Here is a 110,190-nt window from a genome sequence, read left to right as displayed (position 1 = left end):
ACGTAGAGGGGGTTCACGCGCCGGCTGTTGGGGTACTGTCTGGACTGATAGGCGTGCCCGATGACGGTGCCGTCGGGCGCCTCCACCGAGTCGTCGGCACGGATCGGCGTGGACCAGCCCTCCGGGCGCTCCTCGGTCGCGTCGTCCGGGTCGCCGCACAGTAGGCTCTTGGCGACGCCGACGCTGGGCAGGTCGAGCGCGACGCCGACGTGCGTGGCGATGCCGGCCTGTCGGAAGTGGATCCGTCCGGAGCCGTCGAACACCGCGAGGTCGGGGGACACGGAGAGCGTCCCGAGCGCGTCGAGGATCGGTCCGCCCTCGCGGAACGCCAACAGCCCGGGAACGTACGGGATCGACAGCGGCGAGACGGCGTGGGTTCGCTCGATCACCGCGCCGCCCTGTAGCGCCACCGCGGCGGAGACGACGGCGTCGTCCAGAAACGCCTGGTCGACGCCGACGACGACCGGCGCCTCGGGGTCGACGCCCGGCGCGTGCTCGGGGTCGACGGCCGCCGGGACGCCGGTCGTCAGGTCCGCGGCCGCCTCGACGCGGACCGCCTCGGGGTCGAACGGGAACTCGTCCGCGAACGTCGCCGCCTCGGCGATCTCGCGCTGGAGTGCCTCCATCTCCGCGCGGGACAGGTCCGGGTCGGGGACGAACTCGGGGCGCGCCAGATCGAGCGTCGACCGCGGTCGGGCGTCGGCGTCCGGGGCCCCGGTCATCGCCGCCTCCCCGGTCCGGTCGTCATCGCCGCCTCCCCGGACCGCCGGGGCCGCCGGGGCCGCCCGGACCGCGCGAGACGCGAGCCGTTCGCCCGCCGCCGCCCCGAACGGGCCCGGTCCCCTCGACGCGGTACCCGTACGCGAGGCCGACGACGAACCCGAGCAGGTGCGCGAGGTGGCCGATCCGGCCCATCCCGACCGCGGCGGCGATGTCCGGTTGGATCACGAACAGCAGCGACAGCGCCGCCAGCCCGTAGGTGAGCACCTTGATCTTCATCGGGATCACGAAGAACAGGAGCACCTCGAGGTTCGGCCGCAGAACGGTGACGACGCCGAGGATCGCGAACACGGCCCCGGAGGCGCCGAGCGCAGCCTGCGCATTGCCCATCGCGAGCGCGTAGGCGGTGCTGCCGACGCCCGCGATCACGCCGGCGACGAGGAAGAACGCCGCGAACCGCTTCGACCCGACGTACCGCTCCACGAGCGGGCCGAAGAAGAACAGCCCGATGCTGTTGGCGACGATGTGGAACAGCCAGCCGGGGTCGTGAGCGAACACCGACGTGACCCACGTCCAGACGTAGAGGGGGTTGGCCGTGGAGAGCATGAAGACGTCGCGGAAGGCGGCCTCGCCGAACAGTCCGAGCACCACCCACTCCAGCACGAACACGACCCACATGACCGCGAGGAAGAGGTAGGTGACGTTCCCGCGGAACGCCCGGAGGAGCCCGCCGGTCGAGGAGATCCCTCGAACGCCGCGTTTCACTCGGTCGGCGAAGCCGCGGACGCCGCCCGCCGGGCCGACACCGCGTCGGCCGCCGGCCCCGCTGGTTCCGGTGCCGCCGAGCCCGCCGAGAATACCGTCACCGCTCGACTCGCCCGACGAGCCGCCGGAGCGTCGCGCGGCGTCGGTGTCGCTCTCGAACACGCCCGAGGGGTCGTCCCAGTTCGCCAAGCCCGGGCAGTCGTGGTTCTCCGGGAGGCGGTGTTCGGAACAGAAGGACTGCCCGCACCGGTGACACTGGTACGGGAGGTTCTCGTACTCCCCGCACTCGTCGCACGTTGCCATCGCTCCCTCTTGTCGACCCCCGCCTAAAGCGGTTTGGCTCGCGAGGGGACACACCGTGCGGTCGGCGCTCGCGAACGGCTCGGTATCCGTCGGCGCCACGAACCGCCCGACAGACGGCCACCGGCGACCGCGGGTGCAGATAACCGCCGCCGTTGTGCGCCATCGAAGCGATTAAGCGCCGGACCGCCGAACCTCGGGATATGCAACACCTCATCATCCGTGGGGACCCCGGGATCCGCCGGGACGCGGTGATCGACTACGAGGGTGAGGAGCTGGTGTGTTTCTCCGTCACTCGGCAGGGCGACTGGCACGGCCCCGACGAGCCCCAGCTCTGGTGTACCGTCGGCACCGAGGACGAGCGCGAAACCTACGCCAAACGCGAGTACGTCTCCCACTGGCTCGACGTGGAGACGATCGACGCCGAGGCGGTCGACGTGATCAAGGCGTCGGGCGACCTCGCGGTCTGACCGGCCAGCCGCCGTCGCGGCCCCGCGGATTTCTGTGACCCGCCGCTCGCCGAGCGACGGAACCGTGTCGACGAGAGCGATCCCCGGTCACAGCAGCCCGTCGAGCTCGTCGTTGTCGAACGCGGCGCTCGGATCCTCCCGAGCGCGTTCTTCCTCGTCCGTCTCCTCCGCGGCCTGCCTGGCGCGCTCGAGGAACCGCTGGACGCGGTCCGACCGCTCGACGCCCGCCAGCAACACGATCGACGCGAGCCGGTCGGAGTCGAGCGGGAAGTCGCCGCCGCGGACCTCCATGCTCCCCGTCTCGTCTTCCAGCCAGCGGCGGGACTTCTCGACGCCCTTCCGCGGGATCCGGTCGGGGCCCCCCGCGACGGCCAGCAGCGCGGCGTCCGCGGTCGTCGCCTCGGGCAGGCTCAGACCGGTCATCACGGATTTCCTCGTCGTGCTGATGACGATGTTGAGGTTCTCCTCCGGGTCCTCGGCGGCCGGGGCGTCGGCGTAGCCCACGGCCGCGACGCCGCCCGCACGCAGGGTGTTTATCACTTCGCTGGCGTCGACCACGGACTCCCCGACGCCCTGCGTCGCCTCGCCCGCCGCGAGCAGGAGCCCCACGCGCTTCGCGAGCTTGCGGTTGAGCGCGTCGTACCCCTCGGTGACGCTCTCGCCGCTCGCGCGCCACGCGTCGTTGGCGAGCAGTATCGTCGCGTCGGCCTCCCGGAGCGTCGTCTTCAGCGAGCGCCCGGCGTTCACCTGATACAGCGCCCCCTCGTCGCGGCCGGGGAGGACGCCGAGCGCATAGATCGGCACGTCGTACACGCGCTGCAGCTCCCGGATCAGGACGGGCGCGCCGCCCGAACCCGTCCCGCCGCCGAGTCCGGCGACGACGAAGACGGCTTCCGCCTCGGAGGTGATGAGCGACGAGAGCGTGCCCAGCACCTCCCCGGCGTCGGCCTGCATCACCTCGGCGCCGAGCTCGTTGTCGCCGCCGACGCCGTGGCCGCTCACGCGGTCCTGTCCGATCAGCACCGTTTCCAGTGGGAGGGGGTCGAGGTCCGCCGCGGCGGTGTTGACGGCGACCGCGTCCACCACCGCGCCGAACCCCATCTCGGCGTCGAACTCGGCGAGGGCGGTCGCGATCTTCCCCCCGGCCTGGCCGACGCCGACGAGGACGGTCTTCATGAGGAGCACTGTCGCCGCGCCGACCATCAACGTTTCCCCGCCCCGGCCGGCGCCCCTACCGTCGACCATATCCCACCTCCATCCCCGACGCTTAAACCGGATACCGAGCCATCCGGCGCATGCACGACGGAGACGCCGACGCGGAGTCGACTCGCCCCGAGAGCATGTCGGAGCCGGCCGTCTCGTCCGAGGGCCCGGAACGGGATGCTCGCAGCGACACCACGGCTGCGGCGGCGCTCGCGGAGCGTGTCGCCGCCCTCGAACGCGCGGTCGCCGAACGGGAGTCGCCGCGGGCCCGAGGTACGGATTCGCCGGCCGAGACGGGCGATCCTCTCTCCGACGAGACCGTTACCCGACTCGAAGAGCTCGACGACCGCTTCGCAGCACTTCACGAACGCCTCGACGAACTGGATGCTGCGGTACAGGCGCTTCGAGGATACGCAGGCGGGGTTCGGGCAGTCAACGAGGAGGTGGAGCGACGGGCCGACCTCGCACTCGCGACCGCTCGGTCGGGAGTGTCCGGAGAGCCGGGAGAGGAGACACGCGGCGAACCCGCGGTCGATCCCCCCGAGGAGGAGGCAACCCGTGGACCGCGACCGACCGAGGACCGCCCCATCGACGCGGCGCTCCCGGACCAGCCGGCGGTCGCGGCCGCGGTCCCGGACACGGCTGAGGCGGACGCCGCCGACGGTCCGAGCGACGGCGGCGACCGGACCGACGGGCTCGCTCCGGGGGTCGTCGACCGACTGCGCGACGCCCTGTGATCCGCGCGGTCCTCGCGGCGGCGACGGCGGTCGCGCTGCTGGCCGCGGCGGGGCCGGCGCTGGCGGACGCGCGTGCCGAGACCACCGCGGACCGGATCGCGACCGCCGGCGAGCGGCTGGACCGGGCCGCGGCCGACCTCGCGGCGGACTCGGCCGCTGCCCGACCCGGCGAACCGGCGGCACGGCGGACGGTCCGCGTTAGTGTCCCGGCCGGGTTCGACGCCGCCCCGGTCGCGTTCGCCGGAATCGGCCCGCGGTCCGCGTTCCGTGGTTCGTCCGGCGGTTCGGCGGGATCCGGGGCGGACGCAGGGACGGGCTCCAGCCCGGGCTCCGACCCAGGCATCGCGACGCGGGCCGGCTCCGAGCGCGGCGTGCGACAGGACGACGCCGAGGGCGATCCGACGGCGCTCGGATACCGAATCCGCGAGCGGCCGACCCGGACGATTCCGATCCCGAGCGTGACGACGGCCGGCGGGAGTGTGGTCGAACTCGACCGGGGGACGACCCGGATTCGGCTTCGATACGTTCGCCTCGAAGGGAGACCCTCGGTCGTCCTGTCGCGACCTCATTCTTAAATCGGAAGCGGAGACCAACCGGCGCATGGATCTGATCGACCGCGTCCGAACCGGTGCTCTCGCCGTGCGCGACCGCGTTCGGGACGGTGACGCGGCCGCGTCCCGCTGCGAGTGCGAAGCGTCGTTCACGGAGCCGTCCGGAACCGCGGTCGCCGATCGGACGGTACTGACCGTCGACGCCGACGGCTGTCACGGCGCCGGTCGGCTGGCCGAGCGGCCTGCGTGCCGCCGTACGGTGATCGCGGCGCTGACGAACCGCGACGCGAACGCAGTCAGCGTGAGGTGTCGTGGCCTCGAGCGTCGATACGCCGGACGCGCCGCGGCCTTCCTGGTCGCGGCTGGCCGGTTCCGGGAACGCGTTCGGTTCCACGAGGACCGGCTGGCCGATCGCGCCGCGACCGACCCGCTGGGAGCGGCCACCGAGGCAGTCGGCCGCGCCGGCGCCCCCGCACGCGCGGTCGCCGAAACCGGTCTCGCTGCGATCGCCGAGGAAGCGGCCGGGTACGACGACCTTCTGCGCCCCTTCGTCGGGCCGACCGTCGGGACCGCGCGCGTCGCCGCGCGACTCCCGACCGGAGCGATGCTCCGCGACCGATGGGAGACCGGAACCGGCGCAACCGTCCGGATCTACGACGGCGACGGGCCCTTGCGAACGTATCATCTGACCCCGCCGTCGGCCGAGCTCGAAGACGACGCTCTCGCAACGCTCGCTGACGCGCGGGAGCGCTTGCTCGGGAACGGACACGCCGGGGAACGCGCGCCGGGTCGGGCCGTACGTGCCGTCGCGGACGCCGACGATCCGGTCGAGGAGATCGCGGACGTGCTGTGCAAGCACGCGCGCGGCTTCGGAGTCCTCTCCGACGTGTTCGCGGACGACCACGTCAGCGACGCCTTCCTCGCGCCCCCCGTCTCCGAGACGCCCCTCCGCGTGGTCGTCGACGGCGAGCGGCTGACCACGAACGTACGCGTGCCGCCTGCCGGCGCCGCGACGCTCGCCTCGCGGCTCCGACGCGCGAGCGGCGACGGCTTCTCGCGGGCGGCGCCGACCCTCGACGCGACGCTCGACACCGAGGGCGGCCCCGTCCGCGTGGCGGCGACGACCGACCCCGCGAGCGACGGGCTCGGGTTCGCGTTCCGGCGCGGCGGCGAGGACGCGTGGACGCTCCCCGGGCTGGTCGACGCCGGTACGTTGACGGCGCGAGCCGCCGGCCTGCTCTCGGTCGCGACGGAGCGCGGCGTGGCGGCGCTCGTGGCGGGGGGCCGCGGTGCCGGAAAAACGACGACGCTCGGCGCGCTGCTCTGGGAGCTCCCGTCGACCGAGCGCGTCGTGCTCGTCGAGGACACGCCGGAGCTCCCGGCCGCCTCGCTTCGCGGGGCCGACCGCGACGTCCAGCGACTCAACACCGACCCCGGAGCGGGCGCGGCGCCGACGCCGTCCGAAGCGGTCCGAACGGCACTCAGGCTCGGTGACGGAGCGCTCGTCGTCGGCGAAGTCCGGGGGGAGGAGGCGGCGGCGCTGTACGAGGCGATGCGGGTCGGCGCCGGCGGCGACGCCGTTCTCGGAACGATCCACGGCTCGTCGGGTCCCGAGGTGCGCGAGCGCGTCGTCGAGGATCTCGGCGTGGCGCCTTCCGCCTTCGCCAGCACGGACCTCCTGGTCACGCTCGCCGACCACGAAGTCACCGAGATAAGCGAGGTGTGCGGCGGTCGCGACGACACGGGGGCGGAAGGGGCCGGCTGCGTACGGTTCGAGCCGCTGTTCGAGCGGGGAACGGACGGGCTCGCGCCGACCGGCCGGATCGACCGCGGAGAGAGCCGCCTCGTCGCGGGGCTCGCGGCGTCGACGGAGCGCTACGCCGACGTGCTTCGTCGCGTCGACGCCAGGACGACCGCCCTGCGAACGCTCGTCGACGAGGACCGGACGCGCCCCCGCGACGTGGCCGCGGCCGTGGCCGACCGTGAGCGGGCGTGCGGGACCGGATCGTCAGTCGACACGGGGGCGACCGAATGAGCGACGGCGCGGACCGTCCCTGGACGGACGAGCCAAGCGAGGAACTCCGGCGAGCGCTCGCGTTCCGCGACCGGGACGAGGACGCGGAGGCGGTGCTGACCCGCGGCTACCGGCGCGGCGCCGTCGTCGGAGCGCTGTGCGGAGCGGCCGGCGTCGCGTTGTCGTCCCTCGGCGTGCTTCCCGGCGGGAGCGTCCGATCCGTCGCCGTCCCGGCGCTGCTCTCCGTCGCGGGCGCGCTCGCGGTCGTCCACGTCTCCCACCGTCTTCCCGTCTGGCTGGCGGGCGTGGCGCGGACCCGCGCCCTCGGTGCGGCGCCCGGACTGGTGGGACGTGCGGTGCTCCGAATGCGGATCGAACCGTCGCTGGAGCGGGCGGTCGCGTTCGCCGGCGGAGCGGACGGGGGACCGCTCGCCGCGAGCCTCCGCGGTCACGCCCGGCGAGCGCGGGGGCGCCCCGACGCCGGACTGTGTGCGTTCGCGAACGAGTGGACCCCGTGGTTCCCCGCGCTGGAGCGCGCCACGACGCTGTTGCGGGCGGCGGCGACCGCCCCGTCGGAGCGTCGCGACCGCTGTCTGGACCGCGCGCTCGACGCCGTGGTGGCCGGCGCGGACGACCGCATGGCGGCGTTCGTCGGCGACGTTCGTGGCCCGGTCTCGGGGATCTACGCGTTCGGCGTCCTGCTCCCCCTCGCACTCGTCGCGCTGCTGCCCGCTGCGAGCGCCGCCGGCGTCCCGGTCGGCGCCGCGACCATGGCAACCGTCTACGTCGTCCTGCTGCCGTCGGCCCTCTGTGCCGCCGGCGGCTGGCTCCTGCTTCGGCGTCCGGTGGCATTCCCGCCCCCGCGCGTTACCACAGACCATCCCGACGTCTCGGATCGGGATTTCGCCTCCCTCGGAGCGGGTGTGGTCGCCGGAATCGTGGGGGGCGTCGTCGCCGGGGCCGTCGTCGCCGAGTGGGCCGTTCCGGTCGCCGTGGTCGGCGCGGGGGTGGGGACGGCGCTGTTCGTCGCCGCGCGCCCCCGTCGGCGCGTACTGGAACGCGTTCGTGATCTGGAGGCCGGCCTCGCGGACGCGATGACCGTGGTCGGCGGACACGTCGCGGAGGGGGTCGCGGTCGAACGCGCGGTCGCTCGGGCGGGAGAGTCGGTCGCCGGACCGACGGGCGAGGCGTTCGCCGACGCGGCGGCGCGTGGGCGGACGCTCCGTATCGGGGTCCGGGAGTCATTCCTCGGCGAGGGCGGCCCGCTGGCCGCGGTCCCGAGCGCGCGAGCCCGCGGGGTCGCGGCGCTGCTCGCGCTCGCCGCCCGGGAGGGACGACCGGCCGGTGACGTGCTGCTCGAACTCGCCGATCAGCTCGATGACCTTCGCGGGCTCGAACGCGAGGCGACGAGGCGGCTCGCGACCGTCACGCGCACGCTCTCGAACACCGCGGCGCTGTTCGGACCGCTGGTCGGCGGCGCGACCGTCGCCCTCGCGGCCGGACTGGTCGGGGACACCGGCACGACCGTTCCGACACTTGGTGCCGAAACGGGCGGGCTCGAGGCTTCGGGTGTTCCCGGTTCGTCCGGAGCCACGGGAGCGAAAGCCGGGGAGGGGGGCGTACCGGGGGCCGAAAACGCGCTGTCCGTCGCCGTTCTCGGCCGCATCGTCGGCGCGTACGTCCTCCTGCTCTCGGTCGTTCTGACGACGATCGCCACCGTCCTGGAACGCGGTGCGAGCGCGACGCTCGTCGCGTACCGGGTCGGGATCGCGCTTCCGACCGCGACCGCGACGTATCTGGCTGCGTTCGTCGGGGCCGGGTTGCTGCTGTGACCGCCCGCACGTTTAAGCCACAGACCGAGCCCAACCCGGGCCATGTTCGAGGTCCCACTCGACGGACTGTACGCGTGGGTCGGCGTCGCCGCGCTCAGCGTCGCGGTACTGGGCGTGGCGTCCGCGCTTCCCAGCGCCCCGGCGCCCGACGCCGCCGGCGCCGCGGCGACGGTCGACGCCGTCGCGGGCGGCGACTACCCGGCCACCGGCGAGCACGGAATCGCGGCGGAGCGCATCCGGATCACTCCCGAGCGCATCGTCCTCGACGGCGAGGGTGGCACGGCGAGCGCCGGGTTTCGTCGGGGGGCGGTGACGCCGGTCCGGGGGAACGGCCGACTGGCGCGCGTCCTTCGCGGCGCCCCGCCCTCGGCCGTCTTCGATTCCTCGGGGGCGTTCGCGGCCGCGGCGCGGAACGCGCGCGAGACCGAACCGGAATGGCGCACGGCGTCCGATCGGCTCCGAATCCGGCGGGTTCACTGGGGGGACGTGCATGTCACGCTTGTCGGATAGGGGGTGGGCCGACCCCGTCGCGGCGCTCGTCGCGCTGGCGGCCGTCGGCGCCGGAATGGCGGTGTACGTTGGCGTTCTGCATGGAGTCGACGACGCGGGGAGCGGTGGTCGCCCCGCCGACATCCTCGACCGTGTTCACGACGCGACGGCCGACGGCGGAGTCGCGAGGCCCGCGAACCTGACGGTCCCCGACGGTGTGGTCGGGGAACACCGGGCGGTTCGTGCGCGTCTGTCGGCAGGGGAACGGCGATGGACCGCCGGCGATCCGCGACCACCGGAAGGAGGCGCACCGACGCACACCGCTCAGCGGTCGGTTCCGGTCCGGACCGCTCCGGGAGAGAACAGCCCCGGAACGCTCCGCGTGGTGGTGTGGACGTGACGAGCACCGTCCTCGACGTGACGGTCTTTCTGCTGTGTCTGTCGGCCGGCGTCGGCGTGCTCGCGAGCGGGGGAGCGGTCGACGGCGGGAACCGCGCCGCGTCCCCGGGCGCCGTGGCGGTCGCGGACGTGGTCGCCGGGACGACCGCGTCCGTCGAGTATCGGACCGCACCGCGTGGCGAGGCCACGTCCGACGCCGACGCGAGCGGCGAGAAGCGGTCCGCCACGCACCACGCAACGCTGGCCGAACTGATCGCCCGCGGTGCGATGATCGAGGCGGACGGGACGCGTGTGGGGGCGGGCGACTACCCGGAAGCGGTCCGGGAGGTCGTTCGAGAGGTCCTCCGCGACCTGCGTGGTGGCCGGATCCGGTTGAGTGCGTTCCGCTCCCCCGAGGGAACCGTCCGGTCCCCGTTCGTCGTCGGTGAGAAGCCGCCGCCGAACGTCGACGTTGACGTGGCCGTCGTCACCGCTCCGGGGGATCGGAGATCGAGAGAGCGTGACGCGAGCACCGACCGGACGGCGGTCGCCGCCGCGAGTCATGGGCGCGACGGTGACACAGCGGCTCGTGGCGGCATCGAGGCCCCCGGACGCGTCCGGATCGTCGTGGAGGTGTGGTGAGTTGCGCCGTCCGTCGACGGTCAGGATCGCCGCCGACGACCGGGGGCGCGTCCCGTTCGCGCTGATCGGCGTTCTGCTGCTCGTATCGAGCGTCGCGTACGCCGGCGCCCTCCAGCAGCAGGGGCGGGTCTCGGTCGACGACGGCGTGGAGCGCGCGGTGGAACGCGCGGCGACGGACGCGACGCCCGCGGTGCGCGCCGGCGTCGCCGACGCGGCCCGCGACGCCGCGGCGGAGCCGGTCACCGCGGTACCGGCCGCCGACGGAGCGAACGGGAGCGCCGTCCCGGCGGTCAGGCCGGGTTCCCCGTTCACCGACGCGTTGCGGATCCGGATCGCTATCGAGGTCTCTCGGTCCCTTCCCGCGACCGAACGGCGCGTCGGCGACGTCCGAGCCGTCAGCGAGGTTCCGGCCGTTCGGGACGAGGACGACCTCGTCGCGGCCCGCGAGCGCGTGTCGGTCTCGCCGGTCGCGAACGGGACCGCTCTCCGAGCGACGGTGCGGAACGTCACGACGACCGCGACCCGGAACGGCCGGACCGTCACGCGGCGGACGCGGAACGTGACCGTGGTCGTCCCCGTGCCAGTGTTCGCGGCCCACGAACGGACGGAACGGTTCGAGGAACGGCTGAACCGCGGAGCGCTCGAGGGGCCCGGACTCGGGCGGCAGCTCACGGCTCGGCTGTACCCCGTCACCTGGGCGCGCGGCTACGCACAGCACGGCGGCGCCCCGGTTCAGAACGTGCTCGCGAACCGGCACGTCGAGCTCTCGACGAACGCCGGCATCGTCCGCGTTCAGCGCAACGTCTTCGGAGGAACGGACCCCCGGGCGGAGGCCGGCGTTCGCCGCGCAACGGCGCGCACCGGGGTCGCGGACCTGCTCGCGCCGACGGAACTCGACGAGGAGGAGTGGAGCCGGACGGTCGTCGGTGAGTCGACGACCGGTTCGGAACGCGAGGTCGGGGACGGGACCGACGGCGACCGGGTCTCCGACAGGTTGGAGGGAGCGAACAGGACGCGCACCGTCGAAGTGGGCGCGGTCGCGGACGCGGCGCTCCTGTCGACCGTCTCGGAACGCGACGCGATCGCTCGGGACGCATATCGTGCGCGCGCGGTGCTCCGTGCCGACGCCACACTCCGGGCGGACACGACGACGAGCAACGGTCCGACGGCGGGCGAACCGCCCGCCGGAAACTGGACGCTGACGGACGTCGAGCGGGAGCGGACGGTCACTGTCGTCGAGGCGGGCGACGGCGCGGGGGCATCGATCGCCTCGAGCGACTTCGGCACCGCGCGCCGTGTCGTCAGAACGGTCGACGAGACGACACGGACGTGGACGAACGGGACGGCAACCCGGACCGGCCGGGAGGTCCGGACGCGGGAACACCGGGTCGATATCCGCGTCGAGGGAACGTACGCTCCGACTGCCGGAGCGCCGGAGCGTCCCACGGCCCCGACGTTCGAGCGGGGCGGGGCGCTCGACGGACCGAACCTGGCGGACGTACCCGCAACCGCGAGGGCGGACCTGTCGGCCGCGACCGACGACGAGCTCTCGCGGATCGCTCGCCGGGCCGTCGTCGACGGCGGGGTCGACCGCGAGACGGTGGTCGTCGGAGAGCGACCGGACCGGCTCGCGACGCACGTCGAGGCTGACCTCGCGGAGCTCCACCGCGAGGTCAGCAAGCTGTCGACGACCGTCTCGATGCGGGAGGTCGCCGCCGGCGAGGCCGACCCGTACGGGGGGCTGGCGGCGACCCTCCGGGAGCGGCGGGCGGAGCTCGTCGACGCTCCGGCGACGTACGACGGCGCCGCGGACCGCGCCCGCGTCGCTGCCCGCGCGGCGTACGTGGATGGGGTCATCGCCGCACTCGAGCGGCGTTCGACCGCGGACGACGAGGTGTCGGCTGCCGTCGCGGACGCCGCGGGCGACGGCGCGACCCTCGACACCGGTGCGCTCGGCGCGTACCTCGACGCGCGGGCCGCGGCCGAGCGCGGTGTCCGCCGGTCGATCGGCGACGGCGGACCCGGCGGAGGCGTCGGACTCGCTCCGCGCGGATCGCCCGGGTATCTCCCCCGGACCGCGGTCGACGGCGCCGCCGTCGAGGGCGTCGCCGCGGGCGCGCGGACGAGGCCGCTCGCGACGCGGAACCGGAACCTCGTCACGCTGCCGTACGCGGGCGCCGCGTCCGGTATCGTGGACCGTCTCCTCGGAGCGGACGAGACCGTTCCGCTGTCCTCCGCCGGCCGAGCGCTCGTCGGGACCGACCGGGCGCTCGCGGGCACCGAGAACGAAACGCTTCGCAACGAGCGGGACGGCCTCGCGGACTCGGTCGACAGGTCGACCGACGCCGTGGAAGCCGCGGCCGATCGCGTGCTGCGTCGGCAGACGGAGCTCTCGCGGTCCGAACGCGCGGAGAGCCTGCGGAGCGCTCGGCGGCAGTGGGGCTCGACCGGCGAGCTCGCCGTCGCGATGGGGACCGGCGACTACGCCGAGACGGTCGCCGCCGAGGCGGCGGCGCGGGGAAGTTTCGGCCCGGCGGATCAGGAAGTCCTGGCCGCGCGTCTGGGAAGGACCATCGTGGCGACTGCGAACGAGGGGCCAGCGACGGTGTCCGCCGCGGAGGTGAACCGGTCCGCGCCGGTGCTCCGAGCGGTCGCTCGGGACGAACTGGAGTCGAGGGTCGAGGCGGAGCTCCGACGCGGCGCGGACGCGGCCGCGGACCACTGGGCGCCGGAGGCGATCAGGGCGGTTCCCGCGGGCGCTCCGGTGCTCCCGACGCCGACGCACTGGTACGCCACGGTCAACGTCTGGACGGTGGAGGTCTCCGGCGCGTATCCGCGGTTCGCCGTGGCGGCGCCGCGGACCGGTCCGCCCGACGGGGAGTTCGAGTACGTCCGGGAGGCCGGGACCGCAACGGTCGAACTCGCGGGCGGGCCCGTGACGCTCGGTCGGACGGAGCAGGTGCGGTTCGAGACCGGGACGGTCGTCGTGGTCGCGGTCCCGCCCGGACCGCCGGGGGTCGGCGACGTGGACGGCACGCGCGACGAGACTTCCGCCGGGTGGCCGTGTCCCGAAACGACGCCGGATTCATTCGGCGGAACCGCACGCGAAGCGTCCTGTGTCCGGTGACCGCAGTCGTTTTCCCGGCCGCGCGCCGAGGGCGGGTATGTTCACCGACGTGCCCGCGGAGACCGACTCGGAGCCGGGACCGCTACTCGAGGGGTACGAGACGCTGGTGCTCGAGGCGGCCGCTGAGGCCGGGGTCGACGCGATCGTGGATGCGACGTCGCTCGACCGGTCGAGCGCCGAGATGCTGGTCGACGGCGAGGTCCCCGAAATCGCGGTCGAGGACGCCGCCGCCGTGATCGCGCTCGTCGACGACCGCGACGCGAACGCGCTGGTGTTCGAGCTCAGAGACGACCTGCTGATGGGGATGACGACGGCGGTGCTCGACGTCGACACCATCGCGGGCGCCATCGACGCCGACCTCACCGGACAGGAGGTCCAGCAGGCGCTGGAGGGACGCACGCGGATGACGCTGACGCAGTTGGCACAGATACAGAGCGTGATCGAGGGGCGGAAACCCTGATGCGCGTCGTCGTCGTCGGCTGCGGCTACGTCGGGATCGAGCTCGGTCGCCAGCTCCGCGATCCCGACGCCGTCGGCGATCCGGGGGGGACAGAACACCGGGTCTGTGGCGTCCGCCGGTCCGACGAGGGGCTGACGGCCGTCGAGGCGGCCGGGCTGGAACCGGTTCGGGCGGACGTCGCGGACCCGGCGTCGCTATCGGCGCTCCCGGACGCGGACGCGGTCGTGTTCGCGGCGAGTTCGGGCGGCCGCGGCGCGGACGCCGCGCGACGCGTGTACGTCGACGGGCTCGCCAACGTGATCGACGAGTACGCCGAGCGCGAGCGTCCGCCGGACCGGCTTATCTACACCTCGTCGACGGGCGTCTACGGCGATCACGACGGCGGCTGGGTCGACGAGACGACGCCGCTGGATCCGACGACCGAGAAGACCCGGGTGCTGACGGAGGCCGAGCGCGTGGCGCGCGGGCGGGCCGCCGACGCGGGCATCGACGGGACGGTCGTCCGCTTCGCCGGACTCTACGGCCCGGGCCGGTACCGGCTGGAGCGCTACCTCGACGGCCCCGTGACCGCGGGGTATCTGAACATGATCCACCGCGACGACGCCGCCGGAGCGGTCCGGTTTCTGCTCGAGAACGACCTCGCGCGCGACGACGCGGTGCTGGCCGTCGACGACGAACCGGTCGACAAGCACGCGTTCGCGGACTGGCTCGCGGACGCCTGCGGCGTCGAGCGCCCGGCGAAGCGATCGAAGTCGGAGCGGCTGTCCGCGGGGAACCTATCCGAGGCGGCGAAGCGGCGGATCCGCACGAGCAAGCGGTGCTCGAACGACCGGCTCCGCGAGCTCGGGTACGACTACCGATACCCGACGTTTCGTGAGGGATACCGCGACGCGGTCGACGCGTGCCGTGCCGAGCGTGGCGGTCCGTAGCCGGGGGGCGGCCGACGCGGCCGTGGCGGACATGTCCCGCGTGTGATGAGTGCCGGGAACTACTTGTGTCGGCGGTGGGTGCGAACGGACGATGTGGGTGCAAGGACGGACGGACGCCCTGCGAGCGGCCGAGGGGTTCGTCCGGGAGAACCCGGAGCTGGCGCTCGCGACAGCGCTCGCGGCGTTCGTCGTCGCGGCCAGCACGTACGCGTTCCTGCGACTGCGTCGCCCCGCGGGCGTCACGTTCCGGCGGCTGATCGAAGGTCGCGAGGAGGTCGCGGTCCTGATGCACCCGAACCCGGACCCCGACGCCATGGCGGCCGCGGTCGGCGTCGCCTCGCTGGCGGACCAGCTCGGCGTGGACGCGACCGTCCAGTACCCGGGCCAGATCCGCCATCAGGAGAACCGCGCGTTCCGGACCGTCCTCGACCTGGAGCTCGACCGGATCGACCACGTCAGCGACCTCGCGGCGGAGTCCGTCGTCCTCGTCGACCACAACGAGCCGCGCGGGTTCGCGGGCGCGGACGGCGTCCTCCCGCTCGCGGTCGTCGACCACCACCCCGGTGACGGCGCGGGCGAGGAGTTCACCGACGTGCGGACGGACTACGGTGCGACCGCCTCCATCGTCGCCGAGTACTTCGACGACATCGACGCCGAACCGGTACCGCCGGACATGCACGCCTCCGAGCGCGGCGGCGAGTACGTCCTCTCGACCGACGCCGCGACGGGCCTTCTGTACGGCATCCTCGCCGACACCAAACACCTCACCGTCGGCGCGAGCGAGGCCGACTTCGCGGCCGCCGGCTACGTCTACCCGGGCGTCGACCAGGACCGGCTCGACCGGATCGCCAACCCCGCGGTCGACGCCGAGGTGCTGGAGGTGAAAGCGCGCGCCATCGCCGGCCGGCAGGTACAGGGCTCGTTCGCCGTCGCGGACGTGGGCAGCGTCAACAACGTCGACGCCGTTCCGCAGGCGGCCGACGAGCTGATCCAGCTGGAGGGGGTCACCGCGGTGGTGGTGATCGGCGAGCGCGACGGGACGCTCCACCTCTCGGGACGGTCCCGTGACGACCGCGTCCACATGGGCAAGGCCATCGAGTCGGCGCTCGAGGAGGTCCCCAACGGCGACGGCGGCGGCCACGCCCGTATGGGGGGCGGCACGGTCACGCCGACGGTGGACCCGACCGGGGAGGAAGAGGAGCTTTCGATCGACCGTGACGAGCTGTGTGAGGCCCTGTTCCGGGCGATGACGGGCGACGTCTGACCGCGGAGACGCGCGGCGGGCTCGCCCAGCACCGGGGCTTCCCGCTCGCCGCTTTCCGGCGCGGCCTCACAGGAGTGCCAGCGCGGGGAAGGCCTGCGTCGCGGCGTCGTAGAGGAAGTAGACGCCGAAGCCGGCGAGCACGGCCGCCGAGCCGACCGCGACGAGGGGCGCGAGCCGCTCCATGCGACGCTCCGCGGCGACGAGCGCGGCCGGGAACCCCGTGACCCAGAGCCCGATCCCGGCGAAGAAACCGACGATCAGCGCCGGGGAGCCGGTCGTCACCACGAACGCGCCCGCGAGGTCGGCGCCGACGACCGGGAGCGGTTCAAGCACGTCCAGCGTCCCCGGCCGGAGCAGTCCGACGCCGACCGTGAGCCAGAACAGCACCTGATAGGGGTTCGTCAGCGCGAGGACGAACGCCTTGCGGAACCCCTTCCCCTCGGCCAGCATCGGGTCGTCGCCGGCCGTGGGTCTGAAGGAGGCGCGCGCCCCCCGGGCGGCGCCGTACGCGAAGTAGATCATCAGGACGCCGCCGACCGCGACCATCGCGGCCCGCAGCGTCGGCAGGCGCTCGACGAACGCGACGACGCCGAGGTACGCCAGCACGAAGAAGACGCCGTCGGCCGTCGCGGCGCCGAGGCCGGCGCGCGCGCCCGCGGTCCAGCCCCGCAACACGGCCTCCTCGGCGATGACGGCGTTCATCGGTCCGGGCGGCGCCGCGAGCGCGAGCCCGAAGACGACGCCGGCGGTCAGCGTGACCAACTCGTTCACGCTCCGGGGAACCCCTGCGACGGTGAAAAAGGCGACGGACGGGGCCAGCGACGCCGTTTTCGGATGTTCCGATCCGGCGCGTGATCACCGGATCGGCGCATCGATGAGGGAAGGTGGCCGCCGGTCCGGAGCGGCGGTGCGGCCGCGGCCGCACCGCCCTGGATGCCGCATCGCAGTCACGCGGTCGCCTCGACCGGCCGCACGCGGATGGACCGCGCGACGGACTCCGGGAGACTCTGATCGCCCGCGGGCGAGCGGACGGTCACCATCCCGAAGGGGGCGACATCGACGACCTCAAGCTCGTTGCCCGGCACGATGCCGGCGTCCGCGAGGTAGTCGAGCTCGTCCTCGTCGCGGTCGGAGACGCGGGCGACGACGACCGTTTCGCCCTCCTCGCAGGCGTGGAGCCGGACGGCGTCGTCCTCCTCGACCGGCTCCAGGTCGGCGCCCGGGATGGGGTCGCCGTGGGGGTCGACCTCCGGGTCGCCGAGCGTCTCCGCGACGCGACGCTCGAACTCCTCGGAGATGTGGTGTTCGAGTCGGTCGGCCTCCGCGTGGACCTCGCTCCAGTCGTAGTCGAGTCGCTCCGCGAGGAACGCCTCGATGAGCCGGTGGTGGCGGACCACCTCGAGCGCCACCGCCTCACCCTCGGGCGTCAGCTCGACGCCGGTGTACGGCTCGCGGTCGACCAGTTCCCGGTCCTCCAGCTTCCCGAGCATGTCGGTGACCGTCGGCGGGGTCTTCCCGAGGTAGTCGGCGACCGCGGAGGTGGAGACGGGCGGCCCCTCCTCGGTCTGGAGGACGTAGATGGCCTTCAGGTAGTCCTCCATCACGTCGCTCAGCATCGTCCGAGAGTAGCGGACTCCCGCGGAAATAGCTACCGGAGACGAGGGTGGGGAAGCCGAACCGGCAACGGCGTGTGGGTGGCCAATCCTTACGGCGTCGGCGCGGGAGGGTCGGCCATGAGCGATCCCGACGGCGGCTTCGGCGACAGCGACGATTCCGACGACGACGGCCCGAGCTATCCGGTTGCGCGCTACCTCGGCATCGACGCGGTCGAGTCCCCGACGTTCACCGCGGACGGGGACCTGCTGTATCTGGCCGATACGACCGGCTCGCCGGACGTGTGGCGGGCGAGCGACCCCGCGAGGCTCGGGGCGGACGGCGACGCGGCGACCACCGAGCGCCTGACCGGCACCGACGAGCGCGTCTCCTTCGTGGACGCGTCGCCGACGCGCCCGGAGGCGGTGTTCGGCATGGACCGCGGGAGCGACGAGCGCGACCAGCTGTTCCTGTACGACCTCGCGGCCGGAGAGATAACCGACCTCACCGACGACCCCGACTCGATCCACGCCTGGGGCGGCTGGGCGCCCGACGGCGACCGGTTCGCGTACGCCGCCAACCGCCGCCAGTCGGACACCTTCGACGTCCACGTCCAGCGCCGCGACGAGACCGCCGCCGACAGCGAGGTCGTTCACGAGGGGGAGGGTGGCTTCCTCTCGGTGGCCGCGTGGGGGCCGGAGGGGGACCGCCTGGCGCTGATCGACGCCCGCGCGTCCTTCGCGCAGGACCTGTTCGTCCTCGACCTGCCGAGCGGCGAGACGACGCAGGTGAACGCGGACGACGACGCCCGCTACGAGTCCCCGGCCTTCGGCGCCGACGGGGGGCTCTACGCCCTGACGAACCAGCCCGGCGACCACCTCGTCCTCGGGCGCTTCTCCGCCGCGGCGGTCGCGGGCGATGCGGACCGCGACGACCGCGCGGCCGCGCTATCCGAGGAGGGGTCGGGGGACCCGGCGTTCGACACGGTCGCCGCCCGCGAGGGCTGGAACGTCGACGGCTACGCCCTCGACCGCGACTCCGGCCGGGTCGCGTACACGGCCAACGTCGACGGCTACTCCGAGCTCGTGATCGGCGAACTGGAGGGGCCGACCGCCTTTTCGCCCCTCGCGACGCCCGACGTCGCCGCCGACTGCGCGGACCCGGGGGTCGTCTCCGCGCTCGCGTGGGACGGCGACGGCGAGCGGCTCGCCGCGGTCCACGCCGCCAGCGACCGGCCGTACCGCGCGGTCGTCGTTGACGCCGCTGCCGACCTGCTCGTGGACCTAGACGGCGAACCGGCCCCCGAGGTGGCCGCGCCCGCGGACCACGGGACGCTCGGCATCCCCCCAGAGGCCTTCCTCGCGCCCGAGATCGTGCGCTACGAGACCTTCGACGGTCGGGAGATCCCGGCCTACTGGACGCTCCCGCCGGGCGTCGAGAGGGGCGAGGCGGCCGAGGTGCCCGTCATCGTCGACATCCACGGCGGGCCGGAACACCAGCGCCGGCCGTGGTTCTACCCGACGAAGCAGTTCTTCCTCCGGCAGGGGTACGCGGTGCTGGAGCCGAACGTCCGGGGCTCCTCCGGCTACGGGAAGGCGTACACGCACCTCGACGACCGCGAGAGGCGCCTCGACTCGGTGGAGGACGTGAAGGAGGCCGTCGCGTGGCTCGCCGAGCGACCGGAGGTCGACGACGACCGGGTCGTGGCGTACGGGCGCTCCTACGGCGGCTTCATGGTGCTGTCGGCGATCACCGAGTACCCGGACCTGTGGGCGGCCGCGGTCGACTTCGTCGGCATCGCCGACTTCGAGACGTTCCTCGAGAACACCGGCGAGTGGCGGCGCTCGCACCGCGAGCAGGAGTACGGCGCGTTGGAGAACACGGAGCTGCTGGAGCGGATCAGCCCCATCCACCGCGTCGACCGCATCGACTGCCCGCTGTTCGTGCAACACGGCGCGAACGACCCGCGGGTCCCCGTCGGCGAGGCCGAACAGATCGCGGAGGCGGTCGCGGACCGCGGGATCCCCGTCGAGACGTGCGTCTTCGAGGACGAGGGCCACCACACCACCAGCCGCGAGAACCGGATCGAACAGTTCGAGCGCATCGCGGCGTTCCTCGACGAGCACGTCGGGAACGCCCGATAGCGTTCCACGGCCACATGTAGAGTCCCCTCGGCGTCGTGCCACCGTCACACGGACGCTTAAGTAGGATGCCGGCAACAACCGCCGTATGGACAGACCCACACCGCAACTCGGCACGCAGAACGACACGCTCGTCCCGCGGATCCTCGCGTTTCTGGTGGACAGCCTTATCGTCGGGATCGCGGCCACGGTGCTGGTCGTCGTCGTCGGCCTCGTGAGCGAGAGCCTCGCGGGCGTCGTCGGCGGGCTCGCCGGACTCGGCGCGCTCGCGTACTTCATCTACCTCGAGGGGACCTACGGGCAGACCCTCGGCAAGCGCGTCCTCGGGATCGTCGTCGTCACCGAGGACGGCGGGGACTGCGACCTGAAGGCGGCCGCGATCCGCAACCTGCTGCGGATCGTGGACGCGCTGCCGTTCCTGTACCTGATCGGCATCGTCCTGATCTTCGTCACCGACGACGGCCAGCGGCTCGGCGACATCTTGGGGAACACCGTCGTCGTGCGGACGCAGTAGGCCGTCGCCGTCCGCGCTCGGGGACGCGCCCGACTCAGCGCTCGGGGACGCGCCCGACCGTCACGTCGAACGGGACCACCTCGACGCGCTCGTACTCGCCCGCCTGCATCTCGCCGACCACGTCGCGGCCCATCGCCCGCCAGCGACGGCGGAGGTCGGCGTACTCCTCGGTCGACAGCGACGCCTCCAGTTCGCGGCGGTGGTCCGCCAGCCCCGCCCCGCTGGCCTTCCGCGCGGCCGCCTCCATCGCCACCGGGGAGTAGGGCGGTTCGACGCGCTTCTCGTGGTGATAGCGCCGGACCGACACGTCCTCGAGTCCCGCGGCCGCGAACTGTCGGCGGACGCGGTCGCCCAGCGCGACGTCGGTATCCACGCCGGCGAGGTACGCCTCGCGGGCCTCCCGCTCCAGTCGCTCCTCGGCGTCGACCGTCGAGGAGACCCCCACTTCGGCGTTGTTCGGCTCGACTGCGGCGACCAGTTCCGAGGAGACGCGGGCGAACTCCCGCACCGCCGCGCGCGGCTCCGGGAGGTTGATCAACAGCGCCTGACAGACCACGAGGTCGAAAGCGTCGTCCGGGAACGGGAGCCGGGCCGCGTCGCCCGCGAGGTAGGGGATCGAGTCCGACTCCCCCTCGGGGTCGGCCGCGCGCGCGGCCTCGAGGAGGTCCGTGTCGGCGTCGACGCCCATTACGGTCGCGTCCGCGGGCGCCTCGGCGGCGAGGACGCGCGTTAGCTCTCCGGTGCCGCACCCGACGTCGAGGACGCGCCGTCGGTCCGCAAGGTCGAGATCGGCGAGCGCCGCGCGCCCGTCCGCCCACATCCCCTCGCGGGTGCGTTCGAGGTAGTCGGCGCTGAACCGTCGCACGGTCGCGGCTTGTGCGGCGGGGCGAATAAGGGTCGCGGCTCGGTCAGGCGTCCGACTCCCGGTCGGGCTCCATCGCGGTTCGCCGCGCGTCGACGAGCAGCGCGACGGTGACGCCGGCACAGTAGCCCAGGAACGCGCGCAGAAGGCCAATGTACGCGACCGATCCCGCGAACGCGAACCCGAGCGTCACGCCGGGAGTACCGCCTGCGAGAACGTCGAGCACGCCCACGGCGGCGGTCAGAACCGCGACGGAGGCGCCCGGAACGACCCCGACCGAGAGACAGGCCGGGGCGCCGAATCGGGCGTAGCCGCCGCCGAGCGCGATCAGGCCGGGGGCGGCGAACAGCACCACCGACAGGAGGTCCTGTCGCAACAGCGTCGTGACCGGTGCGCCGGGCGAGACGGTCCCCGCGAACGCCGCGCCCACGAGCGCCGTCATCGTGATCGCCGCGTAGGTGGCGACGAGCGAGACGCTCTTGGAGGGTCTGTCGCCGAACAGTAGCGCCTCGGTGGTGACCACACGTGTCCCCACGGGCCGGGGGGACAAAAAGGAACGCCGCGGCGACGGGACTGCTTCGCCTCAGCGCCACTCGTACTTCGCGACGGCTCGGTCCGCCCGCGTGGAAATGCCGTGCGGGTTCCGCGCCGGACTTCGGTCTCGGCGTCGCGCCACGGCGCCGTCGGAGGCGCCGGTCGCGATCCCGGCCAACACGTCGCGACCGTTGCCGATCCAGCCGGACGGGGTCGCCCTGCCGCCGAACACGTCCCGAGCGACCGAGAGGGAGTCGCTCGCGGCGTGGCTGAGGGTGCGGCGCAGCACCGTCGGGCGGACGCCGTAGTTCTTCACGAGTCGGTAGGCGAGCGCGCGGTACTTCCATCCCCAGTCGCGGCCGTCGCGGCCGCCATCGACCGCGGTCGGGGCGGCGGGCTCGTGGGTGACGGCCAGGTCGGGGTCGAACGCGACCTCGTGGTCCATTCCTGCGAGGCGGTGGGCTGCGTCCCGCGAGCCGCCGGTTTCGAGGTACTCGTCGAACCCGTCGAGGTCGTCGAGGACGCCGCGACGGAAGGCGACGTTTCCGCCCTCGACGTACGTCACCTCGCGACCGGCGATGGTGCGGCGTTCGGGCCCCACGTCCGCGGTCTCGGAAGGCGCGTCCTCGCCGTCGCCGGCTTCGCGAACCGGTCCCGTCACCACGGCAGCGCGGTCGAGCCCCTCCCGGAGCGCGTCCAGCCACCCCGTCTCGACCCGGTGGTCGAAGTCGACGAGCGCGACCGCGTCGCCCCCGGCCACTTCGATGCCGGCGTTGCGGGCGACGTTGACCGACCGGTCCGAGAGTTCGACGAGCACGTCCACGTCCTCTCGGTCCCGGACCATCCCGGTGGTTCCGTCCGCGGAGGGGCCGTTGACGACGACCACCTCCGCGTCGGGGGCGACCCTCGAGAGCGCGTCGAGACAGTCGCCGAGCCGATCCCGACCGTTCAGAGTCGGGACCACCACCGAGAGCTTCATACCCGGGTCTCTTGCGCCGGACGGTTAAAAGGCCCCCGTGACAGCCGGGAAGCGGCCGTCGATCGGGCGAGGAGAACAGCGTTCGCTTCCGGTGTCGTCTGGGCGGGGGGATAGCGTCCCCTCCGGGCCTGGTCAGGACGGGGAGCAGTCGCCGGGGACAGCTACTTGGTCAGGTAGTAGACCTGCTTGCGAGCGTCCTTGAAGCTGTAGCGCGAGGCGACGAGCTCGGACTCCTCGAGGCGGTTCAGGGCGTAGCGGACCGTCCGGTCGGGCAGCAGCGATTCGTCGGCGAGTTGCCCCTGCGAGAGCGGCGAGTCGCTCTCAAGCACCTTCGCGACGAGTTTGGCGCTCGGGGGGAGTTCGCGAAGGCGCTCGCGGAACTCGCTCTCCGAAAGGGTCTCCTGGCTGTGAGCCTCTGCGGGACTAGTGCTCATACCCGCAGAAAGCGGATCGTGCGTGGTAAAGGTTAGCTACATATGGGGGATACCGATACGGACAATATAAGGTGATTATATCATACTTTACGATCCTGAACGATCGGGCGCGGCGCGACCGTCGACCGCCCCCGATCCGTCGGTCCCGGTCGGAGCCGGGACGGACGGCCGCGCCCGCAGTCGGTCGGCATCCAGTACGGTTTTGTCGTTCGGGCGTGGAACGATGTGAACGTGAAAGGACAGGAATGGTACCAGGCCGACGACGTCGCCAAGGAGTACGACGACGTCCGGTTCGGCGACGGCGGGCGGGTCATCGACCGCCGCGAGAAGGAGGCGGTGCTCTCCGCGGTCGGTCCCGTCGAGGGCAAGCGCGTACTCGAAGTAGCGTGCGGGACGGGACGATTCACGACGATGCTGGCGGACCAGGGCGCCGACATCGTCGGACTCGACATCTCGCGCGAGATGCTCGAACAGGGACGCCGCAAGGTGCAGGAGTCCGGCCTCTCCGACCGCGTGGAGTTCATGCGCGGCGACGCCTCACGGCTCCCGTTCCCGGACGACCACTTCGACTCGGTGGTCGCGATGCGCTTTTTCCACCTGATGGACGAGCCGGCGCCGTTTCTCCGCGAACTCCGGCGCGTCTCGAAGGATCAGGTCTTCTTCGACACGTTCAATCGGCGTAGTGCGAGGGTGCTGTACACGTGGCTGCTGCCGATGGGGTCGCGGCTCTACTCCGAGGACGACGTGGTCTCGATGCTGTCGGCCGCGGATCTCCGACTCGCCGGCGAGGCGCACGACTTCGTGCTCCCGTACGGCTTCTACCGCAACCTCCCCGGGTGGGTAGCGCGGGCGTTCCGCGCGGTCGACGAGACGGTCGGTCGCACGGTCCCCGGCGACTACGTCGCGTCGGTCTCCTACTGGGACGCGCGGGTTCCCGAGAAGCCGACCGACGCGGACGGCGATACGGCGACCGATGCGGACGACGACCGCGCGGACGCCGCCCCCGACACCGAGTAGCTCAGACTCCCTCCTCGACGATCTCGCCCACGGCGAAGTTCGACTTCACCTCCGTCACTTCGACCTTGACGCGCTCGCCGACCTCGCCGCCGGGGACGATGATCACGTAGCCCCGCTCGACGCGGGCGATACCGTCGCCCTGCTTGCCGATGTCCTCGATCTCGACGTAGCGCATCTCGCCGGGTTCGACCGGGGGCTGTGGGCCGCCGGCGTCGCCGGTCGCTGCACCCTCGTCGGCGCCGGAGCCGCCGGCGCCTCCCTCGCCGGTCCGGGAAATGAGCGCGACGCGGTAGGTCTCGCCGGGTTCGACCGACCCGGTCTCGACCTCGCGGCGGGGGACGTCGAGCACGTAGTCGTCCCCGTTCTCCCGCACTTCGGCGCTGAACAGACAGAGGAGTTCGTCCGAAATTTCCATATGTAGACTCCACCCGGAGGCTTGCGATGGACACTAATAGTTGTACCGCCGACGGGTTCGGCTACGCGTCCGGGTCGATCGGCGTCCCGTCGGCTCGTTTCTGGCCCTCCGAGTCGTGGACCACGACCGCGGCGTCGGCACCGGTGTCGGCATCGGCCTCGGCGCCGACCGCGACCGTCGGGTCGTAGTTGTCCCGCACCGCGATCGCCTCCTCGATCTCCCGGACGGCGCGCTCCTTCAGCGCCGTCGCCAACTCCTCGGCCTCTCCCCGGGAGATGTCGCGCCCGAGCCCCTCGCACTCGTGGGCGCGCACCATCCCCTCCGCGTCGACCGCCTCGCCCATCGGCTGGCTCGTCCCGCCGAGCGCGACGCTGAAGGGATAGGTCCGACAGATGAGGGGCCGGTCCTCGTGGACCGCGCACGCGCCGCCCCCGTCCGGGCCGCCCGCCTCGCGGTAGAAGGTGCAGTCCCCACAGGCGTCCGTCTGGATGGCCCACTCGAAGGTCTCGCCGGTCCGCTCGCCGTCCTCGTCCTCGGTCAGCCCGTACGGCATGGGGCGGGCCACGTCGCGCCAGTCGTAGGCCTCGGCGTCCGATTCGCTCGGGTCCGCGTCCCCGCGTTCCCCCGCCGCGGGCGTCTCGTTCGCGGCGTCGACCAGCGTCCGCACTTCGTCCGGGAACACCGTCGCGGTGTGGGGCTCGCGGTCGGCGTCGCTCGCGTCCGCGCGCTCGTCCGCCCCCGCAGTCTCGTCCGGGGCGTATCCCTTACAGCAGGCACCACAGCGCGTGCACTCGAAGCCGATGGCCTCGATGGCGTCCGCCAGCGCGTCGGGATCGAGCTCGCGCGCCCGGTCGAGTTCGTCCTCAAGCCGCTCCATGGACCCGTTTCGGGCGCCGGGCGGTTAACCGCGTCCATCGGCGGGCCGGCGGGGAGGGAACTCCGCGCCGTCCCCGTCCGCGGCCGGCCGACGAAGGAGCGAAGTGGGTCCGCCGCCTACCCGCGGGCGTGAAGGAGTACCAGCGGAAACAGCTCCTCGAACGGGTCAACCGGGAGGCGGCGACGGTCGGGGCGTCGATCCCCGACCGGATCGAGGTGCAGGGCGAGGAGGTCCCGCTCCAGGAGTTCGTCTTCGAGATCAAGCGCCGGGAGGCGGTGCCGGCGGGCGAGCGCGACCGCGTGGAGCGGGCCAAGCGGAACCTCCGCCGGGAGCGCATCGAGCGACTGGAGCGCATCGAGGAGAACGAGGTCTCCTTCGCAGAGGGCGAGCGGCTCGCCGACTCGATCATCGGCATCGACCGCGCGCTCGACGCGCTGGAGTCGCTCGGCCCCGCGGACCTCCAGAGCGAGGAGCAGCGACAGGAGGCCGCGGACAGGAAGCGCTGGATGCGGTTCCTGAGGAAGGCGCTCGGCCGCGACGACGGCGGTTCCGGCGGCGGGTCGCGGACGCGGTTCTGAGGCGGGGGCCGGCGCGCCCGCCGCCGGCCTCGACGTCGCCGCGAACGGCGGACTTTTGCCGGCGGCGCCCGCCCGCCCGGTATGGACGTCTACGGCCTGATCGGCAATCCGGTGGGGCACTCGCTGTCGCCGCCGCTCCACGAGGCGGGCTACGAGGAGCGCGGGCTGGACGCGCGCTACGTCACCTTCGAGCCGGCGCCCGCGGACCTGGAGACCGCGCTCACGGGCGCGGCCGCGCTCGGCGTTTCGGGATTGAACGTCACGATCCCCTTCAAGCAGGACGCGCTCGAGTTCGTCGAGGCGGACGCGCTCGCCGCGCGGATCGGCGCGGTGAACACCGTCGACTTCGCGCCGACCCACGAGTCGGGGTTCGACTCCGTGACGGACCCGGACGCGCCGGCGCCGCGGGGGTACAACACCGACGCCGCGGGCGTCACGCGGGCGCTTGCGTACCACGACGTGCCGCTCGCCGACGCGGACGCCGTGGTCGTCGGCGCCGGCGGCGCGGGACGGGCGGCCGCGTTCGCGCTCGCGGACGCGGGCGCAGAGGTGCACGTCGCCAACCGGACCGTCGAACGGGCCGAGGAACTCGCGGCCGACGTGCCGGCCGCCACCGGCGGCGGCCTCGACACGCTCGCGACAGAGGTGCCCGCCGCGGACGTGCTGGTCAACGCGACGAGCGTCGGGATGGAGGCCGACGAGACGCCCGTCCCCGCGGACTTACTCCACCCCGACCTCGCGGTGCTGGACGCGGTGTACGCGCCGATCGAGACGCGCCTGCTCCGGGACGCGGCCGACGCCGGCGCGACGACGGTCGACGGAGCGTGGATGCTCCTCTTTCAGGGAGTCGAGGCCTTCGAGATCTGGACCGGCGAGGAGGCGCCGGTCGAGGCGATGAACGAGGCGCTGCGAAACCGGCTCTGAGCCCGGACGTCGGGAACGGGCGCCGGACCCGCGGTCTCAGTCCGCCGCCTCGGCCGGGTCGACGACCTCGCCGTCGAGTTCGTCGACCCCCACGCGGTCACAGCGGTCGTAGAGCGGGCAGGCCTCCGGCCCGTCCAGACACGCCGGCTTGCGGGCCGAGCAGTACTCGCGGCCGAACTGGATCATCACGGTGTGGCCGAAGCCGCATTTCTCGGGCGGGATGGCGGCCTCGATGGCCTCCCGCACGCCCTCGTGGTCGGCGTCGGCGGGCGCGAGCCCCATCCGACGCGCGATGCGGTGGACGTGCGTGTCGACGGGAAAGACGCCGCCGCGGCCGCCCGCGAACAGGAGGACGCAGTCGGCGGTCTTCGGGCCGACGCCGTCGACCGACAGCAGGGTCTCGCGCACCTCGCCCGGGTCCTCCTCGCGGACGAACGCGTCGAAGGCGTCCTCCGAGCCGTAGGCGTCGAGGACCCACTCCGCGGCGCCCTGAATGGAGGCGGACTTCTGGTTGTAGAGCCCCGCCGAGGAGATGGTCTCCGCGAGTTCGTCGCGGTCGGCGTCCGCGAGCGCCCGCGCGAGGTCGCCGCCTGGCGCGGCCGCGGGTCCGCCCTCGCCGTAGCGGGCCATCAGCGAATCGTGGGCCGGCTGGCTCGCCACGTCGGAGGTGTTCTGCGAGAGGATGGTCCGTACCAGACACTCGAAGGCGTCCTGCCCGCCGTACGCCTTCTGCCAGTAGATCTCCCCGAGTTCGTCGACGACCGCCTCGGCGCGCGTCTCGGCCGCGCCGGGCGCGAACGTCGGGTCCTCGGCCGCGGCGTCGGTCCCGCCGCCGTCCGGGCCGCCGCTGATGTTCACGTCGGGTTCCTCGGGCATGGACGCGGGTAGGGACCGGACGCAAAAAGGTCGGTCGGCTCGGCGTCTGGCCCGGCGTCCGGCCCGGCGTCCGGATCGGTAGTCAGCGGTCGGCTCAGCGGTCGGCGTCCGGCTCGACCTCGAGTCGGAGCCGGCAGTCCGCGCCCGCGGCCAGCGCCGCCACGAGGTCGCGGTCGAGGTCCGCGGCCGCCTTCTCGGCCTCCACGAGGATCGTCCGCTCGTCGTCGGTGTAGTCGCTGGTGCGGCCGACCATCGAGCGGTCGTCGACGAGCGCGAGGCCGGGGTCGCCCCGGCCCGTAACCGTCGCCTCGTGGGTCCGGTCGTCGCCCTCGACGGTCAGCGTGGCGGTGACGGTGGCCTCGGGGCTCCGGCAGGCCTCCCTGAACGCCTGCGAGAAGTCGCGGGGGGCGCGGTCGGCGTCGACCGCGAGGATGCAGTCGCCCGCGGGCGTGAGCCAGTCGTCGGTGGTCACCTCGAAGGTGCTCGCGTGCTCGGCGGTGACGTTCTCGTGCCCGCGCGCGTGAACGGTCTCCACGAGGGGGGCGTCCGCGCCGTCCGCATCGTTCGCGTCGGCGTCGTCGGCTGCATCGTCCGCGCCGTCCGCACCGTTCGCGTCGTCGTCGCTCATGGTCGCCGGTGGGAACCGGCCGCCGATAGGGGTTGCCGTTCGCGGCCGCGTTTAAGTACCCCGGCGGCCGGGGGCGTGTGAACGGTTACCAGCCGAGACGCCGGAATTCGGGCGGTTCGGCGGTTTGGTAGCGCCTTTCACGCACGGATTCACCGAAGTATTTATATGTGGCAAGGAGGTATGTGCAGGTACCAGAACGCCTCCGGCGCTGGTGGAACCGCACGACGAATGATCGGGAGTTCTTATCCACGGTCCAACGCTCTGCGCCAGCGTCCGCCATATCCGGAGCGGAATGGAGAGATAGAAAAATGGTAACGAAAGAAGAAGTCATCGAGAAGTACGACGTGGAACCGCTCGAGGAATCGGACAACATCGACCTTTCTGACGACGAGCTGGAGAACGGCTCGAAGGGTCAGCTCATCAAGCGAGCCGGGCAGCTCCGCGACCGACGCAACGAGCTCAACCAGATGGCCTCCGAGCGCGCCTCCGAGCGCGACGACCTGAACGCGAAGACGCGCGAGAAGGTCGACGAGGCCCAGGAGCACCGCGAGAAGCGCGACGAGCTCAACGAGCAGGTCCAGGAGCACAAGGAGAGCCGCAACGAGCTCAACGCGGAGGCCAACGAGCTGTTCGATGAGGTCGAGGAGATGAAGTCGGACATGGAGCTCGGCTCCGGCAAGTCAATCGAGGAGCTCAAAGAGGAGATCGAGGAGCTGGAGTTCCGCCAGCAGACCGAGGTCCTCTCGGCCGAGGACGAGCGCGAGCTCATCGAGAAGATCGAAGACAAGCGCGAGAAGCTCGCCGAGAAGAAGGAGAAGGTCGAGGACACCGGCGAGCTGGAGGAGCTCGTCGAGGAGGCCGAGGAGGTCCGCTCCGAGGCGTCCCAGCACCACCAGAAGGTGACTGAGCTCGCGGACAAGGCCCAGGAGCACCACAACCAGATGATCGAGGCCTACCGCGAGGCCGACGACATCCGCGACGAGGCCGACGAAATGCACGAGCTCTTCGTGGAGGCGCAGGAAGCCGCCGACCGCCACCACGAGGACTTCGTCCGCGTCCAGAAGCGCCTCCGCGAACTCGACAAGAAGGAGGAGGAGGAGCGCAAGGACGAGCGCGCCGAGAAGCGCGAAGAGGAGAAGGAAGAGGCCGAGGAGATCTACCAGAAGTTCAAGGAAGGCGAGACCCTCGACACCGAGGACCTGATGAAGCTCCAGAAGACGGGGCTTCTCTAACCCGGCACGCGCCGGTCGCGTTCCCCCGGTTTTTCTCCCCGTTTCGTCGCGCCCCTGAGCGGCCGCGCCGCCGGTGACGTTTCGCGGACGTTCCCCGGCGGTGCGACCGCCGGTGGCTTTTAACCCGCCGACGCGCGTACGCCGAGACATGCAAGGATCCTCGGACGACGGCGGACGCAACGCGGTCGCCCTCCTCGGAACGCTCGTCGCGGCCGTGATCGCGGTCGCGATCGGCTGGGTGGCGTTCGTCGTCCTCCCGGACACGACCGCGGAGCTCGCCGGCGTCCTGTTGACGCTCGCGCTCGCGCTCGCTGCGGCGCGCGTCGGCGGCTCCCTCGTGGCGTCGTACCTCGACGGCTACAACGTGGCGAAGGTGGCCGTCGAGGGGCCGATCTCCCGCGACGGCGGCCGTCCCTCGCCGCTTTCGGCACCGATCGGGCCGTCCGCCGACGAGCTCGTCGAGCAGATCGAACGGGCGGACGCGGACCCGAACGCGGAGGCCCTGCTCGTCGAGCTCAACACGCCCGGCGGCGAGGTGCTGCCGAGCGACGACATCCGGCGCGCCGCCGCCGACTTCGACGGCCCGACGCTCGCGTACGCCACCGACGTCTGCGCCTCGGGCGGCTACTGGATCGCCGCGGGCTGCGACGAGCTGTGGGCCCACGAGACGAGCCTCGTCGGCTCCATCGGCGTGGTCGGCTCCCGGCCGAACGTTGCGGAGCTGGCCGACAAGCTCGGCGTCAGCTACGAGCAGTTCACCGCCGGGGAGTACAAGGACGCCGGCGTTCCGCTCAGGGAGATAGAGGAGGACGAACGCGCCTACCTGCAGGGGATCGTCGACGACCTCTACGAGAACTTCGTGGAGACGGTCGCCGAGGGCCGCGGGATGGACCCCGAGGCGGTCCGCGAGACGGAGGCCCGCGTCTTCCTCGGCGGCGAGGCCAGCGATCGCGGCCTCGTCGACGGCGTCGGCACCGAGACGGACGTGGAGGACCGGCTCGCCGAGGAGCTGGACGCCGAGCCCGCCGTCCGCGAGTTCGAGCCCCAGCGCGGGCTGACCGACCGCGTCAGCCTCGGCGCGCGCCGCGTCGCGTACGCGGCCGGCGCGGGCGTCGCGAGCGTCCTCGGCGACGAGGGGGGCGACGTGGACCTCCGGCTCAGGTAGGCGTCCCGGCGGCGGAGACCGCTCGGCGGGCCGAGCGGCGGAAACGCACGGCTCAGCGCAGGCCGTCGGCCCGCACGAGCGCGCCGCCCGACGCCCGCTCCTCGCAGTCGACGCCGATCCCGAACCGCTCCACGAGCGCCGCGCACGAGGCCAGATGGTCGGTCACGGTCGGCGCTGCGACGACGCCGCCCGCGAGCGCGACCGGCAGGACGAGCTGGTCCGCCAGGTGGCGGTCGACCGCTCCCGGCCCGTCGCGGAACCGCCGGAACCGGTCGACCGCCTCGCGGGCGGTCGCCTCGGCCGGCGTGCCCGGCTCGCCGAGCGCCGAGACGCCGGCCGTCGGTCGGGCCGCGGGCGTCGCCGCGTCCGGTGCCGCTTCCGCCTCGGCGCCGCCGTTCTCGGGCGCGTCGACACGGATCGTCACGACCGCGCCCGTGCTCGACGCCGGGCCGTAGCTCGCGACGCGCGCCGCGATCTCGTGACCGTCGTTTCTCAGCTCCTCGGCGGCCGTCGCCGCCAGCCGCTCGGCGGCGTCCGTCTCCGCGAGGTCCGCGCTCGCGGCGGCGAACACGCGGACGCCCCCGATCCGCTCCGGCCCGACCGGCTCACGGAGGTCGATCCGGTCGAGCGAGGAGGGGGCCAGCGTCAGCCGGGCGGCGCCGTCCCCGGCGGGGTAGAAGCCGCGACGCTCGGCCTCGACGCGCGCGAGGAGGCCGTGCCGAGCGAGCAGGGGGAGCTTCACGCGGCGCAGGTAATCGAGCGGCGGCGACCACGCGACGTCCGTCCCGCCGGTGGCGCGCAGGGTGATCGGGGTCTCCGCGGCGACCGCGAGCGGCAGGACCGTCTCGAACACCAGCGTCAGGCTCCCGGCGGTGTCGACGGCGACCGCGTACCCCCCGCCCGTCACCGCATCCGGCTCGAAGGTCACCGCGTCGTCGCCGACGGCGCCCCCCTCGACCTCGGCGTCCGCGACCGCGGCCGCGGCGCGCACGCACGCGGCGTGTTGGGCCTTGAGCCCCGGCGTCGGGCGATCGCCGCGAACGTCGGTCATCCGGAACGGCGTGTCCGTCAGCGCCGACAGCGCGAGGGCGGTCCGGAGCAGCTGACCGCCGCCGGCGCTGCCGTCGATCTCCAGCATGCCCTCCGCTGGCGGCCCGGCGGGCTTGTGTCTGTCGACGGCGTGTGGGTGGCTGACGCGCCTTCGCGACGTCTCGACGACCGGGAGCGTTTTCACGAGGGGTAGCGTGGTGTGTGACGTGACGACGCTGGTCATCTGCGTGGACCGGTCCGGCGCGATCGGTCGGAAGACGAGCGTGCCGATGCCCGTCGCCGGCTGGGAGGCGGTCCGCTCGCTGGTGACGGACGTGGGCCTCGCGGACCCGGAGGACGCCAGCGTCAACTGCATTCTCGAGGCGCTGCGGGTCGCTCGGGAACTCCGCGACGAGCGCGAGGAGTCGGCGGTCGCGGTCGTCTCCGCGGCCGGCGACTCCCGGGTGGGCGCGGACCGCTCGGTGGCCGCACAGATCGACGCGCTCGTGGAGCGGTACGAGCCGAGCTCCGCCATCGTGGTCGTGGACTCGGCGGACGACGAGCGCGTGATGCCCATCGTGGAGTCGCGGCTCCCGGTCGACGGCGTGGACCGCGTCGTCGTCCGGCAGGCCCGCGACCTGGAGTCGACCTACTACCTGCTGAAGCAGTTCCTCGGCGACGAGGAGCTTCGCTCGACGGTGCTGGTGCCGCTCGGCATCGCGCTCCTGCTTCTGCCCGCGCTCCTGCTCCGCTTCTCGGCGGCGGTGGCGCTGGCGGGCGTGGCCGGCCTGCTCGGCGCCGCGCTGCTGTACAAGGGGCTGGCGATCGACGAGTACGTCGCGGACGTGCCCGAGCGCGTCCGCGAGGCGCTGTACGCCGGGCAGGTCTCGGTCGTGACCTACGTCGTGGCGGCGGGGCTCTCGCTGGTCGGCGGCTTCTTCGGCGTGCTCGCCGCGGCGGAGGTCTCGGGCCAGCCGGAGCTGGTCGAGGCGATGCGGTTCGTCTACGCCGCGGTCCCGTGGCTCGCGGGCGCGGCGCTGACCGCGGCGCTCGGTCGCCTCCTCGACGAGGTGATCCGCGACGAGGGGATCCGCAGCCACGTGCTCAACCTGCCGTTCGTCGCGGTCGCGGTCGGGCTGGTCGTCCGCGGCTTCGCCGGTTACTTCCTCGAACAGGAGCAGGTGCTCGACCACTTCACGTTCGCGGGCGTGACGGTCGGCCCGGGCCAGCGGCTCGCCGCCTTCATCGTCGCCGGGATCGTCGTCTCGATCGTCGGCGTGAAGGTCGCCTCCGACGTGGGCGCCGACGCGCTGGAGGACGTGATCGAGCGCGACGGGGCGGACGGCCGGCGCGGCGAGGGACGATAAGGCGGTGGCCGACGAGGCGGCGCGGCGAGGGAGGGTACGCGGGTTGGACCGTCCTGATCCGTGTTCTGTCCTGAAAATGCGGCCGGCGGCTTTCTGTTCCAAGAATGTGACCGGCGGCTTTCTGTTCCAAGAATGTGACCGGCGGCTTTCTGTCCCAAAAATGCGGCCGGTAGCTCTCCAAACGCCCGCTCGCGCCCGCTACGCCTCGATGATCCCGTCCTCGTCCGCGGGCGGGACGACCAACTCGCCCTCGAGCGTCGTGGTCGCCTCGCCGCCGACGCGGACCTCGGTCCCGTCGACGCGGACGCGGACGTAGCCGGGTCGGTCGACGAAGTGGCCCTGCTCGAAGCGCATCTCCTCGGGGAACTCGTCGAAGGCGCCCGACTCGCGGAGGTACGCCCCGCAGGCGCCGCTGGCGGTCCCCGTCACCGGGTCCTCCGGGACGCCGGCCGCGGGCGCCCACATCCGGCCGTGAAGCGTCGAGTCGGACTCGAGCGCGTCGAAGGTGAACGCGTAGATCCCGGCCACGTCGTACTCCTCGGAGAGCTCCTCGACCGCGGCCATGTCGGGGTCGGCGTCGCCGAGGTGTTCGAGGAAGTTCACCGGGACGACGAGGAATGGAAGTCCCGTCGAGGCGTAGGCGGTGTCCAGATCCGCGCCCACGTCCGTCAGTGTGGCCGAGTCGATCCCCAGTGCGTCGCCGAGGCGGTCGTAGTCGACCTCGACCGGCCGGACCGTCGGCGCGTCCTGGGTCATCCAGACGACGCCCTCGTCGGTCACCTCGATGTCGAGCACGCCGACGTTCGTCTCCAGCGTGTGCGTGCCGGCGCCGACGACCCCGTCCGCGAACAGCTGCGCGTGGCTGGCGACCGTCGCGTGGCCGCAGAGGTCGACCTCCTGGGTCGGCGTGAAGTAGCGGATCCGGCGGTCGGCCTCGGCCGAGTCGGTGAGAAACGCCGTCTCGCTGGCGCCGAGCTCGGCGGCGATGGCCCCCATCCGGTCGTCGTCGAGTCCGGCTGCGTCGGGGACGACTCCGGCCGCGTTGCCCGCACACGACTCCGTCGTAAACGCGTCGACAAGTAGCGTCCGTCGCGTCTCCATACCGGCCGATAGCGGGCCGGCGACAAAAGGGTACGCAAGCAACGGGCGCGGACGGCGGCGGAAGCGGCGCGAAGAGGAGGGAACGGCGGAAGCGGCGCGAAGGGGGGAGAGCGGCGGAAGTGGCGCGGAGGGGGCACGGAGGGGACCGAGGAGAACCGGACGACCCGCGGCCGCCCTACGAGCGGACCCAGTTCACGTCACGGATCTCGAACCGCGCGCCCGTCTCGTCGCTGTGGCCGTCGACGAGTTCGACCGTCCAGCCGTGCGCTCCCGCGATCTGGTCGACGATGGCGAGCCCGAACCCCGTCCCGGTCTCGGAGGTGGTGTATCCGCGCTCGAAGACGTGCTCGCGGACGTCGTCGGGGATCCCCGGTCCGTCGTCGGCGACGTAGAAGCCGCTCTCGAGGCGCCCGACCGTGACGTGGACGTCCGGCCCGACGTGCTCGACCGCGTTGCGGAACAGGTTCTCGAACAGCGAGCGCACGCGGGAGGCGTCACACGCCGCGACGCCCAGATCCTCGACGGTCAGGCTCGCGCCGTCGGTGTCGACGGTCTCCCACGCCTCGCGGGCGACGGCGCCGATGTCGGTCGGCTCCGTCTCGACCACGCGCGTCCCGAGCCGGGCGAACGAGAGCGCGTCGTCGATCAGCTCGTTCATGCGCGTCAACGCGGTCGCGGCGGCGTCGAGGTCCGCGGCCTCGTCGCCCTCCCGCGCGAGGTCGACGTGCCCCTCGGCGACGTTGAGGGGGTTGCGCAGGTCGTGGGAGACGACGCTGGCGAACTCCTCCAGCCGGTCGCGCTCGCGTTCGAGCTCCGCCTGCGTCCGGCGGCGTTCCAGCTCGTAACTCACCCATCGGGCCATCAGGTCGACCAGCGTCACCTCCCAGCGGTCGAACGGCTCCTCGCGGGCGCCGCGGTCGTAGAAGCAGAAGGTGCCGAACACCTCGCCGTCGACGACCACCGGCGCGCCGACGTAACAGGAGATGCCGATCTGCGTGTAGCCCTCGCGCTCCGCGAGATCGGGTACTTCCCCCACGTCTTTCACCTGCAGCGATTGCTTGGTTGCGACCACGCGCTCGCAGTTGGTCGTCCCCACGTCCACGACGACGCCCTCCTCGAAGGCACCGGTATCGTCCTCGACGATGAGGCCGACGTAGTCCTCGCCGTCGACCCGTGAGAGCAGCCCCGACTCGGTGCCGATCACCTCCTTACCCAGCGTCAACAGGCTGCGGACCTTCGTCTCGAAGTCGGTGTCCTTCTCGGCGATCGTCTCGTAGAGCCGGCGCATCACCCCCTCGCGGTACTCCAGCTCCCGGCGCTCGGCGTGGCGCTCGGTCACGTCGCGGACGACCGCGGCGACCCCCCAGAACTCGCCGTCGTGGTACATCGGCGTCTTCCGAACCTCGACCGGGAGCGGACCGTCGGCGGCGTCGACGGTCAACTCGACGGTCGAGCCGTCGTGCGTCTCGCCCGCGGCGAGGCGGTCGATCGCCTCCCGGATCCGGCCGCGGTCGACGGGGCGAAGCAGCGTGGAGACGTCGCTGCCGACGATCGCGTCGCGGTCGCGGTCGAGTCGGTCGGCGACGTACTGGTTGACGAAGCGGATCTCCCCCGACGCGTCCACGACGAGGACGCCGTCGTGAACCGACTCGACGATGTGCTCGAACTGCTCGAGCCGTCGGCGGTCGCGGACCCGGTCCGACACGTCCCGGAAGTAGATGCTCGCGCCGGTCTCGTCGGGGTAGATCCGTGACTCGTACCACGCGTCCGCGGGCGGGTAGTACGTCTCCACCGTCTCCGCCTCCTTCCGCTCGATGGCCCGGTCGTAGGCGGCGAGGAACGCGTCGCTGGTCCTCTCGAACGCCTCACGCAGGTCGACGCCGACGATCTCCGCGGGCTCGAAGCCGGCCATCTCCGCGCCGTGGTCGTTGATGTAGGTGATCGTGTCGTCCGTGTCGACGGCCATGAACCCGTCCGTCATCCGGTCGAGGAGGGTTGCGCGCTCGTCGGCCGCGCGCCGCTGAGCGGTGATGTCGGTCGCGATGCCGTAGACCGCGTACGGCACCCCCTCGACGTCGAACAGCGGGACGCGGACGGTGACGAAGGTCCGCTGCTCCCCGTCGACGGTCACGTGCTCCTCGAACCGTGTCGGCTCGCCGGCCGCCACCGCCTCCCGGTCGTGGGCGGTCACCCACTCCGCGATCGGGTCGGAGTGGACCGTCTCGACCGTCTCGCCGACGATGGCGTCCTTTTCACGGCCGACGAACTCCGCGAAGGCGTCGTTGACCAGCAGGTAGCGGCCGTCGAGGTCCTTCATGAACACGAGGTTCGTCGTGTGCTCGAGGATCGTCTCCAGTCGGTCGGTCGACGCGCGGAGCCGGTCGATGCTCCGCTCGCGCCCGACGTGGGCGGCGACGACCGCGGTGACGGAGTCGAGCAGACGCTCCTCCTCGGGGAGAAACGGTTCGTCGCCCTCGTGCACGTCGCCGACGTACGCGACCGCGATCTCCACGCGCGGGGGGCCGGCGCTTCCTTCGTCGTCTTCCGAGCCGACCTCGCCCCCGCCGTCGTCCGAGCCGACCTCGCCCCCGCCGTCGTCCGAGCCGCCCTCTCCCCCGCCGCTCCCCAGGTCGACCCCACCCTCCACGGTCGCCGTGGCGGTGATCTCGTGGGGGGTCTCCGCGAAGTTCGGCGTCGCGAACGTCCGACCGTCGACGCGGATCCGCGCGGCCGTGTGCTCCGGATGGCGCCACCCCGCGGGAAGCGCGGTCGCCAGCTCCGAGAGGCGGTCGTCGAGCGGCCGGTCGGCGGCGAGGAGGGCGTTGGCGGCGTGGAGCGTGGCCAGTTCCTTCGAGCGCTCGCGGCGGGCCAGCTCGGCCCGGTAGCCGGCGACGGCGGTCCGGAGCCGCGCCGCGAGCGTCCCGAAGAGCTCCGCCTCGCCCTTCCGGAGGTAGTCGGTCGCCCCCTCGCGGACGGCCTCCGCGGCGACCGCCTCGCTCCCCGCCCCCGTCACCAGCAGGAACGGCAGTTCCGGATCGTCTTCTCGGACGGTCGCGAGCAGGTCGATACCGCCCCGGTCGGGGAGCTCGCCGGCCGCGACGACGGCGTCGTACGTACCGACGGCCAGCCGGCTGGTCGCGTCGTCCGCGGTGGCGACACGGTCGAGAGCCACCTCCGGCGCGAAGCGCTCGAGCGCCTCGCGGGCGTCCGCGGCGAAGTCGTCGTCCGGCTCGACGTGCAACACGCGAACCGGAAGGTCGGTCATACCCCACCATAGCAGGGGCCGGTATTTGGGCGTGCCGGCGGCTCCGGACTCCGCCCGCGTGAATCTCTACCTTTTTACCCCTTACCGCGGAATGGCCACCATGGGTCTGTTCGATCGGCTACGCGGGACAGACGATCCCCGAGTCGCGTTCCTCGGCATCGACGGGGTCCCCTACGACCTCGTCGCGGAGAACCCGGAGACGTTCCCGAACCTCACCGAGATCGCGGCGGCGGGCTCCGCCGGGGCCATCGACAGCATCGTCCCCCCCGAGTCGAGCGCGTGCTGGCCCGCGCTCACCACCGGCGCGAACCCGGGGGAGACCGGCGTCTACGGGTTTCAGGACCGGGAGACGGGGTCGTACGACACGTACGTTCCGATGGGCCGTGACGTACAGCGGGAGCGCGTCTGGGACCGAGTCACCGACGAGGGCCGGAACGCCTCCGTCTTCAACGTTCCCGTCACCTTCCCGCCACAGCGCAACGTCCAGCGCATGGTCTCGGGGTTCCTCTCCCCGGGCGTCGACAAGGCGGCCCACCCCGAGGAGCTGCGGGAGCGGCTCTCCGAGTCCGGCTACCGGATCGACGTGAACGCCAAGCTCGGCCACAGGGACGACAAGGCCGACTTCCTCGAGCACGCGCACACGACGCTCGACCGCCGACAGGAGGCGTTCCGCCACTACATCGAGGAGGACGACTGGGACCTCTTTTTCGGCGTCTACATGACGACGGACCGCGTCAATCACTTCCTCTGGGAGGACTACGCGACCGGCGGCCGCTACCGCGAGGAGTTCCTCGCCTTCTACAGCCGGCTCGACGAGTGCATCGGCGAGATCCGGGAGGAGCTCCCCTCGGACACGACGCTCGTCGTCGCGGCCGACCACGGCTTCACCACGCTCGACTACGAGGTCCACTGTAACGAGTGGCTCGAACGCGAGGGGTGGCTCTCCTACGCGGACGACGACCACGCCGAGTTGAGCGACATCGACGACGACACGCGGGCGTACGCGTTCGTCCCCGGCCGGTTCTACGTGAACCTGGAGGGCCGCGAGCCCCGCGGGTCGGTCCCCGAGTCGGAGTACGAGGACGTGCGCGCCGAGTTGCGCGCCGACCTGGAGGCGCTGGAGGGACCGAACGGGCGGCCGGTCGTCGACCGCGTCGTCGAGAAGGAGACCGCGTTCCGCGGCGACCACGACGCCATCGCACCGGATCTGGTCGCGATCCCCAACGACGGCTTCGACCTCAAGGCCGGCTTCAAGGGCTCCCACGACGCGGTGTTCGACGACACCGGTCCCAGAAACGGGATGCACACCTTCGACGACCCGGCGCTGTTCGTCGACGAACCGGGGATCCCGATCGACGACGCGGACCTGCTCGACGTGGCGCCCACCATCCTCGAACTGATGGACATCGACTTCGAGCGGACCGCCTTCGACGGCGCCAGCCTGCTCCCCTGACGGGGCGGCGACCTCCCGACCGTTTTAAGACCGCCGGCGCGGAGGTCCGGACATGGACCTCGACGCGCTCGACGGCGACGCGTTCCGCGCGGTCGCGGGCGTCGGCGCCGGCTACGGCCTGATCCTCGCCGCGATACTGGTGGTTCTGTTCCTCGTGCCGTACCTACTGTTCCTGACGCTGTAGGCGTCGAACGCGGGCGAGAAACGGAGCCGCACCGGTCGCCATCGGGGACGCGACCGTCAGGCCTCGTCCGGCCCGACCGTCAGCACGGGCACGTCCGCGCCGCGCTGGATCCGCGAGGGGAGCGTCTCCGGGTGAAGCAGGCGGTCGACACCCGTCCGGCGCGCGGAGCCGAGCACGATCAGGTCGCTGTCGTGGGCGGCCGCGAAGTCGAGCACCTCCTCGTGGGCGTGGCCGTAGCGGAACCGCGGCTCGACGTCGACGCCGACCGCGGCGCCGCGGTCCGCGGCCTCCTCGACGGCCGCCTCGCCGGCCGCCTCGCGCCGCTCGACCTCCACGTCCCAGCCGTGGACCATGTCCACGACGTAGAGCGCGTCGACCGCCGCGCCGTGGGTCGCCGCCAGCCGGACCGCCGTCTCCGCGGCCGCCCGGCCCGCCGCGCCCTCGTCCACGACGACCAGCACGCGGTCGAAGAGGCCTCCGACCGCGGGCGTCTCCGCCGCGGCGCCCGGGGCTCCGTCGGCGGCGTCGGCCCTCTCGCTCCCGGCGCCCGGCCCCGACCGGCCGCCGCGCTCGCTCGCCATCCCGTCCGTCCTCGCCTGCTGTGCGTTCGCCATCCTTTCTGTCTCCCCGCGCCCGTGACCGGGGCGCGTCTTGACTCATCGTCGGTCCTCCGGACTCATAAGTCTCTCCGACACGTACGACAATTATCATTATCTGTCCGGCGATACGCGTGACGTTCCCGATCGATCACGCACAGATGCGTGACGGACGGTGGGTTCTCGCCCGCCTCGGTGGACGTTTCGAAAGTCGCCATCCCGCGGTCGGTCGGGCCATCGTGCTCCGCGAACGCTTTCGGGGCTTCTGACTGGGCGGTGACGAGTTCGGTCCGATCGCGTGGGTGTCGTGTCCGTTACAAATCCTGCTGCTCGGACCGGCAACACTCAGAAATCCCCGCCCCGCACAGCGCCGCAACCGCACCGCCCCGCACAGCGCCGCAACCGCACCGCCCCGAACAGCACCGCAACCGCACCGCCCCGAACAGCACCGCAACCGCACCGCCCCGAACAGCACCGCCCCGCACAGCGCCGCAACCGCACCGCCCCGAACAGCACCGCAACCGCACCGCCCCGAACAGCACCGCCCCGCACAGCGCCGCAACCGCACCGCCCCGCACAGCCCCGCGACCGCTCAGCAGCCTCGCACCTCCCCAGCCTCGGCGGCGGCGCGGCCGCGAAACCACACCGCAGGCGGCCGCGCCGCCGCCTCCCTCGCACGCGTGCCTCGCGCGCGCCGACTGCACAGCACCGCATCGTATCCCCAAGAACCGCCACAGCACCGTCACGGCCCTCCGGTCTGACGGCGTCGGGCGGCGCGGGCGTTTCCGCTGCGGGGATATTCTGCCCGAACTTCCGTTAGAGTCAAACCGCCCCTGCGCGAATCCGGGTGTATGAGCGCGGAACAGGAAGGGCGGACGATCCGGTGTCTCGTCGCGAAGGTCGGCCTCGACGGCCACGACCGCGGCGCGCACGTCATCGCGCGGGCGTTCCGGGACGCCGGCTTCGAGGTCATCTACTCGGGGCTCCACCGGGCGCCGGACGAGATCGTGCAGGCGGCCGTGCAAGAGGACGTGGACGTGCTCGGGATCTCCATCCTCTCGGGCGCGCACAACACCCTCGTCCCGAAGGTCATCGAGGGGCTCAAGGAGTACGGCGCCTTCGAGGACACCCTCATCCTCGTCGGCGGGATCATCCCGGACGACGACGAGACGGAGCTGAAAGAGCTCGGCGTCGCGGAGGTGTTCGGCCCCGGGACGCCGATGGAGGAGACCATCGAGTTCGTCCGGGCGAACGTCCCGGAGCGGGACTGAGCATGGAGCGGGGAGACTCGGAGGTGGCGCGGTGAGTGCCGCGGAGGAGCGCGACCTCGTCGCGGAGCTGCTCGAGGGGCGCCACCGGGCGCTCGCGCGCGTCATCTCGAAGATCGAGGACCGCTCGCCCGGCTACCGGGAGATCGTCTCGGACCTCCACGCGCACACCGGCGACGCCGAGGTGATCGGCGTCACGGGTTCGCCCGGCGCCGGCAAGTCGACGCTCGTGGACAAGCTCGCGCGTCGCTACCGCGACGCCGGGCTGACGGTAGGGATCATCGCGGTGGACCCCTCCTCACCGTACACCGGCGGCGCGGTGCTGGGCGACCGCATCCGGATGGCCTCGAACGTCGGCGACATGGACGTGTTCTTCCGGTCGATGAGCGCCCGCGGCCAGCTCGGCGGCCTCTCGACGGCGACCGCGGACGCGGTGAAGGCCCTCGACGCGTTCGGCAAGGACCGGATCATCGTCGAGACGGTCGGCGCCGGCCAGAACGAGGTCGACGTGGTCAAGACCGCCGACACCGTCGCGGTGCTGGTCCAGCCCGGCTCCGGCGACGACGTGCAGATGCTGAAGGCGGGCATCCTCGAGATCGGCGACGTGTTCGTCGTTAACAAGGCCGACATGGACGGCGCGACGCGCACCGTCGCGGAACTGGAGGAGATGCTCCACATGCGCGAGAGCCCGACGAAGGGGCTGGACACGGGTCACCACGGCTTCGACGTCCCCGAACACCCGGACGCGGAGGACGGTGACGAGAGCGGCGAGTCCCCCGACGAGGAGGCGTGGGAGCCGACCGTGATCGAGACGGTGGCGACCGAGGGCGAGGGGGTCGACGACCTCATCGACGCGCTGGACGCTCACAGGGCGTACCTGGAGGAGTCGGGGCGGCTGGAAGCGAAAGCCCGCCAGCGCTACGCCACCGAGATCCGGGCGCTCGTCCGCAACGACGTCGGCGAACTCGCGGAGGCGGCCATCGCCGACCGCGGCGGGATCGACGCGCTCGCCGACCGCGTGCTGGCCCGCGAGACGGACCCCTACACCGTCGCCGACGAACTCGTCGCACCGATCGCGGAGTGCGTTCGCGAGCGGCGCGAGGACTGAGTCGGAGGGCGGACGCCGGAGGGTGACGCCCGCACTCGCCGCGGGGCGTGGACCGCGGGTATAAGTCGTCCGCGACACAACAGGTTTGCATGAAGCTCAGGACTCTCGCGAGCGCCGCCGCGGTCGGCGCGGGTGCCGTCGTCGGGCTGAACGGCCGCCTCCGCGCGGACGAGCCCCCCGAGCCGCCGTTGCCGGGCGACCGGGAGACGTTCCGATGGCGCGGGATGGATGTGGCCTACACCGAGGCGGGCGACCCCGACGACCCGACGCTGGTGCTGTTCCACGGCGTCAACGCCGCCGGCAGCGCGGGCGAGTGGCGCGAGGTGTTCGGCGACCTCACCGCCGACCACCACGTGGTCGCGCCCGACCTACCGGGATACGGCCGCTCGGACCGGCCGGCGCTGCGCTACTCCGCGGCGCTGTACGAGGACTTCGTTCGCGACTTCCTCGCCCGCTACGACGCGCCGCGCGTCGTCGCCTCCTCGCTGTCGGCCGCCTACGTCGTGGCGGGCGCGACGCCCGCGGGCGGGACCGACGACGCGGCCGCCGGCGTCCCGGTCTCCGGACTCCTGTTGGTCTGTCCCACGACGACCGCCGGTCCCTCGCCGCCGAAGCCGTGGCTCCGCGAACTGATCCGGTCGCCCGTCGCCGGCGAGGCGCTGTTCAACCTGATCACCTCCAAGCCCGCGATCCGGTACTTCAACGCCGACCACGCCTACGCGGACCCCGCAAACGCGACCGCGGAGTGGACCGACTTCGAGTGGCGGACGAGCCACGTCCCGGGCGCGCGCTACGCGGCCGCGTCGTTCGTCTCCGGCTACCTCAACTCCGAGGTCGACCTCGGCGCGGAGCTCGCCGAACTCGCGGCCGCCGGCGTTCCGACGACGATCGTCTGGGGGCGCGAGGCGGACGTGTCGCCGCTCTCGGATGGCCGCGACCTGGCGGAGGACTCGGACGCCCGGCTCGTCGTGTTCGACCGGGCGAAGCTCCTCCCGCACGTCGAGTTCCCGAACCAGTTCCTCGACGCGGCGCGCGAGGCGTTCGCGGAGGCGTAGTCCCCTCCCGTCGGCTCGGCCTCGGCCCCGTTCTCGATCAGTGCTCCGTGTCGCCCGCTTCGAGTGGCGACACCGCCGCCCGTTCGTCGGTCGTCACGCCGTAAGCCGCGTCGCCGACGGAGTCGGGGATCGAGGCGTCGGTTTCGGGCCCGTACCGCGACCGGAGCGACGCCAGCACCGCGTCGCGGACGCAGGCGCGCGCGGCGGCCCCCACGGCGGTCGCCGCGCCGGAGAAGGCGGCCGGGTCGCCGGCGGGGTCGCTGGCGACGACGACGGCGTCGGAGGTCGTGTCCGGAACGCCCGCCGCGGAAAGCAGCGTGGCGGCCTTGGCCGCGGCGGCGACCGCAACCAGGTTCGCGAGCGCGCCCGGTTCGAGGTCACGCGTCGTCCCGACGACGAGGTTCACCGTCCCGTCGTGGCGAGGGGCGGTGTCGGGGTCGCCCACGGAAGGGGGCGCTCGGGCGGAGACAGCGCCGTCGACCGGGAGCGCGGCGGGGTTCGAGAGCCCGGCGGTCGCGACGACCTCGACGGGTCCGATCCGGGCGCTACGGGCGTGCGTCTGGTCGACGCCGGTCAACAGCGCGGGCGCGTCGGGGCGCTCGGGAAAGCCGGCCGCGGCGACGCGCTCGTCGACGTACGCGGCGAGGTCCCGGCGCCCCCCGTCGTCCCAGCCCTCGGGAACGGTGACGTTGTGGACCGCGTCGGCGTCGCGGACGCCGCCGTCGAACCCCGTGGAGAGGACGCGGAAGCCGGGGCAGGCGAGCCGACAGACGCCGTCGCGGACGGTCGCGTCGAAGACGCCCGCGTCGTCCGCGCCCGTCGGGGAGTCGGCGCCCGCCACCTCACACCCCGAGCGCGTCGAGCAGGCGGTCGTTCTCGGCCGGGCGGCGGACGGCGGTCCTGACGTGGTTGTCGAGCGTCCGGAAGCTCCGGGCGTCCCGCAGCGCGATCCCCGCCTCGCGGGCCTCGTCGAGGACGTCGTCCACGCGGTCGTCCCCCACGTCGAACAGGAGGAACGGCGCGTCCGAGGGGAAGACCGAAAAGCGCGACTCGAGCCGCTCGCGCATGCGTTCGCGCTCCCGCTCGACGCGCTCGCGGGTCTCGAGGACGAACGCCTCGTCGTCGAGGCAGTGGACCGCGACGGCCGCGGCCGGCACCGACAGGCCCCAGGAGACGCGGGCGGTCTCCAGTCGGTCGCGGCAGTCGCCGGTCGCCACGAGGAACCCGGCCCGGAGCCCGGGGAGTCCGAAGACCTTCGTCAGCGAGCGGGCGACCACGACGCCCGGCTCCCCGGCGAGGCTCGCGCGGTCGGTGAAATCGAGGAACGCCTCGTCGAGCAAAAGCGTCGTGTTCGCCTCCCGGCACCGCTGCGCGAACGCCTGGAGCCGTCCCGTGGAGTGGGCCTCGCCGGTCGGGTTGTTCGGGTTGCAGACGACCGCGACCGCGTGGTCGCTCGGGTCGGCGTCGAGGACCGCGTCGTGGTCGACGAAACGCGGCGTCGCGCCCTGCAGCCGGACCTCGTGGGCGTACTCCGAGAACGAGGGGCGCGGGAGGAGGACACTGTCGCCGGGCGAGAGCATCACGGAGAACAGCAGCCGCATGCCGTCGAGCGCGCCGGCCGCGGGGATCACCTGCGGCCCCTCGCAGCCGACGTAGTCGGCCGCCGCCCCGCGGAACTCCCAGTAGTCGTCGGCCGGGTAGCGTCGGGAGGCGGAGAAGGCGGCGTCGTAGACGGGCGCGGTCCCTCGCGGCGACTCGGGGTTCGTGTTGGCGCTGAAGTCCAGCACGTGCGGGTCGTTCACCCCCCCGTGCGGGACCCGCCCGAGCGTGTCGAGGGCGTCGATGTCCATGCCCCCAGGCAGTCCGTCCGTGCGTACAAACCTTCCGCCCCGACAGAGACGTGCCGGTTCCGACCGAGATCCCGGAGCCGCGTCCAGCGATCGAGAGACGGGACCGCGATCCGCACCGGACGGAGGAACCGGGCTGCACTCACGGCGGGAGTCGCGCCGCATCCGCGAAAAGCGTTCGTCCGGCGTGCGGTTGCGGTGCTGTGCGGTGCAGTCGGCGCGCGCCGCGGCGACCGCGACGCGTGTCGCCGCGACCGCGCGAGGGAGGCCGCGGGCCCGGCGCGCTGCGGTGTGGTCCGCGCCGGGCCCGCGGCCGAGGCTGGGGAGGTGTGAGGCTGCTGTGCGGTTGCGGTCGCGGGGCGGTGGGTAGGACTGAAAGGGGCAGTCGGCTCGATCCGGCCCCGACGACGTAAGCACCGCAGCGGGCTGTGTCTCCAGCGCGCCACTGCACGCTGGAGGCTCGCGAGACGCGGTTTGTCTCGCCAAGCTGAGAGCGAGGAGCGCAGCGCGTGTCGCGGCCGGTCGAGCCGGCTGGGGCGTTCTGGGTGGTGCTGTCCAGAGCAGCAGGATCGACAACAGATACAGAAAAACCGTATGAGGGAGAGCCGGCTGGGGCTTTCTAGACGGGGCTGTCCAGTACAGCAGGATCAGCAACAGACACAGAAAACGCGCCGTATCAGTACACGCTCACGTCGTCGAACCGGCCCTCGTAGAAGACGCTGTCCGGGTGGGTCGGCTCGTCGCCCGAGAGGAACAGGCGGTCGACCTTCTCCCAGGTGTTCTCGTACCCGAGGTGGGCGAACTCCGCGAGCCCGCGCAGTCGGTGGGCCGCCCCCTCCCGGTGGACTGCCCGCCGGGGCGCGTCGGTGCGGAACGCGGCGACCACGTCCGCGGGCGTCGCGAGGTCGTCCTCGAAGGCGGTCCACGCCTCCCCGACGGTCCCGCGGAGGTGCGCGTACGAGGACGCGAAGCCGGGGAGCCCCACGTCCCGCGTGAGGTCCCGGGACCGGGCGTTCTGGTGCGGCAGCAGCTTCGCGTTGTACGTCTCCGCGGCGTCGATCCGGTCGGCGTGAGCCGCGATCTCCGGCCGGGTGAGCGAGACGTTCGCGAACTCGGGGTGGGGGACGAGCGTCGCGGCGTCCTGTCGGTCGAACTCCGCGAGCGCCGCCTCGAAGGTGATGAAGTCCGGCACCGGCTCCTCGAGCCCGATCGCGAGCAGGTGGCGGCGGGTCCGCCAGTCGCCGGTGAACACCTCGCGCCCCGGCACCACCAGCAGCTCGTCGTCCGTGAACCGCTCCGCGCGGGCACGGACCTCCGGGAGGCGGACGAAGTGGGGCGCGTACACGAGCGCGTCGATCCCGCGGGCCTTCGCGCGGGCGACGACGTGCTCGTCGAGCACCTTCACGTGGGCGTCGACGCGGGTCCCGGTGTGTGACACGGGCGGGTGTTCGGCGGATCCCCGGAAAGGCGTATCGCTCTCGGCCGAGTCGCGGCCGCCGGGACCCGGTTGCCCGCGGCCGATGGCGTGCGCGTCGGGTCGGCGGGGGCCCGCCGCGGCGCGACCGTGGGAAAACGGTTATACCCGTGTCGGGAGACCGGTTCATCATGCCCCGCTGGACGTGTGGGATCGGCGACTGTGACGCCGCCTTCGAGGACGTCGAGTCGGCGATCGTCCACCAGACGACCGAGCACCAGCGCCACGAGTGCAAGGTGTGCGGGACCATCGTGCCGGACGGCTACTTCGCGATCCGGCACGCGTTCGACGAGCACACCCGCGCGGAGTACGTTCGCGCGTACGACGCGGACGCCGCCGCCGTCCGCGAGCGCGAGCAGGTGAAAGAGGAGGTCGAGGCGGCCGCGGACCTACAGGCGGTCGTCGACCGCCTCAACGACGACGCGCTGTGACGGCGCCTACCGCTCGTCGCTGTCGAGTACCCGGATCTGGTCGCCGCGGACCGTGACCGGGATGGGGACGGTCGCCTCGTACAGCTCGACGGTGACCTGGTCTTTCCCCTCGTCGATGCGCTGGACGCGCGCCTTCTCGCCCTTGAACGGGCCGGCGATGAGCTCGACGATGTCGCCCTCGGCGATCCCCTCCACGTCCGGGGTCGGCGAGAGGAAGTGCTCGACCTCGGAGAACCCGCTCTCCGCGGGGCCGTCGGGGCCCTGAATGACGCCGCGGGCGTGGGGGATCTCGTCGAGGACGCGCGCGAACACGCTGCCGTCGGAGGCCTCGACCATCACGTAGCTGGTGAGCTGGTCGGGCGCCAGCACGGCGTGGATCTCCGGCATCTCCTTTTCCGCCAGCATGTCGGCGACGGTGCGCTCCTGGCTGGCGGTGGTCTTCACTGAGTAGATCGGCATCTCAGACGCCGACCCCCGGCAGGAGACTCATGATCGCGTAGATCAGAAACCCGAGGAAGCCGACCAGGAGGATGCCGGCGCCGGCGATCTTCGAGACCTGCAGGAACTCGTCGGAGCTCGGCGTGCTGGCCAGCTTCAGCACCCGAATGTAGCTGTTGAGGTCGTACGGAACGTCCATGTTGGTTCTCGGTTGGCGGTCGCCCTTTTTCTATATTGTGGTGTGCGGCCGCCCGGCGTCGCCAGTCTCGCGCGCCGTCTACAGCACGAACGGGCCGCGCTGCCGGATCGGCTCGCCGTGGGGACGCCCCGCGACCGCGACGAGGCGGAGCCCGTCCGCGCTCTCGACCGCGACCGGACCGCCCTCCGCGGGGCGCACGCGCACATCGCCGACCCCGAACGCCCGCCCGTCGACGGTTCCCTCACCCGCGACGCCGAACAGGAAGCCCGCCCAGTCGGCGGGCGGCTCCCAGGTCCACGCGTCGTCGACCCGCGCGTCGAGGTACTCCATCGGCGTGCGGAGCTCCAGCGGCGACCCCTCCCCGACGACCGTCGTGACGGTCGCCCCGTCGGTCTCCGCGGTCGGGAGCTCCGCGGCAGTCGCGTCCGCGTAGTCCGGTTCGGCCTCCTTCGCCTCGCGGGGGAGGTTCACCCACAGCTGGAGCCCGTTACAGCCCCCCTCGCCCGCGGGGAACTCCGAGTGCTCGATGCCGCGACCGGTCGTGATCCGCATCGCCTCGCCCGCCTGCGCGGTGTTTCTCACGCCGAGCGAGTCCTCGTGGTCCATCCCGCCCTCGATCATGTAGGAGACGATCTCGAACCCCTTGTGGGGGTGAGTGGGGAACCCCTCGTCCGGTTCGATGTAGAAGCGCTCGAACAGCACGAACGGGTCGAGGTTCGCGGGATAGCCGTCGCTCGGGAACGCGCGCGTGGAGGTGACGCCGGTCCCGTGCCGCACCGTGCCGCCCGGGAAGGGCCCCGCAGACCCCTCCGAACCGGAGCCGCTCTCGGACCCCGCCCCGCCGCTCGCCGTCGCCTCGCCGCTCGCCGCCGAGTCGTCGCTGGTCATGTTCCAGAGGAGGTCGCGGCCGCGGTTAACCGTCACGACCGCGGAACCAAATACCGTACTCCCTTCTGTCACGAATCGAGCGAAACCCGCGTATTCTCTCACATGAGTCGTTCGAGAGGCGCTTCCGAACGGCCAGAATTGCTACAAAAAAGCGCTTCCGGGAACGTTCATACTCGCGGCACCCGTTCCTCGAAACGCATCCAATGAGCGACTACGAACTCGATCCGCTGCCGTACGAGTACGACGCGCTGGAACCCCACATCTCCGAGCAGGTGCTCACGTGGCACCACGACACCCACCATCAGGGCTACGTCAACGGCTGGAACGCGGCCGAGGAGACGCTGGCGGAGAACCGCGCGGACGGCGACTTCTCCGACTCCGCGGGCGCGCTGCGGAACGTCACGCACAACGGCTCCGGCCACGTCCTCCACGACCTGTTCTGGCAGAACATGTCCCCCGAGGGCGGCGACGAGCCCGAGGGCGAACTCGCCGACCGCATCGCCGAGGACTTCGGCTCCTACGAGGCGTGGAAGGGCGAGTTCGAGGCGGCCGCGTCCGCCGCCGGCGGCTGGGCGCTCCTCGTCTACGACTCCTTCAGCAACCGGCTCCGGAACGTCGTCGTCGACAAGCACGACCAGGGCGCGCTGTGGGGCAGCCACCCGGTCCTGGCGCTGGACGTCTGGGAACACTCCTACTACCACGACTACGGCCCGGCCCGCGGCGAGTTCGTCGAGAACTTCTTCGAAGTCGTCGACTGGGACGAGCCCGCGGCCCGCTACGAGCAGGCCGTCGCGCAATTCGAGTAGGGCGCCGACCCTCGTCCGCTCCCCCGAGCACCTCGGCCCACATTCTCCCGTGGCGGCGCGGTCGGGCATCGCCGCGCCCCGTGGTCCCCGCTGACCGCCTCCAGGTTCCCTCGTTTCGACGGTCCCGGTCACGGCGCCGTTCGACCGAACCGGCAACAGACCGCGGAGCCGCGGCTGGCGGCTTCCCGTTCCGCAGTCGAAAAACCGCTCGCGGCCGCGTGCCGCCCCCGCGCGACTACTCGACGTAGTCGATGTCCTCGACGCTGCCCTCGGGGGAGCCGGACGCTCCGCCCGCGGCGCCCGCGGGCTGGGGCGCGTCGTTGTTGCCGTAGATCTGGGGCGACTCGACGCCCGTGACCACGATCATGGTGCGCATCTCGCCCTCGAGCTCCTCGTCGACGGAGGTCCCCCAGATGATGCGCGCGTCGGGGTCGATGCGGTCGTAGATCTCCTCGACGACGCCCTCCGCCTCCTCGATGGACATGTCCTGTCCGCCGGTGACGTTGACGAGCGCGGAGTTGGCGCCGGAGATGTCCACGTCCAGGAGCGGCGAGCGGAGCGCGGACTTCACGGAGTCCTGCGCCTTCGACTCGGAGTCGGACTCGCCGAGCCCGATCATCGCCACGCCGCCCTTCTCCATCACGGTGCGCACGTCGGCGAAGTCGAGGTTGACGAGCCCCGGCTTGGTGATCAGCTCGGTGATCCCCTTCACGGACCGCATCAGCACCTCGTCGGAGACCTTGAACGCCTGCCGGACGGGGAGCTTCCCGACCGCGTCGAGCAGGCGGTCGTTGGGGACGACGATGACCGTGTCGCTCACGTCGCGGAGGCGCTCAAGGCCGGCCTCGGCGTTGGTCCGCCGGACCTCCCCCTCCGCGGTGAAGGGCGTGGTGACGATGGAGATGGTGAGCGCGCCCGAGTCGCGGGCGGCCTTCGCGACGACGGGGGCGGAGCCGGTGCCGGTGCCGCCGCCGAGCCCCGCCGTGACGAACACCATGTCGGAGCCGGTAATGGCGTCGGAGATCTCCTCCTGGGACTCGATGGCGGCCTCCTCGCCCACCTGCGGGAGCGAGCCGGCGCCGCGGCCCTGCGTCTTCTGCTGGCCCATCAGGATCTTCGTGTCCGCCTCGATGTTGACGAGGTGCTGGACGTCGGTGTTGGCGGCCACGAGCTTCGCGCCGTGGATCCCCTCCTCCATCATGCGGTTGACGGTGTTGCCGCCCGCGCCGCCGCAGCCGACGACGGTGATGTTCGTCTGGAGGTCCTGTAACACGTCCTCCAGCTCGTCGTCGGTCATCATCCCGGTCTGGGGCGCGCTCCCGGCGCCCGTCCCGGCATCACCGCCCGTACTCCCGTCCCCGCCGCCGGCGCCGTCGAACTCCTCCGCGCCGGAGTCCTCGGCTTCGTCGATGGCGTCGTCAACGATAGAATCCATTATGGAGTCGTTTACTGGAGGGAGACTAATTATCTTTCCCCCTGCGTCGGACGGGAGTCTGACACCGTTTGCGGCCGGATCGGCGGACGAGCCCGGTCGACGCGCCGCGGTCAGCGCTCGAACTTGACCTCGCGCTCCCGCCGAACCTCCTCGGGCGGTATCTCTCGACCGTCGACGGACACCGCCTCGCCGCTCGCGAGGCGGCCGAACTTCGGCCCCTCGGGCACGCCGAGTTTCGCCGCCAGCGAGGGGTCGAACGCCTCCTCGCGGGCGACGACCGCGTCGGGCTCGACGGACACCGCGGCGTACGCGTCCCGGAGCACGTCCGCGAGGGCCGCGACGAGGGCGTCCCGGTCCGCGGGGTCGGCGAACGCCGCGTCCCCCGCGGCCCGAGTGCCGGCCTGCTCCGAGTCGAACGCGAGCGTGTGCGCCTCGACCGCGGCGCGAGCGGCGTCCGCGTCGACGCCCTGCGCGCGCTCCAGCAGGGCCGCGGGCAGCGACCGGACCACGAACCGGTCGCGGACCGCGGCGGGTTCGTCGCCCCGCTCGACCGGGACCGACCGCTCGCCGAACCGCAGGCCCTCGTCGACCGACCCGACCGCGTCCTCCAGCGCCGCGATCAGCGCGAGCGGGCGGTCGCCGACCTCGCGGACCCACGTCTCGCTCACGACGCGGTGGCCCAGGTCCTCGACGGTCGCGACCAGGTCCGGCCGGTCGCCGTCCACGACCGCCAGGTCCGCTCGGCTCCGCTCGAACGCGCGCTCGATCACGTCGGGGTTCGCCGCGGGCGCGCCGAGCTCCGCCAGCTGCCAGTCGACCCCGACGTGGCCGACCGCCCACGCGGTCTCCGCGACGATGCGCGTGAACCGCGGCGTGTAGTGGCCGCCGCCGAAGCCGACGACGTGTCTCGGGCGGCCGTCGGCGCCGACGAGGTCCGGCCCGGTCCCCTCGAGGTCCAGCACCGCCTCCGCGACCGCGCGGGCGCCGTCCGGGTCGTCCCACTGCGCGTCGCCGGAGCCGAGCTCCACGAACAGCGAGGGGACGGCGGTCTCGCTCGGGCCGTGGTGGGTCCCCTCGATGCCCACCTCGTACCCCTCGGGCGCGTGCCGCTCGAAGGCGTCAACCAGCCGTTTCTGGGCCGCGGGTGCGGCGCGGGCCAGCTCTCCGTCCCGGCCGCCGTACTCCGCGGGGCCGAAGTTGCCGGTGAAGTGGGCGGTCAGGAGCGCGCCCGTCTCGCCGGAGTGTCTGGAGACGAACGCCAGCAGGTCCGGTTCCTCGTCGGGACCGCCGAAGGCGGGCGTCGGGTCGGAGAGCTCGATGTGGAGCTCCGCGAACTCCCGGAGCTCGAAGCCCGGCCGGCGGTAGTAGGTGCCGCCGCCCGCCTCGTCCGGGCGGTCCTCGTCGACGCGCTCGTCCCACTCCGCGACCTCGAGCAGCTGCTCCCCGATGTGCGTCGAGGCCCTGTCGGCCCGGCTGACGACGATGGCGATCACTACAGGCGGTGGGCGCTCGGCGGCCGAATAGGCGTCGGTTCGGAGCGGTGGCGGCGTGGTTCGGAGCGGTGGCGGCGTCGGTTCGCGACGGCGGGACCGAGAGGAAAAACGGCGCCAGATCAGGGCAACAGCAGGTAGACGAACCCGAAATAGGCGGCGACCAGTACCGCGCCGTCGAGGCGCGTGACGCGCTTGCGCCACCACATGACGCCGACCGCCAGCGCGGTGAACGCGAGCAGCATCGGGAACTCGAAGGCGCGGACGCCGGGCGCGACCCCGACCGGCGTCACGACCGCGAGGATCCCGATGACCGCGAGGACGTTGTAGATGTTCGAGCCGACGACGTTGCCGACGCTGAAGGAGGCCTCGCCCCGGACCGCGGCGACGACGGAGGCCGCGAGCTCCGGCAGGGAGGTCCCCAGCGCCAGCACCGTCAGCCCGATGAACAGGTCCGAGAAGCCGAACGCCGCGAGCAGGCTCTCGCCGCCGGTGATGAGCCAGCGGGAGCCGACGAGCAGCGTGACGAGCCCCGCGAGGACGTACGCGACCTCGACGGCCCCGGCGTCGGGCATCCCCTCGCGCTCGACCTCCGAGATCTCCGACTGCGTCTGCTGGACGCGGCGGATCACCACGAACGTGAACCCCGCGAGCGCCGCGAGCAGGACGACACCGTCGACCGCGCCGAGCCGGCCGTCCCAGCCGAGCGCGACGAGCAGCACCGCCGCCAGCACCATGAACGGGACCTGTCGCTCGAAGACGGTCTCGGAGACGTCCAGCGGGCGGATCAGCGCGGAGACGCCGAGCACGAGGCCGATGTTGGCGACGTTCGACCCGACGATGGCGCCGAGGCCGATGTCGGTCGAGACGGTGATCGCGCCGACGATGGAGACGAACAGCTCCGGTGCGGTCGTCGCGAACGCGACGACGGTGACGCCGACCGTCGAGGCGCGCAGGCCGTACCCGAGCGCGAGGTCGGCGGCGCCTTTCACCAGCAGTTCGGCGCCGACGTAGAGGAGGACGACGCCCGCCGCGAGCAGCAGCAGTTCCGTCAGGAGGGGCGTTCCGAGTGGCACGTCAGGGGTGTACCCGAGGGGCCCGCAAAACGGCGTCGGTCCGCGTCGACGGCCCCCCGTCTCCGGATCCGGTTATAAGGAGCTGCCGCGCGAACCGCCGGACAGGATGAGCCGGAACGACGAGGTCGCCGACCTGCTGGAGGAGTTCGCGGACCTCCTCGACGCGACGGGCGTCGAGTACAAGCCGACGGCGTACCGCCGCGCCGCGGAGAACGTCCGCGACTACCCCGCGCCCATCGAGCAGTTGGCGGGCGAGGGCGAGGACGCGGTCGCGGAGATCGACCGCGTCGGCGACGCCATCGCCTCGAAGATCGTCGAGTACGTCGACACCGGCTCGATCGAGGAGCTGGAGGAACTCAGGTCGGAGCTCCCGGCCGACATGGCGGCGCTCACCGCGGTCGAGGGCGTCGGCCCGAAGACGGTCGGCACGCTCTACGAGGAGCTGGGTGTCACCACCCTCGACGAACTGGAGGCGGCCGCGGAGGCGGGCGAGATCCGCGAGATAAAGGGGTTCGGCGCGAAGACCGAACAGAACATCCTCGACAACGTCGACTTCGCCCGGCAGGCCCAGGAGCGCGAGCGCCTCGGCGACGCCCGCCCCGTCGCGGAGGCGGCGCTGTCGTTCCTCGCGGACGTGGAGCCGGTCGCGAAGGTGGAGGTGTGCGGCTCGATCCGGCGCTGGAAGGACACCATCGGCGACGTGGACGTGCTCGTCGGCACGGACGCGGGCGAGGCGGTCGTCGAGGCGTTCGCCGACTGGGACGAGGCCGACGCCGTCATCGAGGCCGGAACGAACAAGGCGAGCGTGCGCGCCTCGGGGATGCGCGTCGACCTCAGGACCGTCGTCGTCGACGAGTTCGGCGCCGCGCTCCAGTACTTCACCGGCTCCCGTGACCACAACATCAGGGTCCGGAACCGCGCCATCGACCGCGACCTGAAAGTGAACGAGTACGGGGTCTTCGACGTTTCCGACGTGGACGAGGACGCGGCGACCGGCGGGGGCGACGCGAACGACGCGGGAGGCGGGGGTGGCCAACGCGTCGGCGAGCGGGTGGCCGGCGAGACCGAAGCGGGCGTCTACGACGCGCTCGGTCTTCCGTGGATACCGCCCGAGCTCCGGGAGGACACCGGGGAGGTCGACGCGGCCGCTGAGGGACGCCTCCCGGACCCGATCGAGGAGGGGGACGTGCGCGGCGACCTGCACACGCACACGGAGTGGTCCGACGGCGGCTTCTCGGCCGCGGAGATGGTCGAGGCGGCCGCCGAGCGCGGCCACGACTTCCACGCCGTCACGGACCATGCCGAGGGACCGGGCGTGTTCGGCGACACCGGCCTCTCGGACGCGGAGATCCGCGACCAGGCCGACGAGGTGGCGCGGGTCCGCGAGGACGCCGACATCGACGTGTTCCACGGGATCGAGGCGAACATCGACGCCGACGGGGCGGTGACCACGAGCGACGACGTGCTGGCCGACCTCGACATCGTCGTCGCCTCCCCGCACGCCGCCCTCGACGAGGACGACGAGGGGGCCACGGACCGCCTGATCGGCGCGGTCGAACATCCCGAGGTCGACGTCCTCGGCCATCCGACCGGCCGACTCATCAACAGCCGGCCCGGGCTCACGGTGGACTTCGAGCGCCTCGGCGAGGCCGCCGCCCGCGAGGGGGTCGCCGTGGAAGTGAACGCCAACCCCGCCAGGCTCGACGCCAACGGCGACGCCGTCCGCGCGCTCGTCGAGGCGGGCGCGACGATCGCCGTGAACACCGACGCCCACTCCCCCCGGGAGTTCGACCACGTCCGGTTCGGGGTCCACACCGCACGCCGCGGCTGGGCCGAGCGCGCCGACGTGCTCAACGCGCGCTCCGCCGCCGAGGTGCGGGCGTTCCTCGAGGACTGATGGGGGAGGACTCGCTCCTCGAGGGCCCGTTCCTGCTCGACGCGATGTGCGGGACCCTCGCCACGTACCTGCGGATGTGCGGGTACGACGCCGCCTACGCACTCGACCGCGACGCGGAGGCCGACGACCGCCTGCTCAAACTCGCCGCCGCGGAGGACCGGACGCTCCTCACGCGCGACCGACAACTCGTCGAGCGGGCCGAGGCCCGCGGGCTCGACGCGGTCCTGCTGACGGAGCGCGACGTGCTCGACCAGCTCCGCGAGCTCCGGGCCGCGGGCGTCCCGGTCGACCTGCCCGAGACCCCGACGCGGTGCGGCCGGTGTAACGGCCGCCTGGAACGCGTCCCCGCCGACGCCGACCTTCCCGACTACGTGCCCGACGAGACCGCGGGCGCGGAAAGAGACGGTCGAGGCTCCGACGGAGAACCCCCCGGCGTCTGGCGATGCGTCGACTGCGGTCGGTGTTTCTGGCGCGGGAGTCACTGGGACGACGTGGCGGCGCGGCTGGCGGACCTGTAGCGAACGGGCGTCCGGCCGGCGCCGTTAGAAAGCCGCGCTCACTCGATCAGCTCGACGTCGTCATCGTCGTCGCCCCGGTCCATCGGCGAGGAGAGGTCGCGCTCGCTCTCGCCGCCGTCGCTCGCGCTGGGGGTGCCCGGCCCGGCGCCGCGCGAGCGCGTCCCGCGGCCGGTCCGGTCGGCGGGGTCGCGGTCGGAGGTGTGGCTGACCTCCGCGCCGTCGTCGTTCGCGGCCGCGCCGCCGCCGTCGGGGCCGTTCGTCTGCGTCTCCACCTCGCCGTCGGGCGTGCCGCCGAGGAACCCCATGCCGCCGAGGCCGCCGAGCTGGTCGCGCTCGACCTCGACGACCTTCGTCTCGCCCTTGTGGGTCACCTCCATCGTGACCGTGCCGCCGGGGTCGTTGCGCGTCTTGAAGTTCGCCACGCCGACGAACAGGCACCAGAACGAGGCCGCCATGCCGAGGAAGTAGACGCCCGCGGTCGGGAGCGTCAGGTCGACGGCGTCGACCGCGCAGGTGTTGCCGATCCACTGGCAGGGATACGCGTGCGCGAACAGCGCGACGCCGAGGGCCGACACCGCGGCGCCGACGACGGCGGCCGCCCGCGTCGAGCGGTCGGCCGGGAGGACGGTCAGCAGTCCCAGAAGGACCAGCGGGACGCCGACGCCGCCGAGGACGCCGCCGTAGAGCCGCGCGTCGCCCAGTGAGTAGCCCTCCATGCCGGCGACGATGTCCGTCCCGGCCGCGAGGATGCCCGCGACGACCATCAGCGCCCCCGCGACGAACAGCCCCACGCCGAGGTACAGCCGCCGGAGGCTCGCCGTCGACCGTCCCCGCTCGCCGTACGCCTCCGAGAGACTGGTCATGGGCGCACTTCGGCGCCCTCCGTGAAAACCTTACGTCAGACGTTCGCGTGACGCGGCGCCGAGAGCGCGTCGCCGCGCCGATCCCTCCGACCGCCTCGCGACCGCGCCGACCGCGCGGCTTCGAAAGTATTAGGCCCGCCGCGGCGGAACCCGCGGGCATGAGCGAGGACGAGGAGACCGAGGAGGAGCCGGCGGTCGAACTCGGCGAGGGCCCGGATGTGACGGGACAGCCGGTCGCGCGCGTCGCCGCCCGGCTGACGTGGCCGAAGCCGAAGAGCGAGGTCGTCGACCAGGAGGGCGACGCGACGATCCGCACGCCCGATGGGCCCCGCGACCTCGAGGCGGTGCTCGCGGAGTCCGAGGAGACCCTGTTCGACTCCCGACAGGCGTTCGTCGACGCGGTCGAGGCGGTCGTCGGCACCGGCCCGGTCGCCACCGAGTAGGACCCCCTCCGCCCTTTTGTCGGCCGCACCCCCACGACCGCACCGCTCCCGTTCGACTCGCAGAAGCAGCCCGACGAGTTCGGTGAGACCGAGGACCGAAAACGGCGCTCGGCGGAACGATTTCTGTCGCCGGGTCAGAAAGGCGATGTCTGTCGCCGGGTCAGAAAGACGATTTCTGTCGCCGGGTCAGAAAGACGATTTCTGTCGCCGGGTCAGACCGGTCGGAGGACGACCGCGCGCTCGTCGTCCTCGCCGTGGGTCTCCACGTCGACCTCGACCTCCAGTCCGAGGGGGATCTCCTCGTCCGCGGGCTCCACGTCGACGAGCACGCCCGTGATCCGGACCGGACCGAAGTCCGCGACCGCGGTGACGTACGGCGCCTCGCCCGCGAAGGAGGGCGGCGCGACGTGGACCACGGTGAACGTCTCGACGGCGCCCACGTCGGGGAGCGGTTCCTCCGAGAGGTCCGTCGAGCCGGAGTGCGGGCAGACGCGCCGCGGCGGGAGCGAGCCGTGTCCCCCCGGCGACTCGAGGTAGAAGCCCTCGCCGGCCGCGAGCGCGTCCAGCCACTCGTCGTAGCCGGTGTTGGTCACGCGGTCGCTCATTCAGCCACCTCCAGCACGTGGACGACGGCGCTGGCGACGGTGCCGCCGGCGTTGTGGGCCACGCCGACCTCGGCGTCCGCGACGTGCTCGCTGTTGGGGTGGTCGCCCCGGAGCAGGCGCGTCAGTTCCGCGATCTGCGAGCCGCCGGTCGCGCCGACCGGGTGACCCTTCGCCTTCAGGCCGCCCGAGAGGTTGACCGGCAGGTCGCCGTCCGCGGTCGTGACGCCCTCGCGGGCGGCGGCGATCCCCTCGCCCGGCTCGAAGAAGCCGAGCGACTCCGTGGCGAGTACCTCCGCGATGGTGAAGCAGTCGTGAACCTCCGCCACGTCCACGTCGTCCGGCCCGATGCCGGCGTCCGCGTAGGCCATCTCCGCGGCGTCGTCGGCGGCCGGCGTCCGGGCGAGGTGCGCGCGGTCCTGCAGGGCCATGTTGTCGGTGCCCTGTCCGGTGCCGCGGACGCGGACCGGCGCGTCGACGTCGTGCTCGGCCGCGTACTCCGCCGAGACGACCACGACCGCGCTCGCGCCGTCGGTGATCGGGCAGGCGTCGTACAGGCCGAGCGGCGTCGCCACGTCCGGCGCGTCCAGCGCCTGCTCGACGCTGATCTCCGTGCGGTACTGGGCGTACTCGTTCGGGACCGCGTTGGCGTGGTTCTTCACCGCGACGTTGGCGAGATCCGTCTTCGTCCCGCCGTACTCCGCGAAGTACGCCCGCGCCATCAGCGCGTACGCGCCGGGGAACGTCATCCCCGCGCGCACCTCGAAGAGGTCGTCAGAGGCGGTCGAGAGCCCCGCCGTCACGTCGTCGGTGTCGAGGTGACTCATCCGCTCCATGCCGCCGGCGAGCACCACGTCCGCCTGTCCGGCCCGGACCGTTCGCACGGCCTCCCGAACCGCCACGCCCGCGGAGGCGCACGCCTCCTCGTAGCGCGTCGCGGGACACCGGAGCCCGGCCGCCTCGGCCATCAGCGGTGCCTGATGGCCCTGGTTCTCGGTGATCGACCCCATGTAGTTGCCGTAGTTGAGCTGGTCGACGTCCTCGCGGGGAACGCCGGCGTCCTCGAACGCGCGGAGCGCCGCCTCCGCGAACAGGTCCCGACCGGTGCGCTCGGGGTGGCTCCCGAAGTGGGTGAGCCCGACCCCCGCGACGCGTGCATCTCCCATGAATAATCGTTCATCGTCGATCAGGTAAATGCCTGCCGGAACCGGGAGGAAGGACGTCCGTTCGCTACGAAAGTAGTAAAGTCGAGCGCCGTCTCAGGCGGTCGATAACGACGTTCGTCGAACACCGACGACGGTGCCTCAGCCGATGTACCGCAGTTCGTCCTCGGCGGGACCCGCCGGACCCTCCTGCATCTCCTGGATCTTGCCGACGACCTCCTCCATCTCCTCGGCGCGTTCCTCCAGCGACTCGAAGTCGACCTCGAAGGCGAGCAGCTCCTGGAGGACCTCGAGCACCGCGCGGGCGCTCTTGGGGTCGACGAGGTAGCCGCTCGTCTCGCCCATCAGACACGCCGCCTCGAAGCCGCGGCGCGCGCCGAGGCCGAGCACGAGCCCCGAGACGCCGACGATGCCGCCCGCGGGCTCGTCGGGACGGAACTCCACGCCGGCGTCGTCGAGCGCCTCGCGCATCGACTCGTCGCTCATCGCGCCGAGGACCGTGTACTCCTCGACCAGTTCGCCCGTGGGAACGCCGCCGAGCGCGTACGCGCGCTCCGCGTCGAACGACTCCGCCACGTCGAGGAACGCCGACGTGAGCTCGTAGTGGCCCCCGTTGGTGGCGGCCTGGTGGTCGCCGGTCAACACCAGCAGGTCCGCGCCCTCGGTCTCGACCGCGTGGAACTCCGCGCAGGTGAGCGAGGCGACGCCGTCGTCGTCGACGTTCACCTGCGGCGGGAACTCCGTGGCGTACACGCGTCGCACCAGCTCGGAGTCGAACTCCTCCAGCAGGTGCTCGGCCGCCAGCTTGCCGACGTGGCCCACGCCGGGGAGCCCCTCGATCAGTACTGGGTCCTCGAGGTCCGGGTCCGCGACGGTCTCGATGTCGATATCGTCCATACCCGATCCCGGGGCGGGCGACTAAAGAGGATGGCTATTCCGACGGTCGCTGCGGTTGCGGTCCCCGTCCGACGGCGGCGGCCCGGCGGACCGCCCCCGGCCCTCAGCGGTCGTCGGCCCGGCGACGGACCCGCCGTCGGTACTCGCCGTGGGGGTCCTCCGGCGAGAAGGGCGCAGGCGCGCTGTTCTCGGTCGCCGCGCCGCACTCCGGACACGTCTCGCCGAGCGTGTAGACGGGACGCTCGTGGGCGGCGCGCCAATCGGAACAGACCCGGATGTCGGACTTCACGAAAGAGAAAAGGGGTTACTCGTCCTCTTCGCGCCGCTCGCGGTGGAACTCGCCCTCGCCGCCGGCGGCCTCGATGGCCTCGACGGCGCGCTGGCCCGCCGCTTCGAGCTGGTCCTCGGCGGTCTTGTAGTCGGGCGCCTGTACCTTGAGGCGGTACTCCGGCGAACCGACGTACGCGACGGTGAGTTCGATCTCCTCGGGGACTTCGCCGTTCCCCTCGGCGGCCTCCAGTGCGTCTTTGATCGCGTCGACGCCGTCCGGCGCCGCACACGTCAGGTCGACGTAGCCGGTGACGTTGACGTAGGGGACGGAGACGTTCTCGCGGGCGGTCTCGACGATGGCCGCGGCGTCCGCGTCGTCGATGTCGATGTCCTCCAGCGCCTCGTCGCCGTGGATCGCCGCTGCCTCGAAGGCGTCGTACAGCGACTCGTACTCCACGAGGAGGGCGTTCGCGACCGCCTCGTAGCGGTCGTCGTCGACGTCCTCGCCGAGCGCGAGCAGCATCCAGTTGTCGGCCTTCCGCGCGTTCTTCCACTCCTGGATCTTCTCCTTGCGCTGGTGCTCGTTGACGTCCTTGATCGACAGGTCGACCTGCTGTGACGACTCGTCGACGTCGAGCACCTTCGCGACGACCGTCTGTCCCTCGCGGACGTGGTCGCGGACGTTCTTGATCCAGCCGGAGGCGACCTCGCTGATGTGACAGAGGCCGCGCTTGTCCTCGTACTCGTCGAGGTCGACGAACACGCCGAAGTCGGTGATCTCGTCGACCTCGCCGACCACGAGCTCTCCCGTCTCGGGCCAACCGCTATACTTCATGATGGATGGGGGAGGCGATTACCGTGCCTCAACGGTTTCGACGACCTCGGCCTCGATGTCGGCCTCGCCGCCCGTGGGGCTCGCGAGCGTCGTCCCGCAGACCGCACAGGAGACGGTCGAGGCGGCCTTGCCGAAGACTATCTGTTCGTTCTCGCAGTCGCCGCACGCGACGCGGTAGAAGTTGCCCGCCATGCTTACTCCTGGAACGTGAGCCGACCGGCGCGCCATCCCTCTCGCATGTGGGCCTTGCCGCAGTCGCCACAGCGGTACTTGAGGTGCGTCTTCTTGGTGGGCTTGTCGCCACCGGGCACCTTCGAGTACCCGCCCGCGTTGCCGATGGTCGCGAGCGCGCGACGCTGCTGTCGCGCGTCCCGCTTCATGCCGGTCGCGCGGCCGGAGCGGACCTTCTCCACCTCGTGTTCCTGGTGGGAGTCGCAGTGCGGACAGTACGTATTGAAGCGTCGTGGCATCTCCATGGATAATTACCTTGAGGGAGGGTTGGACACCGGCCGTTAAAACGCATTTGGTATCGCGTCGCCGCGCCGGGCGGACGTTCAAGGGGGATAACGCGGTCACTCGCCGCATCGCCTGAGTTGAACCCCCGCGGCGTCGAGGCGGTCGTGCGGCGCGCGCCCGGGACAGCCGTCGTCACGCGCCGCCTGTTCGCCACACCGTCCGTTCGACATCCGTCACCCGGTCGCGACCGCGGTCGACGGCGTCGTCGGTTCCGCACGCCGCCATCCGGTCAGTCGTCCGCGAGTCGGTCCAGGTCCCGCACGAACTCCCGGAGCGCCCCCCGGGTGACGTGGGGCATGCAGACGACGCGGAGCTCGTCGGCCGCGGTCCGGGAGACCCTCCAGCCAGCCTCCCGGAGCGCGTCGAAGGCGTCGTCCGGGACCGCGGCCGCGACCAGCGGCAGCTTCGGCTCGACGACGTCGTAGCCGCGGTCGGCCAGCGCCGCGGCCAGCCAGTCGGCGTTCGCCTGCGCCGTATCCACCGCCTTCCGGTAGCCGTCCGGCCAGAGCGCCTCCATCGCCGCCACGGCGCCCGCGACGCCGGCACCGCTCCTGGTCCCGGTGAGCGTCGCCTGCGAGGGCGTCTCCAGGTACGGGGTCTCGACCGCCAGCGCGTCCAGCGTCTCTCGCTCACGGGCGACCAGCCCGCCGGCCGGCACCACTCCCTGCCCGAACTTGTGGGGGTCGAGCGTCAGCGTGTCGACCGTCGCGTCCGCGAAGCTCCAGTCGCGGTCCGTGAACGGGAGCACGAACCCGCCCCACGCCGCGTCGACGTGCATGCGCGTCCCGGCCTCCTCGGCGATGGCGGCGAGCTCCGGGATCGGGTCGACGCGCCCGTACTCGGTGGTGCCGGCGACGCCGACCACGAGGGCCGTGTCGTCGTCGACCGCGGCCGCGACCGCCGCGGGGTCGGCCCGGTAGTCGTCGTCGACCGGAACGGTCCGGAGTTCGACCCCGAGCACCTCGGCCGCCTTGGTGAACGAGAAGTGCGCGCTCGTCGGCGCGACCACGTTCGGATCGGCGGTCGCCGCGAGGTTCCGCGCCGCCCGCACGGCCTGGACGTTGGCCTCCGTGCCACCGGAGGCGACGTACCCCGGTGCCGTCTCTGGGTCGGGGTGGTCGGTGACCGTCGCGAGCAACTCCACCGCCCGCTCCTCCAGTTCCGCGACCGTCCCGTAGGTCGCGGGATCGCCGGGGTTTGCGGACAGAAACCGCTGTGCCGCCTCGCGTGCAGCCGGATGCGGCTTCGTGCACATCGACGAGAGCACCCGGTCGAACGACTGCGGGGCGGCCTCCTGCATGGGCAAGGGTTGCCGGGAGGGCGATTTATCGGTTGCGTTCGCGGCCCGTCAGCGCACGGAGTCGAGCAGGAGCCGCTGCTCCTTCCGCTTGACCTCGTGTTGCACGTCGCGGACCGCGTCGATGTTCGCGGAGATCGAGGAGATCCCCTGCTCGACGAGGAAGTCGACCATCTCCGGCTTGGATCCGGCCTGTCCGCAGATGCTCGTGTCGACGTCCAGCTCGCGGCACGTCTCGATGGTCGTCTCGATCAGCGACAGCACCGCCGGGTGGAGCTCGTCGAACCGGTCGGCGACGTGCTCGTTGTTCCGGTCGACGGCCAGCGTGTACTGCGTGAGGTCGTTCGTGCCAAAGGAGGCGAAGTCGATCCCCGTCCCAGCTAGCTCGTCGATGGTGAGCGCGCTCGCCGGCGTCTCGACCATCACGCCCCACGTCCGCTTGTCGGGGTCGATCCCGGCCGCGCGCATGTGGTCGACCGCGGCCTCGACGTCCGCAGCGTCGTTGACCAGCGGGAACATGATCTCGACGTTGTCGTAGCCCATCTCGTATAAGCGCGCGAACGCGGCCAGCTCCTGGCGGAACGGCTCGGGCTTGTCGAGGCTGCGCCGGATCCCCCGCCACCCGAGCATGGGGTTGTGCTCGTTCGGCTCGTCCGCACCGCCCTCCAGCTCCCGGAACTCGTCGGTGGGCGCGTCGATCGTGCGGACGCGCACCGGCCGCGGATAGAACTCCTCGGCGACCCCGCGGATCCCGTCGATCAGCTCGTTCTGGTAGGCGCGCTCGCCGTGGGCGTCGATGAACTCCTCGGGCGTCTTCCCGAGCGTGAGGACCATGTGTTCGATCCGGAGGAGGCCGACGCCGTCCGCGCCGGTCGCGGCCGCGCGCTCGGCCGCTTCCGGGATGGAGACGTTCACCTTCACCTCCGTCGCCGTCATCGGCTTGACGGGAGTCTGCGGCCGGGCCTCCTCGACCGGCTCGAACTCCTCGGCGGACTCGGCCGCGTCCTCTTCTCCCTGTCGGACCGTCCCCTTGTCGCCGTCGATGGTGACCAGCTGACCGCTCTCCAGCTCGCGGGTCCCGGTGCCGGTCCCGACGACCGCGGGAACGCCGAGCTCGCGGGAGACGATGGCGGCGTGGCTGGTCATACCCCCCTCGTCGGTGATGATGCCGGACGCGCGCTTCATCGCGGGGACCATGTCCGGCATGGTCATCTCGGTGACGAGGATGTCCCCTTCCTGAACGCTATCGAGGTGGTCGAGCTTCGTCACGATCCGGACGGCGCCGGAGACGATCCCCGGGCTCGCACCGAGCCCTTGAATCAGCACGTCCGGCTCGTCGCCACCGTCCGCGTCGACGGCCCCGTAACTCCCGCTCTCGTCGGCCTCGTCGGCGTCCGGGATCGTCGTGATCGGCCGGGACTGGAGCATGAAGACCTCGTCGCCGACGATCGCCCACTCCACGTCCTGCGGCTCTCCGTAGTGCTCCTCGACGCGCTCGCCGAGGGCGACGAGACGCTCGATCTCCCCGTCGGAGAGGACGCGCTCCTCGCGGCGATCGGCCCCGACATCCTGCGTGACGGTCTCGCCCGTGTCCGGGTCCTTCACCATCTCGATCTTCTTGTCCGCGACGGTCACCTCGTCGAGCCGCTCGGCCTCGCAGTCGTAGACGTAGTTGTCCGGGGAGACGGAGCCGGAGACGACCGCCTCGCCGAGCCCCCACGCCGCCTCGATGATGATCCGGGGATCGCCGGAGGATGGGTGGCTGGTGAACATCACGCCCGACTTCTCGGCGTCGACCATGCGCTGAACGACGACCGCGATGTCCACCTCGTCGTGCGGGAATCCCTGCTGCTGGCGGTAGTAGATCGCTCGCTGGGTGAAAAGCGACGCCCAGCACTCCTTGACGCGGTCGATAAGTGCCTCCTCGCGGACGTTGAGGAACGTCTCCTGCTGGCCGGCGAAGGAGGCGTCGGGCAGGTCCTCCGCGGTCGCCGAGGAGCGCACGGCGACGAACGCCTGCTCGCCCTCCTCGCCCATGCCGCGATAGGCGTCGAGGATCCCCTCGCGAACGGGGGCCGGGAGTTCGGTGCCGAGGATCAGCTCGCGGGCCCGCTCCTCCGCCTCGCGCAGCGCCGCGGAGTCCTCGGGGTCCACGTCGACGGCCGCGAACAGTTCCTCGTCGATCTCCGCCTCCTCGATGAAGGTGCGGTACGTCCCCGCCGTCACGACGAACCCCGGCGGCACCGGGAGCCCTGCGCCGGTGAGTTCGCCGAGCGAAGCCGCCTTGCCGCCGACCGTCCCCAGGTCGTCGGCGTCCACGTCGTCCAGGGAGAGTACAGCCATTGCCTGTGGTGGGGAATCCGCGAGCCGACGTATGAAGCTTCCGACCCGGTTCCGGCCGTAGGAAAGCTCACTCGCCCGCGAGTAGCACTTTCGCCGATTCGCGATATCTGCCGCGACCGGTGGCGGTCGGCAGTCATCCCCCGGGGCATCACGTGGCCACGGCCGTCCGACTTATCCGGCTGCCGCTCCCGGTCCGCGACATGGACGTGGAGACTGCGCTCCGCGAGATCGACGAGGCGAACGCCAAACACGTCGGAGAGGAGGGGTACGAGCGGCTCCGGGAGGAGTACGAGCGAGGGCTCCGCGAGGTCGATGGGATCGCCGGCGGCGCGGCCGTCGAGGAGCTGTGCCGGCACCTCGCCGGCCACATCAGACACCACGGCGATCGGCCGCCGGTGCCGGTCGCGGACCTGTACGCCGCGGCCGCGGTCCGGGCGGTCGGCGGGGAGGTCCCCGCGGAGTCGTTCCTCGCGAACGCCTGATCGCTACGCGTCGTCGCGCCCCTCGTCGCGGCCGGCGTCGCGGTCGTCCTCCCCGAAGTTGGTCGGAACGACCGTCGGGTGGTTCATGCCGATCGTGGAGCGGTTGCGTGCGGCCATCGTGTTCGATCCTCACCGCCGGACGCCCTAATAATTACCCATGGGCATAAGTCATCGCCGGACGTGGCGGTTATGTTCACGGGTTATCCCCCGCAGCGGGGCGCTTCCGGCGTCGGTCGTTCGCGTTATCGGTCGTTCGCGTTATCGGTCGTTCGCGTTATCGGTCGTTCGCGTTATCGGTCGTTCGCGTATCGCGCAGAAAAAGTCGAGTGCGACGCGAAACGGCCGACTCGGTCGGTGTCCGACTACGCGAACTGCTCGTCGTAGAGGTCCTGCGCGTGCTCGATCGCGTCGTGGGCGGCCGCCTTGTCCTCCCATCCGAGCGTTTCGACCTCCTTGCCGGCCTCGAGGTTCTTGTAGGTCGCGAAGAACTCGTCGATCTCGTCGAGCGTCTGTTGCGGGATGTCCTCGAGGTCCTGGATGTGGTCGAAGCGGGGGTCCTCCTCGGGGACCGCGATGACCTTGTCGTCCTGCTCGCCGTCGTCGTCCATCTTCATCAGCGCGACCGGACGTGCCTCGATGACGCAGCCGGGGAAGGTGGCGTCCTCGACGAGCACCATCACGTCGAAGGGGTCCTCGTCGTCGTAGTACGACTGCGGGATGAAGCCGTAGTCGTAGGGGTAGTGGACGTTCGAGTGGAGGACGCGGTCGAGCACGACGCCGGGGATGTCCTTGTCGTACTCGTACTTGTTGCGCTCGCCCTTCAGACACTCCACGACGGCGTTGATCGTCTCCGGCGCGTCGGAGCCGGTCTCGAGGTCTTCCCAGAGGTTCGTCATGCGTCCGCCCGTCCGCCGAACACGGTCAAAGTCCTTTCGGGTACGCTCCGAGACCGGCCCGCCCGACCGCCGACGTACGCCGACGACGCGTTCGCCCAACCGCGGCGTTCGACGACGGATCGACGCCACACTCCCGAATATACCCACGATCTGCCAATACCGATTCTTCCGGAGTACAACCCGAGAATGCGCAGCGTGAAGCGGTCCGCTCCCACGTTCGGTCAGCGACCGTCGGCTGACAATATATAAAACTCGGTGGTCGTTGCGAAGCGTTAAATATCGGGATGACATGTTCTCAAGCATGTCAGAGGCACAATCTGTCAGCGGCGGTGCGGAGGTGTCGAGGGACCTTACGGCGTTCCAGCAGAACATCCTGGTCATCCTCTCCGAGGAGCCGATGTACGGGCTCGCGATCAAGCGCGAACTCGAGTCCTACTACGGCGACGAGGTGAACCACGGGCGGCTCTACCCGAACCTCGACGACCTCGTGGACCTCGGGTTAGTCGAGAAGAGCGAACTCGACAAGCGGACGAACCAGTACGAGCTGACCGAGGCGGGCGTCGAGGCGGTCGTCGGCCGGCTCGACTGGGTCCTCTCGAAGTTCGTGACCGAGGACGAGCGCGCGGAGACGGTCCGCGGTCTCGTCGACGACCAGCTGTAACGGCGACCGACCGCCCGCTTGGCACACGCCGGGCCTTCTTCGGTATCCGACCGCGGAGCGGCGGTGCCGTCCCGGCGCTCCCGGTCATCCCGGCGACCCACGAACGGCGATTCGGGCGGACTACTCCGAGAGCGCGTCGTCGACCAGCGTCAGCGACTCCTCGACGACCGCGCGCTGCTCCTCGTCCGGCCAGACGTTTCTGGGGTAGTACTCCTCGAGGAACTCCGCGCGCTCGTCGAGGGTGGCGCGGTCGAGCTCCTTCACGTAGTGGTTGGCCATGAACGCCCCGAACGCGCGGACGTTCGCGGCGTGGGCGGCGCCGTGTTCGCGCTCGATGCGGTCGGCGACCGCGTCGTTGTGGCTCGCCACCTCCTCGTAGCGCTCCGCGTCGCCGGGCCCGGACAGCGACACCTCGACGCCGCGGTCGGTGTCCTCGATGCGGTCGAACTGCACCGTCCCGTCCTCGACCCACTCCGCCGGGTAGAGGACGAGCGTGTCGTCCTCCTCGCGGATCCGCGGCTCGTAGTCGTGGGCGGCGACGAGCTCGTCACGGCGCTCGCGGTAGGCGGTCGCGGCGGCGTCGTCGACCGCGTCGCGGGCGAGCCGGGTCAGTCGCTCGGCCTCGGTGACCGCGTCGCGGGGGATGTCGGGGACGCGCTCGGCGTCGGGGTCGGCGGACTCCTCCGCGTCCGACGGCTCCCCCGCGTCGGCCGAGTCGGCGGCCGCTATCTCCCGCGCGCGCTCTTTCGCCCACTCGGGCGGTTCCTCCTCGTCCGGTCGGGGGTCACTGTCGCTCATCGAGGGCCTCGTTGGCCAACTCGTCGGCGCGCTCGTTTATGTCTCGCGGAACGTGCGCCAGCGACCAGCGGTCGAACGCGTCGAGCAGTTCGCGGACCCGCACGCGCTTCTCGCGGAGCGTCGGGTCGTTGGCGTTCCACTCCCCGCGGACCTGCTTGACGATCAGCTCCGAGTCGCCGCGCACGTCCACCTCCTCGAAGCCGTAGTCGCGGGCGGCCTCCAGCGCCCGGATCAGCGCCGCGTACTCGGCCTGGTTGTTCGTCGCGCGCCCGACGCGCTCGCCCCCCTCGGCGACGATCCCGTCGCTCGTGACCAGACACCAGCCGACCGCGGCCGGGCCGGGGTTCCCCCGGCTGGCGCCGTCGAAGTAGACGTGGGCGCGCCCGCCGCCCTCGGTTAAAAGGAGGGTGAGCCGCGTCGGGTCGCTCCCCTGCACGACCACCTTGTCGTCGTACGCGACCGCCGTCGCCCCGTCGCGCTCGGCCCGCCAGCGCTCGTGGTCGGTGTTGCCCGGCCGAACCTCGACGCCCGCGGTCGCCAGTCGCTCGCGCGCGGCGGCGGGATCGCACTCGATAGTCGGCATCCTGTGGGGCTCCGCGGCGACGAAACAAAGGCTCCCCGGTCGCGCCCAGTCCTGTTGTGACGCCGACACCCTCCGCAAACTTTTAAGTCAGCGCAGCGGATTACTATATAAATGCGATGACAGGGCCCACTCGCCAGCGGGAGTACGACCGGCAGCGCACGGGGCAGGAGGACGAAGAGGAAGACGTCGAGGACGGGGAGATCGACGTCGACGAACTCGATCCGGAGGAGCTGACGCGGACCGCGGACGGCGAGCTGATCCACGAGGAGACGGGGCTGATCGTGGAGGAGGAGCAGATCGACCCCGGCCCGGAGTGGCGGGCGTTCAACCACTCGGAGCGGCAGGAGAAGTCGCGCGTGGGCGCCCCCACCACGCAGACGATGCACGACAAGGGGCTGACGACGACGATCGACTGGAAGGACAAGGACGCCTACGGCCGCTCGATCTCCTCGAAGAAGCGGTCGCAGATGCATCGGCTGCGGAAGTGGCAGGAACGCATCCGGACGAAGGACGCGGGCGAGCGGAACCTCCAGTTCGCGCTCTCGGAGATCGACCGCATGGCGTCGGCGCTGGGCGTGCCGCGGTCGGTCCGCGAGGTCGCGTCGGTCATCTATCGACGCGCGCTCTCGGAGGACCTGATCCGCGGCCGCTCTATCGAGGGCGTCTCCACGGCCGCGCTCTACGCCGCCTGCCGCAAGGAGGGGATCCCCCGCTCGCTGGAGGAGATCTCCGACGTCTCGCGCGTCGAGCGCAAGGAGATCGGGCGCACCTACCGCTACATCTCCCAAGAGCTCGGGCTGGAGATGAAGCCGGTCGACCCGAAGAAGTACGTCCCCCGCTTCTCCTCGGAGCTGGAGCTCTCCGAGGAGGTCCAGGCGAAGGCCAACGAGATAATCGAGACGACCGCCGAGAAGGGCCTGCTCTCGGGCAAGTCCCCGACCGGCTACGCCGCGGCCGCGATCTACGCCGCCTCCCTGCTCTGTAACGAGAAGAAGACCCAGCGCGAGGTCGCCGACGTGGCGCAGGTGACCGAGGTCACCATCCGCAACCGGTACCAGGAACAGATCGAGGCGATGGGGATCCACAGCTAACGCCGGCCGCCCACGGGCAGCGTTCGGCGGAGCTACGCGCTCTCGACGATCCACTTCTCTGCATATTTCTTTACCGAAAGTGCGTCTAAAGCGCACGAACCTGCGTCACGTTCCGAGCGGTTTTTGTGACCGTCGCGCCTACCCGGGACATGACCAGAATCGTCGTGGTCGACAATCACGGCCAGTTCACCCACCTGGAGCGGCGCGCTCTCCGGGACATGGGCGTGGAGACCGAACTGATCGACAACGACACGCCGCCCGCGGAGGTCGACGCCGACGGCATCGTGCTCTCCGGCGGCCCCGACATCGACCGCATCGGCAACTCCGCCGACTACCTCGACCTCGACGTCCCCGTGTTCGGGATCTGCCTCGGCATGCAGATCATGGCCGTCGAGCGCGGCGGCCGCGTCGGCGAGGGCGACTACGGCGGCTACGCGGACGTGGACGTCGAGATAACGGAGCCCGACGACCCGCTCGTGGGGTCGCTCGCGCCCGAGACGCGGGTGTGGGCCTCCCACGCCGACGAGGTGACCGAGGTGCCGGAGGGGTTCACCCGGACCGCGCGCTCGGACGTCTGCGAGGTGGAGGCGATCGCGAACGTTGATGAGGACCTCTACGGCGTCCAGTGGCACCCCGAGGTGGCCCACACCGCCGAGGGCGAGGAAGTGTTCGAGAACTTCGTCGCGGTCTGCGAGGACGCGTAAGGCGACCGCATCGGCACAGCGGCGGATTTTTGAGTCGCCCCGGCCACCGTTCGACCGATGACCGCCTCCCAGGGCCGACTCGCCGCCCTGTCTCGATTCATCTTCGCCGCCCCCCGCTGGCACCGGAGCCTCGCGTTCGCGGTGCTTCTCTCCGGGCTCGCGGGCGTGGCGGTGTTCGACGCCGGCGCCACGATGGAAGCCGAGTTCCGCGTCCTGCTCGTGGGCCACGACGCGTGGCAGGGGCTCGTGTTCATCGGGTTCCCCACCGTCCTCGCGGCGCTCGGCACGACCCCGGTCGACCGGGCGATGGGGGGACGGCTCACGTTCAACCGCTCGGCGCTCCTGGCGCTGGCCTGCGAGGTCATCGTCGTCACGGCCCTCCTGAGCGCCGGCCTCGTCGCGTTCGTCTTCGGACTGGCTCACGGGCTCGTTCTCGACGTGCTCGTGGTCGCGCTCGCGTCGATCTTCGCGCTCCGGCTGTTCGTCATCCTCGGCATCTCGCGCGTCTCGGTCCCTCGCGCGTGTCTGTCGGCGGGGATCCAGCCCGGCGCCGCGGCGGTGCTCGCGTTCGTCTACAGCGGGACGATCCGGCTGCTCGTCGTGGGCGACGCGCCGCTGGAGGCGTACGTCGGCTGGCTCGCGCGCGGGGAGTCGGGGCCGCCGGCGCTGCAGGCGGTCACCGTCGACCACTTCCTGCTGTTGGTCGCACTGTCGTCGGTGTACGCGGCCGCGGTCTGGGCGTTTCTCGTCGGCATCGACCGACCGTGGCGGCGAAGCCTCGGCGTCTCCGTGCTGGACTTCGTCCGCGGCTTCGTCGGCCACGTCGCGGAGGGGTCCCGCGAGCTCGAGCAGTTCTTCGAGAAGCTCGGCGAGGAGGCGATCGTCCCCGTCTCCGTCGCGTCGTTCCGGCAGTTGCCGAGAGAGGGGGCGGCCGCGGCAGGCGGCGGGGACGGCGACAGTGACGGCGCCGGCGAGGAGGGCGCGGACGCCACGCCGGGTTCGGAGAAGGCGCGGGTCGTCCTCCCGATGGTCCACCCCGGCCCGATGGGGGAGGTCGGCGGCGGCAACCTCCCGCAGCGGATCGCGGAGCGCGCTGAGGGGCTCGCGTTCGCGCCCCACGCCACCGCCGGCCACGACTTCAACCTCGTCTCGGAGCGGGAGGTCGGCCGGATCCTCGACGCCGCCGACCGCGCGCTCGACCGGATGGAGTACGGCCGCGAGGCGAGCGTTCCCGTGACCGGCGAGGTCGGCACGGCGCACACGCTCGCCCAGCGGTTCGGAAACGGCGCGTTCGCCGCCGCCACGTTCGCGCCGGAGTCGGCCGACGACGTGGCGTTCGGCGTCGGCCAGTCCGCGGCCGCCGAGCTCCGCCGGAGCGGGGTCGAGGACGTGCTGTTGGCGGACGCGCACAACTGCCACGCCGGCCTCGACGCCGCGGAGGACGGCGACCTCGGCCACGTCACGCCCGGGTCGCCGCGGTCGTACGACCTCTACGGCGCCGCCGCGCTCGCGGGCGAAGCGCTGTCCGACGCCGCGAGCGGCCCGCTGGAGCTCGGGGTCGCCCACGATCCGACCGACTGGGAGCGCGAGGAGGGGATCGGCCCCCTCGGGCTCCGAGTCGCGGTGACGCGGGTCGACGGCCGGGAGGCCGCGTACGTGCTGGTCGACGGCAACAACATGGTCCCGGGCGTCCGCGAGCGGCTGCTCGACGCGGTGACGGCCGAGACCGGCGTGGACCACGCGGAGGTGCTGACCTCGGACACGCACGCGGTCAACGTCGGGCAGGCGGACAACCGGGTCGGCGACGCCGTCGACGAGGCGGCGCTCACGGACGCCGTCGTCGAGACGGCCGCGGCCGCGCACGCCGACCTGGAGCCGGTCGCGGTCGGGACCGCCACGGAGCGGGTGACCGTCACGGTGTTCGGCAACGACCGCACGGAGACGCTGGCCTCGCAGGCGAACGCGGCGCTGTCGCTCGGTGCGGCGCTACTGGCCGCCGTGGTGCTTTGCGCGCTGGCGGTGAGTCTGCTCCTGTTCCTGTTCGCCTGACTACCGGGCGTCGCCCGGTCCGAGCCGACACGCCCGCACCGTGCGCGCGCCGCAGCCCTCGCACTCGCGTCTGTAGACGACCCGCGTTCCGGTGGTGACCGCCTCCCAGCCGGGCGACTCGTCCCGATACCCGCACTCCGCACAGACGTACGGTTCGCTGTCGTAGCGGTCCCGGAGCCTGTCGAGCGCCGTCGTGCCGCGACCCAGTACTGACATGCGGTAACACTACACAAGGAGAGGACAAAAGCGTACCGCTGGGGGCTGTGTGTCGGAAACCGCGACCAGGACGCGCCTCGACCGCGGTCAGGCGTCGAAGAGCTCGTCGACGGCGTCGGTCGCCGCCTCGACGGCCTCCTGCGCGACCGCGTCGGGGTCGTGTTCCTCGTCCGGCGCGTTGAGGTAGACGTCCACGTCGAGGACGCCGTCCTCGAAGGTGACGGTCACGTCGAGGTCCGTCACCGCGGACTGGTCGTAGTGTTTGAAGACGACGCCCTCGGCGGCCGCCGCGGCGGTCGTGACGACCTCCTCGTCGGTCGGGTCGTCGCTCGGGTCACCGCCCGATGCGTCGGTCGGATCGTCGGTCGCCATCTACGCGCCCGCGCCCGGACCGCCCGGACCCATCGGGCCGCCGCCGGCGCCGCCCTGCAGCATCTCCTGCAGCTCCTCCTGGAGGCTCTCGAACTGCTCCTGCACGCGGTCCTCCTGCTTTGTGAGCTGCTCGACGCGGACCTCCAGCGAGTCGACCTTCTCCTCGAGGTCGTCGTAGGCCGAGTCGTAGTCCGTCTCGACGAGGATGTCGCCGACCTCGCGGTACATCGTGGCGTCCTCGTCGATGTCCTCGAGCGCGTTCAGCGCCGTCTTGGCGTCGTTGAGCGCGGTCTGGGACTGCTCTTTCTGCTGGGCGACCTCCTGAGCGGTCTCCTGCAGATCCTGTAGCTCCTCGATCTTCTCCTGCGCTTCGGGCGGCATGCTACCCTGCATGGTCGAACGGATGCGTCCCGGACTGAAAAACCCCCGACTTTGCGACTCGTCCCCCATACTGCCTGAGTCGGCCGAATTTGCGGGCCTGAGTCGGTCCGACAGCGGACGTCCGGGCGAGTTCACGCGGTCCCGGCTGCGTCACTCCTCGCCCCAGCCGTAGGCCTCGTGGACGCGGCGGCCGCGGTCGTTGGCGACCGGGCCGACCACCTCGGTTATCCCGTCCAGGACCTCGGCCGAGCGCACCGCGGGCTCGCCGCGACCGGTGAACGCGGCGACCTCGTCCGAGCCGACGCTGTAGACGACGCGGCCGAGCCCCGCGTAGCGGAGCCCGCCCGCACACATCGGGCACGGCTCGGTGCTGGTGTACATGACGGTCCGCGCGCGCTCGTCGGCCGTGAACGCGCGGACGGCCTCGGCCGCGAGGTCGAGTTCGGGGTGACCGCGGACGTCGTCGTCGGTGACGACGCGGTTCTTCGCCTCCGCGACGACCTCGTCGTCCCGGACGAGCACCGTGCCGAACGGCTCGTCGCCGCGGGCGGCGGCCGCCTCCGCCAGCTCGCAGGCGCGCTCGATGTGGCGCTCGTGGGCGAAGCGCTCGAACTCCGGTTCCGCCGCCGCGTCATCCGCCGCGTCGGCCGCCGTGTCCGACTCGGGGGCCTCGTCCGTGTCTCTCACGGGGGGACCACGCGCTCGCCCCCCTTTGCGGTTGCGGCGGCGGTGGCGGTGGCGACGGCGGTGGCGGTGGCGGCGGCGGTGGCGGTTGCGGCGGCGGCGGTGGCACTGGAGCCTGGGGACTGGCCCCTCGCCGGCCGCGACCGCTCTAAAAATCCTTATCAGCGCGGGGGCGCCATCTCCACGCGACATGAGCGACCTCCCGGACGACTTCAACTGCACGATCACCAACTGGGAGTACATCTACGGCCTCTGCCGGACGGTCTCCGACCAGGTGAAGCGTGCCGAGTTCGAGCCGGACGTGGTCGTCGCGCTCGCGCGTGGTGGCTGGTTCGCGGGGCGGTGCACCTGCGACTTCCTCGGGCTGGACGACCTGACGAGCCTGAAGATGGAACACTACGTGGGCGCCGCCGAGAAGAGCGACGAGCCCACCGTCCGCTACCCGATGCCGGAAGGGAGCGTCGAGGGGAAGGACGTGCTGATCATCGACGACATCGCGGACACCGGCGGCTCGATCCGCCGGGCCCAGGAGTACGTCGAGGAGCGCAACGCCGGGGAGGTCCGCACCGCGACGCTCCAACTGCTCCGGACCTCGGAGTTCGACCCCGACTTCGTCGGCGAGCGGCTGGAGGAGTGGGCGTGGATCGTCTACCCGTGGAACTTCATCGAGGACATGATCGACCTCATCGCGGGCGTCATGGAGCGAGCGGACGAGGAGACGTTCGACCGGGAGTCGGTCCGGCACTACCTCGCGGAGTACCACAGCGTCGACCGCATCGAGATGGAGATCGCCCAGCCCGACCGGCTGACGGAGGTGCTCGCGGAGATGGAGCGCCGCGAGGTCATCGAGTCGCGAGGCCCCGACCAGTGGGCGCTCGCGGAGTGACGCCGCCCGCGGAGCCCCGGCCGTGAGCGACCCCGCAGGGGACGGCGACGCTGGCGAGGCGCCCGAAGCCGACGACGATGCGGCCATCGACGCCCTGCTCGCCACCTACGACCTGAAGGACGAGCGGCGCACGGGCTGGCAGATCCGGGGGGTCGCGGAGCCCGAAACGGTCGCGGCCCACTCGTGGGGGGTCGCCTACCTCGTGCTCGCGCTCGGGGACCGGCTGGCGGCCGACCTCGCGCCCGACGAGCCGGTCGAGCCGCTCCTCGACGAGGCGCTTCGGCTCGCCGTCGTCCACGACGCGGCGGAGGCGGCGACCGGCGACGTGGCCACGCGCGCCGATCCGGCGGCCGCGTCGGCGACGCCCGACCCCGCGGAGAAGGAGGCCGCGGAGCGCGCCGCGATGGCCGACCTCGCGGGACCGCTTCCCGACCGCGTCCGGGCGGCGTGGGAGGCCTACGAGGCCCGCGAGACGCCGGCGGCGCGGCTGGTCAAGGAGTGCGACCTGATCGACCTGTGTCTGCAGGCGCTCGCGTACGAGCGCGCGGACCAGTACGACCCGGCGGCGGGCGAACCGGACGCGTTCGCGGCCTACGACGACCTCGACGAATTCTTCGCGACCGCGGAGCCGCGGCTCCGGACCGACGCCGGACGCACGCTCGTCGCCCGGATCCGGGAGCGCTACGAGGCGGCGAAGGGGGACTCGGACGCCGGTGCCGACGGCGACGGGGCGACCGACGCCGGGGGCGAGAAGGACCCGGGTGACCGCTCGTGAACGCGCTCCTCGGGGTGTTCGCGTCCGCGGTCCTCCCCGTGGTCGCCATCGCCGCGGCCGGGTTCCTGTTGGGGCGCGTCAGGGACGTCGAGCCGGGGCCGCTCAACACCGTGACGGTGTACGTGCTCGCGCCCGCGCTGGTGTTCCACAGCCTCGCCACGTCGACGCTCGCGGCGGGAACGCTGGCGCGGGTGGCGGTCGGCGTCGTCGCGTTCACGCTCGCGATGGCGGCCGTCGCCGAGGGGGTCGGTCGGATCCGGGGGACCGAGGAGCCGCTCTTGAGCGCGCTGCTGCTCGTCGCCGTCTTCTCGAACTCGGGCAACCTCGGCATCCCGGTCTCGGACTTCGCGTTCGGCGAGACGGGGCGCAGCACCGCGGTGCTGTTCCTCTCGGTGCAGGCGGTGCTGATGTACACCGTGGGCGTGTACGTCGCCTCCCGGTCGGGCGGCGCGTCGGGACTCGACGGCCTCAAGCGCGTCGTCCGGCTCCCGCTGGTGTACGCGGTCGCGGGCGCGCTGCTCGCCCGCGGAGCCGGCGTGGTCCCGCCCGCTGAAGCCGCCTCGATGGAGGCCGTCGGGCTGGTCGGCGACTCCGCCATCCCGGTGATGCTGATCGTCCTCGGGCTCCAGCTCGCGCGGACCGACTACGCGGCCGCGGTCTCGAAGGCCGGGGTCGGATCCGCGCTCAAGCTCCTCGTCGCGCCCGCGGTCGGGCTGGCGGTCGCACATCTCGTCGGCTTCTCCGACCCCACGGTGGCGCGCGTGTTCGTGCTGGAGACCGCGATGCCCGCGGCGATCACGCCCGTCATCCTCGTCGCGGAGTTCGCGGGGAACCGGGACCTCGGCGGGATCTCGGTCCCGGAGTACGTCTCGACGGTCGTGCTGGTGACGACGCTCCTCTCGATCCCGCTTCTGACGGTGCTGATCGTCGCCCTGCAGTCGGGCGTCCTCATCTGAAGGGCGGTCGGCCGCGACTGCGGAACGGGCCGTCCCCTACCACGCCTCGCCGGAGGCCAGGTCCACGTCCGCGTCGAGCTTCGAGGAGGGGCAGATGTCGGCCAGCACGCAGTCGCCGCAGTCCGGGTTCCGGGCGGTACAGACCGCGCGCCCGTGGTCGATCAGGAGGTGCGTGTACTGCTGCCAGTGCGCCTCGGGCACGATCTCGAGCAGTTCCTGCTCGATCGCCTCGGGGCGCTCTGCTTCCGCGATCCCGAGCCGGCGCGAGATGCGCTGGACGTGCGTGTCGACCACGATCCCCTCGACGACGTCGTGGCCGTGCTGGAGGACGACGTTGGCGGTCTTGCGGCCGACGCCCATCAGGTCGGTCAGCTCGTCCATCGTGTCCGGCACCTCGCCGTCGTGCTCCTCGGCGATGTCCCGGCAGGCCGACCGGATGTACTTCGCCTTGTTGTTGTAGTAGGTGATCGAGTCGATGTCCGCGGCGAGTTCCTCCTGGTCGGCCTCGGCGTAGTCCTCGGGCGTCTCGTACTTCTCGAACAGGTCCGCACACACCGCGTTCACGCGCTCGTCGGTGCACTGCGCCGAGAGGATCACGGCGATGAGCAGCTCCAGCCGGTTCGAGTAGTTGAGCGAGATGGTCGAGTCGGGGTACTCCTCGTAGAGCCGGTCGATGACCTCCTCGGCCTGCTCTTTCGGCGTCTCCAGCGGCGTTCCCATACCGGCACCTTCGCGCGGCGGATGTTGAACGGTTCGGAGTCGGCGGCCGGCACGTTCACCTCGGTTGCGCTCACAGAACGAGTGTGACCGACCGTTCGTCGCCCGCGATTCCCATCTACCGCCGCCGCCCGCGCGAGTTCTACGCGCTGTGGATCCTCGCGACGACCACGTACGGCGTCGGCGACATCGTCACCACGGTCGCGCTGGTGTGGTTCGTCCCGGCGCTCGTCGAGGGCAATCCCCTCGTCGCGTTCGCCATCGAGCGCGTGGGACTCGCCGGGCTGGTCGCCGTCAAACTCGTCGGCTTCGGGGTCATGGTGTGGATCAGCGTCGTCGGCGGCCGCGAGGACGACGCGCTGGTCTACTACTTCGGACCGGGGCTGTTGACCCTGTTCGGGCTCGCCGTCACCGCGAACAACCTGCGGCTGCTGTTCGCAGTTTGACGACCGAGCGGCACAGTCGCGGGGAGCTACGTCGCGAGCTCCTCGCTGTCGACGCGATACACCGTTACGGTCTCCGTTTCGTACGCCACCTCGATGCCCGCGAACCGGTCGAAGGAGACGTCGCCGTAGCGGTCGCGCTCGGTCGGCCCGACCCAGACGTAGTCGACCCCGTACTCCCGGAGAGCGGCCACGCGCTCGGCGTCCGAACCGGCGTACGCCCGGTCGACGGCGGCGACCCGTTCGGTGTAGGCCTCGCGGCCGCGGTAGCCCACCTCGTGTGACCACCCCGCGACGGTGGGGATCCCCGTCAGGCTCGAGGCGGGGTTGGCGCGCCAGGTGTAGATGCCCGGCTCACCGGGGTTCGCGGCGAGTCCCTCGGGGGAGTAGCTCGCCCCGGGCGCCTCCAGCAGGGTATCCCGGTGGGTCGCCTCCTCGTCGAGCCAGTCGATGGCGGCCGCCTCGGACGGATGCTCCGCCTCGACGAACGCGGTCGCGTCCAGCGTCCCGGCGTCGTGGACCGCGGCGTGCTGCCCGAGCGCCATCGGGGCGTAGGGAGCGGTCGCGAGCAGCAGCAGCGCGACGAGCGCGCGGGCGAGGGTGCGGTCCGTCGGCAGCCGCGCCCGGATGTCGCCGAGCGCGTCAGCGGTCCGCTCCGCGGCGGCGCTCCCGCGGCGGGTCGCGGCGTCGACGGCGCTGGTCGTGACCCGGAAACCGGTCGCCCACAGCTCCGCGAGCACGACCCCGGCCGCGGTCGCCCACAGCGCCCACACCTGCGCGTACACCTTGAACACGGTGTTCATCCGGCCGGGGCCCGCCTCCTCGACGACGAAGACGACCTCGACGAGCCCGATGAGTCCCGCGCCGCCGACGATCAGCGCCGTCTCGAAGCCGACGCCGCGGTCCAGCCGGAACGCGGCCCACCCGAGCGCGAGCAGCGGGACGACGACCGCGAACGCCGGGAGCCCCGCCGCCAGCGACGCGACCGCGACCGCGGCGGCCCCCGCGAGGACGAGGAGGACCTCACGCAACGCCCCGTCGGCGATCCGGCCCACCAGGTACGCCCCGAACGCCGCCAGAAAGGCTCCGTGGACGAGGAGCAGGGGCGTGAGCGCCGACCGCATCTCGGCCGCGAGCAGCGCCGGCTCCTGCCCGCTGCTGGCGCCGAGCAGGAACGGCGCCCCGAGCACGCCCGCCCCGACGGCCGCGACGCCGGTCGCGAGGAGGGCGCCGCCGGTACGTGCGACCTCCGTCGCCGCGAGCCCCTCGCCGAGGGCGCCCCGCAGTCGTGCGGCGAGCGCCTCGCCGCGGGGCAACAGTGACAGCGGCGCCGCGGGCGCGAACGTCAGCGTCAGCCAGAGCAGGCCGAGCGTCGTCGCCACGTCCCAGGTGTGGACCACGACCTGCAGTCCGCCGAGGACGGGGACGGCGCCGAACGCGAGCAGGCGCCGCCGCCGGAGGCGCTCCGCCGGCGTCTCCCAGTAGGCGTACGCCAGCGCCGCGGCCAGAAGCAGGAACGGCGCGCCCATCATGTGCGCGTGGAGGTCGCCGTTGAGGAAGCCGAAGAAGGGGAACTCGTTTATCGTCCCCGGGATCACCCGGCTGGCGGTCCAGTAGTGGAACCCCTCGACCCCCGCCAACAGGTCGTCCGGGGAGACGCGCGTCCCGCGCGTGAGGCGGTGGGCCACGGGTTCGGCCAGCGCGTTCGGGAGGGCGGCGACCGCGAGCCTGGCCGCCGACACGAGGTTTCCGGCCACGGCGACCAGGAACGCGCCCGCGAACCCGGCCCGGAGCCCGTGGTCCGCGGCGTCGTCGCCGTCGACACCCCGACCGCGCGCGCGACCGGCGGCGACCGCCCGGGCGAGCTCGAACGCCGCCGCCGCCAGCGTCGCGTAGAACCCGGCGAGCGCGAGGTTGTACGCGTACGAGGGTGGCGTCCCCGCCAGCCGGGTCAGGAGGGCGGCCGCGAGGTGGCCGCCGTAGTAGTAGTTCACCGTCTCGCCGGCGAACCACACGTCGTAGGGGGGCAGCGACTCCGCGCGCAGGAGGCTCCGCAACAGCCCGTAGTCGAGGAACTTCTCTCCCCCGGCTGCGGTCACCGCAGGGTCGGCGCTCCGGACCGCCACGAGTAGCAGGAACGCGGCCGCGAACACCGCCGCGGGCGCGGTCAGGTCCCGGCGCCGCGGGCGCGACCGGTCGTCGGCGAGCCGGTCGCCCGCGAGGCGAACCTCCCCGCGACGGAGCGCGGCGCGGTCGAGTCCGACCAGCGCCGAGACCGCGACGAGGCCGGCCAGCGCGACCCACAGCGTGTGTCGGCCGTAGCTGACGCGGCCGGTCCAGTAGCCGACGACGGTGAGCGTCGCGAGCGCGACCGCGGGCGCGAGCCCGGCGCCGTATCCCGGGAATCGGGGGAACAGCCGGGCACAGAGGGGGAACGCCAGCGCCGAGAGGGCCGCGAACGCGAGGAGCCACCAGCCGACGAGGAGGTACTCCATGTCCGCCCCAGACACGCCGCGGGGCATACCTCTTCGGGTTCCGGGTCGCCTCGCTCCCCGGTCTCGCGTGGAGTCAAACGCCTTTTATCCGGTCCCGAGGTACGCCCACGCATGTCGTCCAGTCTCGGGATCGTGGTCCCCGCGTTCCGGCCGGACGCCGAGCGCCTCGGGCGGTACGTCCGGGCGCTCGACGAGCGGCTGGCCCCCGAGACGATCCGGATCGAACTCGACGACCCGGAGCCGGGGGTCGTCGACGCGCTCGCGGCCCTACCGGCGACGGTCCACGCGGTCGACCGCCGTCGCGGGAAGGGCGCGGCGGTGACGGCCGGCTTCGAGGCGCTCGCGACGGACGCGTACGTCTTCGTGGACGCCGACGGCGCCACGCCCGCGGACGCGGTCGCCGAGGTCGTCGCCCCGGTGCTGTCCGGGAGCGCGGACGTGGCGGCGGGCTCGCGGCGGCACCCCGACGCGACGGTCTCGGACCACCAGACGGTGTTCCGCCGGCTGCTCGGCGACGGCTTCGCGTGGCTGGCCCGGCGCCTGCTCGACGCGACGCTGTACGACTACCAGTGTGGCGCGAAGGCGATCACGGCCGACGCGTGGGCCGGCGTCCGCGACCACCTCTACGAGCCGGGGTTCGCGTGGGACATCGAGTTCCTCGCGGTCGCGGCCGCGCTCGACTACCGCATCGCGGAGGTGCCCGTGGCGTGGGAGGACAAGCCCGGGTCGACGGTCTCCCCCGTCCGCGACACGCTGGACATGGCGCGCGGGCTGTTCGTCGCCAGACACCGCGCCCGACTCATCCGCGAGGACCGGCTCCACCGCCTGCTCGACCGCGGCGACGGCGCGGCGCTCGTCGCGAGCGAGAGGTCCACCGACGGCGACGGGACCGGCGGTGACCCCCGATGAGCGGCGGGTCGGAGGACGCGGAGGCCGACGGGACCGTCGCGACGCTGGCGTCGGGGACGCGGTTCGGCCAGTTCGTCTCCGTCGGCGTGGTCGGCTTCGGCTTCGACATCGTCACCTCGACCGCGCTGGAGGCGCTCGGCGTCTTCCCGGAACTGGCCGCGTTCGTCGGGATCGAGGTCGCGGTCGTCGTGATGTTCCTGCTCAACGACCGCGTGACGTTCGCGGAGGAGGGGCTCGCCGGAGTCGGGCCGACACTGCGCCGGCTGGCGAAGTCGAACCTCGTCCGCGCGGGCGGGATCGCGGTCCAACTGCTCGTGTTCACGGCGCTGTATCGGGGGATCGCCCTGCCGGTGAGCGTCTCCGGGATCGACCTCTGGTTCGTCGCCTCGCGGGCGGGAGGCGTCGGCGTCGGCATGCTCGTCAACTACGTCGCGGAGAGCCTGCTCACGTGGCGCGTGACCGCGGACCGCTGAGGTGAGACGGCGGCGCCGATCGCGGCCCTCGATCCCCGGCAGAAACTGGCATACGGCAGGGGGATCGGAACCCTTAACCGTGAAACCCGTGTTTGCCATGATAGCGGGATGGGATAGCCAGGAGATTCCGCCGGGCTCATAACCCGGAGATCGGTAGTTCAAATCTACCTCCCGCTACTTCTCCTGACGACGCTACGACCCACAGTCGGCGGGCCGTCCGCCGGCGAATACCATTCCTTATCAGTATGGGCGCCCTTCGTTTTGCCATGAGCGACGAGTCAAGCGGGCGGCGGGACCTCCGCATGCCCAACGACGACCAGGTGTTCGCGGTCGTGACCAACATGCTCGGTCACAGCCGCGTGCGCCTGCGCTGTGCCGACGGCAAGGAGCGAATGGGGCGGATCCCCGGCCGCATGAAGTACCGGAACTGGATCAACGAGGGCGACGTGGTCCTGGCCGAGCCGTGGTCCTGGCAGGACGAGAAGGCCGACATCGAGTGGCGCTACGACAGCTCCGCGGCGGACCAGCTCCGCCGCGAGGGCCACATCGAATAGCCGGAATCGACCGACCGCAACCCACGCTTCTCGCGTTTCCGATCTTCTGGAGCTCCAGCGATAGCGTTTCGAATCGTGAGATGGGTTGAACGAGAGCGATACTGGGTCTACTACGTGCGTTGTTCTATTTTTCTGTCAGAAGATGGTGTTTCTGTGTCTGTTGCAGGTCCTGCTGCTCTAGACAGCAACGTCTAGAAAGCCCCAGCCGGCTCGACCGGCCGCGAGACGCCCTGCGCTCCTCGCTCTCAGCTTGGCGAGACAAACCGCGTCTCGCTAGCCTCCAGCGTGCAGTGGCGCGCTGGAGACACAGCCCGCTGCGGTGCTTGAGGCCTCGGGGCCGGATCGAGCCGGCTGCCCCTTTCAGCCCCACCCACCGCACCGCCCCGCAACCGCCCCGCAGGCCTCGCACCTCCCCAGCCTCGGCGGCGGCGCGGCCGCGAACCACACCGTAATGCGGCCGCGCCACCGCCTCCCTCGCGCGGTCGCGGCGACACGCTCCGCGGTCGCCGCGGCGCGCGCCGACCGCACAGCACCGCACCGCCGCGAGTTTCAGAAATGTGGGAGTTCTAGTTCGGCCTGTAACACTCAGTATCGCAGATGATCGGAAAATCGCCGGGCGCGTAAATCGGGCCTACGGGAGTCGGAGCGGCGAGAGCCCATGATCCACGCCTATTTATGTGTCGCATACGGATCCTCACGTAACCGAAAGGGTGCCGTCCCCGAGCGGACCTCCACGACGGACGGGGCGGCCCTCCGCGGACGCGACCGTTGCGCGGACCGGCCGACCGTTCCAGAGGGACTCCGGGACGGCCCCTGATCGGAGGACACTATGGAAATCGAGATCGCGACAATCGGCGGTTACGAGGAAGTCGGACGGCAGATGACGGCAGTGCGCGCGGACGACGACGTGGTCGTCTTCGACATGGGGCTGAACCTGAGCAAGGTCCTGATCCACGACGACGTGGAGACGGAGAACATGCACAGCCTCGACCTGATCGACATGGGCGCCATCCCGGACGACCGGCTCATGCAGGAGCTCGGCGGCGAGGTCCAGGCCATCGTCCCCACGCACGGCCACCTCGACCACATCGGCGCCATCCCGAAGCTCGCGCACCGCTACGACGCGCCCGTCGTCGCCACGCCGTTCACCATCGAACTGATCAAGGACTCGCTGGAGTGGGAGCGCAAGTTCACGCTGGACAACGACCTGGTGAAGATGCGCGCCGGCGGCACGATGCCCATCGGCGACTCCGGGAACCTGGAGATGGAGTTCGTCAACGTCACCCACTCCACCATCGAGGCGATCAACCCCGTCCTCCACACGCCGGAGGGCGCGGTCGTCTACGGGCTCGACAAGCGCCTGGACCACACGCCGACGCTCGGCGACCCCATCGACATGGACCGGTTCGCGGAGATCGGCAGCGAGGGCGACGGCGTCCTCTGTTACATCGAGGACTGCACGAACGCGAACCGCAAGGGCCGCACCCCCAGCGAGAAGGTCGCGCGCTCGGAGCTCCGCGACGCGCTGATGAGCATGCAGGACTACGACGGCGGCATCGTCGCCACGACGTTCGCGTCCCACGTCGCGCGGGTCACGTCGCTCATCGAGTTCGCACAGGAGATCGGTCGCGAACCCGTGCTTCTGGGCCGCTCGATGGAGAAGTACTCCGGGACGGCGGAGCGGCTCGGCGTCCCCTTCCCCGACGACCTGGGGATGTACGGCCACCGCAAGTCCGTCGACCGCGCGTTCAAGCGGATCATGAACGAGGGTAAGGAGAACTACCTCCCGATCGTCACCGGTCACCAGGGCGAGCCGCGCGCGATGCTCACCCGGATGGGCCGCGGCGAGACCCCCTACGAACTGGAGGACGGCGACAAGGTCGTCTTCTCGGCGGGCATCATTCCGGAGCCGACCAACGAGGGGCAGCGCTACCAGGCGGAGTCGCTCCTCCGGATGCAGGGCGCCCGCATCTACGACGACATCCACGTCTCCGGTCACCTGAGCCAGGAGGGTCACTACGAGATGCTCCAGACGCTCCAGCCGGAACAGATCATCCCCGCCCACCAGAACCTCAAGGGCCTCTCGGGCTACGTCGACCTCGCCAAGAGCCAGGGGTACAAGCAGGGGCGTGACCTCCACGTCTCCGCGAACGGCAACATCGTCCAGATCACGGAGTAACGCCGGTCACGCCCGGCGAGCCGAGACCGTTCGACCGCTCGACGACCGGTCCCGGTTCGGCAACCGTTTTCTCGCCGCCGCACCAACGACCAGCGAATGCCGGACCTCACGGACACGCCCGGGATCCACCACGTCACCGGGATCGCGGGCGCGGCCGCCGACAACGCCGCCTTCTACGCGGGGACGCTGGGACTCCGCTTTCTGACGCGCACGGTCAACTTCGAGGACATGCTGGCGTACCACCTCTACTACGGCGCGCCGGACGGTCGCCCGGGGAGCGTTCTCACGTTCTTCCCGTACGGTGAGGCCGCGGACCCCGGCCGCGTCGGGAAGCCGCAACCGGCGGCGACCGCGCTCGCGGTCCCCGAGGGCTCGCTCGACTACTGGGCGGACCGCCTCCGCGACCGCGGGGTCGCGGTCGAGGGGCCGACCGACCGCTTCGACGAACGCGCGCTCCGGTTCGCGGACCCGGACGGCACCCGCCTCGAACTGGTCACGACGGGGAGTTCGGTGCCGCCCGAGACCGAGGGGCCGGTGCCGGAAGCGCACGGGATCCGCGGGATCTCGGGCGTCTCCCTACTGTCGGTGAATCCCTACGCCACCGCGGGCGCGCTGGAGACGCTCGGCTTCGAGCGCGTCGGGCAGGAGGGCGACCGCGTGCGGTACCGAGCGACGGGGGAGGCGCGTCGAGCGGTCGGCACCGACGGCGCGAACGGCGAGACGACCGCCCCCGCCCGGATCGTCGACGTGCTCGACAGAAGCGCCGACTTCGGTCGCGAGGGGCCGGGAACCTACCACCACCTCGCGGTGCGAGCGCCCGACGTCGAGGAACTGTACGCGTGGCACGACCTGTTTCGCGAGCGCGAGTACGACGTCTCGCGCGTCAAGGACAGACACTTCTTCCACTCGCTGTACGTCCGCGAACCCGGCGGGATCCTGATCGAGATCGCCACGGACCCGACCCCCGGCGAGGGCGTCGCACGCGGCCCGCGCGGGGACGAGGGGCTCTACCTGCCCCCGCGGTTCGCCGAGGACCGCGACCTGATCGAGGACCAGTTGCCGCCCATCGACCTTCCCGCGGAAGTCCACCGACCGTGACGGGAAACGGCTCCGCTCCGGACGATGGAGAACGGGTTCTCGGAGAGACCGATCCGCACGGCGAGGAGCCCCTGTTGACCGCCGGCGCGCCCGCCGCCGCCGCCGAGGTCGCGGTCGTCCTGCTCCACGGACGCGGCGCGACCGCACAGGGGATCATCAACCTGTTCGACCCCGCCTACCGCCACGGGGTGGCGTTCCTCGCGCCGGCGGCGGAGCGAAGCCGGTGGTACCCGGCGGCGTTCGACGCGCCGCGGGCGGCGAACGAACCGCACCTCACGAGCGCAGTCGGTCGCGTCCGGGACGCGGTCGAGACGGCGGCGGTCGCCGGGGTCCCTCCGGAGCGCACCGTCGTCGTCGGCTTCTCGCAGGGCGCCTGCGTGGCCGCGGAGTTCGCGGCGCGGGACCCCCGGGAGTACGGCGGCGTCTTCGTCCTCGCCGGCGCGCTTCCGGGGAGCAGCGCGGAGGAACGCCGCGTCGACGGGTCGCTCTCCGGTACGCCGACCTTCCTGGGGTGTAGCGACGACGACCCGCACGTCCCCGTCGACCGCGTGCGCGAGACGGCGGCGACGTTCGAGGCGGCGGGCGCGGCCGTTACCGTCGACGTGGCGGCGGGGGAGGGTCACGCGGTCACGGAGGCGTCGTTCGACGCGCTCTCGGCGCGGCTGTCGGCGCTCCTCGACGCGGACTGACGATCCCGAAGGGGCCGGCGTTCACACCGGCGCCGAAAACCCGTCGCCCGATCCGTGCGAGTCAAAGGGGCGGATCGTCTCGGACGGATATGGAGGTTCTCGCCCGGCTGCTGGCCCTGCTGGTCCTGCTGCTCGTCGGCACCGGGCTCCGGGTCGGCGGCGTCCTCGACGCGACGCGGACCGCGCGCCTGAACGCGGTCGCCTACTACGTCGCGCTGCCGGCGCTGATCTTCGTCGCGACCTACGACCAGTCGGTGCTGGCGGTGGTGACGCCCGCCCTGCTCGCCGGCGTCGTCCTCGTGCTGCTGGGGACGGCAGCGGTCGCGTGGGCGGTGAACCGGCACCGCGCGTCGCCGGCGCGTCGGAGCGTCGCGGTCGTGCAGTCGTACCACTCGAACCTCGGCTACCTCGGGGTGCCGCTGATCGCCGCGACGTTCGACGCGGAGGTGACCGCGGTCGCGAGCGTGATCCTCGGGATCGGCGCGCTCGTCCAGGTGCCGTTGACGGTCACGCTGCTGTCGGTGGTCAACGGGTCCGACGCGAACGTTCTCGGCGAACTCGCCGGCCTCGCGCGCAACCCGGTCCTGATCGCGCTCGTGGCCGGGATCGCGGTCGGCACGGCGGACCTCGCGGTCCCGGCCGCCGCCGCGACCGGCCTCGACTGGCTCGGGTCGCTGGCGCTGCCGCTGGCGCTGTTGTGCGTCGGCGCCTCGCTCGACGTGGACGCCCCCGAGATCGACCTCGGCGCGACCGGGTCGGTCGTGGCCATCAAGACCCTGGTGATGCCCGCCATCGCGGTGGCCGTCTTCGCGGGGTTCGGCGTCGACGCGGCCACCTTCACCGCCGCGGTGCTCATGCTCGGGATGCCGACCGCGGTGTCGACGTACGTCTTCGCGACCGAACTCGGCGGCGACGCGGAGTTCGCCTCGCTCAACGTGTTCGTCACCACCCTCGCGTCGGTCGCGTCGCTGTTCGTCCTGATCGAACTCGTGGGGTGACTGCCACCCCCGCAGTCGCCGAGTCGCTCGACGAACCGAGCACCGTCTCCGACGCGCAGGGTAACGTCCCGGTCACCTCGCCACTTACACTCGCGGGGTTCGATCGGTCGAACATGACCACCGCCGACCACGGGACTGGGCCGACGAACGAGGTCCCGGCCGCGTTCGAGCGCGTCCGCGAGCACGCGTTCCACCCCGTCGACGAGGACAGTTTCACGGTCGACCGCGACCTCGGGGAGCACGGCATCGCGGCCCTCGACGACGGGGACTGGCGCGTCAGGCTGCTGGCGGTCCGCGACCTCGTCCGCGCCGGCACCGACGCGGCGGGGGCGATCGCCGCGGGACTCAAGGCCGACGACGTGCAGGTGCGCACCGTCGCCGCGACGGCGCTCGGCGTCCTGCGCGCGGCGGAGGCGGTACCGGCGCTCGAAGAAGTGGTCCGTGAGGACCCCGACCCGCTGGCGCGCTCCGCGGCGGTCGTCGCGCTCGGCCGGATCGGCGCGGAGGAGTCCCTCGGCCTGCTCCGAGACCGGGGGAAGAACGACGACTCGAGGGACGTGCGCCACCAGGCCGAACTCGCCGTCGACCGGATCGCGAAGGGCGCGGTCGCCGAGGACGAGTTGGCCGAGGCCTTCCGCGCGCTGGACCCCGACGCCTTCGGCCGGCTCTCGGCGGGTGACGAGGCGCCCGAGTTCTCGCTTCCGACCGTCGGCGGCGAGGAGTGGCGGCTCTCGGAGCACGTCGGCGACGGCTGGACCGTCCTGATCTGGGTGTTCGCGGACTGGTGTCCGGTCTGTCACCGCGAGTTCGACGAGCTGATCGAGTTGCGCGAGGCGTTCGCGGACGCGGACGTCTCCGTCGCGACCGTCGAGTGCCACGAGCGCTACCGCGGCAGCGTGATGGTCGGCCGCGAACTGGAGCCCGAGTACTGGTTCGCCGACGAGCCGTTCGTCGAGGCGTACGCCGACGAGGTGTGGTGGCCGCACCTGCTCGACCGGGCGGGCGCGGTGGGGGCGCGGTACGGCGTCGACCCGATGGCCTTCGCGGTCCACGCGGAGTACATCAACCGTCCCGCGACCGTCGTGGTCGACCCGAGCGGGACCGTCCGCTTCGCGTACTACGGCACCTTCTGGGGCGACCGCCCCTCCGTCGCGGAGACGCTGGAGATGGTCCGGGACGAGGAGTTCTCGTTCGAGCACGAGGAACGCCGGAAGCCCCCCGGCGAGGAGACCGAGCCGCGATGAGCGACGACGGCCTGCTGGGGTCGCTCACGTTCGTCGGCCTGGTGAGCCTCTGCTGTCTGGGGCTCGGCGGGATCGTCGGCGGGGCGGCCGTCGGCGGCGGAACCGCCTCGGTCAGCGCCTTCTCGACCGGCGCGACCGGCGTCCGCGGCGCGCTCGTCACCGGGGTCGTGACGGCGCTCGCGCTCCTGCTCGTCGCCGGCGCGGTCAGACTGCGGTCCTGACGGCGGGTCCGGCGTCGTCCGCCTATCCCGTCGCCGACGCGGCAACGCCTCCTCAGTCCTCCTGCGGCTCGGTCAGGTGTTCGAGTCCCCAGTCGCGCATCGCCACGATCACCGGCTCCAGCGAGCGGCCGCGCTCCGTCAGCGAGTACTCGACCCGGAACGGCTTCTCGCTCACGACGGCGCGGTCCACGAAGCCGTTCTCCTCCAGGTCGTCGAGCACGTCCGACTGGACCTTTCCGGAGATGCCGTCGACCTCCTCCTTGAGCGCGTTGAACCCGAGCGGGCCGTTCTCCAGCAGGCGATGAATGACGACCGGATGCCACTTCTTGCCGATGAGGGTGGCGGTCGTGGTGATCGGGCACCAGTCCTCGCCCGCACACCAGACCGCCATCTCGGCGTCCGTGTCGGCCATACCGGCCCTTCGCGTGCCACCGATTTATAGTTACTTCGCACAACCGGGTTACAGGCGGTAACCGCAACGGTGCGCGGGGATCGATGGGGAGATCCGGATCACTCCTCGTCAGTCACCTTCCCGTCCGCACGGTCGCGCTCGCGGGCCGCCGGGTCGCGGTCGGTCGGGTCGCCGTGGCCGCCGCCGCCCGGCGTGCGGACGGTGACGACCGCGCCGGCGGGCACGTCGCGCGTCGTCTTGGCGGGGACCGGCTCGCCGTCGATCAGGTTCTCGCCGACGGCGCCGTCCGCGCCGCCCGCGAGTCCGGGCGGACCGACGCGCCGGCGCTCGGTCAGGAGGGAGACGGACGCGGGGACCTCGACGCGGACCGCGCGCTCGATGCCGAGGCCGCCGCGGTGCGCGCCGTCGCCGCCGGAGTCGGACCGGAGCGCGTAGCGCTCGACGCGGAGCGGGTACTCCGCCTCCAGGGCCTCGACCGGCGTGTTGAGCGTGTTGGTCATGCCGACCTGCACGCCGTCCATCCCGTCCGCCGCGGGGCGGCCGCCGAACCCGCCGCCGATGGTCTCGTAGTAGCCGAACGAGTCCGCGCCCCGTGCGCCGATGATGAGGTTGTTCATCGTCCCCTGTCCGGCCGCCGGGACGCGGTCGGGCGCGGCCTCGGCGAACGCCGACAGCACCACGTCCGTGACGCGCTGGCTCGTCTCCACGTTTCCGCCGACGACCGCGGCCGGCGGGTCGGGGTTCAGCAGGCTCTCCTCGGGGACGGACACCTCGACGGGGTCGTAACACCCCTCGTTGGGCGGGATCTCCGGGTCGGTCACGCAGCGCACGACGAAGTAGACCGCGCTCGTCGCGACCGCGAGCGGCGCGTTCACGTTGCCGGGCACCTGGTCGGCGGTGCCCGAGAAGTCGACCGCGATCCGGTCGCCGTCGACGGTCACCGCGGCGCGAACCGGGATCTCGTCGTCGGTGACGCCGTCGCCCTCCAGCACGTCCGCGGCCTCATACGTCCCGTCCGGGAGGGCGGCGATCGCGTCGGTCATGCGTTCCCGGGAGTAGTCGATCACGGCGTCGAAGGCGGCCGCGACGGTCGCGCGGCCGTGGTCGGCCACGAGGTCCGCGAGGCGCTCGTCCGCGCGGTCGTTGGCGGCGATCTGCGCCCGGAGGTCCGCGCGGCGCTCGTCGGCGTTCCTGACGTTCGCCAGCAGGATGCCCATCACGTCCGGATTTATCTCGCCGTCGACGACCAGCGGTACCGGCGGGAGCCGAAGCCCCTCCTCGTACACCTCGCGCGCGCCGGCGGGCATGCTCCCGGGCGTGGACCCGCCCACGTCCGCGTGGTGGGCGCGCGAGACGGCGTAGCCGAGGACTTCGCCCTCGACGGTCACCGGCGAGACCATCGTCACGTCGGGGAGGTGCGTCCCCCCCGCGAAGGGGTCGTTGAGCACGTACACGTCCTCGGGACCGGGATCCTCCGCGAGGACGGCCTCGACCGCGGCCGGCATCGCCCCGAGGTGGACGGGGATGTGCTCCGCCTGCGCGACCATGCGGCCGTCGGCGTCGAACAGCGCCGTCGAGCAGTCGCGCCGCTCCTTGATGTTCGGGGAGTAGGCGCCGCGGATCAGGGTCCCGCCCATCTCCTCGGCGACGCCCTCCAGCTGGTTCCGGAGGATCTCCAGCTCGACCGGGTCGAGCGCGGTCCGTTCAGACATCGCCGGCACCTCCGGCGGCGTCCGTCTCGGCACCGGAGCCGTCGCCGTCGCTCGCCATGTGGAGCGTCCCGTCGGGGAGCACCGTCCCGGTCCAGCCGGGCGGCACGACGACCGTCGTCTCCGCCTGCTCCAGGACGGCCGGCCCCTCGACCGCGCCGTCGACCGGCAGCGCGTCACGGTCGTAGACCGGCGTTTCGTGGCCCTCCTCGGGTTCCGGATCGTCTTCCTCGGCCACCGACGCCGCGTCCCCTCCCGACGCCGCGAAGTGGGCGGTTCTGGTCCCGGTCCGCGCGACCGCGACGGACTCCCCGCCGACGTAGCCGGGGTCGACGGGCGTCGTCTCGCCCGCGGCGGTGGCCCGGAGGTTCACCAGCTCCACGGGGTCGTCCATCCGGTACCCGTACGTCGCCTCGTGGGACGCCTCGAACCGCTCCGCGGTCGTCGCCGGGTCGAACGCCGGCCCCTCGACGGGGACGGTCAGCTCGAAGCTCTGGCCCGCGTACCGGCAGTCGGCCGCGAACTCGACCGGCGGGTCGCCGACCGCGCGGTCGCGCACGTCCGCCGCCAGATCCGCCAGCACGTCCGCGACAGCGTCGGGGTCGACGGACGACAGCGCCTCGCGGCGCGTCCGCACGGCGTCGTGTTTCTCGCCGGCCGCGAGCAGCCCCGACGCCGAGAGCACGCCGCCCGCGTAGGGGACGAGCACGTCGGTCATCCCGAGGTCCGCGGCGAGCGCGGCGGCGTGCATCGGACCGGCGCCGCCGAACGCCGCCAGCGCGAAGCCCCGGGGGTCGTGGCCCCGTTCGACGGTGACGCTCCTGATCGCGCGCGCCATGTTCGCGTTCGCGACCCGATAGATCCCGCGGGCGGCCGCGAGCGGGCCGTCCAGGTCCGCCTCCCGCGCGAGCCGGGCGCAGGCGTCGCGGGCGGCGGTCACGTCGAGCGCCAGTTCGCCGCCGAGCGCGGACCCCGCGCCGATGTAGCCGAGGACGACGTTCGCGTCGGTGACCGTCGGCTCCGTGCCGCCCTTCCCGTAACAGGCGGGACCGGGGTCCGCGCCGGCCGATCGGGGGCCGACGCGGAGCGCCCCGCCGCCGTCGACCCACGCGACGGAGCCGCCGCCGGCGCCGACCGTCTCCACGTCGACCATCGGCACGCCGACCGGTCGGCCGTTTATCTCCGCCTCCGTGGTGCGCTCCGCCTCGCCGTCGCGGACGAGGCTCACGTCGCTGGAGGTGCCGCCCATGTCGAAGGTGACGAGGTCGTCGAACGGGACCCCGAGCGCGCCCGCGCCGACGACGCCCGCCGCGGGGCCCGACATCGCGGTCGTCACCGCGCGCTCGCGGACCGCGTCCGCGCTCGCGATGCCGCCGTTCGCCTGCATGATCCGCGGTTCGGGGACGCCCGCCGCCGCGGCGCGCTCCGTGAGGTTCCCCACGTAGCGGTCGATGGCGGGCGCGACGTACGCGTCGACGACGGTCGTCGAGGTGCGCTCGTACTCGCGGAACTCCCCGAGCACCTCGTGGGAGACCGACACCGGCACGTCCAGTTCCTCGCGGAGCACCCGCGCGACCGTCGCCTCGTTGTCGGGGTGAGCGTACGCGTGCAGCAGCGAGACGGCGACGGCCTCCACGTCCTCGTCCGCGTCCGCGATGGCGGCCGCGACCGCCCGAGCGTCCGCGGGAGCGGCCGGGATTTCGACCCCCTCAGTCGTCGCGCGTTCCGGGAGTTCGAAGCGTCGCCGCCGCGGGACCAGGGGATCGGGCTTCTCGGCGTCGAGGTCGTACAGCGCGGGGCGGTCCTGCCGACCGATCTCCAGCACGTCGCGGAAGCCCGCCGTCGTGACGAGCGCGGTCGTCGCGCCGTCCTCCTCCAGCAGCGCGTTGACGGAGACGGTCATCGCGTGGGTGAACGACCCGATCGCGGCCGGGGGCACCTCGGCCTCGTCGCAGGCCTTCTCGATGCCGGCCATCACGCCGACGCTCTGGTCGTCCGTGGTGGGGACCTTCGCGGTCGTGAGTCGCCCGTCGTGGACGAGCGCCACGTCGGTGAACGTGCCGCCGACGTCGACGCCGACCCGAGTGTCGGTCACGGCGCCGCCTCCGGTTCCTGACTCATCGCTCGTGGCTCCGCGGTCGAGGGAGGAAAACCTGTCCCACGCGGTCGAACCGACCGCGAGGTCGCGGGGCGTCGAACAGCGTCGAGGAACGCACGAGTGGACAGAAGAGCCGACCGTCGCCGGCCTCCCGGGGCCGGCACCGCATGGCAGCAGCCTGGAGTTGCAGGTAGGGTGACGCGCCGCGGCGAGCACCGTCCGAGCGCGTCGAAGTCGCGGTCGCGATGGGTCCCGCGGACCCGGCCCGAGCGACCGCTCGCGTCATGTGCCTGGAAAGGCGGGTCGGAGCGAACGCCGCGGACCAGCGTCCGCGGGCTCGCGCGTGTTGTGCGGTCGTTGCGTTATCACCTCGTTTTGTCGATCGGTTGTTGTCTCGTGATCCGTTCTCGTTCCGTCTTCGACCTTGCGCACCCGAATGATTGGACGTTTCGTATTTGAAGCTTGTCCTTAAACATCCACAAGGGATGGCCGATCATTAGGAAAGATACCGTGGCCGTTGGCGGTATCGGGTGCGACACGTCAAGAAACGTGTCCGTCGGGTGCGGTGGGGTTTCGGGATTGAGCAGCGCGGTCCGGGAGGCCGGCGGCCAGCGGCGATTGGCCAGCGGCCAGCGGCGCTCCGCACTCGCGACACGGCCCGCCGCGGCCGCCTGTGCACGGACGGCGTCCAGGTGGACAACCCTTAGTAGCGCGGGGCGGCCAGCAACGGTATGCACGTAGTGGTCATCGGCGCGTACGGGAGCGCCGGCGCCGCGGTCGCGGAGGGGTTGTACCCGCACGTCGGGAAGCGCGTCGAACAGCTGACGCTGATCGACGACGGCGACCCGGGCGGCGGGCTCTGCATCCTCGAGGGGTGTATGCCCTCGAAAGAGCTCCTCTCGGCGGCCTCGCACCGCTATCAGGGGCGCGCTGACGGCCGGCTCACGGGCGAGCCGCACGAACTCGACCTGGAGCAAGTGGTCGAGGAGAAGAACGACCGCACGCGGGGGTGGGCCGGCCACCGCCGCGACTCGATCCACTCGATGGCCGAGGACGACGACGTGGAGTTCATCCACGAGCCGGCGACGTTCGTCGACGACCGCACGGTCGAGGTGGACGACCGCGTCATCGAGGCCGACTACGTCGTGATCGCGACCGGCTCGGTGCCGAACGTCCCGGAGGTCCCCGGCCTGGACGCGGTCGACTACTACACGAGCAAGGACGTGCTCCACGCGACCGACCTGCCCGACTCCGGCGTGGTGATGGGCTTCGGCTACGTCGGGCTGGAGCTGGTCCCGTACCTCGCGGAGAACGGCGTCGACCTCACCGTGGTCGAACACGACGAGCGCCCCATCGACGAGGCCGACCCCGAGTTCGGCGACGCCCTGCTGGACATCTACGCCGAGGAGTTCGGGGTCGACGTGGTCACCGAGGCCTACGAGGAGCGCGTCGAGGCGACCGAGGAGGGGGTCCGCCTCCACCTCACCGACGTGAGCGGCGACCCCGAGCGCGGCGACCCGGACCCGGTCGACGCCGAGGCGCTGTTCTGCTTCACCGGCCGCGAACCGAACCTCGACCGGCTGGGCCTGGAGAACACCGCGTTCGAGCCCGCGGAGGGCTGGATCGACGCGACGATGCGCCCGCCGAACGCAGAGCGCACCTTCGTCGTCGGCGACGCAAACGGCCGCGAGCCGATCCTCCACGTCGCCAAGGAGCAGGGCTACCTCACCGCCGAGAACGTCCTCAGCCACGACCGCGGCGACCCCATCAAGCCCTACGGGAACGTCCACCACCACGTCATCTTCTCGGGCACCGGCGTCTACCCCTTCGCGCGCGTCGGCCACACGCCCCGCTCCGCGGTCGAGGCGGGCCACTCCGTCGTCACCGCGACCCGGCAGGCCTCCGACGACGGCGTCTTCAAGTCGAAGGACGTGCCCCACGGCCTCGCGCGCATGGTCGTCGACGCCGAGGACGGCACCGTCCTCGGCTGGCAGGGCCTCCATTACCACGCGGACGTGATGGCCAAGACCCTCCAGATGGCCGTCGAGATGGAGCTCGACGTGCGCGAGATCCCCGACCGCGCCTATCACCCGACGACCCCCGAGATCCTCGACGGCCTGATCCGGGAGTGCGCGGCCGGCGTCGCGGACGAATAGGGCGAATACGGGGTTGAGGCGCAAGACCGAGATCGGTTCCCAGGGGTTGGCCGTTCGGTGTGCGGTTTTTCTGTCTCAGTTGCTGATCCTGCTGTTGGGGACGGCAACACCCAGAAAGCCCCAGTCGACTCTCTGTGCGATGTTTGTGTGACTGCTGTTGATCCTGCTGCTGGGGACGGCAACGCCCAGAAAGCCCCAGCCGACACTCTCAGCTACGTGTGCGGTTTTTCTGTCTCAATTGCTGATCCTGCGGCTCCGGACAGCAACACCCAGAAAGCCCCAGTCGGCTCGACCCGCCGGGTTCCGGCAGACGGTCCGGGCTGCCTGCGGTGGCGGGCTGCCGGGCTGCGACTGCCGTCGTCCCGCTCGTTCCTCGCGGGACCCTCGCTGCGCTCCTCGCTCTCCGCAACGCCCGCTGCGGTGCTTGAGGCGCCGGGACCGGATCGAGTCAGCTGCCCCTTTCAGCCCCACCCAGCACCGCAAAGCACCGCAGCCTCACGCCTCCCCAGCCTCGGCGGTGGCGCGGCCGCGAAACCGCAACGCACAGCAGGCGGCCGCGCCGCCGCCTCCCTCGCGCACGTTCCTCGCGCGCGCCGACCGCATCAGCACCGCGACAGCACCGCCACCACAACAGCACCGCGGCACCGACACAGCATGCAGAAAAGCGGTCGGCTAATCCTCCGGAAGGTCCACCCGAAGACGTCTCAAAAAGGCCCGAGTCGTCAGTCCGCGGCGGTCGGCTCGCTACCGTCGTCGGCGTCGGTCGCGTCATCGGCCGCGTCGGGGGCCGCGATCGCCCCGCTCGTCTCCAGCGCCTCCAGCAGCAGTTCGGCCACGTCGACGACCTCGATCTGGTCCTCGAAGTCGCCGGTCTTGCGGCCGTCCTCGAACATCGTCGTGCACATCGGGCAGGCGACGACGAACTTCTCGACGGCGGCGCCCGCCTCGGTGTCCTCGACCGCCTCGCGGAGGCGCTCCTCGCTCGGCTTCACCTCCTCGTCGTGCTCGGTCCAGAGCCCGCCCCCGCCGCCGCCGCAGCAGAAGGAGTCGGCGCGCGAGCGCGGCATCTCGTAGAGGTCCGCGCCCGTCGCCCGGATCAGCTCGCGGGGCGCCTCGTACTCGTCGTTGTACCGCCCGAGGTGACAGGGGTCGTGGTAGGTGACGGTGTAGTCGAGCTCGTCGCCCGAGAGGCCGAGCCGGTTCTCCGCGACGAGGTCCTCGACCACCTGCGTCCAGTGGGAGACTTCGATCGCGCCGTCCGCGTTCCAGTCATCCTCGTACTCGAAGGGCATCATGGGGTCGTCCGCGAACTCCGCGAAGTCGAGCTCCGGGTACTCGTTTTTGATCGTGTTGTACGAGTGCGGGTCCGTGCAGACGATCTCGTCGAACTCGCACTCCTCGAACGTCTCGACGTGGTGGCCGGCGAGTTCGAGGTAGAGGAACTCCTCGCCGATCCGGCGCACGTCGTTGCCGTCGTACTTCTCGTCGTCGTAGAGGATGCCGTACTCCACGTCCGCGGCCTCGAACAGCCGCGCGAGCGCGCGGGCCACCTTCTTGTTCCGGTCGTCGTAGCTCGGGTAGTCGCCGACGTACCAGAGGTACTCCACCTCCGTCTCGCGGGCGTCGGTCACGTCGAACTCGAGGTCGTCGGCCCAGTCGCCGCGGGCGCCGGGCGCCTCGCCGAAGGTGTTGCCCTTCTGCATCACGTCCTGGAACACGTCCTGCAGGTTGCTGTCGACCGCGCCCTCGTCGACGAGCTGGCGGTTGAGCCGCGTGATCGTGGTGAGGTGTTCGATCTCGACCGGGCAGGCGTCCATGCAGGCCATACAGGACATACACGACTCCATCGACTCCGCGGCGATGACGCCCCCCTCCTCGGCGACGATGGGGACCGACTCGTCGCCGGCGACGCCGCCCGCGACCGGCCAGTCGGCGTCCGCGTCCGTCGCGGCGCCCTCGCCGCCCGCCGCGGCCGCCGCGCCGCCGTCGGTCGCGACCGCGCCGCCCGCGCCCGAGACGGGGTCCTCGTCCACGGACTCGCGGTACGCCTTCAGGTCCAGGATCACGTCGCGGGGGTCGAGGTTCCGCCCGGCCGCCTTGGCAGGACAGACCGACGAGCACCGGCCGCACTTGGTGCAGGCGTCCTGATCGAGTAGCTCCTTCCAGGTGAAGTCCTCGAGCGACTCGGCGTTGGTGTGGTCTAAGTCCGCGGGGACGTTCGGGAGCCGCGCGCCCGCGTCCTCGTCGCGCGCGACCACGTTCGCGAACGAGGAGATCATGTGGAACGGCTTCGCGTAGGGGACCCACGCCACGAACCCGAGCGCGAGCAGCGCGTGGGACCACCAGACCGCGGGGTAGACCGCCTCGGCGCCCGCGGCGGTCAGTCCGGCCGCCGAGAGCGCGTTCGCCATCGAGAGGCCGACGAAGCTCACCGTCTCGGTGGCGCGGGCCGGTTGACCCAGGATCCCGACCGCCTCCGCGAGGAAGCCGCCGACGCCCAGCAGGAACAGCGTCCAGACGAAGGCGTCGTCCTCCAGCGAGGTGTGTTTCCCCCACAGCCGGCCGTCGCGCTCGCGGTAGCGCCGGGCCAGCGCCATGCCGACGCCGACGACGAACAGGAGGCCGAACGCGTCGACCGTGAACTGGTAGGCGAGGTAGAAGGCGCCGACGAAGAAGGAGTCGCCCGTCAGCGGCCCGTAGACGTCCATGTCGACGAAGAGGATCGTCGTCGCCATCAGCAGGGTCAGAAAGCCCCAGAGGACGAACGTGTGCATCACGCCCGCGTAGGCGTCGCGGTCGAACTGCTTCTCGTTCGTGGCGACGACCTTCGTCGCGGTCAGCACTCGGTTCGGGAGGTCAGCGAGGCGTCCGGGGTCCTCGCGGCCGTCCGCGTAGCGCCGGAACCGCGCGTAGACGCCGTACAGAAACACCAGGCTCGCCAGCGCCGCGAGGTAGTAGAAGACGGCCTTCCCCGTCGGACCGACGGTCCAGAACGTCTCCCGCGTCGCTCCCTGCAGAACTGTCATACTCGATCACCTGCTTACTGACGGGTTAAATCTTGTCACAAACGGCCAGTCACGCGCGGAGAAACGGGACGACGGCGGCGACCAGCAGCGCCGCCGCCAGCGCGACGGCGGTGAGGTCCCGCCGCCGGAACCGCAGTCGCGGCAGCGTCGGGTTCCACGCCAGACACCGCGCGTTGAGCGCGAGCGCGAGCCGGTCCGCGCGCGCGAACGCCCGCCGCAGGCCCGCGGTCGCCACGATGCGCATCCGGTCGCGGACCGGGAGCGCCCCGCCGCCGCGCGCCCGCATCCCCTCGCGGGCCGCGACCAGGTCCCGCTGGAGCAGGGGCAGGAACCGGAACACGAGGCCGACGCCGATCCCGAGGAACTGGCCCGTCTTCCCGGGCACGGTCCGCTGGACCGCGGCGCGCGAGTCCCGGACGGGCGTCGACCGGACGTACGCGCCCGCCACCAGCAGTATCAGCAGAACGCGGTAGCTCGCGAGCCCCGCCCGGAACGCGCGGTCGAGTTCGAACCACGGCGCGCCGAGCGTCGCGCCCGCGATCAGCGGCGCCGTCAGCAGGAACGGCGCGGCCCACCGGTACCCCCACGCGACCTCGCGCACGCTCCCGCCCGCGGCGCGCACGCAGGCGACCGCCAGCGCCGACAGGACCGCGAGCCCCCGCGGCGTCGTGTGCGCGTACGCGGCCGCGGCGAAGGCGGCCTGCACCAGCAGTTTCCCCCGGGGGTCGAGCCGGTGCGCGAGCGAGTCGCCCGGGACGAACGCGAACATCAGGGGACCAGTCCCGAGGGGTCGGCATCCGGGCGCCAACCGTCAGGCACGCGAACGCCGAGAGTCTCGTCCGCATCGAGTGCAGCGACCGCCGACTCGGGGTCCCCGTCGACCGCTATCTCCCCGTCCGCGAGGACGACCGCGCGGTCCGCCAGCGCCAGCACGTCGCGGAGGTCGTGAGTGACGACGACGATTCCGGTTCCCGCGGCGTGGAGGTCGCGGAGCCGGTCCAGCACCGCGCGCCGCGAGGGGTCGTCGAGGCCCGTGAAGGGCTCGTCGAGGACGAGGTGTTCCGGCTCCATCGCCAGCGCGCCGGCGATCGCCAGTCGCTCGCGCTCGCCGCCGGAGAGCGCGTCGACGCGCTCGTCCTCCCGGCCCGCCAGCCCGACGGCCGACAGCGCCTCGCGCGCCCGGCGGTCGACCTCCGCGTGCGGCAAGCCGAGGTTCTCGGGACCGAAGGCGACGTCCGCCCCCACGGTCGCCGCGACGATCTGGTCACGCGGGTCCTGAAACACCATTCCCACAGCGGTCCGGGCGCCGACGAGGTCCTCCGCGACCGGGGTCCCGTCGATCCGCACCTCCCCGGAGTCGGGTTCCGTCAGGCCGTTGAACGTCCTGACGAGCGAGGTCTTCCCCGACCCGTTCGGGCCCGCGAGCACGAGGAACTCGCCGTCGTCGACGGTCAGGCTCACGTCGTCGACCGCCACGGTGTCGCCGCGTCGAACGGTCACGCTTCCGGCCGCGATCACGATTAGGCGGCCGTGACGGCGTCCGAGCGCACGATCCCGACCGCGGCGGCGATCTTGATCCCCTCGGCGGGGACGAAGACGACCGCGCCCTGCAGGACCGCCTCCGCCAGCGTGAACTCGGGGATCACGTAGTAGAGGCCGAGGACGCCCATCGCGTAGATCAGGACCGTCCCGGCGACCATCGCGCCGACGAGCGTGGGCAAGCCGACCGCGCCGGGGCCGCGGAGGTCACGAAGCTCCGTCCCGCGGTGGACGACCGCGCCGATCAGGGCGGCTGCGAGGGGGTACGACCAGAGATAGCCCGCGGTCGATCCCACGAGCGCGCCGAATCCCGCACCGCCGCTGGCGAACACCGGCGCGCCGAGCGCGCCCGCGAACAGGTACAGCGCCAGCGCGACCCCGCCCCACACGGGGCCGAGCATGATTCCGGCGAGGAACACGCCGAGCACCTGCAGCGTCACCGGCGCGGGCGAGACCGGGTTCGGGAACGATACGTACGCGAACGCGCCCACGAGCGCCGCGAACAGCGCCGCGCGGGCGAGGTTAGCCGCCGCCTCGTCGCCGACGAGGTCGACGGACTCGGTCTGCGTCTCCATGTCCCCCGCTCCTCGTAAACTCACTTGAGAACTTTGGTTTACGAGAGCGGCACGCGATCGGCGAGCTATCGCTTCGCCCAGAATCCGGTCAGCAGCCTTTTGTGGCCCGGAAGCCGACAAGTACGCATGGACGAGAAGACGGAGGAGCTCCGCGACATCTTCGTCGACGCGACGGGGTCGGAGACGGTGACCGAGCGACAGGAGGAGTCGCCGGGGTCGCTGGCCGACCGCGACGAGGCCTCCGTCGAGGAACGCCTCGCGGAGGTGGTGGCGGCGATGCGCGACCGCGACGCGTTCGCCACTGACCTCGACGACGCCGCGCTCCGCCGCGTCGCCCGCGGCCACTTCGCCGGCGAGTCCGACGCCGAGATCGCGGCCGCGGTCGACGCGACGGCCGACGACGTGTTCGAGGCGCGGATGGACCTCCACCTCGTGAGCGAGGCCGACCGCGACGCCCCCCTCGACCTGGATGCCCTCCGCCGACTCGACGCCGAGGGAGTCCCGGTCGAGGAGCGCGCAGACAGGCTCGACGCCGACCGCGAGACGGTGCGGCGCTACTCCGCCGTGGTCGCGGCCGACCGGGCGGCCACGCGCGCGAACGAGCGCTTCCGCGACGCGTTCCGCGAACTGCTGACCGACGACGACCTCTCCGAAGCGCACGCCCGCGACGCCCGCGAGGACGGCCTCCGCGAAGCCACCGAGGACATCGAGACCGACGTGTCGCTGTGAGGGCGGTCGCGTCCACCCCCGATTTTCCGTGACCGCGACGCACCCCGATCCCTTTCACCGAGAGCGCGGCAGCCCCCCCGTGATCGCGTTCACAGACCTCGGCCGGGCCGCATTCTGTCCCAGACAGCTCTACTACGTCCGCCGGGACGCCGCGGACGCCGGACGCGCCGGGGGCGACCGGAGCGACGCCGACGAGGATCCCCGGCGCCCGCCGCCGGAGGCCCGCGAGCGGATGGCCCTCGCCTTCCGGTACCCCGACCTCCGAACCGCCGCGGACGACCGCCTGCGGACCCTTCCGATCGCCGTCGACCCGGGGACCTACCGGCGGAATCTCGACGCGCTCGCCGACCGGGACCCGTGGGACCGGCTCGTCGACCCGGCCCGCGAGCGGGCGTTCCTGTCGGGGAGGGACTGCCACGGGATCGCACACAAAGTGCTCCGACCGGCCGACGAGCCGTCGGCCGACCGGGAGTCGCGCGACGAGCCGCCGGTTCCGACCGTCGTCTCGCCCGGCGATCCGCCCGAGTCGGGGGTCTACGAGCCGCAGGCGGTGCGGGCCGTCGCGGTCGCGAAGGCGCTCGCGTGGGAGCGTGAGCGCGAGGTCCCCCGCGCCTTCGTCGAGTACCCCGGTCACGCGGTCGTCCGTGAGGTCCGGCTCACGACGCGCAAGAAGGCCGCCTATCGGCGGGCACTCCGTGCGGCGCGGAGCATCGACGGGCCACCGCCCCGGCTTCGCGGGGACCCGAAGTGCGACGCCTGCGACTACCGCGCGGAGTGCGGCACGCGGACGCGGTCGCTCGCGTCGCTGCTGGGACTGTGAGCGCGGGGGAGCGGCGGAGCGCCCGAGGTCAGGGGAGCAGGACGCCGTAGTAGGGGCTGACGAACCCCTCGATCAGGCCCGCGACGAGCAGCACTACACCGACGCCGACGAGCACCCGAAACGCGCGCTCGAAGGCGTCCGCCAGGTCCGCCCGGGCCGCGCCGCCGCGCCACGTCCGCCAGCCCGCGCGCCCGAGCCACACGCCGACCGCACCGGAGACGACCAGGGCGGGGATCTCGAGAACGCCGTGCGGGGCCACGAACGTCGCCAGCGCGACCGGGTCCGTCTCCAACCGCGTGAGCACCGCGAGCAGGAAGCCGTTGAACGCCAGCGAGACGAGCGACGGGACCGCCAGCGCGACGCCCGCGAAACCGGTGCCGAGCGCAACCGTCCAGTTGTTGGCGAAGAACTCTACCGCCGCGACGGGCGGGACGTGCCCCTCCAACCGCGCCGCGATGGAGGCGTCCACGACCCCCACGAGCGGCTCCGCGAACGCCCATCCCGCCGCGAAGCCGCCGACGAGCGCGCCGGTCGCGAGGAGGTGAGCGCCGGGCGTCGCGCGGACGAACGCCCGCAGTTCGCGGAGCCCGTCGAGCACGCCCGCTCGGAACTGGTCGACCGGCGATCGGTCGGGCGCGCTCATCGGGTCCACGCTCCCGCGCCACCCGCCGACGAGCCCGACCTTCACGAGGTGGAGGATCGGCGGAACAACCAAAAGCGTGATCAGGCCGACGCCGCTGGGACTGCCGGTGGCGGTCAACGCGCCGGCGGTCGAGGAGACCGCCAGCACCGTCCCGAACGCCAGCGCGTAGTAGCCGGCGGCCTCGAGGGGATTCGCGCGCAGGAATCCGAGAGCGGCGCGCAGGCTTCCGACGACGCCAGCGTCGTCGACGACCAGTAGCACCGGCGCGAACGCGAAGACCGCGCGAACCGCGAGGGCGAACCCCAGCCACAGAAAGCCGGCGCCGAGGCCGACGAGCGCCGCCGCGATCGGGGAGGCGACCGCGAGGGCCGCGACCAGTCCCGCGACGACCGCGAGCGAGCCGACGGCGAGGAAGAACTCCAACAGCAGCAGTCCGAGCATGGCGACCCAGTGACCGCGGATGCCGGCGATCCCCGCCGTTCCGGCCCGTTCATCGCCGAGGTGTCCGACACAGGCGGCGTACTGGCCCGCGGTCGCGCCCGCGTTCAACACGACCGCCACCGCGACCGTCGCGAGGACGGTGCTGCCGAGCAGTGCCAGCGAGACGGGGTCGAGAACCTCGGCCAGCAGGGCCCCCACCTCCCCGCTCCACTGCTCGAACGCCGTCGGCTCCGCCTCCGGGTCCGGCATCGACCCGTCGAGACCGGCCAGCCCGTCGCGGAGCGTCGCGAGACGGCCGGTCGACTCCAGATAGAAGTAGACGGCCACGAGGCCGGTGAACGAGACGACGCGAGCGATCGCGGGGACCGCGGCCCCCAGCACGTAGAAGGGGAGGAGGTCGGCGGGACGGCGTCGGAGGGCGGCGACCGTCGTGGAGACGGCGGTCGAGAGGTCCATGCCGACCGATCGTCGGACCGACACTTAAACGTCGGCGTCGGTCCGGTCGGAGGTCCCGTCTCCGGTCTCGGAGGGCTCCCCGTCCTCGCCGCCCGCCCCCGCTTCCGTGCCGCGTTCGGCCATCATGTCCGCGGCTCGGGGAGCCCAGTCGGTGTACGCGAAGCCGGCGGCGACGACCGCGGCCATCCAGACGTACGCCAGGAGGACGCCGACGTAGGTCCCCGACGGACCGAGTCCGAGCGTCTCGCCGAGCAGCCACGAGAGGCCGAGAAAGAGGCCGAACATCCCGGTGACGCGTGCCAGAAGCGGGATCCGCGTCTCGCTGGCCCCCTGCAGCGACCCCGATAGCGCCGAGAAACAGACCAGCGCGGCCGCGGAGAGCCCGTAGACGCGCGCGAAGTCCACCGCGTACTCCAGCGTCGCGGGGTCGTCGCCCCCGAACAGTTCGACGACGGTCGGGTGGGTGACGACCGGCTCGGCGGCGAGCGCCAGTCCGACGCCGATGACGCCGACCGTGGCGACGCCGAGGCCGGCGACCGCCCAGCCGTTGAACCGCGCGCCCTCGGGGTCGCCCTCGCCGAGCGCCTGGCCGACGAGGACGGAGGCGGCGACGTTGTAGCCGCGCGAGAAGGGCCCGGTCACCTGCTGGTAGACGCGCCGGCCGAGTTGGAAGCCCGCGTTGACCGCTTCGCCGAAGCCGAGCAGGAGGGCGTTGAACGGGAACTCCGCGATCTCGGAGCCGAACCCCTCGATGGTTCGCGGTGCCGACACCCGGACCAGCTGTTTGGCGAGCGTCGGGTCCCGCGGCCGGGCGAAGTTTGCGGGCGTCCACGTGCCCGCGATGGCGGCGACCAGCAGCCCCGCGGTGAGCACGTTCGCGCCGGCGGTGGCGAGGCCGACGCCGAACACGCCGAGGTTCGGCGCGCCGAACAGCCCGAGGCCGAGCACCGCGGAGCCGACGATGTTGACGGAGTTCGCCGCGACGTTGACGTACATCGGCGTGCGGGTGTCGCCGGTCCCCTGGAGCGCGCGGGCACCCACGAGCGCGACGTGTCTGGCAGGGGCGGTCGCGAAGACGACCGCGAGGTACGTCGAGCCGAGTCGGACCACCTCGGGGGGCGTCTCGCGGCCGACGATGGTCCCGAACACGTCGATGGCCGCCTCGCCGTACAGCAGGCCGAACGCGACGAAGGGGAGTCCGGCGAGCGCGCCGATCAGGATGGCCTGCGTCACCGCCTCGTCGCGGTTCTCCGTCGCGCCCGCGCCGGTGTCCTGCGAGGAGAGCGCGATGGAGCCGCCGCCGAGTCCGAGCCCGATCCGAAGCGGGAAGCGGGCGTACAGGTCCGCGAGCCCGATGGCGACGACCGCGGCCGGCGAGATCAGCGCCGTGATGATCACGTCCGTCGTCCGCATCGCGGTGCGGAACGTCTGCTCGGCCATCACGGGCCACGCGAGCGCGAACACCCGCCGCCAGACGCGTCGCACCCGCGGGAAGTCCATGACCGGACGCTCGGCCGCGGAGGGTTTGACGCTACCGGACCCGGAGCCAGAAGCCGGTTCGACGCGATTCAGCGACACGGTCCGGACGAACGTTCAAGCCCCGTGCCGCCCCAGCGTCCCCATGGACGTCTTCGTCTACGGGACGCTCACCGCGCCCGACCGCGTCGCCGAGGTCCTCGACGCCTACGCCTTCGTCGGCGCCGCGCGGCTGGAGGGGCTCCACGCGGTCGAGGGGCGGTACCCGACGCTGGCCCCCGGTGGCGCGACCGGCGGTCGGCTCCTCAGGACGGACGACCTGGCCGCGCTGGACGCCTACGAGGGAGTCGACGAGGGGCTCTACGTTCGCGTCTCGGTCCCCCTCGCGGGGAGCGACGACCATCCCGACGACGCCGCGGTCTACGTCGGGGACCCGGACCGACTCGACGCGGACGTCGTCTGGCCGGGAACGGGACCGTTCCCGGAACGAGTGCGGGCGTACCTCCGAAACAACGAGGTGCACGTCACCGTGCCGCCCGAGCGATGAACCCTCACGGCGCTGCGCCGGACGTCGGCGACCGCGGAGTCGAGCGCGGACGAGCCGGGATCGGACGCGAGCAGGCCGGGCCAGCCGCGGCTCGTCCGGAGTCGACCGCGGCCCGGCGACACCGTCGGTTCACCGGAAACACGGTTGGATGACGAACGTCTGACGGCGGGCGTGAGGCCACGCAGTCGGTCGATTACACTTTCACCCCGGAGGACGTATCTTTATAATGCCGGAGGCACTCGATCCGGATGCACGTCACACGCGTGCATTCCCCCTTTCCCCTTATTCCCCCTTTCGCGCTCCGCCAGCATCGGCGGCGTCCCGGACACCGAAACGCTTAGTCGGCGGGCTGGGGTCTCCCGATCCATGCTCACGCTGTCGGACGTGCAGGCTGCTCGCGACCGGATCGACGGCGTCGTCCGTCGGACCCCGCTCGACTACTCGCACTCCTTCTCGGAGATGACGGGCGCGACGGTCCACACCAAGATGGAGACGTTCCAGCGGACCGGCTCGTTCAAGATCCGCGGGGCGATGAACCGCATCGCCACGCTCTCCGAGGCCCAGAAGGAGGCCGGCGTCGTCACCGCCAGCGCCGGCAACCACGCGCAGGGGGTCGCCCTCGCGGCCACGCGGGCGGGCGTGGACGCGACCATCGTGATGCCGAAGTACGCCCCCGTCTCGAAGGTGAAGGCCACGGAGGGGTACGGCGGCAACGTCGTGCTTCACGGCGTCGACTACGACGAGGCGCAGGCGCACGCCCACGAGATCGAGCGCGAGGAGGGCCGGACCTACGTCCACGCCTTCGACGACCCGATGGTGATGGCCGGGCAGGGAACCATCGGCCTGGAGATCGCGGAGGACTGTCCCGAGGTCGATACGGTCGTCGTCCCCATCGGCGGCGGCGGGCTCATCGCCGGGATCGCCACCGCGGTGACGGAGACGCTCGACGACGTGCGCGTCGTCGGCGTGCAGGCCGAGGGCGCCTCCTCGGCCGCGAAGTCGCTGGAGAAGGGCGCGGTGACGGAGATCGACAGCGTCGACACCATCGCGGACGGCATCGCCACGCGCTCGGTCGGCGAGCGCACCTTCGAGGTGATCCGCGAGCGCGTCGACGAGGTCGTGACCGTCTCCGACCGCGAGATCGCGCTCGCGCTCACGCTGCTTCTCGAACGCTCCAAGACGGTCGTGGAGGGCGCGGGCGCGGTCCCGCTCGCGGCCGTCCTCTCGGAGGCGTTCGACTACGACGACGGCGAGACGATCGTCCCCGCGCTGTGTGGCGGCAACATCGACATGAACCGCCTGACGACCATCGTGATGCGCGGACTGGTCCAGATGGGCCGCTACCTGAAGATCAAGATGGCGCTGAAGGACCGCCCCGGCGAGCTGGAGACGGTCGCGGGCATCGTCGCGGACGCGGGCGCGAACGTCTACGCGGTCCACCACGACCGCACCGCCCGCGACGTCGCCGTCAACGCCGCCGAACTGGAGCTGGAACTGGAGACCCACGACGAGGACCACGCCGCCGAGATCGTCGGAGAACTGGAGGCGCACGGCTACGACGTCGACGTGCTGGTCTGAGTCGAGGGCTCGGCCGGATCCCGGTGGTCGCGAGACGGCGGGGCCGTGGCTGACTGATCTGCCGGGTTCGCCGTCGGCGTCGAAACAGTGCTCGGCCCCTCGGTAGACGCCGAGGCTCGTGGGGACGAGCGTGCTACTGCACGTGCTGGGAACAGAAAGGCCGCGGCCGGGTCGAAGCGGTGGAGCCGGACCGTCCTCGAACCGGGCCGCGCTGGGAGTCGCGGACGCGGTCGGTCTACTCGCCGAGAAGGTCCTCGACCAGCGCCTCGGGGTCGAAGCGCTCGAGGTCGTCGTACCCCTGCCCGGTCCCGAGGAAGAGGATGGGCTTCCTGGTGACGTACGCGATGGAGATGGCGGCGCCGCCGGAGGAGTCGGCGTCCGCCTTCGTGAGGATGGCGCCGTCGACCGCCGCGGCGTCGTTGAACTCCTTCGCGCGGGTGACCGCGTCCTGCCCGGCGACGGCCTCGTCGACGAACAGCGTCATGTCCGGGTCGACCACGCGGTCGATCTTCTCCAGTTGAGCCATCAGGTCGTCGGAGGTGTGAAGCCGGCCCGCCGTGTCGCCAAGCACCACGTCGATGTCGTTGGCCTTCGCGTACTCCACGCCGTCGTAGATGACGGCCGCGGGGTCGCCGCCCTGGTCGTGGGCGATGAGCTTCCGGTCGAGGTTCTCGGCGTGCTCGCGGATCTGCTCGTTGGCGCCCGCGCGGTAGGTGTCGCCGTTGGCCATCACGGAGGAGTAGCCGCGCTCCTCGAGCCACTCCGAGAGCTTCGCGATGGAGGTGGTCTTGCCGACCCCGTTGACGCCGGTGAAGACGATCGTGACGGGCTTGTCGGCCTCGGCGAGCCGCTCCTCGAAGTCGAACTGCCCGACCGCGATCACGTCCAGCAGCGCGTCGTGGAGCGCCGCCTCGACGAGTTCGCCGGTCGTCTCGACCTGCTTGCGGCTCTCGCCGAGCATCGTCTCGCGGACGGTGTCGAGGATCTCCTCGGCGACGCTCATCTCCACGTCGCTCTCCAAGAGGGCCATCTCCAGCTCCCAGAGCGGCTCCTCGAGGTCCTCCTCCTCGATGATTATCCGCCCGGTCGCGAACGCCTTCGCGCGCCGGAAGGTGCTCGGGCCATCGTCCTCGTCGCCCTCGCCGGTCGCGTCCCCGGCCTCCTCGGCTTCGTCCGCGGCGGCGCCCGCGGGGGCGTCGGCCGCGGCGGCCGGGGTCGCGGTCTCGTCCGTCTCTGACCCCTCCGGCGCGGCCGCTTCGGGCTCCGCGTCGGACTCAGAGGCGGCCTCGGCGTCGGCCTCCTTCGCCTCGGTCTCCTCCTCGACATCCTTGCGGAAGTCGTTCAGTTTGTCCTTCAGTCCGTCGAACACGGTTCGTTACTCGTCGTCGTCGGCCTGCTGCTGCATCTGCTGCATCTGCTGCTGCTGCATCTGCTGTTGCATCTGCTGGGCCTGCTGTTCGAGCTCGCTGCTCTCCTCCTCGAGCTCGTCGATCTCCGCCTGCGTCTCCTCGATGCGGTCGTCGAGGGCGTCCTGCTTCGTGCGGAGCGCGTCGATGGCGTCGTCCTGCGCCTGCTCGGCCGCGTAGTTGCCGCCGAGCGAGACGACGACCTCGTCGATGTCCTGGACCTCGGCGCGGAGGTACGCGCCGCCGCCGAGCGGCACCTGCACCGTGGAGCCGGACTCCAGCGTCTCGATGGCCTCGACGGCCTCGTCGATGTCGGACTGCTCCTGTCGATAGCCGGCGACCTCCTCCTCGAGGGCCTCGATCTCCTCGTCGAGCGCCTGCAGTTCCTGCGAGAGCTGCTGGAGTTGCTGCTGACCGCCGCCCATCATGCCGCGGACACCTCCGTGATCTCGATCTGGGTACGCTTCCGGTTGTGCTGGCTCCCGACCTGGCTGTAGATGCGGTCCTCGGCGACCGATTCGTTCGGCGCCTCGACCGTCTTGGTGAACGGCTGGTCGCCGTCGCGGCTCTGGAACGTTCCGCTGATCGTGAACTCGCTCATGGACGAAAACGGGGCTGGGAGAGGGAAGTATCTTCCTAAACGGGGAGCGACCCGAGAACCTCCCGAACAAGCCCCGACCGCTTCACACGCGATGGTTTAACGACGGACCCGATTCGGCGTCGGCGGGGTTGCGGTCGCGGTGCCCTGCTGACGTGGTGCGGTCGGCGCGCGCCGCGGCGACCGCGAAGCGCGTCGCCGCGACCGCGCGAGGGAGGCCACGGGCCGGGCGCGATGCGGCGCGTTGCGGTTTCCGCGCCCGGCCCGCGGCCGAGGCTGGGGAGGGATGAGGCTGCTGTGCGGTTGCGGAGCGAGTGCGGTGCTGTGCGGTCGCGGTGCGGAGCGGGGCGGGATGGGGTGGGACTGAAAGGGGCAGCCGGCTCGATCCGGGCCCCGACGAAGCTAGCACCGCAGTCCCGCGGCGACCTCGTGTCGCCGCGACTGTCTGAGGAGCACAGCGAGGCGCGGCCGGTCGAGCCGGCTGGGGCTTTCGGGGTGTTGCGGTCCAGCACAGCAGGCTCCGCAGCAGAACCAGATCAGCAAACCGCGTGTGGAGAGCCGGCTGGGGCTTTCTGAGAGTAGCCGCCCCGATCAGCCAGATCAACAGCGAAAACGGAACCCGAACCGGCCGATACTGACGGCGAACCGCCGCATGGCTCGACCACTTACCCGGTCAGGTCCGCGCGTTCGAACCGGACCACGGCGAGCGCGACGAGCGCCGCAGAGCCCACCAACAGGATCCCGCCCCCGACCCAGTCGTACTCGGCGTTCACCAGTATCGCCGAGGGGTCGTAGTACGCGGTCGGGCTGATCGCGCCGAGCCGGTCGTACTCCGTCAGCGCCGTCAGCGACTCGAACATGTAGAGGGCGAACACCGTCCCGAGCGCGACGCGTTGGGCGATCCCGGCCCGGTCGAACAGCACCGACGCGAGCACGCCGATCGCGGCGCACGCGAGGTGGTACGGCACCGCCAGCGCGTGGACTGCGAGCAGTCGCTCCGCGGCGATCGTCTCCCCGATCCCGAGCACGCCGAGGTACGCGACGACCGGCAGGACCGCGTTGAGCGCCAGCACGAGCGGGACCAGTCCCAGGAACGCGCCGACGACCACCGAGCGCCGACGGACCGGCGCCGCGAGCGTGAGGTCCATGCGGCGGCTCTCCACGTCGGCCGCGATCGTCTCGCCGCCGAGGTACGCGAGGTAGAGCCCGACGAGGATCACCCATGCGAACTGGTAGAACTCCACCGCGAGGAACCCCTCCACGGTGGCGATAGTAATGATCCCGAACAGCTCCCGGAACGCCGGCGGGAACGCGTCGACGTACGCGTCCATGTCGATGCCCGAGTCCGCGAACGCGGGGAAGAACGCGAGGAAGACGACGACGAAAGCCGACAGCAGCCCCGTCAGCACCGCGGTCCCGCGCCGTCGGCCGGCCGCCTCGTAGCGGGCGATCGCCAGCCACGCCGGTGGACGGTCGGCCGGACTCACGCCTCGACCCCCGCCGAGTCCCCCGATCCGGTCCCTGCCGATTCCTCGTCCGCCTCGCCGTCGGGCTCGCCGTAGAACCGGAGAAAGACGTCCTCGAGCGGCGCGTCGCGCACGTCGAGGTTCGCGATCGGGCGCT

111 protein-coding genes, 1 tRNA gene and 1 pseudogene (2 of these 113 cut by a window edge) are annotated in these 110,190 nt (G+C 72.0%); 54 read left to right on the top strand and 59 right to left on the bottom strand.

Going from position 1 to position 110,190, the window contains the following annotated elements:
* A protein-coding gene (locus ACZ432_RS10125; RefSeq protein WP_426962421.1) for an endonuclease V crosses the window boundary here: on the bottom strand, positions 1 to 722 show its 5' portion. It extends 139 nt beyond the left edge of the window; only the first 722 of its 861 coding nucleotides appear in the window; the start codon lies at positions 720 to 722; its stop codon lies off the left edge, out of view.
* A gap of 22 nt (positions 723 to 744) precedes the next feature.
* Positions 745 to 1,788 carry a rhomboid family intramembrane serine protease gene (locus tag ACZ432_RS10120; RefSeq protein WP_426962422.1) on the bottom strand — a complete coding sequence of 348 codons (1,044 nt, stop codon included), beginning with the start codon at positions 1,786 to 1,788 and terminating at the stop codon, positions 745 to 747.
* Positions 1,789 to 1,988: 200 nt separating this feature from the next.
* On the opposite strand from ACZ432_RS10120, the gene ACZ432_RS10115 reads away from it, so the two are divergent.
* Entirely contained in the window at positions 1,989 to 2,255 is a 267-nt protein-coding gene (locus tag ACZ432_RS10115) for an HAH_0734 family protein (protein ID WP_426962423.1), read from the top strand.
* An 87-nt stretch (positions 2,256 to 2,342) separates the two neighbouring features.
* On the opposite strand, the gene ACZ432_RS10110 is transcribed toward ACZ432_RS10115, so the two are convergent.
* Positions 2,343 to 3,431, bottom strand: a complete 1,089-nt coding sequence (locus tag ACZ432_RS10110) for a tubulin/FtsZ family protein (protein ID WP_426962424.1) — start codon at positions 3,429 to 3,431, stop codon at positions 2,343 to 2,345.
* 119 nt (positions 3,432 to 3,550) lie between these two features.
* On the opposite strand from ACZ432_RS10110, the gene ACZ432_RS10105 reads away from it, so the two are divergent.
* The 11 genes from ACZ432_RS10105 to ACZ432_RS10055 all read left to right on the top strand — a co-directional run bounded on the left by ACZ432_RS10105 (position 3,551) and on the right by ACZ432_RS10055 (position 15,881).
* Positions 3,551 to 4,195: a DUF7310 family coiled-coil domain-containing protein gene (locus tag ACZ432_RS10105; protein WP_426962425.1), complete on the top strand. Its 645-nt coding sequence runs from the start codon at positions 3,551 to 3,553 to the stop codon at positions 4,193 to 4,195.
* Positions 4,192 to 4,770 (top strand): DUF7311 family protein, encoded by a 579-nt coding sequence (locus ACZ432_RS10100; RefSeq protein WP_426962426.1) that lies wholly within the window; start codon positions 4,192 to 4,194, stop codon positions 4,768 to 4,770. Before ACZ432_RS10105 ends, ACZ432_RS10100 begins: the two co-directional genes overlap by 4 nt.
* Before the next feature lie 25 nt (positions 4,771 to 4,795).
* Positions 4,796 to 6,781, top strand: a complete 1,986-nt coding sequence (locus ACZ432_RS10095; protein WP_426962427.1) for an ATPase, T2SS/T4P/T4SS family — start codon at positions 4,796 to 4,798, stop codon at positions 6,779 to 6,781.
* On the top strand, positions 6,778 to 8,592 hold the full coding sequence (locus tag ACZ432_RS10090) for a type II secretion system protein (RefSeq protein WP_426962428.1): 1,815 nt from the start codon (positions 6,778 to 6,780) through the stop codon (positions 8,590 to 8,592). The genes ACZ432_RS10095 and ACZ432_RS10090 overlap by 4 nt, the downstream gene beginning before the upstream one ends.
* A 42-nt stretch (positions 8,593 to 8,634) precedes the next feature.
* On the top strand, positions 8,635 to 9,102 hold the full coding sequence (locus ACZ432_RS10085; RefSeq protein WP_426962429.1) for a DUF7283 family protein: 468 nt from the start codon (positions 8,635 to 8,637) through the stop codon (positions 9,100 to 9,102).
* On the top strand, positions 9,083 to 9,481 hold the full coding sequence (locus tag ACZ432_RS10080) for a DUF7285 family protein (RefSeq protein ID WP_426962430.1): 399 nt from the start codon (positions 9,083 to 9,085) through the stop codon (positions 9,479 to 9,481). Before ACZ432_RS10085 ends, ACZ432_RS10080 begins: the two co-directional genes overlap by 20 nt.
* Positions 9,478 to 10,101 carry a DUF7284 family protein gene (locus ACZ432_RS10075; protein WP_426962431.1) on the top strand — a complete coding sequence of 208 codons (624 nt, stop codon included), beginning with the start codon at positions 9,478 to 9,480 and terminating at the stop codon, positions 10,099 to 10,101. Before ACZ432_RS10080 ends, ACZ432_RS10075 begins: the two co-directional genes overlap by 4 nt.
* Positions 10,022 to 13,228, top strand: coding sequence for a DUF7286 family protein (locus ACZ432_RS10070; RefSeq protein WP_464378852.1), 3,207 nt, complete (start codon positions 10,022 to 10,024; stop codon positions 13,226 to 13,228). Before ACZ432_RS10075 ends, ACZ432_RS10070 begins: the two co-directional genes overlap by 80 nt.
* A 37-nt stretch (positions 13,229 to 13,265) precedes the next feature.
* Positions 13,266 to 13,688 (top strand): DUF5791 family protein, encoded by a 423-nt coding sequence (locus ACZ432_RS10065; RefSeq protein ID WP_426962433.1) that lies wholly within the window; start codon positions 13,266 to 13,268, stop codon positions 13,686 to 13,688.
* The gene (locus ACZ432_RS10060; protein WP_426962434.1) at positions 13,688 to 14,617 is read left to right on the top strand and encodes an NAD-dependent epimerase/dehydratase family protein; all 930 of its coding nucleotides are present in this window, start codon (positions 13,688 to 13,690) and stop codon (positions 14,615 to 14,617) included. The genes ACZ432_RS10065 and ACZ432_RS10060 overlap by 1 nt, the downstream gene beginning before the upstream one ends.
* Positions 14,618 to 14,708: 91 nt before the next feature.
* Positions 14,709 to 15,881, top strand: a complete 1,173-nt coding sequence (locus ACZ432_RS10055) for a DHH family phosphoesterase (protein WP_426962435.1) — start codon at positions 14,709 to 14,711, stop codon at positions 15,879 to 15,881.
* Between the two features lie 66 nt (positions 15,882 to 15,947).
* On the opposite strand, the gene ACZ432_RS10050 is transcribed toward ACZ432_RS10055, so the two are convergent.
* Entirely contained in the window at positions 15,948 to 16,652 is a 705-nt protein-coding gene (locus tag ACZ432_RS10050; RefSeq protein WP_426962436.1) for a LysE family translocator, read from the bottom strand.
* 176 nt (positions 16,653 to 16,828) lie between these two features.
* On the bottom strand, positions 16,829 to 17,497 hold the full coding sequence (locus ACZ432_RS10045) for a metal-dependent transcriptional regulator (protein WP_426962437.1): 669 nt from the start codon (positions 17,495 to 17,497) through the stop codon (positions 16,829 to 16,831).
* Between the two features lie 117 nt (positions 17,498 to 17,614).
* On the opposite strand from ACZ432_RS10045, the gene ACZ432_RS10040 reads away from it, so the two are divergent.
* Together ACZ432_RS10040 and ACZ432_RS10035 are read left to right on the top strand one after the other, a co-directional pair.
* Entirely contained in the window at positions 17,615 to 19,618 is a 2,004-nt protein-coding gene (locus ACZ432_RS10040; protein ID WP_426962438.1) for a S9 family peptidase, read from the top strand.
* A gap of 85 nt (positions 19,619 to 19,703) precedes the next feature.
* Complete coding sequence (locus ACZ432_RS10035; RefSeq protein ID WP_426962439.1) at positions 19,704 to 20,129, top strand: RDD family protein; 426 nt, start codon at positions 19,704 to 19,706, stop codon at positions 20,127 to 20,129.
* 34 nt (positions 20,130 to 20,163) lie between these two features.
* Here ACZ432_RS10035 and ACZ432_RS10030 read toward each other — a convergent pair whose 3' ends face one another.
* The 4 genes from ACZ432_RS10030 to ACZ432_RS10015 all read right to left on the bottom strand — a co-directional run bounded on the left by ACZ432_RS10030 (position 20,164) and on the right by ACZ432_RS10015 (position 22,938).
* A complete protein-coding gene (locus ACZ432_RS10030; RefSeq protein WP_426962440.1) occupies positions 20,164 to 20,994 on the bottom strand; it encodes a class I SAM-dependent methyltransferase in 831 nt (276 codons plus the stop codon).
* Between the two features lie 43 nt (positions 20,995 to 21,037).
* Positions 21,038 to 21,514, bottom strand: coding sequence for a hypothetical protein (locus tag ACZ432_RS10025; protein ID WP_426962441.1), 477 nt, complete (start codon positions 21,512 to 21,514; stop codon positions 21,038 to 21,040).
* Positions 21,515 to 21,574: 60 nt separating this feature from the next.
* The gene (locus tag ACZ432_RS10020) at positions 21,575 to 22,504 is read right to left on the bottom strand and encodes a glycosyltransferase family 2 protein (RefSeq protein WP_426962442.1); all 930 of its coding nucleotides are present in this window, start codon (positions 22,502 to 22,504) and stop codon (positions 21,575 to 21,577) included.
* Between the two features lie 161 nt (positions 22,505 to 22,665).
* Positions 22,666 to 22,938: a helix-turn-helix domain-containing protein gene (locus tag ACZ432_RS10015; RefSeq protein WP_058367206.1), complete on the bottom strand. Its 273-nt coding sequence runs from the start codon at positions 22,936 to 22,938 to the stop codon at positions 22,666 to 22,668.
* Positions 22,939 to 23,169: 231 nt separating this feature from the next.
* On the opposite strand from ACZ432_RS10015, the gene ACZ432_RS10010 reads away from it, so the two are divergent.
* On the top strand, positions 23,170 to 23,955 hold the full coding sequence (locus ACZ432_RS10010; RefSeq protein ID WP_426962443.1) for a class I SAM-dependent methyltransferase: 786 nt from the start codon (positions 23,170 to 23,172) through the stop codon (positions 23,953 to 23,955).
* 1 nt (position 23,956) lies between these two features.
* Here the strand turns inward: ACZ432_RS10010 and ACZ432_RS10005 are convergent, their stop codons facing one another.
* Positions 23,957 to 24,370, bottom strand: a complete 414-nt coding sequence (locus ACZ432_RS10005; RefSeq protein WP_426962444.1) for a TRAM domain-containing protein — start codon at positions 24,368 to 24,370, stop codon at positions 23,957 to 23,959.
* A gap of 61 nt (positions 24,371 to 24,431) precedes the next feature.
* Positions 24,432 to 25,247: a YkgJ family cysteine cluster protein gene (locus ACZ432_RS10000; protein ID WP_426962445.1), complete on the bottom strand. Its 816-nt coding sequence runs from the start codon at positions 25,245 to 25,247 to the stop codon at positions 24,432 to 24,434.
* Between the two features lie 128 nt (positions 25,248 to 25,375).
* On the opposite strand from ACZ432_RS10000, the gene ACZ432_RS09995 reads away from it, so the two are divergent.
* Both ACZ432_RS09995 and aroE read left to right on the top strand, forming a co-directional pair.
* Positions 25,376 to 25,825 carry a DUF5788 family protein gene (locus ACZ432_RS09995; protein ID WP_426962446.1) on the top strand — a complete coding sequence of 150 codons (450 nt, stop codon included), beginning with the start codon at positions 25,376 to 25,378 and terminating at the stop codon, positions 25,823 to 25,825.
* Between the two features lie 81 nt (positions 25,826 to 25,906).
* Entirely contained in the window at positions 25,907 to 26,749 is an 843-nt protein-coding gene (gene aroE, locus ACZ432_RS09990; protein WP_426962447.1) for a shikimate dehydrogenase, read from the top strand.
* A gap of 36 nt (positions 26,750 to 26,785) precedes the next feature.
* Here the strand turns inward: aroE and ACZ432_RS09985 are convergent, their stop codons facing one another.
* A complete protein-coding gene (locus ACZ432_RS09985; protein WP_426962448.1) occupies positions 26,786 to 27,625 on the bottom strand; it encodes an endonuclease III domain-containing protein in 840 nt (279 codons plus the stop codon).
* Between the two features lie 94 nt (positions 27,626 to 27,719).
* On the bottom strand, positions 27,720 to 28,253 hold the full coding sequence (locus ACZ432_RS09980; protein WP_426962449.1) for a DUF371 domain-containing protein: 534 nt from the start codon (positions 28,251 to 28,253) through the stop codon (positions 27,720 to 27,722).
* A gap of 308 nt (positions 28,254 to 28,561) precedes the next feature.
* Here ACZ432_RS09980 and ACZ432_RS09975 point away from each other — a divergent pair, with 308 nt between their 5' ends.
* Together ACZ432_RS09975 and sppA are read left to right on the top strand one after the other, a co-directional pair.
* Positions 28,562 to 29,485 (top strand): coiled-coil protein, encoded by a 924-nt coding sequence (locus ACZ432_RS09975; RefSeq protein ID WP_426962450.1) that lies wholly within the window; start codon positions 28,562 to 28,564, stop codon positions 29,483 to 29,485.
* A 148-nt stretch (positions 29,486 to 29,633) separates the two neighbouring features.
* On the top strand, positions 29,634 to 30,650 hold the full coding sequence (sppA, locus tag ACZ432_RS09970; RefSeq protein WP_426962451.1) for a signal peptide peptidase SppA: 1,017 nt from the start codon (positions 29,634 to 29,636) through the stop codon (positions 30,648 to 30,650).
* 52 nt (positions 30,651 to 30,702) lie between these two features.
* On the opposite strand, the gene rtcA is transcribed toward sppA, so the two are convergent.
* Positions 30,703 to 31,923: an RNA 3'-terminal phosphate cyclase gene (rtcA, locus tag ACZ432_RS09965; protein ID WP_426962452.1), complete on the bottom strand. Its 1,221-nt coding sequence runs from the start codon at positions 31,921 to 31,923 to the stop codon at positions 30,703 to 30,705.
* Between rtcA and ACZ432_RS09960 the strand changes: the two genes are divergently transcribed.
* Complete coding sequence (locus tag ACZ432_RS09960; RefSeq protein WP_426962453.1) at positions 31,907 to 33,046, top strand: DUF373 family protein; 1,140 nt, start codon at positions 31,907 to 31,909, stop codon at positions 33,044 to 33,046. The genes rtcA and ACZ432_RS09960 overlap by 17 nt on opposite strands.
* 198 nt (positions 33,047 to 33,244) lie before the next feature.
* Here the strand turns inward: ACZ432_RS09960 and ACZ432_RS09955 are convergent, their stop codons facing one another.
* Both ACZ432_RS09955 and ACZ432_RS09950 read right to left on the bottom strand, forming a co-directional pair.
* A complete protein-coding gene (locus tag ACZ432_RS09955; RefSeq protein ID WP_426962454.1) occupies positions 33,245 to 34,147 on the bottom strand; it encodes a PhzF family phenazine biosynthesis protein in 903 nt (300 codons plus the stop codon).
* Positions 34,148 to 34,322: 175 nt separating this feature from the next.
* Positions 34,323 to 37,412, bottom strand: coding sequence for a PAS domain-containing protein (locus ACZ432_RS09950; RefSeq protein WP_426962455.1), 3,090 nt, complete (start codon positions 37,410 to 37,412; stop codon positions 34,323 to 34,325).
* A gap of 100 nt (positions 37,413 to 37,512) precedes the next feature.
* Here ACZ432_RS09950 and ACZ432_RS09945 point away from each other — a divergent pair, with 100 nt between their 5' ends.
* Together ACZ432_RS09945 and ACZ432_RS09940 are read left to right on the top strand one after the other, a co-directional pair.
* The gene (locus tag ACZ432_RS09945) at positions 37,513 to 38,865 is read left to right on the top strand and encodes an alkaline phosphatase family protein (protein WP_426962456.1); all 1,353 of its coding nucleotides are present in this window, start codon (positions 37,513 to 37,515) and stop codon (positions 38,863 to 38,865) included.
* Between the two features lie 52 nt (positions 38,866 to 38,917).
* Positions 38,918 to 39,049 (top strand): hypothetical protein, encoded by a 132-nt coding sequence (locus ACZ432_RS09940; RefSeq protein ID WP_426962457.1) that lies wholly within the window; start codon positions 38,918 to 38,920, stop codon positions 39,047 to 39,049.
* A 56-nt stretch (positions 39,050 to 39,105) separates the two neighbouring features.
* On the opposite strand, the gene ACZ432_RS09935 is transcribed toward ACZ432_RS09940, so the two are convergent.
* Positions 39,106 to 39,663, bottom strand: a complete 558-nt coding sequence (locus ACZ432_RS09935; protein WP_426962458.1) for a universal stress protein — start codon at positions 39,661 to 39,663, stop codon at positions 39,106 to 39,108.
* 833 nt (positions 39,664 to 40,496) lie between these two features.
* Between ACZ432_RS09935 and ACZ432_RS09930 the strand changes: the two genes are divergently transcribed.
* The 3 genes from ACZ432_RS09930 to ACZ432_RS09920 all read left to right on the top strand — a co-directional run bounded on the left by ACZ432_RS09930 (position 40,497) and on the right by ACZ432_RS09920 (position 43,076).
* Positions 40,497 to 40,916: a cobalamin B12-binding domain-containing protein gene (locus ACZ432_RS09930; RefSeq protein WP_426962459.1), complete on the top strand. Its 420-nt coding sequence runs from the start codon at positions 40,497 to 40,499 to the stop codon at positions 40,914 to 40,916.
* A gap of 31 nt (positions 40,917 to 40,947) precedes the next feature.
* Positions 40,948 to 42,021, top strand: a complete 1,074-nt coding sequence (gene meaB, locus ACZ432_RS09925) for a methylmalonyl Co-A mutase-associated GTPase MeaB (protein WP_426962460.1) — start codon at positions 40,948 to 40,950, stop codon at positions 42,019 to 42,021.
* A gap of 89 nt (positions 42,022 to 42,110) precedes the next feature.
* The gene (locus tag ACZ432_RS09920; RefSeq protein WP_426962461.1) at positions 42,111 to 43,076 is read left to right on the top strand and encodes an alpha/beta fold hydrolase; all 966 of its coding nucleotides are present in this window, start codon (positions 42,111 to 42,113) and stop codon (positions 43,074 to 43,076) included.
* 37 nt (positions 43,077 to 43,113) lie between these two features.
* Here the strand turns inward: ACZ432_RS09920 and ACZ432_RS09915 are convergent, their stop codons facing one another.
* From ACZ432_RS09915 to ACZ432_RS09905, 3 genes are all read right to left on the bottom strand, one after another.
* Positions 43,114 to 43,917, bottom strand: a complete 804-nt coding sequence (locus ACZ432_RS09915) for an adenosylcobinamide amidohydrolase (protein WP_426962462.1) — start codon at positions 43,915 to 43,917, stop codon at positions 43,114 to 43,116.
* Between the two features lies 1 nt (position 43,918).
* The gene (locus ACZ432_RS09910; protein WP_426962463.1) at positions 43,919 to 44,926 is read right to left on the bottom strand and encodes an aminotransferase class I/II-fold pyridoxal phosphate-dependent enzyme; all 1,008 of its coding nucleotides are present in this window, start codon (positions 44,924 to 44,926) and stop codon (positions 43,919 to 43,921) included.
* A gap of 673 nt (positions 44,927 to 45,599) precedes the next feature.
* Positions 45,600 to 46,361 carry a PHP-associated domain-containing protein gene (locus tag ACZ432_RS09905; RefSeq protein WP_426962464.1) on the bottom strand — a complete coding sequence of 254 codons (762 nt, stop codon included), beginning with the start codon at positions 46,359 to 46,361 and terminating at the stop codon, positions 45,600 to 45,602.
* Between the two features lie 167 nt (positions 46,362 to 46,528).
* Between ACZ432_RS09905 and ACZ432_RS09900 the strand changes: the two genes are divergently transcribed.
* On the top strand, positions 46,529 to 46,828 hold the full coding sequence (locus ACZ432_RS09900; protein ID WP_058367195.1) for a DUF7565 family protein: 300 nt from the start codon (positions 46,529 to 46,531) through the stop codon (positions 46,826 to 46,828).
* 6 nt (positions 46,829 to 46,834) lie between these two features.
* Here the strand turns inward: ACZ432_RS09900 and ACZ432_RS09895 are convergent, their stop codons facing one another.
* The 3 genes from ACZ432_RS09895 to ACZ432_RS09885 all read right to left on the bottom strand — a co-directional run bounded on the left by ACZ432_RS09895 (position 46,835) and on the right by ACZ432_RS09885 (position 48,353).
* On the bottom strand, positions 46,835 to 47,287 hold the full coding sequence (locus tag ACZ432_RS09895; RefSeq protein WP_058367194.1) for a transcription elongation factor Spt5: 453 nt from the start codon (positions 47,285 to 47,287) through the stop codon (positions 46,835 to 46,837).
* Between the two features lies 1 nt (position 47,288).
* Complete coding sequence (locus ACZ432_RS09890) at positions 47,289 to 47,465, bottom strand: protein translocase SEC61 complex subunit gamma (RefSeq protein ID WP_058367193.1); 177 nt, start codon at positions 47,463 to 47,465, stop codon at positions 47,289 to 47,291.
* A gap of 78 nt (positions 47,466 to 47,543) precedes the next feature.
* Positions 47,544 to 48,353 (bottom strand): pirin family protein, encoded by an 810-nt coding sequence (locus tag ACZ432_RS09885; protein WP_426962465.1) that lies wholly within the window; start codon positions 48,351 to 48,353, stop codon positions 47,544 to 47,546.
* Between the two features lie 203 nt (positions 48,354 to 48,556).
* On the opposite strand from ACZ432_RS09885, the gene sod reads away from it, so the two are divergent.
* Entirely contained in the window at positions 48,557 to 49,159 is a 603-nt protein-coding gene (sod, locus tag ACZ432_RS09880; protein ID WP_426962466.1) for a superoxide dismutase, read from the top strand.
* A gap of 235 nt (positions 49,160 to 49,394) precedes the next feature.
* Here the strand turns inward: sod and ftsZ are convergent, their stop codons facing one another.
* The 3 genes from ftsZ to ACZ432_RS09865 form a co-directional block, all read right to left on the bottom strand.
* A complete protein-coding gene (ftsZ, locus tag ACZ432_RS09875) occupies positions 49,395 to 50,594 on the bottom strand; it encodes a cell division protein FtsZ (RefSeq protein ID WP_426962467.1) in 1,200 nt (399 codons plus the stop codon).
* A 110-nt stretch (positions 50,595 to 50,704) separates the two neighbouring features.
* Complete coding sequence (locus ACZ432_RS09870) at positions 50,705 to 52,087, bottom strand: D-aminoacyl-tRNA deacylase (protein WP_426962468.1); 1,383 nt, start codon at positions 52,085 to 52,087, stop codon at positions 50,705 to 50,707.
* A 119-nt stretch (positions 52,088 to 52,206) separates the two neighbouring features.
* Positions 52,207 to 53,160, bottom strand: a complete 954-nt coding sequence (locus ACZ432_RS09865; protein WP_426962469.1) for a calcium/sodium antiporter — start codon at positions 53,158 to 53,160, stop codon at positions 52,207 to 52,209.
* A gap of 106 nt (positions 53,161 to 53,266) precedes the next feature.
* On the opposite strand from ACZ432_RS09865, the gene ACZ432_RS09860 reads away from it, so the two are divergent.
* Together ACZ432_RS09860 and ACZ432_RS09855 are read left to right on the top strand one after the other, a co-directional pair.
* Positions 53,267 to 55,057, top strand: a complete 1,791-nt coding sequence (locus ACZ432_RS09860; RefSeq protein WP_426962470.1) for a helix-hairpin-helix domain-containing protein — start codon at positions 53,267 to 53,269, stop codon at positions 55,055 to 55,057.
* Positions 55,057 to 55,575 (top strand): Mut7-C RNAse domain-containing protein, encoded by a 519-nt coding sequence (locus ACZ432_RS09855; RefSeq protein ID WP_426962471.1) that lies wholly within the window; start codon positions 55,057 to 55,059, stop codon positions 55,573 to 55,575. The genes ACZ432_RS09860 and ACZ432_RS09855 overlap by 1 nt, the downstream gene beginning before the upstream one ends.
* A gap of 77 nt (positions 55,576 to 55,652) precedes the next feature.
* Here ACZ432_RS09855 and ACZ432_RS09850 read toward each other — a convergent pair.
* Positions 55,653 to 56,438: pseudogene (locus tag ACZ432_RS09850) on the bottom strand (cell division protein CdpA domain-containing protein); the annotation flags it as partial.
* 158 nt (positions 56,439 to 56,596) lie between these two features.
* On the opposite strand from ACZ432_RS09850, the gene ACZ432_RS09845 reads away from it, so the two are divergent.
* Positions 56,597 to 56,881, top strand: a complete 285-nt coding sequence (locus ACZ432_RS09845) for a DUF5789 family protein (protein ID WP_426962472.1) — start codon at positions 56,597 to 56,599, stop codon at positions 56,879 to 56,881.
* A 212-nt stretch (positions 56,882 to 57,093) separates the two neighbouring features.
* Here ACZ432_RS09845 and ACZ432_RS09840 read toward each other — a convergent pair whose 3' ends face one another.
* From ACZ432_RS09840 to ppsA, 9 genes are all read right to left on the bottom strand, one after another.
* The gene (locus ACZ432_RS09840; protein WP_426962473.1) at positions 57,094 to 57,486 is read right to left on the bottom strand and encodes a Zn-ribbon domain-containing OB-fold protein; all 393 of its coding nucleotides are present in this window, start codon (positions 57,484 to 57,486) and stop codon (positions 57,094 to 57,096) included.
* Positions 57,483 to 58,649 (bottom strand): thiolase domain-containing protein, encoded by a 1,167-nt coding sequence (locus tag ACZ432_RS09835; RefSeq protein ID WP_426962474.1) that lies wholly within the window; start codon positions 58,647 to 58,649, stop codon positions 57,483 to 57,485. The genes ACZ432_RS09840 and ACZ432_RS09835 overlap by 4 nt, the downstream gene beginning before the upstream one ends.
* Before the next feature lie 138 nt (positions 58,650 to 58,787).
* On the bottom strand, positions 58,788 to 59,543 hold the full coding sequence (locus tag ACZ432_RS09830) for a proteasome assembly chaperone family protein (RefSeq protein WP_426962475.1): 756 nt from the start codon (positions 59,541 to 59,543) through the stop codon (positions 58,788 to 58,790).
* Between the two features lie 103 nt (positions 59,544 to 59,646).
* The gene (locus tag ACZ432_RS09825) at positions 59,647 to 59,832 is read right to left on the bottom strand and encodes an RNA-protein complex protein Nop10 (RefSeq protein WP_426962476.1); all 186 of its coding nucleotides are present in this window, start codon (positions 59,830 to 59,832) and stop codon (positions 59,647 to 59,649) included.
* A gap of 15 nt (positions 59,833 to 59,847) precedes the next feature.
* Complete coding sequence (locus tag ACZ432_RS09820) at positions 59,848 to 60,648, bottom strand: translation initiation factor IF-2 subunit alpha (protein ID WP_426962477.1); 801 nt, start codon at positions 60,646 to 60,648, stop codon at positions 59,848 to 59,850.
* Positions 60,649 to 60,666: 18 nt separating this feature from the next.
* The gene (locus ACZ432_RS09815; protein WP_426962478.1) at positions 60,667 to 60,840 is read right to left on the bottom strand and encodes a 30S ribosomal protein S27e; all 174 of its coding nucleotides are present in this window, start codon (positions 60,838 to 60,840) and stop codon (positions 60,667 to 60,669) included.
* 2 nt (positions 60,841 to 60,842) lie between these two features.
* Positions 60,843 to 61,124, bottom strand: coding sequence for a 50S ribosomal protein L44e (locus ACZ432_RS09810; protein WP_004050353.1), 282 nt, complete (start codon positions 61,122 to 61,124; stop codon positions 60,843 to 60,845).
* 269 nt (positions 61,125 to 61,393) lie between these two features.
* Positions 61,394 to 62,464: a tyrosine decarboxylase MfnA gene (mfnA, locus tag ACZ432_RS09805; protein WP_426962479.1), complete on the bottom strand. Its 1,071-nt coding sequence runs from the start codon at positions 62,462 to 62,464 to the stop codon at positions 61,394 to 61,396.
* A 48-nt stretch (positions 62,465 to 62,512) separates the two neighbouring features.
* The gene (gene ppsA, locus ACZ432_RS09800; RefSeq protein ID WP_426962480.1) at positions 62,513 to 64,804 is read right to left on the bottom strand and encodes a phosphoenolpyruvate synthase; all 2,292 of its coding nucleotides are present in this window, start codon (positions 64,802 to 64,804) and stop codon (positions 62,513 to 62,515) included.
* Positions 64,805 to 65,004: 200 nt separating this feature from the next.
* On the opposite strand from ppsA, the gene ACZ432_RS09795 reads away from it, so the two are divergent.
* Positions 65,005 to 65,286 (top strand): hypothetical protein, encoded by a 282-nt coding sequence (locus ACZ432_RS09795; protein ID WP_426962481.1) that lies wholly within the window; start codon positions 65,005 to 65,007, stop codon positions 65,284 to 65,286.
* Positions 65,287 to 65,648: 362 nt separating this feature from the next.
* Here ACZ432_RS09795 and ACZ432_RS09790 read toward each other — a convergent pair whose 3' ends face one another.
* On the bottom strand, positions 65,649 to 66,182 hold the full coding sequence (locus ACZ432_RS09790) for an inorganic diphosphatase (RefSeq protein ID WP_426962482.1): 534 nt from the start codon (positions 66,180 to 66,182) through the stop codon (positions 65,649 to 65,651).
* A gap of 301 nt (positions 66,183 to 66,483) precedes the next feature.
* On the opposite strand from ACZ432_RS09790, the gene ACZ432_RS09785 reads away from it, so the two are divergent.
* Positions 66,484 to 66,843 carry a PadR family transcriptional regulator gene (locus ACZ432_RS09785; RefSeq protein WP_426962483.1) on the top strand — a complete coding sequence of 120 codons (360 nt, stop codon included), beginning with the start codon at positions 66,484 to 66,486 and terminating at the stop codon, positions 66,841 to 66,843.
* Positions 66,844 to 66,963: 120 nt separating this feature from the next.
* Here the strand turns inward: ACZ432_RS09785 and ACZ432_RS09780 are convergent, their stop codons facing one another.
* Together ACZ432_RS09780 and rnhA are read right to left on the bottom strand one after the other, a co-directional pair.
* Positions 66,964 to 67,641, bottom strand: coding sequence for a DUF7108 domain-containing protein (locus ACZ432_RS09780; RefSeq protein WP_426962484.1), 678 nt, complete (start codon positions 67,639 to 67,641; stop codon positions 66,964 to 66,966).
* Positions 67,628 to 68,224 (bottom strand): ribonuclease HI, encoded by a 597-nt coding sequence (gene rnhA, locus ACZ432_RS09775; protein WP_426962485.1) that lies wholly within the window; start codon positions 68,222 to 68,224, stop codon positions 67,628 to 67,630. The genes ACZ432_RS09780 and rnhA overlap by 14 nt, the downstream gene beginning before the upstream one ends.
* A gap of 116 nt (positions 68,225 to 68,340) precedes the next feature.
* Between rnhA and ACZ432_RS09770 the strand changes: the two genes are divergently transcribed.
* The 3 genes from ACZ432_RS09770 to ACZ432_RS09760 all read left to right on the top strand — a co-directional run bounded on the left by ACZ432_RS09770 (position 68,341) and on the right by ACZ432_RS09760 (position 72,068).
* Entirely contained in the window at positions 68,341 to 69,315 is a 975-nt protein-coding gene (locus ACZ432_RS09770; RefSeq protein WP_426962486.1) for a transcription initiation factor IIB, read from the top strand.
* A 149-nt stretch (positions 69,316 to 69,464) separates the two neighbouring features.
* Positions 69,465 to 70,019, top strand: a complete 555-nt coding sequence (locus tag ACZ432_RS09765) for a GMP synthase subunit A (RefSeq protein ID WP_426962487.1) — start codon at positions 69,465 to 69,467, stop codon at positions 70,017 to 70,019.
* Between the two features lie 57 nt (positions 70,020 to 70,076).
* On the top strand, positions 70,077 to 72,068 hold the full coding sequence (locus ACZ432_RS09760) for a DUF2070 family protein (RefSeq protein ID WP_426962488.1): 1,992 nt from the start codon (positions 70,077 to 70,079) through the stop codon (positions 72,066 to 72,068).
* Here ACZ432_RS09760 and ACZ432_RS09755 read toward each other — a convergent pair whose 3' ends face one another.
* From ACZ432_RS09755 to ACZ432_RS09740, 4 genes are all read right to left on the bottom strand, one after another.
* On the bottom strand, positions 72,069 to 72,284 hold the full coding sequence (locus ACZ432_RS09755; RefSeq protein WP_426962489.1) for an HVO_0649 family zinc finger protein: 216 nt from the start codon (positions 72,282 to 72,284) through the stop codon (positions 72,069 to 72,071).
* An 87-nt stretch (positions 72,285 to 72,371) separates the two neighbouring features.
* Positions 72,372 to 72,656, bottom strand: coding sequence for a DUF3194 domain-containing protein (locus tag ACZ432_RS09750; RefSeq protein WP_426962490.1), 285 nt, complete (start codon positions 72,654 to 72,656; stop codon positions 72,372 to 72,374).
* Positions 72,657 to 73,049 carry a prefoldin subunit beta gene (locus ACZ432_RS09745; RefSeq protein WP_426962491.1) on the bottom strand — a complete coding sequence of 131 codons (393 nt, stop codon included), beginning with the start codon at positions 73,047 to 73,049 and terminating at the stop codon, positions 72,657 to 72,659.
* A gap of 138 nt (positions 73,050 to 73,187) precedes the next feature.
* Positions 73,188 to 73,622, bottom strand: coding sequence for a nucleoside deaminase (locus tag ACZ432_RS09740; RefSeq protein WP_426962782.1), 435 nt, complete (start codon positions 73,620 to 73,622; stop codon positions 73,188 to 73,190).
* Between the two features lie 289 nt (positions 73,623 to 73,911).
* On the opposite strand from ACZ432_RS09740, the gene ACZ432_RS09735 reads away from it, so the two are divergent.
* Genes ACZ432_RS09735 through ACZ432_RS09725 form a run of 3 tightly spaced genes read left to right on the top strand, consistent with a single transcriptional unit; the run spans position 73,912 to position 76,338 of the window.
* Complete coding sequence (locus ACZ432_RS09735; RefSeq protein ID WP_426962492.1) at positions 73,912 to 74,607, top strand: phosphoribosyltransferase; 696 nt, start codon at positions 73,912 to 73,914, stop codon at positions 74,605 to 74,607.
* 22 nt (positions 74,608 to 74,629) lie between these two features.
* Positions 74,630 to 75,382, top strand: a complete 753-nt coding sequence (locus tag ACZ432_RS09730) for an HD domain-containing protein (RefSeq protein WP_426962493.1) — start codon at positions 74,630 to 74,632, stop codon at positions 75,380 to 75,382.
* Entirely contained in the window at positions 75,379 to 76,338 is a 960-nt protein-coding gene (locus ACZ432_RS09725) for an AEC family transporter (protein WP_426962494.1), read from the top strand. Before ACZ432_RS09730 ends, ACZ432_RS09725 begins: the two co-directional genes overlap by 4 nt.
* A gap of 36 nt (positions 76,339 to 76,374) precedes the next feature.
* Here the strand turns inward: ACZ432_RS09725 and nth are convergent, their stop codons facing one another.
* Complete coding sequence (gene nth / locus ACZ432_RS09720; protein ID WP_426962495.1) at positions 76,375 to 77,058, bottom strand: endonuclease III; 684 nt, start codon at positions 77,056 to 77,058, stop codon at positions 76,375 to 76,377.
* A gap of 83 nt (positions 77,059 to 77,141) precedes the next feature.
* Between nth and ACZ432_RS09715 the strand changes: the two genes are divergently transcribed.
* A complete protein-coding gene (locus ACZ432_RS09715) occupies positions 77,142 to 77,501 on the top strand; it encodes a hypothetical protein (RefSeq protein WP_426962496.1) in 360 nt (119 codons plus the stop codon).
* 26 nt (positions 77,502 to 77,527) lie between these two features.
* Here the strand turns inward: ACZ432_RS09715 and ACZ432_RS09710 are convergent, their stop codons facing one another.
* On the bottom strand, positions 77,528 to 79,993 hold the full coding sequence (locus ACZ432_RS09710) for a DUF2298 domain-containing protein (RefSeq protein ID WP_426962497.1): 2,466 nt from the start codon (positions 79,991 to 79,993) through the stop codon (positions 77,528 to 77,530).
* Between the two features lie 111 nt (positions 79,994 to 80,104).
* Here ACZ432_RS09710 and ACZ432_RS09705 point away from each other — a divergent pair, with 111 nt between their 5' ends.
* The 10 genes from ACZ432_RS09705 (at position 80,105) to ACZ432_RS09660 (ending at position 88,358) form a co-directional block, all read left to right on the top strand.
* Entirely contained in the window at positions 80,105 to 80,902 is a 798-nt protein-coding gene (locus tag ACZ432_RS09705; protein ID WP_426962498.1) for a glycosyltransferase, read from the top strand.
* Positions 80,899 to 81,375 (top strand): GtrA family protein, encoded by a 477-nt coding sequence (locus ACZ432_RS09700; RefSeq protein WP_426962499.1) that lies wholly within the window; start codon positions 80,899 to 80,901, stop codon positions 81,373 to 81,375. The genes ACZ432_RS09705 and ACZ432_RS09700 overlap by 4 nt, the downstream gene beginning before the upstream one ends.
* Positions 81,376 to 81,477: 102 nt before the next feature.
* Positions 81,478 to 81,552 (top strand) — tRNA-Met (locus ACZ432_RS09695).
* Between the two features lie 89 nt (positions 81,553 to 81,641).
* Entirely contained in the window at positions 81,642 to 81,929 is a 288-nt protein-coding gene (gene eif1A, locus ACZ432_RS09690; protein WP_426962500.1) for a translation initiation factor eIF-1A, read from the top strand.
* An 829-nt stretch (positions 81,930 to 82,758) separates the two neighbouring features.
* The gene (locus ACZ432_RS09685; protein ID WP_426962501.1) at positions 82,759 to 84,108 is read left to right on the top strand and encodes an RNase J family beta-CASP ribonuclease; all 1,350 of its coding nucleotides are present in this window, start codon (positions 82,759 to 82,761) and stop codon (positions 84,106 to 84,108) included.
* A gap of 96 nt (positions 84,109 to 84,204) precedes the next feature.
* Positions 84,205 to 85,206 carry a VOC family protein gene (locus tag ACZ432_RS09680; RefSeq protein WP_426962502.1) on the top strand — a complete coding sequence of 334 codons (1,002 nt, stop codon included), beginning with the start codon at positions 84,205 to 84,207 and terminating at the stop codon, positions 85,204 to 85,206.
* Positions 85,203 to 85,895 carry an alpha/beta hydrolase gene (locus tag ACZ432_RS09675; protein WP_426962503.1) on the top strand — a complete coding sequence of 231 codons (693 nt, stop codon included), beginning with the start codon at positions 85,203 to 85,205 and terminating at the stop codon, positions 85,893 to 85,895. The genes ACZ432_RS09680 and ACZ432_RS09675 overlap by 4 nt, the downstream gene beginning before the upstream one ends.
* 89 nt (positions 85,896 to 85,984) lie before the next feature.
* Entirely contained in the window at positions 85,985 to 86,893 is a 909-nt protein-coding gene (locus ACZ432_RS09670) for an AEC family transporter (protein ID WP_426962504.1), read from the top strand.
* Between the two features lie 113 nt (positions 86,894 to 87,006).
* Complete coding sequence (locus ACZ432_RS09665; protein ID WP_426962505.1) at positions 87,007 to 88,137, top strand: HEAT repeat domain-containing protein; 1,131 nt, start codon at positions 87,007 to 87,009, stop codon at positions 88,135 to 88,137.
* Positions 88,134 to 88,358, top strand: coding sequence for a hypothetical protein (locus ACZ432_RS09660; protein ID WP_426962506.1), 225 nt, complete (start codon positions 88,134 to 88,136; stop codon positions 88,356 to 88,358). The genes ACZ432_RS09665 and ACZ432_RS09660 overlap by 4 nt, the downstream gene beginning before the upstream one ends.
* Before the next feature lie 52 nt (positions 88,359 to 88,410).
* Here the strand turns inward: ACZ432_RS09660 and ACZ432_RS09655 are convergent, their stop codons facing one another.
* The 3 genes from ACZ432_RS09655 to ACZ432_RS09645 all read right to left on the bottom strand — a co-directional run bounded on the left by ACZ432_RS09655 (position 88,411) and on the right by ACZ432_RS09645 (position 92,574).
* A complete protein-coding gene (locus ACZ432_RS09655; protein WP_426962507.1) occupies positions 88,411 to 88,770 on the bottom strand; it encodes a winged helix-turn-helix transcriptional regulator in 360 nt (119 codons plus the stop codon).
* 98 nt (positions 88,771 to 88,868) lie between these two features.
* Positions 88,869 to 90,482: a hydantoinase B/oxoprolinase family protein gene (locus tag ACZ432_RS09650; protein ID WP_426962508.1), complete on the bottom strand. Its 1,614-nt coding sequence runs from the start codon at positions 90,480 to 90,482 to the stop codon at positions 88,869 to 88,871.
* Positions 90,475 to 92,574, bottom strand: a complete 2,100-nt coding sequence (locus ACZ432_RS09645; protein ID WP_426962509.1) for a hydantoinase/oxoprolinase family protein — start codon at positions 92,572 to 92,574, stop codon at positions 90,475 to 90,477. The genes ACZ432_RS09650 and ACZ432_RS09645 overlap by 8 nt, the downstream gene beginning before the upstream one ends.
* Before the next feature lie 734 nt (positions 92,575 to 93,308).
* On the opposite strand from ACZ432_RS09645, the gene ACZ432_RS09640 reads away from it, so the two are divergent.
* Positions 93,309 to 94,733 (top strand): dihydrolipoyl dehydrogenase family protein, encoded by a 1,425-nt coding sequence (locus ACZ432_RS09640; protein ID WP_426962510.1) that lies wholly within the window; start codon positions 93,309 to 93,311, stop codon positions 94,731 to 94,733.
* Between the two features lie 722 nt (positions 94,734 to 95,455).
* Here ACZ432_RS09640 and ACZ432_RS09635 read toward each other — a convergent pair.
* The 4 genes from ACZ432_RS09635 to ACZ432_RS09620 are packed head-to-tail and all read right to left on the bottom strand — an operon-like array spanning position 95,456 to position 99,873.
* The gene (locus ACZ432_RS09635) at positions 95,456 to 97,759 is read right to left on the bottom strand and encodes a (Fe-S)-binding protein (protein ID WP_426962511.1); all 2,304 of its coding nucleotides are present in this window, start codon (positions 97,757 to 97,759) and stop codon (positions 95,456 to 95,458) included.
* A gap of 49 nt (positions 97,760 to 97,808) precedes the next feature.
* The gene (locus ACZ432_RS09630) at positions 97,809 to 98,531 is read right to left on the bottom strand and encodes an energy-coupling factor transporter transmembrane component T family protein (protein WP_426962783.1); all 723 of its coding nucleotides are present in this window, start codon (positions 98,529 to 98,531) and stop codon (positions 97,809 to 97,811) included.
* Complete coding sequence (locus ACZ432_RS09625) at positions 98,528 to 99,259, bottom strand: energy-coupling factor ABC transporter ATP-binding protein (protein WP_426962512.1); 732 nt, start codon at positions 99,257 to 99,259, stop codon at positions 98,528 to 98,530. Before ACZ432_RS09625 ends, ACZ432_RS09630 begins: the two co-directional genes overlap by 4 nt.
* Positions 99,260 to 99,279: 20 nt before the next feature.
* On the bottom strand, positions 99,280 to 99,873 hold the full coding sequence (locus ACZ432_RS09620) for a biotin transporter BioY (protein WP_426962513.1): 594 nt from the start codon (positions 99,871 to 99,873) through the stop codon (positions 99,280 to 99,282).
* Positions 99,874 to 99,999: 126 nt separating this feature from the next.
* On the opposite strand from ACZ432_RS09620, the gene ACZ432_RS09615 reads away from it, so the two are divergent.
* The gene (locus ACZ432_RS09615; RefSeq protein ID WP_426962514.1) at positions 100,000 to 100,602 is read left to right on the top strand and encodes a conditioned medium-induced protein 4; all 603 of its coding nucleotides are present in this window, start codon (positions 100,000 to 100,002) and stop codon (positions 100,600 to 100,602) included.
* Positions 100,603 to 100,681: 79 nt separating this feature from the next.
* Positions 100,682 to 101,422 (top strand): hypothetical protein, encoded by a 741-nt coding sequence (locus ACZ432_RS09610; protein WP_426962515.1) that lies wholly within the window; start codon positions 100,682 to 100,684, stop codon positions 101,420 to 101,422.
* Positions 101,423 to 101,450: 28 nt separating this feature from the next.
* Here ACZ432_RS09610 and ACZ432_RS09605 read toward each other — a convergent pair whose 3' ends face one another.
* Positions 101,451 to 102,962 carry a stage II sporulation protein M gene (locus ACZ432_RS09605; protein WP_426962516.1) on the bottom strand — a complete coding sequence of 504 codons (1,512 nt, stop codon included), beginning with the start codon at positions 102,960 to 102,962 and terminating at the stop codon, positions 101,451 to 101,453.
* A 24-nt stretch (positions 102,963 to 102,986) separates the two neighbouring features.
* Positions 102,987 to 104,462, bottom strand: a complete 1,476-nt coding sequence (locus ACZ432_RS09600) for an MATE family efflux transporter (RefSeq protein ID WP_426962517.1) — start codon at positions 104,460 to 104,462, stop codon at positions 102,987 to 102,989.
* Positions 104,463 to 104,583: 121 nt separating this feature from the next.
* On the opposite strand from ACZ432_RS09600, the gene ACZ432_RS09595 reads away from it, so the two are divergent.
* Together ACZ432_RS09595 and ilvA are read left to right on the top strand one after the other, a co-directional pair.
* Positions 104,584 to 104,985 (top strand): gamma-glutamylcyclotransferase family protein, encoded by a 402-nt coding sequence (locus ACZ432_RS09595; protein WP_426962518.1) that lies wholly within the window; start codon positions 104,584 to 104,586, stop codon positions 104,983 to 104,985.
* Positions 104,986 to 105,351: 366 nt separating this feature from the next.
* Entirely contained in the window at positions 105,352 to 106,563 is a 1,212-nt protein-coding gene (gene ilvA, locus ACZ432_RS09590) for a threonine ammonia-lyase (RefSeq protein WP_426962519.1), read from the top strand.
* A gap of 235 nt (positions 106,564 to 106,798) precedes the next feature.
* Here ilvA and ftsY read toward each other — a convergent pair whose 3' ends face one another.
* From ftsY to ACZ432_RS09565, 5 genes are all read right to left on the bottom strand, one after another.
* Positions 106,799 to 107,932 carry a signal recognition particle-docking protein FtsY gene (gene ftsY, locus ACZ432_RS09585; RefSeq protein ID WP_426962520.1) on the bottom strand — a complete coding sequence of 378 codons (1,134 nt, stop codon included), beginning with the start codon at positions 107,930 to 107,932 and terminating at the stop codon, positions 106,799 to 106,801.
* A gap of 6 nt (positions 107,933 to 107,938) precedes the next feature.
* On the bottom strand, positions 107,939 to 108,394 hold the full coding sequence (pfdA, locus tag ACZ432_RS09580; protein WP_426962784.1) for a prefoldin subunit alpha: 456 nt from the start codon (positions 108,392 to 108,394) through the stop codon (positions 107,939 to 107,941).
* On the bottom strand, positions 108,394 to 108,570 hold the full coding sequence (gene rpl18a / locus ACZ432_RS09575) for a 50S ribosomal protein L18Ae (RefSeq protein ID WP_058367126.1): 177 nt from the start codon (positions 108,568 to 108,570) through the stop codon (positions 108,394 to 108,396). Before rpl18a ends, pfdA begins: the two co-directional genes overlap by 1 nt.
* A gap of 662 nt (positions 108,571 to 109,232) precedes the next feature.
* Positions 109,233 to 110,054, bottom strand: coding sequence for an ABC transporter permease subunit (locus ACZ432_RS09570; RefSeq protein WP_426962521.1), 822 nt, complete (start codon positions 110,052 to 110,054; stop codon positions 109,233 to 109,235).
* A protein-coding gene (locus ACZ432_RS09565) for an ABC transporter ATP-binding protein (protein ID WP_426962522.1) crosses the window boundary here: on the bottom strand, positions 110,051 to 110,190 show its end. The gene runs 844 nt beyond the window's last position; the window shows 140 of its 984 coding nt (coding positions 845-984); its start codon lies beyond the right edge, outside the window; its stop codon occupies positions 110,051 to 110,053. Before ACZ432_RS09565 ends, ACZ432_RS09570 begins: the two co-directional genes overlap by 4 nt.

The sequence above is a fragment of the Haloparvum alkalitolerans genome (assembly GCF_055381565.1).
This window is presented reverse-complemented; position numbering and strand designations above follow the sequence as displayed.

Excerpts from the sequence above, each read along its gene's own strand:
- ACZ432_RS10015 (WP_058367206.1), bottom strand. The coding sequence starts at position 22,938 with ATGAGCACTAGTCCCGCAGAGGCTCACAGCCAGGAGACCCTTTCGGAG.
- ACZ432_RS09760 (WP_426962488.1), top strand. The coding sequence starts at position 70,077 with ATGACCGCCTCCCAGGGCCGACTCGCCGCCCTGTCTCGATTCATCTTC.
- ACZ432_RS10045 (WP_426962437.1), bottom strand. The coding sequence starts at position 17,497 with ATGCTGAGCGACGTGATGGAGGACTACCTGAAGGCCATCTACGTCCTC.
- ACZ432_RS09920 (WP_426962461.1), top strand. The coding sequence starts at position 42,111 with ATGAAGCTCAGGACTCTCGCGAGCGCCGCCGCGGTCGGCGCGGGTGCC.
- ACZ432_RS09815 (WP_426962478.1), bottom strand. The coding sequence starts at position 60,840 with ATGGCGGGCAACTTCTACCGCGTCGCGTGCGGCGACTGCGAGAACGAA.
- ACZ432_RS10085 (WP_426962429.1), top strand. The coding sequence starts at position 8,635 with ATGTTCGAGGTCCCACTCGACGGACTGTACGCGTGGGTCGGCGTCGCC.
- ACZ432_RS09650 (WP_426962508.1), bottom strand. The coding sequence starts at position 90,482 with ATGTCTGAACGGACCGCGCTCGACCCGGTCGAGCTGGAGATCCTCCGG.
- ACZ432_RS09840 (WP_426962473.1), bottom strand. The coding sequence starts at position 57,486 with ATGAGCGACCGCGTGACCAACACCGGCTACGACGAGTGGCTGGACGCG.
- ACZ432_RS09710 (WP_426962497.1), bottom strand. The coding sequence starts at position 79,993 with ATGGAGTACCTCCTCGTCGGCTGGTGGCTCCTCGCGTTCGCGGCCCTC.
- ACZ432_RS09755 (WP_426962489.1), bottom strand. The coding sequence starts at position 72,284 with ATGTCAGTACTGGGTCGCGGCACGACGGCGCTCGACAGGCTCCGGGAC.
- ACZ432_RS09750 (WP_426962490.1), bottom strand. The coding sequence starts at position 72,656 with ATGGCGACCGACGATCCGACCGACGCATCGGGCGGTGACCCGAGCGAC.
- mfnA (WP_426962479.1), bottom strand. The coding sequence starts at position 62,464 with ATGCAGGAGGCCGCCCCGCAGTCGTTCGACCGGGTGCTCTCGTCGATG.
- ACZ432_RS09655 (WP_426962507.1), bottom strand. The coding sequence starts at position 88,770 with ATGGCCGACACGGACGCCGAGATGGCGGTCTGGTGTGCGGGCGAGGAC.
- ACZ432_RS09790 (WP_426962482.1), bottom strand. The coding sequence starts at position 66,182 with ATGACGAACCTCTGGGAAGACCTCGAGACCGGCTCCGACGCGCCGGAG.
- ACZ432_RS09855 (WP_426962471.1), top strand. The coding sequence starts at position 55,057 with ATGGGGGAGGACTCGCTCCTCGAGGGCCCGTTCCTGCTCGACGCGATG.
- ACZ432_RS09745 (WP_426962491.1), bottom strand. The coding sequence starts at position 73,049 with ATGCAGGGTAGCATGCCGCCCGAAGCGCAGGAGAAGATCGAGGAGCTA.
- ACZ432_RS10035 (WP_426962439.1), top strand. The coding sequence starts at position 19,704 with ATGGACAGACCCACACCGCAACTCGGCACGCAGAACGACACGCTCGTC.
- ACZ432_RS09670 (WP_426962504.1), top strand. The coding sequence starts at position 85,985 with ATGGAGGTTCTCGCCCGGCTGCTGGCCCTGCTGGTCCTGCTGCTCGTC.
- ACZ432_RS09780 (WP_426962484.1), bottom strand. The coding sequence starts at position 67,641 with ATGAGCGACAGTGACCCCCGACCGGACGAGGAGGAACCGCCCGAGTGG.
- ACZ432_RS10110 (WP_426962424.1), bottom strand. The coding sequence starts at position 3,431 with ATGAAGACCGTCCTCGTCGGCGTCGGCCAGGCCGGGGGGAAGATCGCG.
- ACZ432_RS09615 (WP_426962514.1), top strand. The coding sequence starts at position 100,000 with ATGGACGAGAAGACGGAGGAGCTCCGCGACATCTTCGTCGACGCGACG.
- ilvA (WP_426962519.1), top strand. The coding sequence starts at position 105,352 with ATGCTCACGCTGTCGGACGTGCAGGCTGCTCGCGACCGGATCGACGGC.
- ACZ432_RS09930 (WP_426962459.1), top strand. The coding sequence starts at position 40,497 with ATGAGCGCGGAACAGGAAGGGCGGACGATCCGGTGTCTCGTCGCGAAG.
- aroE (WP_426962447.1), top strand. The coding sequence starts at position 25,907 with ATGGACGTCTACGGCCTGATCGGCAATCCGGTGGGGCACTCGCTGTCG.
- ACZ432_RS10065 (WP_426962433.1), top strand. The coding sequence starts at position 13,266 with ATGTTCACCGACGTGCCCGCGGAGACCGACTCGGAGCCGGGACCGCTA.
- ACZ432_RS09955 (WP_426962454.1), bottom strand. The coding sequence starts at position 34,147 with ATGGAGACGCGACGGACGCTACTTGTCGACGCGTTTACGACGGAGTCG.
- ACZ432_RS09835 (WP_426962474.1), bottom strand. The coding sequence starts at position 58,649 with ATGGGAGATGCACGCGTCGCGGGGGTCGGGCTCACCCACTTCGGGAGC.
- ACZ432_RS09885 (WP_426962465.1), bottom strand. The coding sequence starts at position 48,353 with ATGACCAGCGACGACTCGGCGGCGAGCGGCGAGGCGACGGCGAGCGGC.
- rnhA (WP_426962485.1), bottom strand. The coding sequence starts at position 68,224 with ATGCCGACTATCGAGTGCGATCCCGCCGCCGCGCGCGAGCGACTGGCG.
- eif1A (WP_426962500.1), top strand. The coding sequence starts at position 81,642 with ATGAGCGACGAGTCAAGCGGGCGGCGGGACCTCCGCATGCCCAACGAC.
- ACZ432_RS10095 (WP_426962427.1), top strand. The coding sequence starts at position 4,796 with ATGGATCTGATCGACCGCGTCCGAACCGGTGCTCTCGCCGTGCGCGAC.
- ACZ432_RS10120 (WP_426962422.1), bottom strand. The coding sequence starts at position 1,788 with ATGGCAACGTGCGACGAGTGCGGGGAGTACGAGAACCTCCCGTACCAG.
- pfdA (WP_426962784.1), bottom strand. The coding sequence starts at position 108,394 with ATGGGCGGCGGTCAGCAGCAACTCCAGCAGCTCTCGCAGGAACTGCAG.
- ACZ432_RS09785 (WP_426962483.1), top strand. The coding sequence starts at position 66,484 with ATGTCAGAGGCACAATCTGTCAGCGGCGGTGCGGAGGTGTCGAGGGAC.
- ACZ432_RS10080 (WP_426962430.1), top strand. The coding sequence starts at position 9,083 with ATGTCACGCTTGTCGGATAGGGGGTGGGCCGACCCCGTCGCGGCGCTC.
- ACZ432_RS10090 (WP_426962428.1), top strand. The coding sequence starts at position 6,778 with ATGAGCGACGGCGCGGACCGTCCCTGGACGGACGAGCCAAGCGAGGAA.
- ACZ432_RS09770 (WP_426962486.1), top strand. The coding sequence starts at position 68,341 with ATGACAGGGCCCACTCGCCAGCGGGAGTACGACCGGCAGCGCACGGGG.
- ACZ432_RS09975 (WP_426962450.1), top strand. The coding sequence starts at position 28,562 with ATGGTAACGAAAGAAGAAGTCATCGAGAAGTACGACGTGGAACCGCTC.
- ACZ432_RS09765 (WP_426962487.1), top strand. The coding sequence starts at position 69,465 with ATGACCAGAATCGTCGTGGTCGACAATCACGGCCAGTTCACCCACCTG.
- ACZ432_RS10055 (WP_426962435.1), top strand. The coding sequence starts at position 14,709 with ATGTGGGTGCAAGGACGGACGGACGCCCTGCGAGCGGCCGAGGGGTTC.
- ACZ432_RS09985 (WP_426962448.1), bottom strand. The coding sequence starts at position 27,625 with ATGCCCGAGGAACCCGACGTGAACATCAGCGGCGGCCCGGACGGCGGC.
- ACZ432_RS09900 (WP_058367195.1), top strand. The coding sequence starts at position 46,529 with ATGCCCCGCTGGACGTGTGGGATCGGCGACTGTGACGCCGCCTTCGAG.
- ACZ432_RS10060 (WP_426962434.1), top strand. The coding sequence starts at position 13,688 with ATGCGCGTCGTCGTCGTCGGCTGCGGCTACGTCGGGATCGAGCTCGGT.
- rpl18a (WP_058367126.1), bottom strand. The coding sequence starts at position 108,570 with ATGAGCGAGTTCACGATCAGCGGAACGTTCCAGAGCCGCGACGGCGAC.
- ACZ432_RS09635 (WP_426962511.1), bottom strand. The coding sequence starts at position 97,759 with ATGACAGTTCTGCAGGGAGCGACGCGGGAGACGTTCTGGACCGTCGGT.
- ACZ432_RS09735 (WP_426962492.1), top strand. The coding sequence starts at position 73,912 with ATGAGCGACCTCCCGGACGACTTCAACTGCACGATCACCAACTGGGAG.
- ACZ432_RS09665 (WP_426962505.1), top strand. The coding sequence starts at position 87,007 with ATGACCACCGCCGACCACGGGACTGGGCCGACGAACGAGGTCCCGGCC.
- ACZ432_RS09895 (WP_058367194.1), bottom strand. The coding sequence starts at position 47,287 with ATGCCGATCTACTCAGTGAAGACCACCGCCAGCCAGGAGCGCACCGTC.
- ACZ432_RS09600 (WP_426962517.1), bottom strand. The coding sequence starts at position 104,462 with ATGGACTTCCCGCGGGTGCGACGCGTCTGGCGGCGGGTGTTCGCGCTC.
- ACZ432_RS10105 (WP_426962425.1), top strand. The coding sequence starts at position 3,551 with ATGCACGACGGAGACGCCGACGCGGAGTCGACTCGCCCCGAGAGCATG.
- ACZ432_RS09660 (WP_426962506.1), top strand. The coding sequence starts at position 88,134 with ATGAGCGACGACGGCCTGCTGGGGTCGCTCACGTTCGTCGGCCTGGTG.
- ACZ432_RS09680 (WP_426962502.1), top strand. The coding sequence starts at position 84,205 with ATGCCGGACCTCACGGACACGCCCGGGATCCACCACGTCACCGGGATC.
- ftsZ (WP_426962467.1), bottom strand. The coding sequence starts at position 50,594 with ATGGATTCTATCGTTGACGACGCCATCGACGAAGCCGAGGACTCCGGC.
- ACZ432_RS10000 (WP_426962445.1), bottom strand. The coding sequence starts at position 25,247 with ATGGAGCGGCTTGAGGACGAACTCGACCGGGCGCGCGAGCTCGATCCC.
- ACZ432_RS09705 (WP_426962498.1), top strand. The coding sequence starts at position 80,105 with ATGTCGTCCAGTCTCGGGATCGTGGTCCCCGCGTTCCGGCCGGACGCC.
- ACZ432_RS10020 (WP_426962442.1), bottom strand. The coding sequence starts at position 22,504 with ATGAAGCTCTCGGTGGTGGTCCCGACTCTGAACGGTCGGGATCGGCTC.
- ACZ432_RS09935 (WP_426962458.1), bottom strand. The coding sequence starts at position 39,663 with ATGGCGAACGCACAGCAGGCGAGGACGGACGGGATGGCGAGCGAGCGC.
- ACZ432_RS09685 (WP_426962501.1), top strand. The coding sequence starts at position 82,759 with ATGGAAATCGAGATCGCGACAATCGGCGGTTACGAGGAAGTCGGACGG.
- ACZ432_RS09890 (WP_058367193.1), bottom strand. The coding sequence starts at position 47,465 with ATGGACGTTCCGTACGACCTCAACAGCTACATTCGGGTGCTGAAGCTG.
- ACZ432_RS09640 (WP_426962510.1), top strand. The coding sequence starts at position 93,309 with ATGCACGTAGTGGTCATCGGCGCGTACGGGAGCGCCGGCGCCGCGGTC.
- ACZ432_RS09620 (WP_426962513.1), bottom strand. The coding sequence starts at position 99,873 with ATGGAGACGCAGACCGAGTCCGTCGACCTCGTCGGCGACGAGGCGGCG.
- ACZ432_RS09950 (WP_426962455.1), bottom strand. The coding sequence starts at position 37,412 with ATGACCGACCTTCCGGTTCGCGTGTTGCACGTCGAGCCGGACGACGAC.
- sod (WP_426962466.1), top strand. The coding sequence starts at position 48,557 with ATGAGCGACTACGAACTCGATCCGCTGCCGTACGAGTACGACGCGCTG.
- ACZ432_RS09845 (WP_426962472.1), top strand. The coding sequence starts at position 56,597 with ATGAGCGAGGACGAGGAGACCGAGGAGGAGCCGGCGGTCGAACTCGGC.
- ACZ432_RS10005 (WP_426962444.1), bottom strand. The coding sequence starts at position 24,370 with ATGGAAATTTCGGACGAACTCCTCTGTCTGTTCAGCGCCGAAGTGCGG.
- ACZ432_RS09860 (WP_426962470.1), top strand. The coding sequence starts at position 53,267 with ATGAGCCGGAACGACGAGGTCGCCGACCTGCTGGAGGAGTTCGCGGAC.
- ppsA (WP_426962480.1), bottom strand. The coding sequence starts at position 64,804 with ATGGCTGTACTCTCCCTGGACGACGTGGACGCCGACGACCTGGGGACG.
- ACZ432_RS09945 (WP_426962456.1), top strand. The coding sequence starts at position 37,513 with ATGGGTCTGTTCGATCGGCTACGCGGGACAGACGATCCCCGAGTCGCG.
- rtcA (WP_426962452.1), bottom strand. The coding sequence starts at position 31,923 with ATGACCAGCGTCGTCACGTCACACACCACGCTACCCCTCGTGAAAACG.
- ACZ432_RS09820 (WP_426962477.1), bottom strand. The coding sequence starts at position 60,648 with ATGAAGTATAGCGGTTGGCCCGAGACGGGAGAGCTCGTGGTCGGCGAG.
- ACZ432_RS10040 (WP_426962438.1), top strand. The coding sequence starts at position 17,615 with ATGAGCGATCCCGACGGCGGCTTCGGCGACAGCGACGATTCCGACGAC.
- ACZ432_RS09595 (WP_426962518.1), top strand. The coding sequence starts at position 104,584 with ATGGACGTCTTCGTCTACGGGACGCTCACCGCGCCCGACCGCGTCGCC.
- ACZ432_RS09980 (WP_426962449.1), bottom strand. The coding sequence starts at position 28,253 with ATGAGCGACGACGACGCGAACGGTGCGGACGGCGCGGACGATGCAGCC.
- ACZ432_RS09795 (WP_426962481.1), top strand. The coding sequence starts at position 65,005 with ATGGACGTGGAGACTGCGCTCCGCGAGATCGACGAGGCGAACGCCAAA.
- ACZ432_RS10115 (WP_426962423.1), top strand. The coding sequence starts at position 1,989 with ATGCAACACCTCATCATCCGTGGGGACCCCGGGATCCGCCGGGACGCG.
- ACZ432_RS09605 (WP_426962516.1), bottom strand. The coding sequence starts at position 102,962 with ATGGACCTCTCGACCGCCGTCTCCACGACGGTCGCCGCCCTCCGACGC.
- ACZ432_RS09940 (WP_426962457.1), top strand. The coding sequence starts at position 38,918 with ATGGACCTCGACGCGCTCGACGGCGACGCGTTCCGCGCGGTCGCGGGC.
- ACZ432_RS09700 (WP_426962499.1), top strand. The coding sequence starts at position 80,899 with ATGAGCGGCGGGTCGGAGGACGCGGAGGCCGACGGGACCGTCGCGACG.
- ACZ432_RS10070 (WP_464378852.1), top strand. The coding sequence starts at position 10,022 with ATGGGCGCGACGGTGACACAGCGGCTCGTGGCGGCATCGAGGCCCCCG.
- ACZ432_RS09810 (WP_004050353.1), bottom strand. The coding sequence starts at position 61,124 with ATGGAGATGCCACGACGCTTCAATACGTACTGTCCGCACTGCGACTCC.
- nth (WP_426962495.1), bottom strand. The coding sequence starts at position 77,058 with ATGGGAACGCCGCTGGAGACGCCGAAAGAGCAGGCCGAGGAGGTCATC.
- ACZ432_RS09910 (WP_426962463.1), bottom strand. The coding sequence starts at position 44,926 with ATGGACATCGACGCCCTCGACACGCTCGGGCGGGTCCCGCACGGGGGG.
- sppA (WP_426962451.1), top strand. The coding sequence starts at position 29,634 with ATGCAAGGATCCTCGGACGACGGCGGACGCAACGCGGTCGCCCTCCTC.
- ACZ432_RS09830 (WP_426962475.1), bottom strand. The coding sequence starts at position 59,543 with ATGGACGATATCGACATCGAGACCGTCGCGGACCCGGACCTCGAGGAC.